We start from the raw sequence: 115,343 nt of genomic DNA on the forward strand, positions 1-115,343 counted from the left end.
GTGGACCACGCTCGCGATGATGACCACCGCCTCCGTGGCGAACCTGCGACCTTCCCCCTCCATGGCCCTCTACGGGCTGGCCGCCGTCTTCCTCTACCTCCTGCCCGCCGTCGTCTTCCTGCTGCCGACCGCCCTCGTCTCCGCCGAGCTGGCCTCCGGCTGGCCCGGCGGCGTCTACCGGTGGGTCAGCGAGGGCCTGTCCAAGCCGCTGGGCTTCCTGGCCGTCTGGTGCCAGTTCGCGATGACCATCGCGTACTACCCGAGCCTGCTGGCCTATGTGGCCAGCACCTTCGCGTACGTCGTCGACCCCGCGCTCGCCGACAACGGCCTCTACATCGCCGTCGTCATCGTCGTCATCTACTGGGCGGGCGTCCTGGTCTCCTCGCGCGGCACCAAGGCCGTGGCGGGGCTCTCCAGCACGGGGCTCGTCGTGGGCACCCTGATACCGGGCGCCGTCCTCGTCGTCCTCGGCATGGTCTTCCTGGCCCAGGGCAACCCGTCCGCCGCGCCCATGGACGGCGGCCACGTCCTGCCGCCGTGGACCGGCCTGGCCAGCCTCGTGCTGATCGTCAACAACTTCCTGTCCTACGCGGGCATGGAGATGAACGGCGTGCACGTCTCGTCCCTGCGCGACCCCGGCCGGCAGTACCCGCGCTCGGTCTTCATGGCCACGGGCCTCGTCCTGCTGATTTTCATCCTCCCCGCGCTGGCCATCAGCTGGGTGATGCCGGGCGAGGACCTGAGCCTGACCGCCGGCGTGATGCAGGCCTTCCAGGGCTTCTTCGACCACTTCCACGTGGGCTGGCTGACGAAGGTCGTCGGCATCCTGCTCGTCGCGGCCGCCCTCGGCGGCATGCTGACCTGGATGGCCGGGCCGTCCCAGGGGCTGCTGATGGTCTCCCGGCAGGAGGGCTACCTGCCGCCCGTCCTGCAGAAGCTCAACAAGCGCGGCGTCCCCCGCAACATCATGGTCGCCCAGGGCGCGCTGACCACCGTCATCGCCGGCCTCTACGCCTTCCTCCCCGACGTCTCCAGCGCCTACTGGATCTTCTCGGTCGTCGCCACGCAGATCTACCTCGTTGTCTACCTGCTGATGTTCGCCGCCGTCATCCGGCTGCGCACCACCCGCCCCGAGCAGCCCCGCGGCTTCCGCGTGCCGGCCGTGCGCCTGGTCGCGGGCACGGGATTCGCCGCCTCGGCCGCGGCCATGTGCATCGGCTTCATCCCGCCCGAGCAGTTCGGCGGCCAGCCGCTGTGGCGCTATCTGCTGATCGTCGGCGGCGGCCTGCTGACGCTCGGCCTGATCGCGCCGCTCGCCTTCCTCAAGCTCCGCAAGCCGGACTGGGTGACAGCCGGGGACCGGGAGCCGTCCGCGGTCGAGTAGCTTGTCCGCGGACGGACGGACCCACGGGCGGGCCTACGGACGGACCTACGGGCCGGCTGACCCACGGGCGGGGACGGACCGGATGAGGGGGACTGGATGAGCGGTACGGAGCGGCAGCGGCCACCCGGGCGGATGCTGCGTGTCGGCGGAGTGCCGCTGCACGTGCTGTGCGAGGGCTCGGGGCCCGTGTGCGTGCTGAGCGCCGGGCTCGGCATGGGCTGGTTCGACTGGGAACCGGTCGTACCGCTGCTCACCCCCCACCGCACGGTCGTCCGCTTCGACCGCCCGGGGCTCGGCTTCAGCGCCCCGCCGCTGGGGCCGCCCACGGCCGCCGCGGAGGGCGCCCGCATAGCGGGCGTCCTCGACGCGCTGGGGCTGACCGGCCCGGCCACGGTCGTCGGGCACTCCCTCGCCGCCTTCCACGCCGAGGCGTTCGCCCGGCTGCACCCCGAGCGCACGGCCGGGCTCGTCCTGGCCGACCCCAGCGTGGAGGAGAACGCCCGCCCCGTGCCGGGCATCGAACTGCGCACCGCCGCCGCCCACGTGCGCGGCCGGGCCTTCGCCGCCGCCGGCCTGCCCCGCGTACTGGGCCCCGCCCTGCGCCGCTACGGCGTCCGCGCCGCCTCCCTCACCCGCGCCGACGCCGCCCCCGACGACCTGGTGCGCCGCACCTACGGCACCGGGCGCGTGGTGCGCGCCCTGCTGATGGAGAACGCCCGCTACTACGACGTCGCCGCCGAGCTGGAGGACCTGCGCGCCCACCACGCGCTGCCGCCCGCCCCCGTCACCGTCCTCGCCGCCTCCACCGGCACCGGCTCGGCGCGCGAACGCCGCCGGCTCGAGCGCTGCCGCGCCCTCGCCGAACGCCTCGACGGCCGCTTCGAGGCCGTCGCCCCCGCCGGCCATCTGCTGATGTACGACCGGCCGCAGGCCATCGCGGCAGCGGTCCTGGCGACCCCGTTCATACGGGCCTGACCGGTTCATAGGGGCCTGACGGGTTCATACGAGGCCTCACCTGGTCGGCGCCGTCCGGCGGGTGCCGCGCGCGGACGGGTGGGAGCCTGGGCAGCGGCGGCTTCACAAGGCGAGGAGCACCCGGGTGAGTCCACAGCAGCCCCGCGCCCCGTTCGGCGGCGAACTCGAGCGCGGCACCCCGTACGTCATCCAGTGGCGGACCGACCCCCGGTACGTGCTGTGCGGGCACGCCACCGAGGGCTTCGTCGACGTCCGCGACCACAGCACCGTCGCCGAGCACCAGAGCGCCTGGCACATCGACACCGACTCCGGCGTCGTCACCCTCGCCGTCGACGCCGACGAGCCCGTGCCCCGCGTCCTGACCCTCCTGCTGGGCCCGGCCGGCCACCGGCCGGTCCTGCGCAGACTGGGCACCCCCACCGAGGCCGCCCAGCGCTGGAACTGGACCGGCCGCGCCCTGCTCAGCCACAAGCACTCCACGGCCGACAAACTCGCCGTCCACGTGGCCCGCGCGGCGGGCGCGAGCGCCTACGGGTTGCGGATGGTGCTCCCCAAGGGCGGCGTGCCCGACCACGAGTGGCAGCTCATCGAGGGCAGGAGTCCAGCATCTTCGTGAGCGTGTTCCGCTCGGCGGCGGTGACGGTCAGCGCGTACGTGGACTTCACCGACACCCACGCCCGGCCGTAGACGCACCACGAGGCACGGTCCGGCGGCTGCCACTGATCGGGGGACTGGTCGCCCTTCGAGCGGTTGGACGCCGCGGAGACGGTGAGCAGCTGCGGATGCGTCAGGTCGTTGGCGAACGCCTTGCGGCGCTCGTTGTCCCACTTGTCCGCGCCGGACCGCCACGCGTTGGCCAGCGGCACGATGTGGTCGATGTCCACCTGGCCGGCCTTGGTGAAGCTCTTGCCGTCGTACAGGCTGTGCCAGTTCCCCGACACCGCCCGGCACTCCGCGTCCCGCTGGACCTTCTGCCCGTCGCGCTCCAGGACGGTCTCCCGGGTGTCGCACCGGCTGCCCTGCTGGGCCCAGTGCGGAAAGGCCGCCCGGCTGTAGCCGGACATCGAGTGCGGCGCCTCCTCCTTCAGCCCGGCCAGCTGCGTACGGGCCTGCCCGACGGGCGGCAGACCGGGCAGCACGAAGGCGCCCGGACTACCCTTCGCCTCCGGCGCCCCAGCCCCCACCTCCCGCCGGTCCTTCTGCTCCCCGCAGCCGGCCGACGCGATCCCTGCCGCACAGACGACGGCGACCAGCGCCGCGACCCTGCCATGACGGTGCGTCCACATCCTGGCGATCCCCCCTCCGCCCCCGCGCGAAGAGCCTTCCCGCCCGGTACGTGCCGAAATCCAGCGGGATGGGGGCGAGGGCATCCGACACGTCCTCGCCCCCGGCTTGGCGGATCGACTCACTGGCGTGAGCCCGTTGGCTCAGGCGATGGCCCTGATGCCCTTCCAGCCGCCGGTGCCCACGAGAACGGGGTCGGAGTGGGCACCGTTCTTGGTGGGATAGCGGAGCAGGGTGCCGGTGCCCTCCGTCGTGGTTGCCCACAGGTCGGTGGTGCCGTCGCCGTCGGCGTCACCCGGCATCGAGAGCAAGGGGCGGTTGGTGCTGTGCCAGGAACGCGCACCGTAGACGGACGTCGTTCCGCTCACGTAGCGGGCGGGCTCGAGGCCACCGGTGTCGGGGTTGGCCTGGCCGTGGTGGACGAGGAGCTGGCCGGTGGCATTGTCACGGACGAGGAGGTCGGCGAGGTTGTCACCGGTCAGATCGCCGGGCGCGACGACATCGCGGCCTGCCCATCCCGTATCGGCGATGGGATACGCCTCGTCAATGAAGCCCGCCGGGTGACCGGCGAGGAACCACAGGCCGTCATCCACTCGCGCGACCAGGTCGGGCGCACCGTCACCCGTCACATCGCCGAGCGAGGTGATCTGCTTGATCTTCGCCGTATCGAGCTGGGGAACGAACTGGAGTACTTCCCGGCGGTTTTCGGTGTCGACGACGCCGAAGCCTGTGTTCGGGTAGACCCAGAGCTTGCCGTCGGGGTGGCGGGCGACGAGGTCGTCGTAGCCGTCGTTCGTGAAGTCGCCACGGCGGGTGATGAGCGTGTCCTGGAACCCGTTCTCGGCCGCGACCATCATGAGGCCGAACGATCCGTCGCCCGTGCCGGAGTACATGCGGAGCTTGTTGTCGCTGTCGACGGCCCAGAGGTCGGGATTGCCGTCGCCGTTGAGGTCTCCGGGCTTGTCCTTGACTCCGGTGCTGGAGGCGTAGAAGAGGTAGGTTCCCGTGTCGGAGCGGTTGCCGGCGGCGTCCTCACTGTAGGAGTAGAGAACGTGAGGGCCCGCGTTGGGCGGGGTGAAGGTGATGGTGACGCTGCCGCCCGCGGACGAGGGCTTGGCGACGGTCGTCGGGTTCTTGCGGTCGAAGTCGTAGACGTACTTCACGACGTCCTTCGTACCGCCGTTGGCAAGGGTGAAGGTGCCCTTGGTGCGGGCAGGTGCGCCCTTGGTGCCGTCGTCACCGTTGGGGTATTCACCGGAGGTGACGGAGGGCGGGGTGCTGGGGCGGGACTTGTCGACGGTGAAGCGGCAAGGGGTGCTCGGCACCCAGGAGGACGTGGCCCTGCCGTCGTCCGCCCGTACCTGCCATTGGTAGGTGACGCCGTCCTTGAGGGTGTCCTTGGGCAAGGTCACCTTGGCGACGCTGCCGCTGGTGACGGCGATGGTCTGGTTGTAAACGGCGGGGTCGCCGTCCTTGATCCACATGTTGAAGCGGGCTTTGAGCGTGCCGCCGTCAGGGTCGGAGATCTTGGCGTAGAGCTGGAGGTCGGTGTTACCGATCTTCTGGACGGGGTTGGCGTCGCAGGTCACGGAGGGGTTGCTGCCGTAACCGGTGGGGTTGTCGGGGCGGCGGTTGTACTCGACTATCAGCTTGGGGTCGCTGCTGAACTTCTTCCAGTCGTAGACGCTCGACTCATTGGTGGCCTTCAAGCCGATGGTCATGTTCGCCCACTTCTGTTCGGCGGCCTCTTTCGCCATGGAGGTGACGTCGAAGTCCACCCCCTTGTCCGAACAGCCGAAGAGGTCGTTGCCGTGGGCGAAGTTCAGGCTTTGCAGCTGCCTCATCCACCGAGGCTGGTTGTTCCACGTGGTGGAGGAGGAGATGGACCCGGTGTCCCAGAGCTCGACGGGCTTGGCGGTGCAGGACCAGGAGTGGGTGTTGATGATGTTGAACTGGGCGTCGATGACCTCTACCCCGGCGAGACCCCTGGCGTCCATCTGGAAGAACGAACGGGCTGTTCCGCCCGTCTCGCCTTCGTGACCGATACGGGCTTCGGATGTGCTCTTGCCATTGCCGCCCCAGCCGGTGCCGTTCCAGAAGGAAGAGTTGGGAGTGGGCTTGTAGGCAATGGCCCAGGCCTGGCGCTTACCGCCGAACTTGGGGTCGATGTAGACGGGGTAGGTCGTGTCCTTGCCGTTCAGAACCGACTGATCGGGCGTCAGGGTCAGCTTGCCACTGTCGTAGGACAGCCCAACGTTCGCGTGCTTGACTCCTGGTTCGAGGTCCGCTGCGGCCTTGGCCGTCGACGCCGTGGCGGAGGAAGCCCGGGTGGACGGCAGCGAAGAGCGCGAGGCGACACTTGCCGCGGCCCGTTGACCGTCCGGCTTCGCGGACGAGTCCCACATCCGGGGCGTGGAAGAGGTGAACAGTTCCTGTCCGGCCGGGTTGAGAGCGCGTACGGTACCTGACACCTTGTCGACGTCGACTCGCAGGCCCTTGGCGTCGAGGCCGAGCTGGAGCTGCCGGAGCCTTGGGTTCCTGGCGGCTTCGGCGTTCTTGACGACCAGAACCTGCGCGATGGTCTCGGTCGTCGCGCGCACCTTCAGATCCACCCCCGGGAAGACCTCGGGGTAGGTGGCCTCGTTGGCGTCGAGGCTGGGAGCGGGAAGCCGTTCCGGCCACTGGATGGAGAGCCGACGGCCCTGCTCGGTGAGTGAGGCGAGAGTGGTGTCCCCGCCCGCCGAGAAGCTGGCGTCGAGGGTGGTGGCCCGCGGGGCGATGCGATTGCCGACGCGCTCCAGCGTGGCGTCCACGGGGACGAGTTTGCCGCTCTTGCGGGCTCGTACGGGCTGGGCGTGCTGGGTGAGGGTGAAGGTGCCGGACGGGTTGGCCACCACCTCCTGAGTCTCCGTCCGTAGACCGGTGACCTCGACCGGCTTGCCCGAGCGCCGGGCTTCGGCCGAAGCCGCGGCCTCCGGACGGGCGTCGGACGTACCTGCTTCCGGCTGGGTGGCCCGGCCGGCAGCCGAGGAGACCGGCGTGATGCCGAGCCCTGCGGTGCCCGCAACGAGCGTGACGATGACTGCATTGCGGACGTATCTGGATCTATTGGATCTCGACGGTCGAGGACGACCGCTCTCGCGTATCACGAGCTTTCCCTCCATGGCGGAAACCGGCCTGACGTGAAACTTTGGGCAGATCTTGGGGGGATCTTGGCATATGACGGATGGAAAGATTTACTAAAGCGGCACATCGGGGGTTTTGGTGAGGGGGCGCCTCCGTTGGTGATGGACACGTCGGCCCCCTCGGAGGAGCGCAGACGGTGATCGCGCCAGGCGACTGGTGGACGCTACGGAGACGATGGAGATCCATCGTCTCCGTGGTCTTCCTGTCCCTTATGGGGTCGCTGCTGGGAACGACAGTCCCGGCAGAGGCCAAACAGTCCAATCCGAACCTGCTCAAGCTTCAGCAGGAACGACCCGTTGAAGGAAAGGAGTTCTCACGCAAGGCCGCGCCCGGGAAGAACGGTGCGGCCAAGGCGTGGAAGGCGCCGAGGAGCGCGGCGTTGCCCAGCGGCCGCGCCAAGGTGGAACTTGCCCCCTCGCCGAAGGGCAAAGCGGCGTCCCTGGCCGCGCGTGGGAGCGATGCGAAGCCCGAGAGGGCAGGCGAGCTGCCGGTGTATCTCAAGCCCGTGGCTCCGCTGCTGCGTAGTGCGGACGTCCCGGCACAGTCCCCTCAGCCGAGCGTGGACGTGGAGATGCTGGACCAGAAGGCCCTGGCCGGGCTGGGCGCCCAGGGGCCCGTGGTGAAGCTCAACGCAGACGGTGCTGTGCCTGCTGCACAGACATCGCCGAAGGCGAGCCGGAGCATGGCCGCGCAGGGGAAGCGGGCGCCACCCCAGTCGGTCGACGTCGAACTCGACTACTCCTCCTACGCGCAGCGCTTCGGCGGCGACTGGGGCTCGCGGCTGCGGCTGGTACAGCTTCCCGCCTGCGCCGCCACCACCCCGAACCGCGCGGACTGCGCCGCCGGTACCCCGCTGACGAGCCAGAACAACCCGGTCAAGCAGCGCCTGAGCGCCCGGGTCGCGCTGTCGGCCGGCGCGCCGATGATGCTGGCCGCGACGGCCGACGGTGCCGGCTCCACCGGCGATTACGGTGCGACTTCCCTGTCGCCCTCCGGCTCCTGGGCGGCGGGCGGCCACGCCGGCGGATTCTCCTGGACCCACCCTGTGGAGAGCCCGGATGTGCCGGGCGGGCCGGAGCCCGAGGTCAAGCTCGGCTACTCCTCCCAGGCCATTGACGGCCGTACCGCCTCGACGAACAACCAGGCCTCCTGGATCGGTGAGGGCTGGGACTACCACCCCGGCTTCGTCGAGCGCCGCTACAAGTCCTGCACCAAGGACATGGGCAACGGTGCCAACAACAAGACCAAGACTGGCGACCTGTGCTGGTTCGCCGACAGCCTCACCCTTTCCCTCGACGGCTCGAGCAATGAGCTGGTACGCGACGACAAGAGCGGTGAGTGGAAGCTCGCCGACGACGACGGCGCCCGCATCGAGCTGAAGAAGGGCGCCGACAATGGCGACAACGACGGTGAGCACTGGGTGCTCACGACGAAGGACGGCACGCAGTACTGGTTCGGCCTGAACCGTCTGCCCGGCTGGGGTGCCGGAAAGCCCGAGACCAACTCCGCCTTCACAGTCCCCGTCTTCGGAAACCACTCCGGCGAGCCCTGCCACGCCGACGCCTTCGACAAGTCGGGCTGCGCTCAGGCCTGGCGCTGGAACCTGGACTACGTCGTCGACCCCCACGGCAACGCGATGAGCCTGTGGTGGGAGAAGGAGACCAACCACTACGGCCAGCTCGGCAAGGGCGACAAGCCCGCCGCCTACGACCGTGGCGGTTACCTGACGCGTATCGACTACGGACAGCGCGCCGACTCCCTCTTCTCGGCGAAGGCGGCCGCGCGCGTCAACTTCACCACTGCTGAGCGCTGCTTGCCGTCGAAGGACTTCGACTGCTCCCTGGGGAAGCTGAACAAGGAGAACGCCAAGCACTGGCCCGACGTCCCCTTCGACCTCAAGTGCGACATCACCGCCAAGCAGAAGTGTGCCAACCAGCTCTCCCCGAGCTTCTGGACCACCAAGCGGCTGACGCAGATCACCACTGAGGCGCTGGTCGGCGACTCCTATGCCAAGGCCGACACGTTCGAGCTCACACAGCAGTTCCCGAACACCGATGCCACGAGCCCGGCCCTGTGGCTCGCCTCCATCACCCGCACCGGCCACACCGGAGGTACGGACACCAAGCTGCCGCCGGTGACGTTCCGTGGCGAGATGATGGACAACCGCGTGGACGGCTACGAGGGCATCCCGCCCTTCGCGCGCTACCGCATCCACGCGGTCGACACCGAGCACGGTTCGACCGTCGGCGTCACCTACTCGGCGCGCGAGTGCTCGGCGATGCCGGGCAAGGTGAAGCTGCCCACGCCGCACGACAACGGCATGCGCTGCTACCCGCTCTTCTGGACGCCGCCGGGGGCCGACAAGCCGATCCAGGACTGGTTCCACAAGTACGTCGTCACCGAGGTCCGTGAAGAGGACAACGTCACCGACGCCCAGCCGAAGGTGACCTCGTACCAGTACCTGGGCACGCCCGCCTGGGCCTGGGACGACAACGAACTCGCGGACGCCAAGGAACGCACCTGGAGCCAGTACCGCGGCTATGCCAAGGTCCGTACTCTGACCGGGCGTGGCGATGACGGCAAGCGCGCGATGACCGAGTCCCTGTACTTCCAGGGCATGGACGGCGACCCGCTGCCCGACGGCAAGAAGCGCAGTGCCGAGGTCGTTGACTCCGAAAGCGGCAAGGTCGCCGACCTGCCGCAGTTCGCGGGTCAGCTCCGTGAGGAGGTCAAGTACCTGGACGAGGACGGCCAGGTGGAATCCTCCACCAGGCTGACCGGCGTCTCGAACGTCACCGCCACACGCGACCGCAAGGGCACCACGCCCCTCCACGCACGGATGGGCCACCCGGAGACCACCGAGGAACGCACGCGCAAGGCCGACGGCGGGTGGTCGAGGAACAAGGAGACCATCGCCTACGACGAGTACGGGCTCCCCGTCCGTACTCACGACTTCGGCAATGTCGACGACCCGGACGACGACGCGTGCTCGACAGTGACGTACGCCCGGAACCCCGGCAAGTGGATCCTGGACCTGGAGTCTCAGGAGAAGACCGTCACCGGCAACTGTGACGGCTCCGGCGGAACGGTCGTCTCCGACACCCGCACCTTCTATGACGGCAAGGGCTTCGGAGAAACACCCTCCAGGGGCGATGTCACCTCCGTCGAGGAGATGACCGGCGACGGCAAGGGCTATCAGGTCGTCGAGCGCTCCGAGCACGACGCGTACGGCCGGCCCACGACCCACTGGGATGTGAACGGCAACAAGACCACGACCGCCTATACCCCCGCCGCGGGGGCCAGCCCGGTCAAGACCGTGGTCACCAATCCGCTCGGCCACACCCAGACCATCCATGCCGATCCGGTGCGCGGCAGCACCACAGCTGTGGTCGACACCAACGGCCGGCGCAAGGACATGGCCCACGACGGGCTCGGTCGGCTGACCAAGTTGTGGGACATCAACCGCGACAAGGCGGCGGGGAAGTCCCCGAGCGCCGAGTACGCCTACAACATCAGCAAGACGGGGCCGTCCGCGACCCTCACGCGCTCGCTGAAGGAGAACGGCTCCTACTCCACGGCAGTGGAGATCTTCGACGGCATGCTGCGCAAGCGGCAGACCCAGGACCCGGGTGTCGGTGGCGGCCGTCTCATCAGTGACACCGTTCACGACACGCAGGGCCGGGTCGTCAAGACCAACGACTCCTACTTCGCCGAAGGCGATGTCAGCGAGACGCTTCTGGTCGTCGCGGACACCAAGGTCCCGCATCAAAGCGTCACGACGTACGACGGCCACGGTCGCCCGGTGAAGCAGGTCGTCCGGCGTTACGGCGAAGACCAGCACGCCACCCGGGCCGAGTACAAGGGCAATGAGTCCACCGTCTTTCCGGCCAAGGGCGACACGGCGAAGACGACCTTCATGGATGACGAGGGCCGGACGACGAAGCTGCGCGAGTACCTCGACGACGACCGCAGCAAATACAACGACACCTCCTACAGCTACAACCGCAAGGGCCAGCTGACGAAGGTCACCGACCCGGACGGCAACGCCTGGACCTTCGAGTACGACGCCCGAGGCCGCCAGATCAAGGCCACGGACCCGGACAAGGGCACGACGACCACGACGTATGACAAGGACGACCGTCCTGTCACCGTCACCGACGCCCGTGGCACGAAGGTTTCCACCACCTACGACGCGCTCGACCGCCCGACCTCGCTGCGTCACGGTGGCCCCGACGGGCCGAAGCTCACGGAGTGGACGTACGACAGCCTGCTCAAGGGCCTGCCGACGGCGTCCATCCGGCACATCGGCGGCAAGGAGTACCGCAACGAGGTCACCGGCTACAACCAGGCCTATCAGCCCACCGGCTCGCAGCTCGTCATTCCCGACTCGGAGGGCAAACTCGCGGGCACATACGCCTACGAGCACGGTTACACGGCAGGCGTCGGCCTTCCGTCCTGGACCCAGATACCGAGCACGGGCCCGTTGAACAAGGAGCGCCTGGCGACTCGCTACAACAGCGATGACCTGCCCGACATGCTCGCCGGCATGTCGGTGTACGCCTCCGGAATGCAGTACTCGGCTTCCAGCGAGCTGATGCGCAGTGAGGCGGGTGTGCAGGGGAGGAAGGTCTACTCGACGTCGTTCTATGACGAGCACACGCGACGTCTCTCCCGCGTGGTCCACGATCGCGACAGCAAGGATGCGAACGGCAGCCGGATCGACGACATCGGCTACGACTACGACCCGGCCGGAAACGTCACCAGGATCGCCCGTACCCCTGGTGCGGCGATGCCGGACGGGGGCCGCCCCGACACGCAGTGCTTCGCCTACGACGCCCTGCGCCGGATGACCGGTGCCTGGACGGCGACGGATGAGTGCAAGGCCGCACCGTCGAAGGAGACGGTCGGTGGGCCGCAGGCGTACTGGCAGTCCTACACCTACGACGCGGTGGGCAACCGCACCAAGCTCGTCGAGCACGACACCAGCGGCGACAGTGCCAAGGACGTTACGCGGACGTACGCCTACCCCGGTGCCGGCAAGGACCAGCCCCGGGCACTGACCAAGGTCGAGTCCAAGGGCCCCGACGGCACGTCGGTGAACACCTACGCCTACGACTCCGCAGGCAATATGACCATCCGCCAGGTCGGCGGGAACATCCAGAAACTCTCCTACGACATCGAGGGCAACCTCGCCAAGATCACTGAGGGCGACAAGAGCACCGAGAACCTCTACGACGCGGACGGCAACCGCCTCATCCACCGCGCCGCCAACGGCGAGACGACGCTCTACCTCGGTGAGTCCGAACTCACCGTCGACGCCAAGGGCAAGCTCTCCGCCACCCGCTACTACGAGCACCCCAGCGGCACCACCGTGCGTGTCGCGGAGGAGGGCGACGGCACCGGCGGCAAGGGCAAGCAACATCTTCTGCTGACCGATCACCACGGCAGCGCCGAGACCTCCGTCGGCCTCGACCAGGACGACCTGCCCGTCCAGCGACGCCTGCTGGCTCCGTTCGGCGCCGAGCGCGGCACCAAGCCCAGCTCCTGGCCGGGCAAGCGGGGCTTCGTCGGCGGCCGCAAGGACGAGAGCACCGGGCTCACCCAGCTCGGCGCGCGCGAGTACGACCCGACCACCGGGCGCTTCATCTCCGTGGACCCGATCATCGACTTCGGGATTCCGCAGCAGATGAACCCGTACGCCTACGCCAACAATGCGCCGGCCACGGAGTCGGACCCCGACGGGGAATTCTTCCCGGCAGTGGTGGTCGGAGCAGTCTGGGCGGCTCGTGCCGCCCAGGCATACAGGGCGTGGCAGGCCGCCCAGCGACTCAAGAGGCTGCAGGAGGCCGCCGAAAGGCTGCGTAAGGCCAAGGAGGCAGCCGACAGGGCCAAGAAGGCGAAGCAGCTCAAGGATGCCGCCGAGAAGGCCAAGAAGGCGAAGGCGGAGCGCGACAGGAAGGAGGCTCTGGCGAAGGCCAGGGCCGAAAAGGCTCGCAAGGCCAAGGCAGAGGAGGCGAAGAAGGCCAGGGAGAAGGCTGCGGCCAAGCAGCGCCCGAAGCCGACGGCGAAGCCCCAGCAGCGCCCGAAGCCGGCCCCGAAGCCGCAGGCTCGTCCGAAACCGGCCCCGAAGCCGAAGGAGGTCAAGCCGCAGGGCTCTCGTCAGTTCAAGCAGCAGGTCAAGAGCCAGGCGAAGGAGCAGGTCAAGGACTACGTGCGATCGCAGGCCGAGGGTGTAAGTTGCCCGACGCCCAACAGTTTCGTGCCCGGAACGCCTGTGCACATGGCCGATGGGACGTACAAGCCGATCGAGGAGGTGAAGACAGGGGACCTGGTCCTGGCGACCAACCCGGAAACGGGTGAGACAAAGGCTGAGCCCGTGGTCGCCACGATCATCGGTGAGGGTAACAAGAGTCTCGTAAGAATCAGTGTCCGGGCCGATGACGGGAAAATCCGCAGCGACGAGGTCAGCGATGGCGCCCTGATCTCTACTGAGGGTCACCCCTTCTGGGTTCCCGAGCTGGAGAAGTGGGTCGACGCCGGCGAACTCCAGCCGGGTCAGTGGCTGCAGACCAGCGCCGGTACCTGGGTTCAGATTACGGCCGTCCAGGCGTGGACTCAGAAAGCTGCGGTCCGCAACCTCACGGTTGAAAGCACCCATACGTACTATGTGGGGGCAGGGGCCGTGTCGGTCCTTGCCCACAATGCGAACTGCTCCAGCAACGCCAAGATTCTTGGCGATAATATGGAGGCGGCCGGAACTGTCAGGCCTCCGGAGACTGCGGCGCACCACATGGTAGCGAGCACCTCTCCGAAAGCTGCCGCTGGGCGACAGCAGCTTGCGAAGTTTGGTATTGACATCAACGATGCCGTGAATGGCGTATTCTTGCCGCGCGGCTCGAAATCTGTGAACCCGACGGGCGCATCCGTGCATTCACGGATCCATACGAACGACTACTACGCCACCGTCAACAAGTTGATCGGCGGGGCGCGGAACCGTAGTGAAGCGACGGATGTGCTAAACCATATGCGAAGGCAGCTCCTGGGGGGTTACTGGCCGTAGCTGAGTAGAACATTCCCTCCCAAGCGCGGCGCTGCCACACGTCCCTTGTGTGGCAGCGCCGTAAGGAATGCAGACACCCGAAAGCGAGGCGGTGGGCAACTGTGGGGCTATCAGTCGATACTGCGGTCGATATCGTACGAGGTCTGATCAACCAATCGGTGTCGGATCACGAGTTTCCGGCGATTGAACAGGTGCTGGCGGCTGTCCGAAGCTTCGAGCGGATCGAGTTCGATGTCCCCGATGGGATGGAATCCGACGGATTCCTCTTTCAGTACGGCGAAGTGAACTGGTTTCCTGACCCAACATTTACTGTAGGGTTTGTTCGTCAATTGGAGCTGGTCGATGCCGACGGAGATCATGAAGGATACTCGCAGGTTCAAATCGAGTACGCGTATGAACTCGACGCCGAACTTGTGTCGATGGGCGGTGGTGACTCCTGGTGTTTCCGCGGCGACGAGACTCCGTTCGATGAATGGTTCGAAGCGGTAACGCGAGACCCTGTTTGGGGTGCGGTACGGGGGAAGGTTCCCAAGGGATTCCATGTCTCGCAGGAAGTCGCTTGAAGGCTCCGGCTGGGCGTCGTTGAGATTTCGCGAAAAGAGGAGCGTGTGCGCAGAGTACTCCTTGGGTTCATTGGATCCGTGGTCGGGGCCGGCTTGGCTGCCGTTGTTCTCTTTAACTTCTTCTCTGGTGAAGAGATCGCCAAGGACGAGTTCGAAAAGCTCGACAACAAGGAGTTCGAGGTCGTCTACGAGGTGATCGGGACCAACGTCAAGGACCTCGACTACGGAATAGGTGACAACAAGCGGGAATCCTCGGAAACGGTCGAGAACCCCAAGCTGCCGTGGAAGAAGAAGGTCACGATGAAGGGCATCGCCACCGCGCCCAGCCTCAGCCTGATCCTGGGTGAGGGGGACGGTCGGGCGGACTGCGTGATCACGATCAACGGCAAGGAGGTGAAGCGCGCCACCGCCAAGGGTGAGTTCGGCACCGCGACGTGCGTGGCCGCTTCCCCGGCGGGTCATGCCTCGTAGCGCAGAGTAACCGAAGCCGCCGTGCCGCAGCCCATCCGGCTGCGGCACGGCGGCACTCTGCGTACGGGCATAAGTACGATGCACCCATAAGGCGGAACGGTGCGGCTGCCGCCCGGAAACTCCCCGGTAACCCCGGGACGTGATACTCAAGGTCCAGCCTGTGCCCGCACCCGGTGAAACGAGCCGTCTGACCTGCAAGGATAGGTAGCTATGGATAAGCAGCAGGAGTTCGTGCTCCGCACGCTCGAAGAGCGCGACATCCGGTTCGTGCGTCTGTGGTTCACGGATGTGCTCGGCTATCTGAAGTCCGTGGCCGTCGCCCCCGCCGAGCTGGAGCAGGCCTTCGACGAGGGCATCGGCTTCGACGGGTCCGCGATCGAGGGCTTCGCCCGGGTCTATGAGTCCGACATGATCGCCAAGCCGGACCCGGGGACGTTCCAGATCCTGCCGTGGCGCGCCGAGGCCCCGGGCACCGCCCGGATGTTCTGCGACATCCTGATGCCGGACGGCTCGCCCTCGTACGCCGACCCGCGCTACGTCCTCAAGCGCATCCTGGCCAAGACCTCCGACCTCGGGTTCACCTTCTACACCCACCCCGAGATCGAGTTCTTCCTGCTCAAGGACAAGCCCGTCGACGGCACCCGCCCGGTGCCCGCCGACTCCTCCGGCTACTTCGACCACACCCCGCAGAACGTCGGTATGGACTTCCGCCGCCAGGCGATCACCATGCTGGAGTCCATGGGCATCTCGGTGGAGTTCAGCCACCACGAGGGCGCCCCCGGACAGCAGGAGATCGACCTGCGCTACGCGGACGCGCTGTCGACCGCCGACAACATCATGACGTTCCGCCTGGTGATGAAGCAGGTGGCGCTGGAGCAGGGCGTGCAGGCCACGTTCATGCCCAAGCCGTTCTCCGAGTACCCCGGCTCCGGCATGCACACCCACCTCTCCCTCTTCGAGGGCGACCGCAACGCCTTTTACGAGTCCGGCGCCGAGTACCAGCTCTCCAAGGTCGGCAAGTCCTTCATCGCCGGCCTGCTGAAGCACGCGGGCGAGATCTCCGCCGTCACCAACCAGTGGGTGAACTCCTACAAGCGCATCTGGGGCGGCTCCAAGCGCACCGCGGGCGCCGGCGGCGAGGCCCCCTCGTACATCTGCTGGGGACACAACAACCGCTCGGCGCTGATCCGGGTGCCCATGTACAAGCCCGGCAAGACCGGCTCCACCCGGGTCGAGGTCCGCTCCATCGACTCCGGCGCCAACCCCTACCTGACGTACGCGGTCCTGCTGGCCGCGGGCCTGAAGGGCATCGAGGAGGGGTACGAACTCCCCGCCGGCGCCGACGACGACGTCTGGGCGCTGTCCGACGCCGAGCGCCGAGCCATGGGCATCGAGCCGCTGCCGCAGAACCTGGGCGAGGCCATCGAGCTGATGGAGCGCAGCGAACTGGTCGCCGAGACCCTGGGCGAGCACGTCTTCGACTTCTTCCTGCGCAACAAGAAGCAGGAGTGGGAGGAGTACCGCTCGGAGGTCACGGCCTTCGAGCTGCGCAAGATGCTGCCGGTGCTCTGACCGGTGGCCTCCGGGGACACATCCTGGGCCCCCCACCGCGGACGGACGAAAGGCTGCCGATGACAGTGCCGGACGGTCGGCGCAGCAGTGCCTACACCAGGCTGCTCAGGTACGGCTTCACCGACCCGCCGGCCGCCGACCGGCTGCTGGACGCCCCCGCGCTGGCGGCTGTTCGCGCCGACCCCGTGCTGCTCGACGCGCTCGGCGGCACCGCCGATCCCGACCTGGCGCTGCGCGGGCTCGTCCGGCTGGTCGAGGCGCTGGACTCCCGGGGGGACGGGGAGCGGCGGGCGCTGCTGGACACCCTGGTCACCGCCAAGCCGCTGCGCGACCGGCTGCTGGGTGTGCTGGGGGTCTCCGAGTCCCTCGGCGACCACCTCGCCCGGCATCCCGGGCACTGGCGCGCGCTCGCCGCCTTCGAGTCGGCCGATCTGCACCCCGCCGTGCCCGAGTTCGAGCGGGCCCTGACCGAGGGGGTGCGGGCGGGGCACGAGGCCGGGCTCACTCCCCCCGACGCGCTGCGCGCCGCCTACCGCGGCTGCCTGCTGACCATCGCCGCCCGGGACGTCAGCGGCACCACCGACGTCTCCGAGACCGCCGCCGAACTCGCCGACCTGGCCACCGCCACCCTGCGCGCCGCCCTGCGGATCGCGTCCGAGGAGCAGCCGCAGGACGCCGCCGTCTGCCGGCTCGCCGTCATCGGCATGGGCAAGTGCGGCGGCCACGAGCTCAATTACGTCTCCGACGTCGATGTGATCTTCGTGGCGGAGGCCGTGGAGGGCACGGCCGAGGGCCCCGCCCTGCAGGCCGCCACCCGGCTGGCCGCCCGGATGATGCGGGTCTGCTCCGACGTCACGCCCGAGGGCACCATCTGGCCCGTCGACGCCAACCTCCGCCCCGAGGGCCGCAACGGCCCCCTCGTGCGCACCCTCACCAGCCACCTCGCCTATTACCAGCGCTGGGCCAAGACCTGGGAGTTCCAGGCCCTGCTCAAGGTCCGGCCCGTCGCCGGGGACGCCGCCCTCGGGCAGGCCTACGCGGACGCCGTCTCACCGCTGGTCTGGCAGGCCGCCGAGCGCGAGAACTTCGTCGCGGACGTGCAGCAGATGCGCCGCCGCGTCATCGAGTCCATCCCCGCCACCCAGGTCGAGCGCGAGCTCAAGCTCGGCCCCGGCGGCCTGCGGGACGTCGAATTCGCCGTCCAGCTCCTGCAGTTGGTGCACGGCCGCAGCGACGCCACCCTGCGCAGCGGCAGCACCCTCGAGGCGCTGGCCGCCCTCGCCGCGGGCGGCTACGTCGGCCGGGCGGACGCCAAGGCGCTCGACGCCGCCTACCGCTTCCTGCGCGCCCTGGAACACCGCATCCAGCTCTACCGGCTGCGCCGCACCCACCTCGTCCCCGAGGGCGAGGACGACCTGCGCCGGCTGGGCCGCTCGCTGGCCCGCACCTGCGACTGGCCCGCCGGCAAGGAACCCGTCGACGAACTCGGCAGGCAGTGGCGGCTGCACGCCCGCGAGGTGCGCAGGCTGCACGAGAAGCTGTTCTACCGGCCCCTGCTGGACGCCGTCGCCCAGCTCGAGCCCGGCGAGATCCGGCTCAGCCCCAAGGCCGCCGGCCAGCGCCTGGAGGCCCTCGGCTACGCCGACCCGGCCGGCGCCCTGCGCCACCTGGAGGCCCTGGCCTCCGGCGTCACCCGCAAGGCCGCCATCCAGCGCACCCTGCTGCCCGTCCTGCTCGGCTGGTTCGCCGACTCCGCCGACCCCGACGCGGGCCTGCTCAACTTCCACAAGGTCTCCGACGCGCTGGGCCGCACCCCCTGGTACCTGCGGCTGCTGCGCGACGAGGGCGTGGCCGCCGAGAACCTGGCCCGGGTGCTGTCCGCCGGGCGCCTGGCCCCCGACCTGCTGCTGCGCGCCCCCGAGGCCGTCGCGCTCCTCGGCGACCCCGGCGGCCTGCGCCCCCGGGGCCGCGAGGCGCTCGAGCAGGAGGTGATGGCCGCGGTCGGCCGCGCCGAGGACGCCGAGGCCGGGATCGTCGCGGTGCGCGGGGTGCGCCGCCGCGAGCTGTTCCGCACCGCCGCCGCCGACATCATCGGCGCCTACGGGCACCCCGGCAACGGCGCCCACGCCACCGGCGAGCACGGCACCGGCTCCCGCGGCCACGCCGAGACCGCGGGCAGCGACCCGGGCGCCCGTGTCCGGACGGTCGGCGACGCCGTCTCCGACCTCAACGCCGCCACCATCGCCGGCGCCCTGCGCGCGGCCGTGCGGGCCGAGTGGGGCGACACCCTGCCCACGCGCTTCGCCGTCATCGCCATGGGCCGCTTCGGCGGCCACGAACAGGGCTACGGCTCCGACGCGGACGTGCTGTTCGTCCACGAACCACGCGAGGGCGTCGGCGACGAGGAGGCCGGCAAGGCCGCCTTCGCCGTGGCCGGTGAGATGCGCCGCCTGCTGCAACTGCCCACCACCGACCCGCCGCTGCTCGTCGACGCCGACCTGCGCCCCGAGGGCAAGTCCGGGCCGATGGTGCGCAGCCTCGCCTCGTACGCGGCCTACTACCGGCGCTGGTCGCTGGTGTGGGAGAGCCAGGCCCTGCTGCGGGCCGAGCCGGTCGCGGGCGACGAGGGGCTGGGCCGGCGCTTCGTCGAGCTCGTCGACCCGCTGCGCTACCCGGTCGAGGGCCTGGGCGAGGACGCGGTGCGCGAGATCCGGCGCCTGAAGGCCCGGATGGAGACCGAACGGCTGCCGCGCGGCGCCGACCCGACCACCCACACCAAGCTGGGTCGCGGCGGCCTGTCCGACGTCGAGTGGACCGTCCAGCTGCTGCAGATGCGGCACGGCTGGGCCGAGCCGGGCCTGCGCACCACCCGCACCCGTGAGGCGCTGGCCGCGGCCCACGCCGCGGAGCTCATCTCCACCGAGGACGCCCGCATCCTGGACGAGGCGTGGGTGCTGGCCACCAGCGTGCGCAACGCCGTGATGCTGGTGCGCGGCCGCGCCGGGGACACCTTCCCCACCGACCCCCGGGAGCTGGCCGCCGTCGGCCGCTACCTCGGCTACGAGCCGGGCCACGTCGGGGAGATGCTCGACGACTACCGGCGCACGACGCGGCGGGCGCGGGCCGTGGTGGAGGAGCTGTTCTACGGGGCCTGACCGGCCGCCGCCCGCGCCCGCCGGAGACGATGCATCCTGAGGCGATGCCCCCTGAGGCGATGTCCCCTCAGGATGCGCCTAGGCGCTCTCGACCGCCACCCGGCGGGCCAGCCGGAAGGGCAGTGCCCGGTACCAGGCGCAGGACAGGGCGAACCCGAAGGCCAGGCACAGCAGGCCGCCCACCGCGTCCAGCCAGAAGTGGTTCGCGGTCGAGACGATCACCACCAGCGTCGTCACCGGGTAGAGCACCCCCAGCAGCCGCACCCACGCCGCCCGCGTCAGCATCGCGATGGTGATGCCGCACCACGTCGACCAGCCGATGTGCATCGACGGCATCGCCGCGTACTGGTTGGAGACGTCCGCGAGATTCCCCGACGCCATCGAGCCCCAGGTGTGGTGCACCACGACGGTGTCGACGAACCCGAGGCCCTCCATCAGCCGGGGCGGCGCCAGCGGATACAGGTAGTAACCGAGCAGGGCCACACCGGTGGTGGCGAACAGCGCCAGCCGGGCGGCCGCGTACCGCCCCGGATGCCAGCGGTAGAGCCAGACCAGCACCCCGATGGTGAGCACGAAATGCAGCGTGGCGTAGTAGTAGTTCATGCCCACGATCAGCCACGTCACCGAATTCACGGCCTGGTTGACGGTCCGCTCCACGGCGATGTGCAGGGACTGCTCGGCCTGCCAGATCCAGTCGGCGTTGCGCAGGGCCGCCGCCCGCTGTTCGGGCACGGCGTTGCGGACGAGCGAATACGTCCAGTAACTCAACACGATCAGCAGCACCTCGAACCACAGGCGTGGATGCCGTGGGGAGCGCAGCCTGTGCAGCAGGCCGCGATCCGCCGACGGCCGTTCCGCGCGCTCCCGGGTGGGTGGCGGGGCGGCCGTCCGGCCTTCCAGGGTCCTTGCTGTCGCTTCACCCATAGGGAAAGAGTCTGCCAGAAAGCTCACATCGGCAGATCGTCCCCAAGTCGGGTGCGCACCCCCGTCAGTCCCCCCGCGCGACCGTCCCCCGCGCGTTCGCACGAGCATCCGTACGCACGCCCGGAGCCGACGCCGTCGACCCCCGCACCACGAGTTCGGGCAGGAAGACGAACTCGCTGTGCGGGGCCGGGGTGCCGCCGATCTCCTCCAGCAGCGCCCGCACCGCGGCCTGCCCCATCGACTGCACGGGCTGCCGGATCGTGGTCAGCGGCGGGTCGGTGAACGCGATCAGCGGCGAGTCGTCGAACCCCACCACCGAGACGTCGCGCGGCACTTCGAGACCGTGCTGCCGCGCCGCCCGGATCACCCCCAGCGCCATCATGTCGCTGGCGCACACCACCGCCGTGCACCCCCGGTCGATGAGCGCGGCGGCCGCCGCCTGACCACCCTCAAGGGTGAACAGCGAATGCTGGATCAGCTGCTCCGCCTCCGCCTCGGCCACCCCCAGCTCGTCCCGCATGCTCCGCAGGAAGCCCTCGATCTTCCGCTGCACCGGGACGTACCGCCGGGGCCCCAGGGCCAGCCCGATGCGCCGGTGGCCCAGTGCGGCCAAATGGGTGACGGCCAGGCGCACCGCCGCCCGGTCGTCGGGCGAGACGAAGGGCGCCCGCACCTTCGACGAGAAGCCGTTGATCAGCACGAACGGCACGCCCTGGGCCCGCAGCCGCTCGTAGCGCTGCATGTCGGCGGAGGTGTCCGCGTGCAGCCCCGAGACGAAGAGGATGCCGGCCACTCCCCGGTCGACGAGCATCTCCGTCAGCTCGTCCTCGGTGGAGCCGCCCGGCGTCTGGGTGGCCAGGATCGGGGTGTAGCCCTGGCGCGTCAGGGCCTGGCCTATCACCTGGGCGAAGGCCGGGAATATCGGGTTCTCCAGCTCGGGCGTGATCAGCCCGACCAGTCCCTCGCTGCGCTGCCGCAGCCGGACCGGCCGTTCGTAGCCCAGCACGTCGAGCGCGGCCAGCACCAACTGGCGGGTGGAGGCGGCGACCCCCGGCTTTCCGTTGAGGACGCGGCTGACGGTTGCTTCGCTGACACCCGCCTGGGCTGCGATATCGGCCAGCCGTGCGGTCACAGGAGGTGACTGTACCGGTCGCATCTCAGACTGCCCACCACACACATGAATTCGAAGGGATACGTACCGTACCGCCAGAGAATTCCAGGGCTTCGGTCGCCAGCAGCGGACGGCCCGGCACCGGCAGCGCCACCTCGTCACCCAGCGTGTTGAGGGTGCACACAAAGCCCGGCCGGGAGAACGCCAGCACTCCCTCGGGAGCCTCCAGCCACGTCATCTCCCCGTCGCCCAGCCCCGGCAGCTCGCGGCGCAGCGTCAGCGCCGAGCGGTAGAGCTCCAGCGTCGAGCGCGGGTCGCCCGACTGCGCCTCCACCGACAGGCCCGCCCACGCCCCGGGCTGCGGCAGCCAGCTGCCGCCCGGCCCGAAGCCGAACGGGGCCGCCTCGCCCGACCACGGCAGCGGCACCCGGCAGCCGTCCCGGGTGCCGTCCTGACCGTCGCCCCGGAAGAACGCCGGGTCCTGGCGCACCTCGTCCGGCAGGTCCACAACCTCCGGCAGCCCCAGCTCCTCGCCCTGGTAGACATAGGCCGAGCCCGGCAGCGCCAGCATCAGCAGCGCCGCCGCGCGTGCCCGGCGCAGCCCCAGCTCGTCGTCGCCGGCCCCGTAGCGGGTGGCGTGCCGCACCACGTCGTGGTTGGACAGCACCCACGTCGTGGGCGCCCCCACCGACAGCGTGGCCGCCAGCGAATCGTCGATGACCTCCCGCATCGGCTCCGCGCCCCAGTCGCAGGTCAGGAACTGGAAGTTGAACGCCTGGTGCAGCTCGTCGGGACGCACGTACAGCGCCAGCCGCTCCGCCGTGGGTGCCCATGCCTCGGCCACCCCGATCCGCTCGCCCGGGTAGGACTCCAGCAGCCGCCGCCAGGCGCGGTGGATCTCGTGCACCCCGTCCTGGTCGAAGAACGGCAGCACCTGCGCGCCGATCAGCTTCGCCTGCTCGGTGTGCCCGATGTCCGGCAGCCCCGCCGCCTTGACCATGCCGTGCGCCACGTCGATACGGAACCCGTCCACGCCCAGGTCCAGCCAGAACCGCAGCACGGAGTCGAACTCCGCACGCACCTCGGCGCTGTCCCAGTTGAGGTCCGGCTGCTCGGGCGCGAACAGGTGCAGGTACCACTCGCCCGGGGTGCCGTCGGCGTCCGTGGTGCGCGTCCAGGCCGGGCCGCCGAAGACCGACTCCCAGTCGTTGGGGGGCAGTTCGCCGGACGCGCCCCGGCCCGGACGGAAGTGGTAGCGCTCGCGGGCCGTCCCCTCCGGCCGGTCCGCGAGCGCGGCCTTGAACCAGGCGTGCTGGTCGGAGGTGTGGTTGGGCACGATGTCCACGATGACCCGCAGCCCCAGCCGGTGCGCCTCGCGCACCAGGTCGTCCGCGTCCGACAGCTGCCCGAACAGCGGGTCGACGGCCCGGTAGTCCGCCACGTCGTAGCCGCCGTCCGCCTGCGGCGAGGCGTAGAACGGCGTCAGCCACAGCGCGTCCACGCCCAGCCCTGCCAGGTACGGCAGCCGCTCCCGGATGCCCCGCAGATCACCGATACCGTCGCCGTCGCTGTCGGCGAACGAGCGCACGTACACCTGGTAGATGACAGCGCTGCGCCACCAGCCGTCGGCCCGCGCGGGGTCGCCGGCGGCCGGACGGAGGGAGGGCGCGAGATGCTGGGTCATGTACTTCCTATCGGCTCGTAGTCTCGTAGGTTCGTCTCGTGTGCAGGGCTCAACGACGGTGCGGGCACAAGGTCAGCCCTTGGTGCCGCCGGCGGTCAGTCCGGCCACCAGGTGCCGCTGGGCGAGGAAGAAGACCAGCCCGGCCGGGACGGTGATCAGCACGGCCGCCGCCGTCATCAGCCCCCACTCGGCCTTCTGCTGCCCGACGAACGTCTGCAGCCCGACGGCCAGCGTGTAGTGCTCCTCGCTGCTCATGAACTGGGTGGCGAAGGCCACCTCGCCCCAGGCGGTGATGAAGGAGTAGAAGCCGGTGACGGCCAGGCCCGGCCGGGCCAGCGGCAGGATCAGCCGCCAGAACGTGCCGAAGGGGGTCAGCCCGTCCACCCGGCCCGCCTCGTCGATCTCGGCCGGGATGGAGTCGAAGTACCCCTTGAGCATCCAGGCGCAGAACGGCACGGAGACCGAGCAGTAGGTGAGGATCAGGCCGGCGTGCGAGTCCAGCAGCTCCAGCTGCCCGAGGATGTTGTAGAGCGGCACGATCAGCACCGCCATCGGGAACATCTGCACGACGAGGAAGGTCCACATCAGCGGCCGGTGCCCGGGGAAGCGCATCCGGGAGACCGCGTAGCCCGCGGTCGCCGAGAGGAACACGCCCACGACGGTGGCGCCCAGCGCGATGATCACGGAGTTGCCGAACCAGGTCAGGAACTTCGTCTCGCCCAGGATGTGGGTGTAGTTGGAGAGGTCGAAGCCGGTGGCCCTGGTCGGCTCCTGCCAGCCGTCCCGTCCGCGCAGCGAGACGAAGACGATGAACAGGACGGGGAAGAGGGAGATCGCCGAGGCGCAGACCAGCGCCGTGTGCAGGGCGATCGAGGCCCCGCGCGAGCGCTGCCCGCGCCCGCGCGGCGTGGGGGTGGTGGTGCTCATCGGGTCGTCTCCTCCTGTCGGGTGAGCATCCGGCGGTAGAAGACGGCGAAGACCAGCAGCAGCGAGAGGATGAGGATGCCGTACGTGGCCGAGCCCGCGTAGTCGCGGATGCCCTGGAAGGCGAGCCGGTAGGAGTACGTCACCAGGATCTCGCTCTCCGAGCTGGCGCCCTGCCCGATCAGCAGGTAGATCACCTGGAACATGTTGAACGTCCAGATGACGCCCAGCAGGATCACCGTGCCGCTCACCGCGCGCAGCCCCGGCAGGGTCACATGGCGGAAGCGCTGCCACGGCGAGGCCCCGTCCATCTCGGCCGCCTCGTGCAGCTCGCCCGGGATGGACTGCAGGCCGCCGAGGATGGCGACCATCATGAACGGCACGCCCAGCCAGACGTTGACCGCGACGGCCGACAGCTTCTGCAGCGTGCTGTCGCCGAGCCAGTCCACCGGGTCCAGGCCCAGTCCGGTCAGGAAGGCGTTGAGCACGCCGTACTTCTCGTTGAACATCAGCCGCCAGGAGAAGGTGGCGACGAACGCCGGCACCGCCCAGGGCAGGATCAGCAGCACCCGGTACAGCGCCCGGAACCGGACCTGCCGGTTGAGCAGCAGGGCCAGCCCCAGGCCGATCGTGTAGTGCAGGAAGACGCAGGCCGAGGTCCAGACGACGGTCCAGGTCAGGCGCGAGTAGAAGTGGCCCTCCTGGCCGGAGAGCACCTTCCAGTAGTTGTCGAGTCCGACGAACTCGTACGTCGGGGCGATGTGGTTGACGCCGATGGTGCGGCCGATGTTGGCCTCATTGGCGTCCGTGAAGGACAGGTAGATTCCCCGCCCCAGCGGATAGCCGACGAGGACCGCCAGCACGAGAACGACCGGCAGCACCATCGCCCAGGCGTACCAGTGGGTGCCGAAGGAGCGCCTGACCTTGGTGACGACTGTGGACATCGGGTCCTACTCCTCGATGCCGTAGTCCTTGAGGAGCGCGGACTGCCAGGCCTTGGCCGTGGCGTCCAGGCCCGCCTTGGGCTCTTCCTTGAGGGTGAGGATCTTGGTGTAGTGCTGGAGGTACTCGGTGAAGAGGTCGCCGCCCTGGGGGATCGGCGGCCGCGGGTGGGCCTTGTCCAGCGCCCGGAAGTAGGAGTCGCGCACCGGGTCGGCGAGGACGGCCTTGGTGTAGGCCGACTTGCGGGTGGGCAGTACGCCGATGGCGGTGGAGACGGTCTCCTGCTGGGTGGCCTCGGTCATGAACTTCGTGAACAGGTAGCTGGCGTCGAAGTTCTTGGAGCCGGCGTAGACGACGAGGTTGTGGCCGCCGACCGGGGCGCCCGCGGTGCCGGTGGAGCCGGCCGGGACGGGGACGATGCCCAGGTTGTCGCGGGACTTGTAGGCGTCGCCGCCGAAGATCTCCTTGGTCGCCCAGGGACCGTCGATCAGCATGGCCAGCTTGCCGTTCTTGAAGTCCGTCTTGAGGGCGTTGTAGCCGTCGGTGCCCGCGGGCTTGGGCGCGGCGCCGGACTTCACCAGGTCGACGGCGGTCTCGATGCCCTTGAGGGAGGCCGCGCTGGAGATCGTGATCTTCTTCTTGCCGGCGTCCACCATGTCGCTCTTCTCGCCGTAGAGGAAGGGCAGCGAGTAGTAGCTGTCGGGGCTGAGGCCGATGCCCGCGGCGCCCGTCCTGTCCTTGATCTTCTCGGCCGCCTCCTTGACCTCCTTCCAGTTGGCCGGAGGGTTGCCGACGCCGGCCTTCTTCAGCAGCTCCTTGTTGTAGAGCAGGCCGAGGGTGTCGGTGACCTGCGGGACGCCGTAGGTCTTGCCCTGGTAGGCGGCGTTCTTCAGCGGCCCCTCGAGGAAGTCCTCGCTCTTGTCGAGGGCGGGGGTACCGGTGAGGTCCTTGAGGTAGCCGAGCTGGGCGAAGCCGGGGGTCCAGCCCACGTCGGAGCGCAGCACGTCGGGGGCGCCCTTGCCGGTGGCGGCGGCGGTCTTGAACTTCTGCTGGGCCTGGTCGAACGGGACGTTGACGTACTCGACCTTGATCTTCGGGTACTTGGCCTCGAAGGCGGCCACCAGCTTCTTGAAGGCGGGCGCCTCGTTGGTGGCGTCCGAGGTGTCCCACCAGGTGATGGTGCCGCTCACGCCGCCCGGGTCGTTCGCCGCTTTGGAGCCGTCGCTCTTGTCGCTGCCGCCACCGCCGCACGCGGTCATGGTCAGGGCCAGCGCACCGGCAACGGCGGCGACCGATATGCCTCTTCGCATATGGATGCTCCTCGTTCGGGAGGCCGCTGGAGGGGAGGGCGGCCCGAGCTGAGGAGGAAGCTAACAGGCTGCAATCTCTTGCGAAAGACCTTGCAAGAAGGGAATCGCAAGATTTCGGGGTTGTAACCGGACCGTGTCCGAAGGGTTGACCGGTGCGGGAGAGGCGCTTACGGTCTCGAGCGGCAAGCGGTTGCACTCGTGCGGGCAACCTTGCTGAAAGAACCTTCATGGGCCTTGAGGGCAAGGCGTATTGCCGTGTACGGGGTCGCGTCCGCACCCCCCATCCCAGGAGGCACCATGCCCCCCACCGGCATGTCCCGAATCGCCCGAAGAGTCCTGGCCGGCGCGGTCGCGCTCATGGCGGCCACGACCGTCTGCGCACCCCAGGCACAGGCGGGCCCACCCGGCGAAAAGGACGTCACGGCCGTCCTCTTCGAATGGAACTACCCCTCCGTCGGGAGGGAGTGCAAGGACACCCTCGGCCCGGCCGACTACGGCTACGTCCAGGTCTCCCCGCCCCAGGAGCACATCCAGGGCCCGCAGTGGTGGACCTCGTACCAGCCCGTCGGCTACCGGATCGCCGGACGGCTCGGCGACCGGGCGGCCTTCTCCGGCATGGTCGCGGCCTGCCACGCGGCGGGCGTCAAGGTCGTCGTCGACGCCGTCATCAACCACATGGCGGCCGGCGCCGGCACCGGAACGGGCGGTTCCGTGTATACGAAATACGACTACCCCGGCACCTACCAGCGCCAGGACATGGACGACTGCACGGACGTCGTCAGCGACTACCGCGACCGCCGCAACGTCCAGAACTGCGAACTCGTCGGCCTCGCCGACCTCGACACCGGCGAGGAGCCCGTCCGGGCGCGCATCGCCGCCTACCTGAACGACCTGCTGGCGCTCGGCGCCGACGGCTTCCGCATCGACGCCGCCAAGCACATACCGGCCGAGGACCTGGCCGCGATCAAGTCCCGGCTGACCCGGCCCGACGCGTACTGGAAGCAGGAGACGATCTTCGGCGCCGGGGAGGCCGTCCAGCCCGGCGAATACACCGGCACCGGCGACGTCCAGGAATTCCGCTACGCCCGCGACCTCAAGCGGGTCCTCACCAGCGAACGGCTCGCCTACCTGAGGAACTTCGGCGAGGGCTGGGGCCACCTGCCCAGCGGCACGGCGTCCGTCTTCGTCGACAACCACGACACCGAGCGCGGCGGCGACACCCTCAGCTACAAGGACGGCGCCGCCTACACCCTGGCGAACGTCTTCATGCTGGCCTGGCCCTACGGGGCACCGGACGTGCACTCGGGCTACGAGTTCACCGACCGCGACGCCGGCCCGCCTGGCGGCGGGGCGGTGGCTGCCTGCTGGCAGGACGGCTGGAAGTGCCAGCACAAGTGGCCGGAGATCCGCAGCATGGTCGCCTTCCGCCAGGCCGTGCGGGGCACGGCGGTGACCGACTGGTGGGACAACGGCTACCAGGCCATCGCCTTCGGGCGGGGCGACAAGGGCTACGTCGTCCTCAACCACGAGGCGTTCGCCGTGAGCCGGACGTTCCAGACGTCGCTGCCGGGCGGTGACTACTGCGACGTGCAGAGCGGGCGGAGGGTGACGGTGGGGGCGGACGGCCGGTTCACCGCGTCGCTTGCCGCGAATACGGCGTTGGCGCTGCATGTGGGGGCGCGAGCGTGCGGCTAGCGGTTTGATCTCCCCCACCCCGCCCCTTCCCGCAGTAACGATGTGCGGCTCCGCCGCGTGGCGGGGCTCCGCCCCGGACCCCGGTCCTCAAACGCCGGACGGGCTGATTTCAGCCCGTCCGGCGTTTGAGGACACCGCGCGCAGCGCGGTTGGGGGGTCTGGGGGCTTGCCCCCAGTTACGGGAAGGGGCGGGGTGGGGGACAAAACCACCCCCACCCACCGACAGCCAAAGGAGAACCGTCCATGAAACGCTTAGCCACCCTGGCGGCAGCCATAGCCATGGCCCTGCCCACAGCCGGCACCGGCATGGCCCACGCCGCACCCCCGAATCCACCCCACGCCAAAGTCCAGTGGCTCGACAGAACCACCGTCGCCTGGCCCAAAAACCTCGGCAACCCCACCCGCCCCCACCGCCTCGTCCACGACACCGGCACCTTCCACCTCACCCCCCTCCCCGGCGGCCTCACGAGGTACCCGCGCCTCGCCGCCACCCACGACGCCTTCCGCCTCGACGCCCACGGCAAGGAACGCACCGCCCTCCGAGGCCCCCTCGTCGCCGAGACGGACGACGGAGTCGTCACCGGCGTCCAGATACCCGGCGTCCTCGACGACCTCTACGCGTCCGCCGCCGGCAAGGCCCGCCTGGGGCCTGTCTTCCAGCGGGGCCGGCCCACCCTCTCCGTCTGGGCGCCCACCGCCCGTCGCGTCGCGCTCGAGCTCGACGGCCGCACGCTGCCCATGCGGCGCGACGACGCCAGTGGCGTCTGGAGCGCCACCGGATCCCGCGACTGGGCCGGCAAGCCGTACCGGTACGCGGTCACCGTCTGGGCCCCGTCCGCCGGCAAGGTGGTCACCAACCACGTCACCGACCCCTACTCCACCGCCCTGACCGCCGACTCCGCCCGCAGCCTGGTCACCGACCTCGCCGACCCCGCCCTCGCGCCCGCCGGCTGGCAGCGGCTGCGCAAGCCCCGGGCCGTGCCGCTGCGCGACGCGCAGATCCAGGAGCTGCACGTCCGCGACTTCGCCGCCTCCGGCGGCTACCGCGCCTTCACCGACCACGCCTCACCCGGCATGCGACACCTCAAGAGCCTCGCCGACGCCGGCACGTCCTACGTCCACCTGCTGCCCGTCTTCGACTTCGCCACCGCCCCCGAACGCCGCGCCGACCAGGCCACCCCGCCCTGCGACCTGGCCTTGCTCCCGGCCGACTCCGACGAGCAGCAGAAATGCGTCGCCCGCACCGCCGCCCGTGACGCCTACAACTGGGGCTACGATCCGCTGCACTACACCGTCCCCGAGGGCTCCTACGCCTCCGAACCCGACGGCCCCCGCCGGACCCTCGAATTCCGGCGGATGGTGCGGGGGCTGGCCGACGCCGGGCTGCGGACCGTCATGGACGTCGTCTACAACCACACCGCCGCCTCCGGCCAGGACGACAAGTCCGTCCTGGACCGCATCGTGCCCGGCTACTACCACCGTCTCCTCGACGACGGCACCGTCGCCACCTCCACCTGCTGCGCCAACACCGCGCCCGAGCACGCCATGATGGGCAAGCTCGTCGTCGACTCCGTCGTCACCTGGGCCAGGGAGTACAAGGTCGACGGATTCCGCTTCGACCTGATGGGCCATCACCCCAAGGCCAATGTCCTCGCCGTGCGCAAGGCCCTCGACGCCCTGACCCCCGCGCGGGACGGCGTCGACGGCAAGGCCGTCGTCCTCTACGGCGAGGGCTGGAACTTCGGCGAGGTCGCGAACGACGCCCGCTTCGTCCAGGCCACGCAGAAGAACATGGCCGGCACCGGCATCGCCACCTTCTCCGACCGCTCCCGCGACGCGATCCGCGGCGGCGGCCCCTTCGACGCCGACCCCCGCGTCCAGGGCTTCGCCTCGGGCCTGTTCACCGCCCCCAACGGCTCTCCCGCCAACGGTTCGCACGCCGAACAGCGCACCCGGCTCCTGCACGCCCAGGACCTGATCAAGGTCGGTCTGACCGGCAACCTCGCCGACTACCGCTTCACCGACTCCACCGGCCGCCAGGTGCGCGGCGCCGACGTCGACTACAACGGCTCGCCCGCCGGCTACGCCGCCGCCCCCGGCGACGCCCTCTCCTACGCCGACGCCCACGACAACGAAACCCTCTACGACGCCCTCGCCTACAAACTCCCGCCCGGCACACCCGCCGCCGAGCGCGCCCGCGCGCAGGTCCTCGCGATGGCCGCGGCCGCCCTCTCCCAGGGCCCGGCCCTCTCCCAGGCCGGCACCGACCTGCTGCGCTCGAAGTCGCTGGACCGCAACTCCTACGACAGCGGCGACTGGTTCAACGCCATCCACTGGAACTGCGCCGACGGCAACGGCTTCGGCCGCGGCCTGCCCCCGGCCCGCGACAACGCCGACAAGTGGCCCTACGCCCGACCTCTCCTCGCCGACCCGGCACTGCGCCCCGGCTGCGGCCCGATCACGGCCGCCTCGGCCGCCTACCGGGACCTGCTGCGCATCCGCACGACCGAGAAGGCCTTCGGCAAGCCCACCACCGAGGCCGTCCAGCGGGCCCTGTCCTTCCCGCTCTCCGGCGCCGACGAGACCCCGGGAGTGATCACCATGCGCCTCGACGACCTCGTCGTCGTCCTCAACGCCGCCCCGGACACCCGCACCCAGCGCGTCGGCGCCCTCGCCGGCACCGGCTACGCCCTGCACCCCGTGCAGGCACGCGGCTCGGACCCCGTCGTCACCTCGGCCTCCTACGACGCCGGGACCGGCACCTTCACCGTGCCGGGCAGGACGGCGGCGGTCTTCCGGCGCGGCTGAGCCGCCCCGCGAGCGCGGTCACCGGACCGGTGGCCGGCTCGTCGGCGAGGACCCGCGCCAGGACGGCCGCGGTGTCCTCGTCGTAGGCGGCGCTCACCGCGAGGAGCGCCGTGAACGCCAGCACCAGCTGGGTCTCCAGCTCCACGCGCGGGATGCGGCGGCCGTCCAGCCACAGCAGCGCCGTGGTCTCCACCAGGGAGATCCACGAGCGCAGCGTCAACTCCAGGCGGGGCGTCGGCTCGCCCACGCCCAGGTGCTCCACCAGGCGGCCGTACGCGGCCCGGCGCACCTCGTCGATCAGCGCGACGGCCGCGCCCGCGCCGCCCATCGCAGGGCCGCCCCGCAGCAGGGCCGCGTACCCGGTGCCATGGGCCTCCACGAAGTCGAAGAACCGCCGCAGCACCCGGGACAGCCGGGCGGCCGGCGGGCCCTCGGGGGGCTCGGCGAGCAGCGTGACCAGCTCGTCGGCGGCGCGCCGCAACGCGGCCTCGTACAGGCTCTTCTTGCAGGTGAAGTAGTGATAGACGAGCGGCCGGGAGATCCCGGCCGCCACAGCGATGTCGTCGATGGAGACGGTGTCGGGCGGACGATGGCTGAAGAGGTCGAGGGCGACCGCGATGAGTTGCTCGCGTCGCTCCTCGACGCTCATCCTGCGGCGGACCCCGGTCGTCATGGCGGTCATCCTAGACGGCCGAACCACCGCGTACCCTGGGCCGTTCGGGCCCCCTCCGGGGCCGGGACGGACGGGGTCAGCGCAGTGCCGTGATCCGGCGGCCGTCCTTCAGACGGGCCGTCAGTTTCGTCTGAGCGCCCTGCCGCGCGGGCACGGCCAGCAGCGGGCCCAGGGCGCTGCCGCGCACCCCGCCGGTCGCGGCGACGGACGAGACGTTGCCGCCGCCGGCCGCGAGCGCGTACCAGGTGCCGGCCCGGGACTTCCACAGCACGCCCGCCAGGACGTTCGGCTCGCGTTCACCGCAGGCGGGGGAGTCCTCGGCGCGGGCGACGACCGCGCCCGGGGCGCCCGGCCGGGTGCCGGGCACCTGGAACTGGGCCAGCACCCGGCTGCCCGTGCCCCGCCAGGTCTCCGCCCGGGTGCAGAACCACCCGGCGTTCCCGCCGGCGCCGGGCAGCGCCTGTGTCGCGAACTGCCAGGAGTTGACCGACCGCACGCCCTGGCCGCGCACGGTCGGCAGGTGGCAGGCGGTGTGGGCCCAGCCGGCCCGCTCGGCCGCGGTGTTCACATCGTGCGGGGCGGCGGGGGCGCCCGCGGTGAGCCGGGCCGGGACCAGCTCGCCGAGATCGGTGACCAGGTGGCCGCCGAGCTCCAGGGCCGTCCAGCCGCGGCAGTCGCCCGCGGCGGCGGGGCTGGGCAGCGTGTCGGTCACTCCCGTGGCGTCCCGGTGCAGGGGGCGGGCGGGGGCGGTGGGGTCGAGGAGGTCGCGCACGGCGGAGGTGGTCACCCAGGGGGCGGTCAGATAGCGGACGTTGCCGTCGGTGCGGCCGAGGACGAGCGCGGTGGCCGTCCCGGCGTCGGCGGCGTCCGTCCGCGCGAAGTCCAGCGCGGCGGAACGGGTGTCGCCGCTCCGGGACTCGGCGTAGCGCACGGCCCGCAGGCCGTCGTACAGCAGCACGACGACCGCGGAGTCGACCTCCCCCGCGAACAGCAGCTGCGGCGGCCCGGCCGCCGGGCCGGAAGCCGTCCCCGGGGTGGCCGTGACCTGCACCGTCCGCCCGGGGCGGGCCCAGACGGCGAGCGCCCGGCGCAGCAGGTCCTGGTCGTCGGTGCGGTCCCCGCGGGCCGGCCAGGAGGCGAAGCCGGGGCGGTCGGCGCGCTTCCAGGCGTCGGGGGCGGCCCGCGTCAGCCGGGCGGGGTCGAGGGCCTGCTCGGCGGCGGCGTTCTGCGCGTACGGGGGCGCGGCCGCGCCGCTCGAGCCCCAGCCGTCGCCCGGCAGGCCCAGCAGTGTGCTGCAGACGACGGCGGCGGCCAGCGCGGCCAGTGCCGCGCGGGTGTGCTGGCGGCGGCGCATCAGGTCGGTGGGCCGGGCCTGGAGCGAGCAGGGGTCGAATTCCACCGACTCCAGCAGTGAGGCGTCCCGGCTGCCGGCCGGGACGCGCACCCGGACCGCCTCGGCGAGCGCCGCGTCCGGGTCGGCGACCCCGGCGGCGGCCAGCAGCCGGCGTACGTCGCGGTCGCCCGGCAGCTCCAGCTCGCGCAGCACGTACGCGGCCCGGCCGGGCCCGGACAGCGCGGCGAGTGCCTGGTCCAGGGCCAGTTCGTCGGCGCCGCCGGAGCGGGGGAACAGCCGCAGCCCCCACACCTGGGGCAGCAGCGGCGGCAGCTGGCCGGGCCGGGGCAGCTGCCACCGGCCGCGCGGCCGGCCCGCGTCCAGCGCGGCCCGCAGCACGCGCTGGCGCACATAGGAGTAGCCCGGGTCGGCGGGCGAGCCCTCGGCGTCGCGGGGGGCCGGGACGATCGTCTCGGAGGCGGCGGCGGAGCGGTTGCGGGGCAGCGACCGCTGGACGAGGGCGTGCGCGGTGAGCACGCGGCGGTTGCGGCCCAGCGCCGGCGGCAGCACGAGGTAGGCGAGCCGCACCAGGCGCGGGTAGTGCTCGATGAGCGCGGCCTCCGCCTGCTCGACGTCGACGGGGGCCGGGGCGAAGGGCCGGGGGGCCGTAGCTTGCTGCTCCACGTCCGTAGAACGAGTGAATCGTGCGATGGTCACTTCACCCGTGTGGGGGCGGGCCCCGGCGGGCGTGGCCGTCAGGCGATGCAGCGGGCCCTGATGCGGTCGACGGCCGCGTCGGGGATGCCGAGGCCGTCGCGGACGTAGCCGGTCACGCCGTCGTACGTCCGGTGCATCTCCTCCAGTGCCGCCGCCAGGTAGGCCGGTCGCACGCCCAGGATCGCGTCGGCGATCATCGGGTCGCCGCCGACCGCGGCGAAGCGGTCTATGACGGGCCCGTACACGGCCCGCACGGCCGGGGCGACCTCGAGGTACTCGCGCTCGGCGGCCGCCTCGTCCGCGCCGAGCAGCAGCAGGATCACGGTGGTGGCCCAGCCGGTGCGGTCCTTGCCGGCGGTGCAGTGGAACAGCAGCGGGCCGCAGTCCGGCTCGGCGAGCGTGGTGAGCAGCAGCCGGTAGGCCTGGCAGGCCGACTCGGAGGCGACGAACGCCCGGTAGGTGTCGCACATCAGCTTCTCCGCCTTGCCGCCGCCCAGGTACTTCTCGACGGCCGCCGGGTTGCCCAGGACGTCCTCCAGCCGCGCGGGCACCTCCCGGCCGGGGACGGCGGGGGAGCGGTGGGAGCCGCCGGCGGGGGAGACCCGGCCGGCCATGACGTCGGCGACGATCAGGCGGGCGCCGTCGGGCAGCCGGTCGGGGCGCTCGCGCCGCTCGTTGTCGGTGCGCAGGTCGACGACCGTGTGGATGCCCAGGGCGGCCACGGTGGGGTCGGCCGCCGGGTCCAGCCCGTCGAGCTGGCCGGAGCGCAGCAGGAGCCCGGGGCGGACGGCGGAATTGCCCACGAGCGCGATGCCCCCCAGGTCGCGGAGGTTGCTGATCGTCGAGGCATCGAGCTGCTGCGGCATGGGCGGGCTCCCTGATGTGCTCATTTATGCGGCTATTGCACCGCTTTGCCCTTTTATTGTGAGGAACGGAGGCCGAGTCCGCGACGGCGCCCGGCGGCGAGGGCCGGGCCCAGGCCGATGCCGAGCACGAGCGCCAGCAGATGACCGGCGTCCGTGAAGTCCGCCCGCCCCGGTCCGCGCAGGTAGGGGCGCGCCCCCAGGGCGAGCAGCGCGGCGCAGGCACCCGTACGGACGTATCCGCGCGGCAGCGTGGTGGCGAGCGCGCCGACCATGGCGTTGAAGCCGTAGCTGGCGCCCACGTCGATCGCGGACCGGGTGCGCGGCCCGGGACGCAGGGCGCGCAGCCCCGCGTACACCACCAGGGACGCGCCGACGTGCCCGTACACAAAGGCGCCCGCCGCCCACCACGCGCCGTACGCGTACTCGGTGTAGCCGAGCACGGCCAGGAGCAGCAGCGCGTACGGCAGCTCCATCGGCGCCTCCACCACCAGCGCGCTGCTGGCGAGGGTGTCCCAGCGGCCCCGGCGCAGGTTGTCGACGTTGGTGGAGCAGTGACGCAAAAAGCGCTCGCGCACCGCCGGCGTGAGCAGGCGATGCACGGCGTACGCGCCCAGCTGCACGCCCCCCACATAGGCGGGGGCGAGGCGGGGCAGCCGGGAGAACGCGAGGGGGACGGCTATGGGCATGTGCGGTGTCAGTCCCTGTCCAGGTGGGCGAGCGTGAAGTCCTCGTAGTGGAAACCGGGGGCGACCACGCACGTCACCAGCACCGGCTCGTCGCCCGCCGGCTCGGCGCACTGCCACACGCCGCCGGGCACCAGCAGCTGGGGCCGCTCCCCGTGCTCGACGCCGGGGCCCAGGACGGCACCGGCGGCACCCTCCTCGTCGGGGGCCTCGCCGCTGCCGCCCAGCCGCATCCGCAGGGGGCCGCCGCGGTGCCACAGCCACAGCTCGTCGGAGCGGACCCTGTGCCAGCGGGACCGCTCGCCGGGGTGGAGCAGGTAGTAGATCCCGGTCGCGTACGCGCGCGGGCCGCTGTACCCGTCGGGGACGGCGGTGACGGATGTCTGCCATGTCTCGCGGAACCAGCCGCCCTCGACATGGCGTTCGAGGCCGAGGAGCCGGACGAGCTCGCTGGTGTCGGTCATGGCCCCACCCTCTCACCCGCCGCGCCGCCGCCCCGTCGGGGGTGAGGTGTCAGTGGCCCGCGGGCGGCGCGTACTTGTAGCCGACCCGGCGGACGGTCACGATCGACGAGCGGTGCTCGGCGCCCATCTTGCGGCGCAGCCGGGCCACGTGGACGTCGACGGTCCGGCCGTCGCCCACGTGCCCGTAGCCCCACACCGTGGTCACCAGCTGGTCGCGGGTGTGCACCCGGTGCGGATGGGCGACGAGGTGGGCCAGCAGCTCGAACTCGAGGTAGGTCAGGTCCAGCACCCGCCCCGCGATGCTCGCGGTGCGCTGCTCGGGATCGATGCTCACCAGCGCATCGCCCGCGGTGAGGGCCGGGGCGGCCGGTGAGGCCGGTGCGGCAGGTCCGGTCGTCCCGGGGGCCTGCTGCTCGGCCGGTACCAGCACCAGGTAGCCGATCATCGGCGGCTGGCCCGGCAGGGTGGGCAGCGTGTGCTGCGGAGCGGGCATCCAGGTCGCCTGGGGGTGCAGCAGCTCGGCGACCGGCGGGACCTCGTCCGGGGCCACGGCCCGCAGCCGGTGGCGGTGGGCGGCATGGGCGGGGAGGGCCTGCGCGGGGGCGGGCAGGGTGCGGAGGTTCGTCATGGACTGAAGCTCTTTCGCGCGAGAACGTCGAGAGGACGTGCTGGGCGCGCGGGCCGCTTTGGCCGGCCGGTGCCGGCGGGGCTGACGTCGACGTAGGGGTCAGCGAGAGGAGAGGGCCTGCGCGAAGGACGCGCGACAACACACTCGGTCGAAGTCGTGGTGCTGGCGAGAGGGCCAGAAGGGCTCGAGGTCGCTGCGACCCGTCGCGGTGTTCTGGTAGCTGGCCATGCCCCCTATTGAAACACGGCCCGCGACGGGGCAGCAGACCCGATCGGTGGTCGATACGAAACTTTGGCGAAAGATCGACTCGAGGCGTCAGCTCGCCCCGGCGACCACGGGGTAGTGATCGCTGAGGTTGGTGTACGTGTACGTCCTGCCCCAGCTCGAGACGGTCCACGGCGCGGACTGTTCCTTGATCACCGTGTTCCGCCAGCCCGCCGGGCGCGCGTGGCCCTTGCGGTGGAGGACGTAGTCCAGGTCCTCGCGGGGATCGGTCGGGTAGCGGTAGGCCGCGATCGAGTTCTCCTTGGTGTCGAAGGAGTAGGGGTGGCCGTCGCGGGCGTCGGCCGGGGCGAGATCGCCGTCGGCCAGCATCGAGGCGTACTCCGCGCTGTGCGAGTCCACGTTCAGATCACCGGCGATCATCACCTGCTCGTCCGCCGGGATGTTCTTGGCGTCCAGGAACGCGTCGATCTGCCGGAACTGCTGGGAGCGGTCCGCGGCCGCCTCGCCCGCCGCGCAGCCGCTGTCGGTCGACTGGGCGTGCGTGCCCACCACGTGCACCTTGCTGCCGCCCACGTTCAGCACGACGTAGGCGAAGCCCTTGTTGGACCACCAGTCCGCGCCGCAGGCGTCGTTGAAGATCACCTGCTCCTTGCGGAGGATCGGCCACTTGCTGAGCACCGTCACCCCGCCGTCCTCCGGGGTGGTGGCCGAGTACTTGCCGCCGGTGGCGTCCCAGCCGTCCTTGCTCCGCCCCACGACCGGCGTCTGGTACGGATAACGGTCGGCGGCGCGGGACTTGAGCGCGTCGGAGGTCGCGTTGTCGAAGGCTTCCTGCAGCACGACGACGTCCTGGCCCTGGAAGAAGCCGGCGTCGGCTATCTCCTTCGCCCGGTGCTCCTGGCCCCAGTTGGGGTACAGGTTCGTGCTCATGAGGAAGGCGTTGTAGGTCAGCACCTTCAACCGCGGGGTGGCGGCCGCCTGATCGGCGGCGGCCGACTGCGGGAGCGCCACGGCGAGCGCGGCGGCGGTGGCGGTGATCAGGGTGGCGGTTCTGACGGTCTTCGTGAACGGCACTACGTCTCCCTGGGTGGGGGTAACGGCCCCGCCGGGGCCGGAGCTGAACTGGCCTCGCACATCTCATCAGTTGGCGTTACTCCCGGATGACGATCAGCTGTCGCGCGGGGATCCGCAGCCGTAACCCTGATCGTCTTCTCCCGCCGCGCCAGAACGACCAGCACCCCGCCACCCAGGAACGCCCCCGCCGCCAGCACCGCCGACACCCGCACCCCACCGGCCACATCGCCCGCTGCCAGCGTCCCGAACAGCCCCACCCCGACGGCGCTCCCCACCTGCCGGGCCACGTTGAAGACGCCCGCCGCGACCCCCACGCCCTCCGCCGGCACCGCCTGGACGACCGCCGCGGTCGCCGCCAGCGCCGCCGTCGTCTGGCCCAGCCCCGTCGCCACCAGCGCGAACAGCAGCGCCGCGTACGGCGTGCCCGGCCCCGCCACCAGCCACCCCAGGAACCCGGCCCCGCCCAGGAACAGGCCCGCGCCCAGGGGAACGTACGGTCCGGTGCGGGCCGCCACCCGGCCGAACAGCGGCGCCGCCACCAGCCCCGTCACCACGGACGGCAGCAGCGCCAGCCCCGTCCGCAAGGCGTCGTACCCCAGCTCCTGCCGGAAGTAGAGCGTGGCCAGGAACAGCATCCCGTAGTAGCCGAAGCTGATCAGCAGGCCCACCGCGGCCGTCACCGAGAACGCCCGCCGCCCGAACAGCGAGGGCGGCAACAGCGGCCGCCGCCCGCCCGGCCGCAGCACCACCGCCCGCTCCAGACGCCGTTCCACCGCGACGAAGACCACGAGCGCCACCGCGCCCAGCACGGCCGAGGCCAGTACGGGCGGGGACGTCCAGCCCCGCGCCCCCGCCTCGTTGAGGGCGCCCGCCACGGCCACCAGCCCCACCACGCACAGCACCTGCCCGGCCGGATCCGTGCGCCCACCTGACCTGGCCCGCCCCGCCGGGGCCGGGACGTGGCGCACGGTGAGCAGCACCGCGAGCGCGCCCACCGGCACGTTCAGCCAGAACGCCGTCCGCCAGCCCGGCCCCGCCACCAGCAGGCCGCCCACCACGGGCCCGGCACCGAAGGCCGTCGAGGCCACCGCTCCCCACACGGCCACCGCCCGCGCGCGGACGGCCGGATCCGGGTAGGTGACCCGCAGCAGCGCCAGGGACGCCGGCACGAGCAGCGCCGCACCCGCGCCCTGCGCCAGCCGGCCGGCGACCAGCACGGCGGCCGATCCGGCCAGCCCGCAGCCGGCCGAGGCGAGCGTGAAGACGGCCAGGCCCCACAGGAACGTCCTGCGGTGCCCCAGCCGGTCGCCCAGCCCTCCGCCGAGCAGCAGCAGCCCGGCGAAGACGGTGCTGTAGCCGTCGACGATCCACTGCAGGGCGGCCGGCCCGGCCCCCAGCGCGTCGCCGATGTCCGGCACGGCCACGGTCACGACCGTGACGTCCAGCATCACCAGGAAGTAGCCCAGACTCAGGGCGATCAGAGGGCGCGCGGCGAGGGGCGGGCCCGCGGCGGGCCCCGTCGTGGTGGTGGTCATGGCCCGAGTCTCGGCGCCGGACACTTCGCCGGCCGGCGAAGTGTCACCGGGATACGTTTCCGCCATGCGCACCGCCACCGCTGCCGACACCGCCCCCGCCGCCCGCCAGACCGACGTCGCCCGCGCCGCCGCCCTCATCGCCGACCCCTCCCGCGCCCGCGTCCTCAAGGCGCTGTGCGACGGCCGCGCGCTTCCCGCCGGCGCGCTGGCCGCCGAGGCGGGGGTGGGCGCGCCGACGGTCAGCGCCCACCTGAGCAAGCTCGTGGCCGGCGGACTCGTCACCGCCGAACGCCACGGCCGCCAGCGCCGCTACCGCCTCACCGGCCCCGAGGTCACCGCCGCGCTCGAGGCGCTGGCCCTCATCGCCCCTCCGCTGCCGGTGACCTCCCTGCGCGAGAGCGGCGTCGCCAACGCCCTGCACCGCGCCCGCACCTGCTACGACCACCTCGCCGGGCAGCTGGGCGTCGCCCTGATGGCGGCCCTGCTGGAGCGGGGGCTGCTCGCCGGGCACGACGGCGGCCACGACCCGGCGACCGCGGTACGGGACCGGCCGGCCGCCTACGGGCACGACGCCGAGTACCGGATGACGGACGCCGGGCGCGATGGGCTGCGGGCGTTCGGCGTCGACCCGGACGGCCTGCCCCGGCGCCGCCCCGCCGTCCGGTACTGCGTCGACTGGAGCGAGCACCGCCACCACCTCGCGGGCGGCCTCGGCGCGGCCCTCACCGCCCGGCTGTTCGCCCTCGGCTGGCTGCGCCACGGGGTGAGCCCGCGCGTCGTCCATCCGACGGACGCCGGAGCGCGGGGGCTGGAGCGGACGTTCGGGGTGCGGGTGGGCTTCTGAGGGCGGCGGTTCCGGGACGACGAAGGCCGGGGCCCCTGGTGGGGGCCCCGGCCTCAGGTCACCGGCCCTGTCGGACGGACCCGGCTCACCGGTCGGTTCAGGCGAGGGTGGCGATCGCCTGGTTGAAGGTGGCCGACGGGCGCATGACCGCCGACGCCTTGGTGACGTCCGGCTGGTAGTAGCCGCCGATGTCGGCCGGCGAGCCCTGGACGGCGTTCAGCTCGTCGACGATCTTCTGCTCGTCGGCGATGAGCGTCTCGGCGAGCGGGCCGAAGGCCTTGGCCAGGTCCGCGTCGTCCGTCTGCTTCGCCAGCTCCTGGGCCCAGTACAGGGACAGGTAGAAGTGGCTGCCGCGGTTGTCGATGCCGCCGACGCGACGGGTCGGGGACTTGTCCTCGTTGAGGAAGGTCGCCGTGGCGCGGTCGAGGGCGTCGGCGAGGACCTGGGCGCGCTGGTTGCCCGTGACCTTCGCGTACTGCTCGAGCGACGGCACCAGCGCGAAGAACTCGCCCAGGCTGTCCCAGCGCAGGTAGTTCTCCTTCACCAGCTGCTGGACGTGCTTCGGGGCGGAGCCGCCCGCGCCCGTCTCGAAGAGACCGCCGCCGTTCATCAGCGGGACGACCGAGAGCATCTTGGCGCTCGTGCCCAGCTCGAGGATCGGGAAGAGGTCCGTCAGGTAGTCGCGCAGCACGTTGCCGGTGACGGAGATCGTGTTCTCGCCGCGGCGGATGCGCTCGACCGAGAGCTTGGTCGCCTCGACCGGGGCCAGGATGCGGATGTCCAGGCCCTCGGTGTCGTGCTCCGGCAGGTACTCCCGGACCTTGGCGATCAGGTTGGCGTCGTGGGCGCGGGTCTCGTCCAGCCAGAAGACGGCCGGGTCGCCGGTGGCGCGGGCGCGGGTGACGGCGAGCTTCACCCAGTCCTTGATCGGCGCGTCCTTGGTCTGGCAGGCGCGGAAGATGTCGCCGGCCGAGACGGTCTGCTCGAGGACGACGTTGCCGCCCTGGTCGACCAGGCGGACGGTGCCGGTGGCCGCGATCTCGAAGGTCTTGTCGTGGCTGCCGTACTCCTCGGCCTTCTGCGCCATCAGACCGACGTTCGGGACCGAGCCCATGGAGGCCGGGTCGTAGGCGCCGTTGGCGCGGCAGTCGTCGAGGACGGCCTGGTAGACGCCGGAGTAGCTGGAGTCCGGGAGGACCGCGAGGGTGTCGGCCTCCTGGCCGTCCGGGCCCCACATGTGACCGGAGGTGCGGATCATGGCGGGCATGGAGGCGTCGACGATGACGTCCGAGGGGACGTGCAGGTTGGTGATGCCCTTGTCGGAGTCGACCATGGCCAGCTCCGGGCCCTCGGCCAGCTCGGCGTCGAAGGACGCCTTGATCTCGGCGCCCTCGGGCAGGGCCTCCAGGCCCTTGAAGATGCCGCCGAGGCCGTCGTTCGGGGTCAGGCCGGCCGCGGCCAGCGCCTCGCCGTACTTGGCGAACGTCTTCGGGAAGAAGGCGCGCACGACGTGACCGAAGACGATCGGGTCGGAGACCTTCATCATCGTGGCCTTGAGGTGCACGGAGAACAGCACGCCGTCGGCCTTGGCGCGGGCGACCTGCGCGGTCAGGAACTCGCGCAGCGCGGCGACGCGCATGACGGAGGCGTCGACGACCTCGCCGGCCAGGACGGGGACGGACTCGCGCAGGACGGTGGTGGAGCCGTCGTCGCCCACCAGCTCGATGCGCAGCGCGCCGTCCTCGGCGATGACCGCGGACTTCTCGGTGGAACGGAAGTCGTTCTCACCCATGGTCGCCACGTTCGTCTTCGAGTCGGCCGACCAGGCGCCCATGCGGTGCGGGTGCGTCTTGGCGTAGTTCTTGACCGACGCGGGGGCGCGGCGGTCGGAGTTGCCCTCGCGCAGGACCGGGTTGACGGCGCTGCCCTTGACCTTGTCGTAACGGGCGCGGACGTCGCGCTCCTCGTCGGTCTTCGGGTCGTCCGGGTAGTCCGGCAGCGCGTAGCCCTGCTGCTGCAGCTCGGCGACGGCCGCCTTCAGCTGGGGGATGGAGGCCGAGATGTTCGGCAGCTTGATGATGTTGGCCCCGGGGGTCTTGGCCAGCTCACCGAGCTCGGCGAGCGCGTCGTCGATGCGCTGCCCCTCCTCGAGGTACTCCGGGAAGCTTGCGATGATCCGCCCCGCCAGCGAGATGTCACGCGTCTCCACGGTGACCCCGGCCGTCGAGGCGTACGCCTGGACCACAGGCAGGAACGAGTGCGTGGCCAGGGCCGGGGCCTCGTCAGTGTGCGTATAGATGATGGTCGAGTCAGTCACCGGGTGCTCCGCTCCACGTCTGCAACATTGCTCGACATCAAGATATCTCGTGGGTGGTCTCCCATCGACAGAGACCGGACGTGAGATACGACCGAGGGCGTGAGACACGACCGAGCCCCGTCGCCGCCCGGTGGGGCGGCGGCGGGGCTCGGTGCGGGCTGCCTACCAGCCGCCCTGCGCCGGGTCCGGAGCCGAGGGGCGGGCGAGCGCCGCGACGGGGCGGCACGTGAACCCCAGGCGCGTCAGTGCCTTGACCACTTCACCGGCAGTGAAGTCGCGCCGGTCCTGGCCGGTAATGATCTCCCCCACCTGCTTGACGGGGTAGGTGCGGCCACCGATGGTCACGGACGCGTGCGCGGCGGGCTCGGGGGTGATGCCCTCCATCGAGTCCTCGACCTCGCTCTTGGTCAGGTCGAAGGGGAAACGGGCGATGACACAGCGCATGGTGCCTCCACAGGTCGAGGGACGAGCCGGGAAAAGCAGCGGGGCCCGCACCCTGGGTGCGGGCCCCGGTCATCAGCCGTGCGCCTGGTGTCAGGCGGGGAGGATGTTGGCCGCCTGCGGGCCCTTCTGGCCCTGGGTGACCTCGAAGGTCACCTTCTGGCCTTCCTGGAGCTCGCGGAAGCCCTGGGTGGCGATGTTCGAGTAGTGGGCGAAGACGTCGGGGCCGCCGCCCTCCTGCTCGATGAAGCCGAAGCCCTTCTCCGCGTTGAACCACTTCACGGTGCCAGTAGCCATGTCATATCTCCTTCGGGGCAATGCCGGAGGGCCGCACTGTGCGGACCCTCGCGTCGCGGTGATGATTGCCCCGGCCGAAATATGCCGGGAATGAATAAAGCGCGTCACCGGTATGAAAATCCGGAGAAGCGCTTGGATTCCCCTGGGAAACCACAACTGCAACCGGAACGACAGTAGCACGGGGAATGCGGCCGGATGTGGTGAGTTCATATTGTTCGGCTCGCCGTCCCATAAATTCTCGAGGCCGGGCGGGCCGGTTTCTTTATGCGCCGCGACAGAATTTCGACAGCAGGCGGGTGGTGCTCCGGTGGCAGGTGTCAGCCATCGTCGCCGCCGTCGGTCCCCGTCCCCGCAGCACGCCGGCGCAACTCCTCGTTGACCCGCAGAGCCTCTTCGAGTCGGTCCTCCAGGGTCACGATCCGGCAGGCGGCGTCGATCGGCGTCCCGCCGTCGACCAGTTCGCGAGCGCGGGCGGCGAGTCGCAGCTGATGACGGGAGTAGCGCCGGTGGCCGCCTTCGGAACGCAAGGGGGTGATCAGCCGGGCCTCGCCGAGGGCCCGGAGGAAGGCGGGGGTGGCGCCGATCAGCTCCGCGGCCCGGCCCATGGTGTAGGCGGGGTAGCCGTCGTCGTCGAGGCGCTCGACGGCGGGTCGGGGTTCTGCGGGCATTTGCACCTCATAGGGACGCGTCGATCGCATCCCATTGGTTACGAGCGGTCAGGAAAACTCTAGCCGGACCGGCAAATTCATGTCTGCCACGCGCACAGCAGATTTTCTCGCCTCGCGGGAGCGGGCAGGACGGAAAAAGAGCCCCGTCGCCACCCGGAGGGCGGCGACGGGGCTCTGGGGATACCGCGAGCGATTTAGATGTCGAAGTACATCTCGAACTCGTGCGGGTGCGGGCGCAGCTGGATCGGGGCGATCTCGTTGGTGCGCTTGTAGTCGATCCAGGTCTCGATCAGGTCGGAGGTGAAGACACCGCCGGCCTGGAGGTACTCGTTGTCCTGCTCCAGGGCGTCGAGGACGGCCGGGAGGGAGGTGGGGACCTGGGGGACGCTCGCGTGCTCGTCGGGGGCGAGCTCGTAGAGGTCCTTGTCGATCGGCTCGGCGGGCTCGATCTTGTTCTTGACGCCGTCGAGGCCGGCCAGGAGGAGGGCCGAGAAGGCGAGGTAGGGGTTCGAGGACGGGTCCGGGGCGCGGAACTCGACGCGCTTGGCCTTGGGGTTGGCACCCGTGATCGGGATGCGCATGGCGGCCGAGCGGTTGCGCTGGGAGTAGACCAGGTTGACCGGGGCCTCGAAGCCGGGGACCAGGCGGTGGTAGGAGTTCACCGTCGGGTTGGTGAAGGCCAGCAGCGACGGGGCGTGCTTGAGGATGCCGCCGATGTAGTAGCGGGCGGTGTCCGACAGGCCGGCGTAGCCCTGCTCGTCGTAGAAGAGGGGCTCGCCGTTGCTCCACAGCGACTGGTGGACGTGCATGCCCGAGCCGTTGTCACCGAAGATCGGCTTCGGCATGAAGGTGGCGGTCTTGCCGTTGCGCCAGGCGACGTTCTTCACGATGTACTTGAAGAGCATCAGGTCGTCGGCCGCGGCGAGCAGCGTGTTGAACTTGTAGTTGATCTCCGCCTGGCCGGCCGTGCCGACCTCGTGGTGCTGGCGCTCGACCTGCAGGCCGGCCTTGTCCAGCTCCAGGGAGATCTCGGCGCGCAGGTCGGCGAAGTGGTCGACCGGCGGGGCCGGGAAGTAGCCGCCCTTGTAGCGGACCTTGTAGCCGCGGTTGTCCTCCAGCGCACCGGTGTTCCAGGCGCCCGCCTCGGAGTCGATGTGGTAGAAGGACTGGTTCGCGCTGGTCTCGAAGCGGACGCTGTCGAAGACGTAGAACTCGGCCTCGGGGCCGAAGAACGCGGTGTCCGCGATGCCGGTGGAGGCGAGGTAGGCCTCGGCCTTCTTGGCGATGTTGCGCGGGTCGCGGCTGTACTGCTCACCCGTGATCGGGTCGTGGATGAAGAAGTTGATGTTCAGCGTCTTGTCGCGCCGGAACGGGTCCAGGCGAGCCGTGGAGAGGTCGGCACGCAGCGCCATGTCGGACTCGTGGATGGCCTGGAAGCCGCGGATCGACGAACCGTCGAAGGCCAGCTCCTCATTCGGGTCGAACGCCGCGGCCGGGATCGTGAAGTGCTGCATCACGCCAGGCAGGTCGCAGAATCGGACATCGACGAACTTGATGTCCTCGTCCTTGATGTACTTCTTGGCCTCGTCGGCGTTCTGGAACATCCAACTCCTCCTAGCCCGAGCCGCGCGCGGTCGGGGATTGCTTCGGTGGCGCGGTCCGGTATCGCAATGGCGCGCTGGGGCCGACCCTAGAGAGACGGGATTTCTCAAGCATGACCCATTTGTTTCGCCGACGTTAACCGCCGCGCGGTCGGGACGGACCCGGTCGCCGGGGAACGTATGGGGTCGCAGTACCTTTGATGGGTGGACAACAGGCAAGCAATCGGCTCATGGCTCTCCGGCCCCCGCGCGGCCGCCGAGGACATGGGCGTCGAATTCGGCCACCGGGGCGAGCGCCTGGGGCTGCCGGAGGACGGGCCGGGCTCGGTGGCACGGGCGGGGCGCCGCTTCGCGGCCATCGCCGTCGACTGGGCGCTGTGCATGCTCATTGCATACGGCTTTCTCGGTGGCGCGAACCTGCAGCGCGTCGGGAACTGGGCCGTACTGATCTTCTTCGTACTCAGCCTGCTCACCGTCGGTACGGTCGGCTGCACCCCCGGCAAGCGTCTCCTGGGCCTGCGCGTCATCTCGGAGGACGGTTCGCGCCTCACCCTGCCGAGGGTACTGCTGCGCAGCGCGCTGCTGGTTCTCGTGATTCCCGCCGTGGTCTGGGACCGCGACACCCGCGGACTTCATGATCGTTTCTCGCGCGCCGTCCAGGTGCGGATCTGATTCCGGCCGACAACGAAACGGCGCGGGGCGGAAACCTTCTCGGTTTCCGCCCCGCGCCGTTTCTTTCGCGTTCGGTGCCGGCCGCGTCAGCGGCCCTTCGGCATCCGCGTGCCCTTGGGCATCGGCCCCTTGGGGATCGGCATGTTGCTCATCAGGTCGCCCAGCGCGCGCAGCCGGTCGTTGACGGCCGTCACCTGCGCGCCCGGCAGCACCCGGGGCAGCTTCAGCAGCGTGGTGTGCAGCTTCTTCAGCGACACCTGGCCCTCGCCGTCGCCCACGACGATGTCGTGCACCGGCACGTCCGCGACGATGCGGGCCATGCGCTTCTTCTCGGCGGCCAGCAGGGCCTTCACCCGGTTGGGGTTGCCCTCGCCGACGAGCACGATGCCCGCCTTGCCGACGGCCCGGTGGACGACGTCCTGGTTGCGGTTCATCGCGACCGCGGGCGTCGTCGTCCAGCCACCGCGCCGGATGTTCTCCAGCACCGCGGCGGCGGCTCCCGGCTGGCCCTCCATCTGCCCGAAGGCGGCGCGCTCGGCGCGTCGTCCGAAGACGATCGCCATCGCGAGGAAGGCCAGCAGGAAGCCCAGGATGCCCAGGTAGATCGGGTGATCGATCCAGAAGCCGATGGCAAGGAGTACACCGAAGGTGACAATGCCCACAGCCGCGACGACAAGACCGACCTTCGAGTCGACCTTCTTGGTCATCTTGTAGGTCAGGGCGATCTGCTTCAGTCGCCCGGGGTTCTCGGATGTTTCCTTCCTCGCCATACGGCGAAGTTTACGTGGCCTGCGGGCCGGGGGTCGCCACGGCCTCCAGCAGGTGCCGCGTCTCCCGCCGGTCCTTGGCCCGTCGGCGGTCCTCCAGCACGGCCGTCCAGGCGTTCCGGCGGGCCGTGCGCTGACCCGGTCGCATCAGCAGACCCTCCAGTGCGCGCAGGGCCCCGGTGACGGACGGGGGCCGGACGGAGAGTGTGGACGGCAGAGCGGAAGAGGCGCGGTTGGCGGTCGACAGGACTGCGTTACCGGGCGCGGCCTGCATGTCGGTGTCCCCTCGGAAGCGGAAATGGTCAGGCGTGGAGGGTGGGTCGTGCGGTGGGCCATTCGGTGGGGTCGCACAGCAGTGCGTACACCCATCGTCACTGAACGGTGTTACCAATGGATGACCTGTTGGTCAAACACCTATGAAACGTTGACGCGGCCCGTACCTCGCCCGGCTTGTCGCCGGGGGTACGGACCGCGTCGGAATCGTTGTGCGAATGTGGCTCAGAACGCTCTGGCTCAGACCGCCTGGGCCGAGGCCGCCGCCGCGCGCCGCTCGATCGCCTGCTGGTGCAGGCGGCCGGCGCGGTAGGAGGAACGGACCAGCGGGCCGGACATGACGCCGGCGTAGCCGATCTCCTCCGCCTCCTCCTTCAGCTCCACGAACTCCTGCGGCTTGACCCAGCGCTCCACCGGGTGGTGGCGCACCGACGGGCGCAGGTACTGGGTGATGGTGATCAGGTCGCAACCGGCGTTGTGCAGGTCCTGCAGCGCCTCGCTGATCTCCTCGCGGGTCTCGCCCATGCCGAGGATCAGGTTGGACTTCGTCACCAGGCCGGCCTCGCGGGCGCGGGTGATGACCTCGAGGGAGCGCTCGTAGCGGAAACCGGGGCGGATCCGCTTGAAGATGCGCGGGACCGTCTCGACGTTGTGCGCGAAGACCTCGGGGCGGGAGGCGAAGACCTCCTCCAGCAGCTCCGGGACCGCGTTGAAGTCCGGGGCGAGCAGCTCGACCTTGGTGTGACCGCCCTCGCGGCCCGCGGTCTGCTGGTGGATCTGGCGCACGGTCTCGGCGTACAGCCAGGCGCCGCCGTCCGGCAGGTCGTCACGGGCGACACCGGTGATCGTGGCGTAGTTCAGGTCCATCGCCACGACGGACTCGCCCACGCGGCGCGGCTCGTCGCGGTCCAGCGCCTGCGGCTTGCCGGTGTCGATCTGGCAGAAGTCGCAGCGCCGGGTGCACTGGTCGCCGCCGATGAGGAACGTGGCCTCGCGGTCCTCCCAGCACTCGTAGATGTTGGGACAGCCCGCCTCCTGGCACACCGTGTGCAGGCCCTCGCGCTTCACCAAACCCTGGAGCTCGGTGTACTCGGGGCCCATCTTCGCCCGGGTCTTGATCCACTCGGGCTTGCGCTCGATGGGGGTCTGGGCGTTCCGGACCTCCAAGCGCAGCATCTTGCGTCCGTCGGGTGCGACAGCGGACACGTCCGGCTCCCTATGACTTCGATTCCTCGGCGAACACCAGGGTACGCCCGTTATTTCCTACGCTCCTACTCGTACGCCCAGGGCAACCGATGGAGGCCAGGGCGCATTCCCCGTCAGCTGGGCTGCGGTTCCGCCGCCCGCTCCACGGCGCGGGGGAGGGGTTCCTCCGCCGCCAGGACCTCCCGCAGGTGCTTCTCCACCAGCGGGACCATCTCGGCCACCGGTACCCGGCGGCCCAGCTCGTTGGAGAGCGACGTCACTCCCGCGTCGCGGATGCCGCACGGCACGATCCGGTCGAACCAGGTGTTGTCCGGATCACAGTTGATGGCGAAGCCGTGCATCGTCACGCCCTTGGCGATCCGGATGCCGATCGCCGCCAGCTTGCGGTCCTCGCGGCGCTGGCCCGCGTTCGAGGGGGCGTACTCCGGGCCGTTGAGCCGCGGGTCGAACTCCTCGTCCGTCAGGCGCGGGTCGAAGTCCAGGCTGAGGCCGCCCACCGACGGGCGCTGCTCGACCGGGTCGCCCAGGACCCACACGCCGCTGCGGCCCTCCACCCGGGTGGTCTCCAGCCCCAGCTCGGCGCAGGCGCGGATCAGGGCCTCCTCCAGGCGGCGCACGTGCGCGATCACGTCCACCGGGCGGGGGAGCTTGAGGATCGGGTAGCCGACGAGCTGGCCGGGGCCATGCCAGGTGATCTTGCCGCCGCGGTCCACGTCGACGACCGGCGTGCCGTCCAGGGGGCGCTCGCTCGCCTCCGTGCGCCGTCCCGCGGTGTAGACCGCCGGGTGCTCCAGCAGGAGGCAGGTGTCCGGGATCTCGTCCGCGAACCGCGCCGCGTGGACGCTGCGCTGCTCCTGCCACGCCTGCTGGTACTCGACGGCGTCCGCTCCGAAGCCCAGGTGGACAAAGCGCAGCTCAGTCACGGCAGCTTCCCTTTTCCTTCGCGTCTCTTCCGCACCGCATGGTGTCGCGTTCCTGCCACTGTACGGCGGAGCGCGCGGAACCCCGCAGGCGGCCGCCGGGGAGACCGGGGCCGAATGATCTTCCCGGGGTCATGGGAGCTGTCCTCACACGATCGGATGAATGCGGGGCGAAGGTGGCGATCGGGGCGTTGGGGGCCGCTAAGTTCACGCCGTTCCAGGAACAAAGATCAGGGAGACCGGCAGGCTGATGACGGAACGACCCCCACAGCGCATCCCCAACCGTCAGCTAGCGGCGCTCATCGCGGAGGCCGGCTTTTCCAATGCGGGCCTGGCCCGCCGCGTCGATCAATTGGGGCTCGAACACGGCCTCGACCTGCGCTACGACAAGACGTCCGTCACGCGGTGGCTACGCGGCCAGCAACCACGCGGCACCACGCCCGCGCTGATCGCCGAGGTGTTCACCCGGCGGCTCGGGCGGCGGCTGTCCGCCCAGGACCTCGGGCTGGACGCGTGCGCCCCCGTGTACGCCGGGCTCGAATTCGCCGCCTCCCCGGAGGAGGCCATTGACATCGTCAGCGGGCTGTGGCGCAAGGACTCCGGCAGCCACACCGAGCTGCGCAAGATCGCGTTCACGCCGGCCGGGCTGGTGGTGCCGAGCCGCGACTGGCTGATCGGGCGCGCGGACGAACGGGTGGCGCGCGGAGCGAGCCCCGCGCCCTCCGGCGAGGGCGCGCGCCTGCCGCAGCAGGCGCGCGGCGGGCAGGTGCCGCCACTGCCCGCCCTGCCGGCGCTGCCCCGGCAGCGGCTCGCCGAGCGGGCGCCCGGCGCCCGGGTCTCCATGGGCGACATCGCGGCGCTGCGCTCGGTCGGCGAGCTCTTCCGCACCATCGACAACGCCTACGGCGGCGGGCACGCGCGGCAGGCGCTGGTGCGCTACCTCGAGCACGAGACCGAGCCCATGCTGCGGGGCGTCTACGGGGAGACGACGGGGCGGCGGCTGTTCGCCGCCGCCGCCGATCTGACCAGGCTCGCCGGGTGGACGTCCTACGACATCGCGGCGCACGGGCTCGCCCAGCGCTACTACGTCCAGGCGTTGCGTCTGGCCCAGGCCGCCGGGGACCGGGCCTACGGCAGCTATGTGCTCGTGACGATGAGCCGGCAGGCCGTCTACCTCGGGCACGGCCGCGAGGCCGTGCAACTGGCGCGCGTCGCCCAGCAGGGCGTCGGGTCCGGGGCGCCGCCGGTGGTGCAGTCGCTGCTGCACGCGGTGGAGGCCCGGGGGCACGGGGTGCTGGGCGAGGTACGGGCCTGCTCGGCGTCGCTGGCGCGCGCCGAGCGGGCGCTGGAGACCTCGCGGGCGGGGGACGACGTGCCGTACTGGGCACGGTTCTTCGACGAGGCGCAGCTCGCCGACGAGTTCGGGCACTGCCACCGGGACCTGCAGCAGTACCGGGCTGCTGCGCAGCATGCGGAGCGGTCGTTGCAGTTGCGGTCGCCCGCGTATGCGCGGTCGCGGCTGTTCTGCCGGGTGGTGCTGGCGTCGGCGCGGCTGGGGCTGGGGGAGCTGGAGCAGGCGTGCGCGCTGGGGGTGGAGGCGGCGCAGCAGGCGGCGGAGATGCGGTCGGTTCGGGCGCTGGAGTATGTACGGGACTTCGAGCGGCGGCTGGAGCCGTATCGGGATGCGGCGGCTGTTCGGGCCTATCGGGAGAAGGTTGCCGTGCTCTGAGGGTTGCCGGGTGCGGGCTTGTGCGGTGCGGGTGCGGGTTCGTTGTGGGGCGGGGCCGGGGCGGTCTGGGCCGGGCCCTTCTGGGGCTGGATTATTTACGGCTCCCCTCCTGCGTAACGGTTGCCCGGACCGTCGCCGCAAATAACCCTTACGCCCCTGCCAGGGCCCGTCCCAGCCCGCCCCGGCCCCTCCCGCCGGTTCGCCGGCTGCGGGCCGGTGCCCCGCCGGGGTGGGTGGGGGAGGCGGGGTGCGCCTGCCCTCCCGCCGGTTTGTGGGCAATCGTTCCGCTGGGCTGGGGGCACCTCCCAGCGGTAGCTGGGGGAGGGTGGGCACAAACCGACCACCGGGCCGCACCCGCCCCTGATCGGTCAGGCCGCCCGCAAGGCCTGCGTGCCCTGACCCGGGCGCACCCCAAGGTCCCGCAGCAGCGCCTGCGCTGCACGGCGGCCTGAGAAGAGGGCGCCCTGGACCGTGCTGGTGTCGCGGTGGTCGCCGCAGACGTAGAGGCCCGACAGCAGGCGGACCGGGCGGCGGACGTCGTGGGGGGCCGGCATGGCCGGGACCGCGTCCGGGTCGTGGTGGGCCGCCAGCAGGCGCCAGTGCGTCGTGGAGGTGTTGTAGACGCGCGCCAGCTGCGCGCGGGCGGCCCGGTCCAGTTCCGCCGTGGGCAGGCCCGCCGCCGTGCCCAGGACCGTCGAGGTGATCAGGGCCCGGCCGGCCGGGGCGCGGTCCGGGTCCACCTTGCTGGCCACCGTGGTGTGGGCGACCGGGCCCCGGCGGGCCCCCGTCAGGATCAGCGAGGCGTCGCGCAGCGGCGGCTCCTCCGCGGTGTGGTGCAGGACCGTCACCGGGTGGAATCCGGGCAGGCGCAGGCCCGGGATCAGCTGGGCGGCCGAGCGGGCGCCCGTCGCCACGATGACCGAGCGGCAGGTGAATTCGCCGTGCTCCGCGGTGTCCACCGAGGTGGTGCCCACCGTCTTGGCCTGGACGCCCGTGCGGACCGTGTCCGGTGGCAGCCGGTCCGTCAGGAGGCCGGGGAGCACGCCCGCGCCCCCCGCCGGGAGGCACAGGCGGCCGCGCGCGTAGCCGCGCAGGACCAGGTCGGCGCAGCGGCTGGATGTGGTGAGGTCCGGGTCCGAGAGCAGGGACGCCAGGAGCGGGCGGAGGAAGCCCTCCACCGTGCGGGCCGGCAGGCCGCGGCTCGTCAGCGTCGTCGACGTGGGGCGGTCGGGGCGGGCCAGCATGCGGTCGATGGGCAGCGCCGCCAGGCGGGCCAGGGCCGCGCCGAGCCGGGCCTGGTCGAGGCCGGCGCTGCGCGAGGCGCGGGCCGCGGCGAAGGCACGGGCGGTGGTGAAGGCGCGCTTGGCGCCCCGCAGTTCGCCGGTGCGGTGGTTGCGGCCGTCGGTGTGGACCAGCACGCCGGGGGTGAAGGGCCGCAGCTTGAGCGCCTCCAGGCCCGGGGTGCGGATCAGCTCCGGGAACGAGGTGTTGAGCAACTGGCCCGTGCGGTCCAGGAGGAAGCCGTCCACGGTGTCGGTCACCATGCGGCCGCCGGGCTGCTCGCCGCATTCCAGGACCGTGACGGTCACGCCGGAGCTGATGAGGTGTTGGGCCGCCGAGAGGCCGGCCAGGCTTGCTCCCACGACGACGACGTCGGCGTGGTGTGCGGTGCGTGCGCTGCTGAGCACGTGCCCTCCCGGGGTCGGTCCGCTCGCTCGGGGGCCTGATGCCCTCAACGGGCGGCAGCGATGCGCGAGTTCGCCTCGACCGTAGAGAGAAATCCGGTCAATAACAGTCGCGCACGGGGCGAGCACGGTCGCACGGCGGTCGCACAAACCCTCGTTCCGGGGTGCGGGGCGAGGGCGTCAGCTGTCCGCCAGCGCCGCTCGTACGGCGCTTTCGATGTCCGGGTGGGCGAAGACGAAGCCGGACTCCAGCAGGCGTGCGGGGACGACGCGCTGACTGGCCAGGACTTCCGTGGCCATGTCGCCCAGCACCAGCCTGAGCGCCGGAGCGGGCGCGGGCAGGAGCGTCGGACGCTTCAGCACGCGCCCCGTCGCCTCGGTGGCCTCCCGGTTGGTGACCGGGTGCGGGGCGGTGAGGTTGAACGGGCCGGCCAGATCCGGCGAGTCGATCAGATGGCGCAGGGCCGCGATGTGGTCGTGCAGGGAGATGAAGCTCCAGTACTGCCGTCCGCTCCCCAGCCGCCCCCCGAGACCGAGTTTCACGAGCGGGATCAGGCGGGACCAGGCGCCGCCCCGGGCGGACACCACCACGCCGGTGCGCAGCAGCACGGTGCGGATGCCCGCCTCCGCCGCGGCTCCCGTGGCCTCCTCCCAGTCCTGGCAGACCTCGGCGAGGAAGCCCCGGCCGGGCGGGGTGCTCTCGTCCGCGGTCGCCTCGCCGGTGTCGCCGTAGATGCCGGTCGCGGAGGCGGAGAGCAGGACCCGGGGCGGGGTGTCGAGGGACGCGACGGCCTCCGCGATCGCGCCCGTGCCGTGCACGCGGCTGTCGCGGATCACCTTCTTGTACTCCGCCGTCCAGCGGTGGTCGCCGATGCCCGCGCCGGCCAGGTGGACGACGGCCTCGCACCCGGCCAGTCCCGGTGCGTCCACCCACTGGCGGGCGGGATCCCAGGCCACCTCGTCCGGGCGGCGGGGCGGGCGGCGCACCAGGCGCACGACCCGGTGGCCGTCCCGTTCGAGCGAGTGCGTCAGTGCCGTGCCGATCAGGCCCGTGGAGCCCGTGATTGCTACGCGCATCATCCATCCGCCGGAAATCGTGTGGCCGTCAGGAATCGTGTGGTCGTCAGGAGCGGAATCTGTCCCACAGGGCGGGGAAGCGCTCGGCCAGCATGTCGTCGTTGTCCAGGTCGACGGCCGTGCCCAGGGGTTCGGACGGCTGGGGCGGCAGGCCCAGGTCGGGGGTCTCGGCGCCCGTCAGCTGCTCATAGGCCTCGTCCGCCGCGTAGCCCAGGTCCTCCCCGTCCCCGTCCACCTCCTCGTCGAAGTCGTCGAGGAGGTCGGCGAGCGCGTCCGGGTCGTGCACCGCGCCCTCGAAGACCTCCCGGCCCTGGCCGATCAGCCAGCAGCGGAAGTAGTCGAAGACGTCATCGGACGCGCCGTTGAGCAGCACCGCCGCCGCGCCCCACAGGTCCCAGAGGTAGGCGCGGTTGTAGCGCGCCTCGAAGTGCCGGGCGAAGTCCAGCACGGCGTCCGGGTCGAGCTGCGTCAGCTTCTCGACCAGCAGGTCCGCCTGCTCCTCGGTGTCTCCTCCGGCCGCCTCACGTGCGCTGTCGATCAGCTCCCAGAACTCCGTCTCGTCCATCATCACGGGACCAGCATCGGGCCTGCCCCAGGGCCACGCACCCGGAGGGAGCCGGATGCAGCCGTGTTGTTATCGGGAGGCCTGATGCCAGGTGGCCGGTAAATCACGACAGAAGGTGTCCGGATTCGGTGACAAGGTCGCCGTGTCGTCGAGGCCGGGAGACGGCACCGAGAGAGAGGACGCATCGTGGTGGACGCAAGGGGAGTGCTCAGCGGGAGGATCGCGCTGGTCGCCGGGGCCACGCGGGGGGCCGGACGGGCCATGGCCGTGCAACTGGGCGCCGCCGGCGCCGTCGTGTACGTGACCGGGCGCACCACCCGTGAGCGGCGCAGCGAGGTCGGCCGGTCCGAGACCATCGAGGAGACGGCCGAACTGGTGACGGCCGCCGGGGGCACCGGCATCGCGGTGCCCACCGACCACCTGGAGCCGGAGCAGGTGAAGGCGCTGGCCGGGCGCATCGACCGGGAGCAGGGCCGGCTGGACGTGCTCGTCAACGACGTGTGGGGCGGCGAGGCACTGATCGAGTTCGAGAAGAAGGTGTGGGAGGTGGACCTGGAGAAGGGGCTGCGGATGCTGCGGCTGTCCATCGAGACGCACGCCATCACCAGTCACTTCCTGGTCCCGCTGGTCGTTCGCCGGCCCGGCGGGCTCGTTGTCGAGATCACCGACGGGACCGAGGAGTTCAACCGGACCTACCGGGAGAACCTCTTCTACGACCTGGCCAAGTACGGCCCCATCCGGATGGCCTTCGGGCTCTCGGAGGAGCTGAAGGAGTACGGGGGCACCGCGCTGTCGCTGTCGCCCGGCTTCCTGCGGTCGGAGCAGATGCTCGACCACTTCGGGGTGACCGAGGCGAACTGGCGGGACGCGATCGAGCAGATGCCCGACTTCGCCATTGCCGAATCGCCCGCGTTCGTCGGGCGGGCCCTCGTCGCGCTCGCCGCCGACCCCGACCGGGCGCGCTGGAACGGCAGGTCCGTCTCCAGCGGCGAGCTCGCCAAGGTCTACGGGTTCACCGACACCGACGGGTCGCGGCCGGACGCCTTCGGGTACTTCCAGGACGTGGTGATCGGGGGGAAGGACGGCAGCGTCGAGGACTACCGGTAGGCCGCGCAGTCACCGGTAGAGGTCCGCGCTGCGGGCCGCCGCCTCCGCGAAGCGCCGGCGCAGGGCGGGCGGCCCCAGCACCTCGGCCTCCGGTCCCAGGGCCTGGAGCTGGGCGTAGGCCACCTCCAGGTTCTCCACGGGGAGCGTGACGGTCACCAGGTCCGCGGCGTCCGGAGGCCCCGCCTCCGCCAGGGCCTCCCGGGCGGCCGTGCGGTCCGTGACGTACGGCAGCCGCCGGGCGCCGTCCGGGGTGAGGCGCAGCTCCACCCGGTCGCGCAGGATCGAGCGGGCGAACGCGGCGGAGTGCTCCTCCCAGAAGGCCGGCAGGTCGAAGGTCTCCGAGCGGTGGAAGCGGGACTCGCCCACCGTGACCGCCGTGAAACGGTCCACCCGGTAGACCCGGAAGTCCTCGCCGGCGCGGGCCGCCAGGTACCAGACGCCCGCCTTGAGGATCAGGCCGTACGGCTCCAGGTCGCGCTCCACCTCGCCCTCGCGCCGGGCGTAGCGGGCCGTCATCCGGCGGTCGTCCCAGACGGCGTCCGCCACGGCGGGCAGCAGCTCGGGCGGGTCGTGGGGCTGCCACCAGCCGGGGGCGTCCAGATGGAAGCGCTGGGAGGCGTTCGCGGAGGCGTCGCCCAGTTCGGGCAGGAGGGCGGCGGAGACCTTCAGACGGGCGGCGGAGGCGGCGTCCGCCAGGCCCATGTCACGCAGGGCCGTCGGCACGCCGGAGAGGAAGAGGACCTCCGCCTCGGTGCGGCCCAGGCCCGTCAGGCGCGTGCGGTAGCCACCGACCAGGCGGTAGCCGCCGGTGCGGCCGCGGTCGGCGTAGACGGGCACGCCCGCCTCGGACAGCGCGAGGACGTCCCGGGCGACCGTGCGCTCCGAGACCTCGAGACGGCGCGCCAGCTCCGTCCCGGTCATCGACGAACGGGACTGCAGGAGAAGCACCAGTTTGATCAGACGGGCCGCGCGCATGACCTCCATCATGCCGGGGCCCGCCGGTGGTGGGGCGTGACGACAGGAGCCCGCGTGCCGAGCCAGGGCATGGACGAGCGCGCGGGGTCCTGTCGTCACCCCTGAGCCGTACCGCGACACAGGACAGGGCGGCGCGGCGCGGCTCCGCGGGAGACCATACGCCTTTGATCGATGATCGATCAATGCCTGGCGGGTGTCAGATTCGTGGTGCGCAGCTCAGGACGTGCCGCTTGAGGACCTCGCCGATGGCCGGGTCGCGGCGCCGGAAGGCCCGGACGATCTCCGCGTGGTCCTCGGCGTGGGCCCGTGGCTCCGGGCTCAGCCAGCGGATCGACAGCGTCGTCCACACCTCGATGCCCAGCGACTCCCAGGTGTGCAGCAGCACCGAGTTGCCGGCGGCCCGCACGATCTCGCGGTGGAAGGCCACCGTGTGGCGCGCCTGCGCCTCGCTGTCGCCCGCGCGGTCCGCCACCTCCAGGGCGGCCACCTCCCGCTCCAGCGCCGAGACGTCCCCGGCCAGGGCGTCCGCGGCCAGCTCGGCGGCCACCTGCTCCAGGCCCGCCCGGACGGGGTAGCTCTCCTTGAGGTCGGCGGCGCTCAGGTCGCGGACCCGCACGCCCTTGTTGGGCACGGACTCGATCAGCCGCAGCGATTCCAGCTCGCGCAGCGCCTCGCGCACCGGGGTCTGGCTCACCAGCAGTTCGGCGGCGATGCGCCGCTCCACGATCCGCTCGCCCGGCTGCCAGCGCCCGCTGACGATCCCCTCGAGGATGTGCTCGCGGATCTGCTCGCGCAGCGAATGGACGACGGGCGGGGTCATTTCTCTCCTTCGTCGGATCTGCCGGGTACGTCATTATCGACGTCCGGCCCGGCAAGCCGAAGGGCGCGGCCCCGGCCCGTACGAGTACGGGACCGGGGCCGCGCCCTTCAGCGCGTTACCTCAGGGGTGCTCGGGTCAGAGACCGATCTCGGTCTCGAACTCGGCGGCCTCGAGGATCTGCTTGACCGTGGTCAGGTAGCGGGCCGCGTCGGCACCGTCCACCAGGCGGTGGTCGTAGGACAGCGCCAGGTACGTCATGTCGCGGATCGCGATGGTCTCGCCCAGCTCCGGGTGGTTGATGACCACCGGGCGCTTGACGGTCGCACCGATACCCAGGATGCCGACCTGGTTCGGGGGCACGATGACCGTGTCGAACAGCGCACCGCGCGAGCCGGTGTTGCTGATCGTGAAGGTCGCGCCGGCCAGGTCGTCCGGGCTGATCTTGCTGGAACGGACCTTGCCGGCCAGCTCCGCCGTCTTCCGGGCGATGCCCGCGATGTTGAGGTCACCGGCACCCTTGATGACCGGGGTCATCAGGCCCTTCTCCGAGTCGACGGCGATGCCGACGTTCTCGGAGTCGAAGTAGGTGATGGTGTTCTCGTCCTCGTTGATCCGGGCGTTGATGACCGGGTGGGCCTTCAGCGCCTGGACGGCGGCCTTGACGAAGAACGGCATCGGGGAGAGCTTGACGCCCTCACGGGCCGCGAACGCGTCCTTGGCCTTGTTGCGCATCCGCATGATCTTGGTGATGTCCACCTCGACCACGGAGGTCAGCTGCGCCTGGCCGTGCAGCGCCTTCATCATGTTGTCGGCGATGACCTTGCGCATGCGCGGCATCTTGACGGTCTGACCGCGCAGCGGGGAGACCTCGAGCGCCGGGGCCTTCGGCGCGGCGGCGGCCGGGGCGGCCGCGGCCGGAGCCGGGGCGGCCTTGGCGGCCTCGGCGGCGGCGATGACGTCCTGCTTGCGGATGCGACCGCCGACGCCGGTGCCCGCGACGGTGGTCAGGTCGACGCCGGACTCGGCGGCGAGCTTGCGCACCAGCGGGGTGACGTAGGCGCCGTCCGTCGCGGGAGCGGCGGCCGGGGCCTTCGGCGCGGCCGGGGCGACCGGCGCGGGGGCCGGAGCCGGGGCGGCGGGCGCGGCCGGAGCGGCGGCGGCCGGAGCCGGGGCCGGGGCGGCGGGGGCAGCCGGAGCCGGGGCCGGGGCCGCGGGGGCGGCCGGAGCCGGAGCCGGAGCGGCGGCCGGGGCGGCCGGGGCGGCGGGCGCGGCGGCGGCCGGAGCGGCACCGGCGGCACCGATCACGGCGAGCTTGGCGCCGACCTCGGCGACCTCGTCCTCACCGACGACGATCTCGAGCAGCACGCCGGAGGCGGGCGCCGGGATCTCGGTGTCGACCTTGTCGGTGGAGACCTCGAGCAGCGGCTCGTCCTCCGAGACCTCCTCGCCGACCTCCTTCAGCCAGCGGGTGACGGTGCCCTCGGTGACCGACTCGCCCAGCGCGGGCAGGACGACGTCGGTGCCGGTGGCGCCACCGGCCGCGGGAGCGGCCGGAGCCTCGGCGGCGGGCGCCGGGGCGGCGGGGGCCTCGGCGGCCGGAGCGGCGGGGGCCTCGGCGGCCGGAGCGGCGGGGGCCTCTGCCGCGGGGGCGGCGGGGGCCTCGGCCTCGGCGGCGGCCGGAGCCGGGGCAGCGGCGGGGGCGCCGGTGCCGTCGTCGATGATCGCGAGCTCGGCGCCGACCTCGACCGTCTCGTCCTCGGCCACCTTGATGGAGGCGAGGATGCCGGACGCGGGGGCCGGGATCTCGGTGTCGACCTTGTCGGTGGAGACCTCGAGCAGCGGCTCGTCGGCCTCCACGCGCTCACCCTCGGCCTTGAGCCAACGGGTGACGGTGCCCTCGGACACGCTCTCGCCGAGCGCCGGCAGGGTTACGGAAACCGCCATGGTGCGGTTGCTCCTAACGATTGGTACGGATGGTGGTGCGCTCGGGACTTAGTCGTGCGAGTGCAGCGGCTTGCCGGCCAGAGCCAGGTGGGCCTCGCCCAGAGCCTCGTTCTGCGTCGGGTGCGCGTGGATGAGCTGCGCGACCTCGGCGGGCAGCGCCTCCCAGTTGTAGATCAGCTGGGCTTCGCCGACCTGCTCACCCATGCGGTCGCCGACCATGTGTACGCCGACCACGGCACCGTCCCGCACCTGGACGAGCTTGATCTCGCCCGCGGTCTTCAGGATCTTGCTCTTGCCGTTGCCCGCGAGGTTGTACTTCAGAGCGACGACCTTGTCGGCGCCGTACAGCTCCTTGGCCTTCGCCTCGGTGATGCCGACCGAGGCGACCTCCGGGTGGCAGTACGTGACGCGCGGCACGCCGTCGTAGTCGACCGGCACGGGCTTGAGCCCGGCCAGGCGCTCCGCAACCAGGATGCCCTCGGCGAAGCCGACGTGCGCGAGCTGGAGGGTCGGGACGAGGTCACCGACGGCCGAGACGGTCGGCACGTTGGTCTGCATGTACTCGTCGACCAGGACGTAGCCGCGGTCCATGGCGACCCCGGCCTCCTCGTAGCCCAGGCCCTGGGAGACCGGGCCGCGGCCGACGGCGACGAGCAGCAGCTCGGCCTCGAAGGTCTTGCCGTTCTCCAGCGAGACCTTCACGCCGTCCTCGGTGTACTCCACGCCCGAGAAGCGGGAACCGAGGGAGAAGTTGATGCCGCGCTTGCGGAAGGCGCGCTCCAGCAGCTTGGAGCTGTTCTCGTCCTCGACCGGGACGAGGTGGGGCAGCGCCTCGACGATGGTGACGTCGGCGCCGAAGGACTTCCACGCGGAGGCGAACTCGACGCCGATGACGCCGCCGCCCAGCACGATCGCGGACTTCGGCACGCGGTCCAGGACCAGCGCGTGGTCCGAGGAGATGACGCGGTTGCCGTCGATGGTCAGGCCCGGCAGCGACTTCGGCGCGGAGCCGGTGGCCAGCAGGACGTGGCGGCCGGTGTAGCGCTGGCCGTTGACGTCGACGGAGGTCGGGGAGGACAGGCGGCCCTCGCCGGTCACGTAGGTGACCTTGCGGGAGGCGACCAGGCCCTGCAGGCCCTTGTACAGGCCCGAGATCACGTCGTCCTTGTACTTGTGGACGCCCGCGATGTCGATGCCCTCGAGGGAGGCCTTGACACCGAACTGCTCGGCCTCGCGGGCCTGGTCGGCGATCTCGCCGGCGTGCAGCAGAGCCTTGGTGGGGATGCAGCCGCGGTGCAGGCAGGTGCCGCCCAGCTTGTCCTTCTCGATCAGGGCGACGTCGAGACCCAGCTGCGCTCCACGCAGGGCAGCGGCGTAACCACCACTACCGCCTCCGAGGATCACTAGGTCGAAAACGGTGCTGGCGTCGTTCGCCACGTCACGTCCTCCATGCATGGGTACGCCGTTGCCGGTCGTCGGTGACCGGGCGGCGGCTGTTGTTCGGCCGCTTTTCTTCGGCCCTGTGATTACGGGGGCCCTGTCCTGCCGAGACAACATCTTCGCACTTGTTGACGGACGGCGGGACGCCGGGCCGGGCTCAGGGACGACTGATGCGTCACCTTCAGGGGGTTACTCGTGCGTACGAACGTGCCGGTTCATGCGGGTTTCGTCCGTAGCGAACACGACGCGGCGGGCACGATGCGGCCGGAACGGCGTGGCGTCACGGCGCGGCGGGCACGACGTGGCGAACATGCCGCCGCGGACGCGCGGCCCCGGGTGCCGGACCCGGGGCCGCGCGGCGGCGGCTTCGCCGGGCTCAGCCCAGGTCGCCCGCGGCGGTGCGCTCCGCCAGCCGCACCAGGGTGCGCACCGAGGAGCCGGTGCCGCCCTTGGGGGTGTAGCCGTACGGGGCGCTCTCGTGGAAGGCCGGGCCCGCGATGTCCAGGTGGGCCCAGGTGATGCCGTCGCCGACGAACTCCTGCAGGAACAGGCCGGCGATCAGGCCGCCGCCGTTGCGCACGCCCATGTTGGCCATGTCGGCGACCGGCGAGTCCATGGTCTTGCGCAGCTCGGCGGGGAGCGGCATCGGCCACGCCTGCTCGCCGACCTCCTCGGCGATCTCGTACAGCGCGGTGCGGAACGCGTCGTCGTTCGCCATCACGCCGAAGGTGCGGTCGCCCAGCGCGAGGACCATGGCACCCGTGAGGGTGGCGACGTCCACGATCGCGTCCGGGTTCTCCTCCGAGGCGCGGGTCAGGGCGTCGGCCAGCACCAGGCGGCCCTCGGCGTCGGTGTTGAGCACCTCGACCGTCCGGCCGCTGTACATCTTCAGCACGTCGCCCGGACGGGTGGCGTTGCCGGAGGGCATGTTCTCCGCGAGGGCCAGCCAGCCGGTGACGTTGACCTCGAGGCCCAGCTTGGCGACGGCCACGACCGCGCCGAAGACGGCGGCGGCACCGGCCATGTCGCACTTCATGGTCTCGTTGTGGCCGGCCGGCTTCAGGGAGATGCCGCCCGAGTCGTAGGTGATGCCCTTGCCGACCAGCGCCAGGGTCTTGGCCGCCTTGGGGTGGGTGTAGGCGATGCGCACCAGGCGCGGCGGGTTGGCCGAGCCCTGGCCGACGCCCAGCAGACCGCCGAAGGCGCCCTTGGCCAGTGCCTTCTCGTCCAGCACCTCGACCTTGAGGCCGAACTCCTTGCCCGCGGCCTGGGCCTGAGCGGCGAAGGTCTTGGGGTTGAGGTCGTTGGAGGGGATGTTGACCAGGTCGCGGGCCCGGTTGACCTCGCCGGCCACGGCGGCGGCGCGCTCGACGGCGGCCTTGAAGGCCTTGTCGCGCGGCTTGCCGCCCAGGATCGCGGCCTCGGCCAGCGGCGCGCTCTTGGCGGCCTTGTCGTCCTTGGCGCCCCGGTAGGTGGTGAAGGCGTACGCGCCCAGCACGGCGCCCTCACCGATGGCGGCGGCGGACTCGGCGTCCTCGACGGGCAGGGCGAACGCGGCCTTCTTGCTGCCGGCCAGCGCGCGGGCGGCGACACCGGCGGCGCGGCGCAGCGCCTCCTCCTCGAAGCCGTCGCCCTCGGCGGGCAGGTCACCGAGGCCGACGGCCAGCACGACCGGGGCCTTCAGACCGGCAGGGGCGGGCAGCTTGGTGACCTCGCCCTCGCCGCCGGAGGCGCCGAGGGTCTCCACGACGGCGGCCAGCTTTCCGTCGAACGCCTGGTCCACGGCGTCGGCGCCGGGCGCGACGACGAGGCCCTTGGGGCCCTTCGCCACACCGATGACGACGGCGTCCGCGCGCAGCGTCGCCGCACTGGAAGTGCTGAGAGTCAGAGCAGTCACGGTGGTGGGTGTCCCTACTTCCGTTGAGTTCTCGGCCGATGGATGGTGGTCCGGCCGCACCCTGCGCATCGTATGCGCCGCGTCACAGCCGCCTGGGGTCGGGCCATCCGGCACGCGAGAGCGTATCCGGGCCCGGGGCGATCAGCCCAGTGCCAGGACGAGCAGCGCCGCCGTCGCCGCGGTCTCCGCCAGCGCGCCGAACACATCGCCCGTGACCCCGCCCAGCCGCCGCCGGCAGCGGCGCAGCAGCAGCTCCGCGCAGACCAGGGCCACCAGGACGGCGGCGGCCGTGTGCGCCGCCCGGTACGGGCCGCCGGGCGCGCCCGCACCGGCGGCCGCGGCGGCGGTGAGCGCGGTGACGGCGAGCGCGGCGGGCACGGGCACCGCGCCGGCGACCGCCGCGCCCAGCCCGTCGGGCCGGGCCGCGGGGACGCCCGCGCGGGCGGCGAGCGTCAGGGCGCAGCGCGCGGCGAGGGCGGCGGCGACGGCCGCGACGGCGCCGTGCGACCGTCCGGCCGCGTACAACTGCGCGAGGGCGGCGACCTGGCCGAGGAGGGTGAGCAGGAGGGTGATGACGCCGAAGGGGCCGATGTCGGACTGCTTCATGATGCGCAGCGCGTCCTCGGCGGGCTTGCCGCTGCCCAGGCCGTCGGCCACGTCCGCCAGCCCGTCCAGGTGCAGTCCGCGGGTGAGCACCGCGCTCGTCGCGACGGTGGCGACGGCGGCGAGCGGGGGGCCTGCGCCCAGCAGCAGGAGCAGCAGTCCGGCGGTGGCCGCGCAGCCGCCCACGACGAGCCCGGCCAGCGGTGCCGCGAGCATGCCGCCGCGCGCGGCCGGGCGGTCCCAGCGCGTGAGCGGCACGGGCAGGACGGTCAGGGTGCCGAAGGCGAAGCGCAGGGCGTCGCCGGGGGTGGCGCGGGCGGGGGTCGTGTCGGTCATCGCGGGCAGGGTATCCCGGCCTCGCCGGCAGTACTTTGAGCCGGAAAGGCGCGGCACGGGAGCGGGAGTCCGATGGGTCACTGGCTGGCACGCAACATCGTCGAGCCGGGCAAGCTGCCGCTGTTGCTCGCGCTGGCCGCGTTCGTCCTGACGTTCCTGGTGACCCGGGTCATCACCCGGCTGATCCGGGCGGGGAAGGGGCCGTTCGGCAATATCCGGCCGGGCGGGCTGCACGTCCACCACGTGGTGCCGGGCGTGGTGCTGATGGTGGTCGGGGGCTTCGGGGCGGTGGCCGAGGGGCGGCACGGCTTCGGGGCGGCGGTCGCGGCGGTGCTGTTCGGCGCGGGCGCGGGGCTGGTGCTGGACGAGTTCGCGCTGGTCCTGCACCTGGACGACGTGTACTGGACGGAACAGGGGCGCAAGAGCGTCGAGATCGTGGTGCTGACGGCGGCCCTGGTGTGCCTGGTGCTGCTCGGCTTCTCGCCGTTCGGGGTGAACGAGCTGACGCCGGACGAGCTGCAGAACCGCACCATCGTGGTGACCAACACCCTGGCCAACTTCCTGCTGGCGCTGGTCGCCCTGGCCAAGGGCAAGCCGCGGCTGGCCCTCATCGGTGCCGTGGTGCCGCTGGTGGCCGTCGTGGGCGCGGTGCGGCTGGCCCGGCCGGGCTCGCCGTGGGCGCGGCGCTTCTACCGGCACCGGCCGCGGGCCCGGCGCCGGGCCCGGGTGCGCGCGTACCGGCACGACGCGCGCTGGTCGGCGGTGCGGCACCGCGTTCACGATCTGCTGGCGGGCGCCCCGGACCGCTGATCGCGCTCGCGGTGGGCGTCGCGCCGCGGCTTGCGGCGCCGGCTCAGCTCGTCCGCGCCGCACAGCAGCAGCGTCGCGGCCACGGCGGCGATGTGCTCCTTGCCGGCCAGGTTGGGCTTGAGGACGACCTCGACGACCATGGCGAGGACCACCACGGAGAAGGTGAACCAGGCCCGGTAGCGCCAGGAGACGTACATCGCCAGCCCCACGACGGCCGCCGACGGGCCGGTGTCGATGACCTTGGCGGCCTCGGGCGGCAGCCCCAGCGGGGAGCCGGGGCCGAGGGCGATGGCCAGCCGGGCGTACATCGTCCCCGCGAGGGTGGCGAGATAGGCGACGGCCAGGGTGCGCCACCGGCCCACCGCGCACTCGGCGATGCCGAAGACGAGCAGGACCTGGGCCAGCGCCCCCCAGACCGGCAGGTCCAGCGCGGGGACGAACAGCGACAGCGGGGTGCGCAGCAGCGCCAGCCACCAGGGCAGCGAGGCCTGCACGGAGCCCAGCTTCTGGACAGGTTCGAAGCCCCAGGGCTGGTTCTGGACGATCTGGCAGGCGGCGGTGAGGGCGACGGCCGTCAGCGTCATCGCGACGGCCGCGAGGCGCTTGCGGACCAGCGTCCCCCACACGGCCGTACACAGCGGACCCCATTCGGTGCGCGCGGCGCGAAGGAGCGCCGCGCGGTTCATCGCCGGCTCTCCAGGTGCTTGCGGTTGAGCCACTTGGGCAGGCCGGGGGCCTCCAGGAAGCCCTCGGCGCGGGCGCTGGCGATGCCGATGCGCAGCAGGTCACTGCTCTTCTCGAACAGCATGAAACGAGGCTCCCAGATGGGGCGATATTTCGCATTTGCCCGGTAGAGCGATTCGATCTGCCACCAGCGGGAGAAGAAGCTCAGCAGCGAGCGCCACATCCGCAGCACCGGGCCCGCGCCCAGGCGCGAGCCGCGCTCGAAGACGGACCTGAACATCGCGAAATTCAGCGACACCTGGGTGATGCCCAGCGCCGTCGCCCGCTGCAGCAGCTCGATGACCATGAACTCCATCAGGCCGTTCTCGGAGTCCCGGTCACGGCGCATCAGGTCCAGCGACAGGCCCTTGGGGCCCCAGGGGACGAAGCTCAGCACGGCCCGCAGCTCGCCCTTGCCGTCGTGGCACTCGAGCATCACACAGCGGCCGTCGTCCGGATCGCCCAGGCGGCCCAACGCCATGGAGAAGCCGCGCTCGGTCGCCCCGTCGCGCCAGTCGTCGGCGCGGCGCAGCAGCTCGGCCATCTCCTCCTCGGGGATGTCCTCGTGGCGCCGGATGGTGACGGTGTATCCGGCGCGCTTGACCCGGTTGTAGGCCTGGCGCACGGTCCGCATCGCCCGGCCCTCGAGGGTGAACTCGGCGGTGTCCACGATCGCCTCGTCGCCCAGCTCCAGGGCGTCCAGGCCGTGCCGGGCGTAGATGGTGCCGGCCTCCTCGCCCGCGCCCATCACGGCCGGGATCCAGCCGTGCTCGCGGGCCTCGGTCAGCCACGGCTCGATGGCGCCGGGCCAGGCCTCGGGGTCGCCGATGGGGTCGCCGGAGGCCAGCGAGACGCCGCCGACGACGCGGTAGGTGACGGCCGCCTTGCCGGAGGGGGACCAGATGACGCTCTTCTCGCGGCGCAGCGCGAAGTAGCCCAGCGAGTCGCGGTCGCCCCAGCGCCCCAGCAGTTCGCGCAGCCGCGACTCGTCCTCGGCGGTGAGCGGGTCGGTGGCGCGGCGCGAGCGGAAGGCCGCGAACAGCACCAGGATCAGCAGGGCCGTGCTCATCACGTTGATGACGACGTTGACCCAGCCGGGGGGAGCGATGCCCGCGTAGCGCTGGTCGTCGGCGGCGATCGAGATCAGCCGCATCACGCCGTAGTGCCAGCGGTCCAGGAAGGTCGAGCGCTGCTCGTCGGTGGACTCGTTGGTGACGGTCACCAGGCCGGCCGCCAGCAGCGAGGTGACCAGCAGGCCGACCGCGGCGACGGCCGTGGCGAGCTTGGGGTTGGAGCGGTCGCCCTTGGCGTAGAACTCGCGCCGCCCCACCAGCAGCGCGAGCACGAACAGGGCCGTGACCACCAGGGAGAACCAGTTCAGGGGGTGCCTGCGGAACTCCGGGAAGAACATCACGAACGCGAGCAGCAGCAGGAGCAGCCCGGCCAGGACCAGGTTGAGGATCCAGGCCGCCCGCTTGCGCCGGCGCATGGTGATCGCCAGGAGCAGCGAGACCACCGCCGGGGCGAAGCCGGCCGACAGCAGGTAGGGCGTGAAGAACTCGTCGACGTTGTGCCGCCGGACGTCCGCGCCGAAGGACACCCAGACCGCGCCGAGCAGATTGACGAACGTAACGGCACGCAGGTACCACACGGCGAACGACGCGCCGCGCCGCTGCCACGGGCCGCCGCGGGCGCCCTCATCCGGAGTCAAGCGGACATCTCCCATGAAAATTGATCATATGGGGCCCTATTCGCGGCGGTCCGGGCGCTCGCGACCTGCGCCGGCCGGTGGCCGTCGACGTCAGGAGCGTTCGGGGAGCTCCGCCGCCAGGGCCGCGGCCGCCTGCACCAACGGCAGAGCCAGCAGCGCCCCTGTCCCCTCGCCCACAGTGACGCCGTGGTCGAGCAGAGGGTTGAGCGCCATCCGGTCCAGTGCCTTGGCCTGCGCCGGGTCACCGCTCGCCTGCCCGGCCAGCCACCAGTCGGGGGAGCGGAACGCCACCCGCTGGGCCACCAGCGCACAGGCTGAGGTGACCACGCCGTCGAGGATCACCGGGGTGCGGCGCACCGCGCTCTGCAGCAGGAAGCCCGTCATCGCGGTGAGGTCCGCGCCGCCCACCGCCGCCAGCAGCTCCAGCTGGTCGCCCAGCACCGGGCGGGCCCGGCGCAGCGCGTCCCGGATCGCGGCGCACTTGCGCATCCAGGCCAGGTCGTCGATGCCGAAGCCGCCCCGGCCGGTGACCACCGAGGCGTCGGTGCCGCACAGCGCGCCGACCAGGACGCCGGCCGCCGTGGTGCCGCCCACGCTCAGGTCGCCCAGGACGACGAGGTCGGTGCCGGAGTCGGCCTCCTCGTCGGCGATCGCCATGCCCGCGCGGAACGCCGCCTCCGCCTCCTCGGCGCTCAGCGCGTCCTCGATGTCGATACGGCCCGAGCCACGGCGCACCCGGTGCCCGGTGACGTCGCCCGGCAGCTCCTCCGGGTCACAGTCCACCGCCATGTCCACCACGCGCAGCCCGGCGCCGAAGCGCCGGGCCAGGATCGCCGCGGGGCTGCCGCCGTCGAGCGCCGCCCGCACCAGCTCGCGCGCCCCGCCCTCCGGACCGCCGGACACCCCCAGCTTCGCGATCCCGTGGTCGCCCGCGAAGAGCAGCACCCTGGGCCGCTCGACCGGCTTCACGGGCAGCGCGCCCTGGGCGGCGGCGAGCCACTCGCCGAGCTCGTCCAGCCGCCCCAGCGCCCCGGCGGACGGGGTGAGCCGCTCGCGCCGTTCCTCGGCATCCCGCCGGACGGCGGCGTCGGGGCGCTCGATCAGCGTGGCGAAGTCATCAAGATTCAGACTGCTCATCCGCGACACACTACCCCTGGCAGACCTGGCCAACCGGGTTCCGGCGCCACCCGGCCGCGCCACCGCCGCGGGGTGCGCCCCGGCGCCCGTCGCCTCAGTCCCGCAGCGCCAGCGCCTGGCCCGCCACCACCAGCACCACGTGCTCGCACTCGTCGCCCACCGCCGCGTTCAGCCGGCCCAGTTCGTCACGGAAACGGCGCCCCGAGGCGGTGGCCGGGACGACGCCCGAGCCGACCTCGTTGCTCACCACGACCACCGTGCGGCTGGTGGCGCGTATCGCCGCCACCAGCTCCGCCGTCCGCTCGCCCACCGCCGCGGCGCCGCCCGCCGCCCACGTGGCGTCGTCCCACGCCCCTGCCGAGTCCATCGCGTCGGTCAGCCACAGCGCCAGGCAGTCGATCAGCAGCGGCGGACCCTGAGCCGCCAGCAGCGGCACCAGGTCGCACGTCTCGGCGGTGCGCCAGGAACCCGGCCGCCGGTCGCGGTGACGCGCGACCCGCGCCGCCCAGTCGGCGTCGTCCTCGCGCGTACCGCCCGTGGCGACGTACAGCACCTCGGGGAACGCCTCCAGGCGCCGCTCCGCCTCCACCGACTTGCCCGAGCGCGCCCCGCCCACCACCAGCGTCCGCCGGGGCACGTCCGGCACCGCGTGGTAGTCGCCGACCTCCAGCGTCGTGCCGTCCGGCACCGTCCGGGCCCCGGCCGCCGCCAGCCTGCGGTGCAGCTCCCGCCCCGGCGGGACGTCGTGGTCCAGGTGCACCGCGATCACGTCCGTCGTCGGGCCGACCGCGCCCGCCTCCCGCAGCCGGGCCAGCGCGTCCGGCCGCCCCACGACGTCCAGCAGCACCATGTCGTACGGGCCGGGCAGGCCGCCCGCCACCGACAGCCCGGCCGGTCCCGCGCCCGGCGCCAGGTACAGCAGCCGCTGCCCGTCCGGCGACGTCACCTCGTACCCGGTGCCCGGCGCGTCCAGCGCCAGCGCCCGCACCTTGTGGCCGCTGATCACCGACAGCTCGCGCCCGTCCGGCACCCGGCCCGGCGCGGGCAGCCCGGCCGGGAACTCCAGGGCCGGGCCCTCGTTCGGATGCGAGAGCAGCACCTGCCGCACGCCCGCGATGGAGTGCCCCGCGCGGGCCGCCGCGAAGGCCGGGCCCGGCGTGAGGTCCAGCAGCAGCGCGTCGTCGACGAGCACGGACGTCGCAGCCCGCGCCTCGTCGCCGACGGCGGTGGCGCAGGCGGCGCAGGGGCAGCCGGGGCGCGGCAGCCCCTCGGGGGCTCCGGTGCCGAGGAGAGTCAGTTCCACCCCCTGATCGTCTCGCGTCCGCACCCGGCGGGCGCGCGGGGCTCACCCTTTCTCGTCCCAGGGCGTGTCCGACGGGTCGCACGGGCCCATCGGAGACGCCCTAACGGGCCGTTAGGCTGCGCACGGACACTCACTGCAGGCCACCAGGAGGCGGACATGGTGTGGACGTGGCGGTTCGAGAAGGCCGACGGGACGGAGACGGCTCCGGCGGTGGAGCCGGAGGAGTTCACCACGCAGGGGGACGCGGAGTCCTGGCTCGGCGAGAACTGGAAGGACCTGCTGGAGGGCGGCGCGGAGCAGGTGACGCTCTTCGAGGACGGCGCGGAGATCTACGTGATGAGCCTGCGCGCGGCCGCCGAGAGCTGAGCGGACGCGCACAGCGAACGCGAAAGCCGCCTGCCGGGCCCGAAGGGGGCCGGCAGGCGGCTTTCGCGTTCGCGCGTCCGTCGTCGGCTATCCGCCGCGCACACCGCACAGGTGCAGCAGCGCCGCCACCGCGCGGTACGGGTCGGTGCGCCCGGCCCGGTCCTCGGCGGCCAGCAGGCGCTCCAGCCCCTGCCCGTCGGGCGGGCTCTGCCCGTCGGCCGCCAGGTCGCTGAAGACCCGGACGCCGTACCAGGCGGACAGGGGCGCCCCGATCCCGGCCAGGGTCGCCGTCAGCGCCTCCAGCCGGTCCGCGCGCGCCTCGACGCCGATGCGGTTGGTGTAGGAGGGGGAGTCGAAGGCCGCCAGCGCGGTGTCCCAGTCGCCGGACAGGCCCGGCCGCATCGCCAGCGCGTCCGCGTTCCGCACGAGCAGCGACAGCAGCCCGCCGGGCGCCAGCACCCGGGCCAGGCCCGCCAGCATGGGGTCGGGCTCCGGCACGTACATCAGCACGCCGTGGCACAGCACGATGTCGAAGGTGCCCGGCAGGAAGTGGGCGCCGGTGTCGCGGCCGTCGCCCTCGACTATCCGCATGCGCTCGCGGATGCCGGCCGGCTCGGCGGCCAGCGCCGTGCGCACCGCCGCCACCATCGAGGGGTCGGACTCCAGGCCCGTCACCTCGTGCCCGGCACGGGCCAGGCGCAGCGCCTGGGTGCCCTGGCCGAGACCGACGTCGAGGACGCGCAGCCGCCTGCCGACCGGGAACCGGGCGGCTATCTGCTCGTCCGTCTGGCGGGCGACCAGCTCCTGGCGAACGGTGTTCCGCAGCCCCCCGAGACCGTTCAGCCACTCCCGCGCGCCGGAGCCGAAGCCCGGCGCGAAGGCGCTCAGGGCTTCGCCCCGCGCTTGACCTTGGGCTTGGGCAGGCGCAGCCGGCGCATCTGCAGGGTGCGCATCAGGGCGTACGGGACGGCGCCGCGCGTGTTCTCGTCCGGGAAACGCTGCTTGAGGGCACGCTTGAGGGTGATGGCGGTGATCACGGAGTTGATCGCGATCATGAGGATCACGACCAGCCACGCCAGCAGCACATAGCTCTGGAACGCGCCCTTGTTGACCATGCTCAGGATGAGGATCAGCACGGCCAGCGGCAGGAAGAACTCCGCCACCGAGTACCGCGCGTCCACGAAGTCACGGGCGAAGGACCGCACCGGGCCCTTGTCCCGGGCGGGCAGGTAACGCTCGTCACCGCTGGCCAGGGCCTCGCGCTGGCGGGCCAGGTCGGCGCGGCGCGCCTCGCGCTGCCGCTTGGCGGCCTCCTTGCGTGTGGTCGGCGTGCTCGCCAGGGAGCGGCGCGTGGCGTTGGACTCGCTCCGCTTGGGGGTGGGGCGGCCCTTGGGGGCCTGCGGATCACGGGGCTGCTTGGGCTGGTCCGCGGTCACCTCGGGGGTCGCGGCCTGCGCTTTCGAACGGCTTCGGAACACAGAAACCAAGGGTACGGGGTCCGGGCGCCCCCTTCGGGCACGATCCGGCAACGACGGCGGGCGACCCGTCCCCGCCCCGCCCGTCGCCCCGCCGGCCCCTACTCCTTGCGCCGGAGGACGGCCGCCTCCTGATCGTCCTGCAGGAGGAGCGCATCCGCGGCCGAACAGTGCGGTAATGGAAGCGGGGCCCGTACTGTGGGTTCTGGAAGATGTGCTGGAACCTAAGCCCGATTCAGTTCGGTCAGAAGGGGGCGCGCGAGGCCCATGAGCGGTGTCATGAAGCGGATGGGGATGATCTTCCGCGCGAAGGCCAACAAGGCCCTGGACCGGGCCGAGGATCCGCGCGAGACCCTCGACTACTCGTACCAGAAGCAGCTGGAGCTGCTGCAGAAGGTGCGCCGCGGCGTCGCGGACGTGGCGACGTCCCGCAAGCGCCTGGAGCTCCAGCTCAACCAGCTGCAGAGCCAGTCCGCCAAGCTGGAGGACCAGGGCCGCAAGGCGCTCGCGCTCGGCCGCGAGGACCTGGCGCGCGAGGCGCTGACCCGCCGCGCCGCCCTCCAGCAGCAGGTCAGCGATCTGGAGACGCAGCACCAGACCCTCCAGGGCGAGGAGGAGAAGCTCACCCTCGCCTCCCAGCGGCTGCAGGCCAAGGTGGACGCCTTCCGCACGAAGAAGGAGACCATCAAGGCGACCTACACCGCCGCCCAGGCCCAGACCCGCATCGGCGAGGCCTTCTCCGGCATCTCCGAGGAGATGGGCGACGTCGGCATGGCCATCCAGCGCGCCGAGGACAAGACGGCCCAGCTGCAGGCCCGCGCCGGCGCCATCGACGAGCTGCTCGCCTCGGGCGCGCTCGACGACCCGACCGGCATGGCCAAGGACGACCTCACCGCCGAGCTGGACCGGCTCTCCGGCGGCAACGACGTCGAGCTGGAGCTGCAGCGCATGAAGGCCGAGCTGGCCGGCGGCGGTGAGCGGAAGCAGGCGATCGAGGGCGGCACCGGGGGCCAGGCCGAGGCCACCCGTCCGCAGGACCAGCCGCGCTTCGACAAGAGCTGAGGGCGCCGGAGCTGCCAGACTGTTGCCCGCGGGCACCGGACTCGCCCTGACACAAGGGAGACCGTCATGATCGTTCGGATCATGGGGGAGGGCCAGGTGAAGCTGGCCGACAGTCACTTCGCCGAGCTCAACAGCCTGGACGACGAACTGCTCCAGGAGATGGAGAGCGGCGACGAGGAAGGCTTCCGACGCACCCTCGGCGCCCTGCTCGACGCCGTGCGCCGCCTGGGCACCCCGCTGCCCGACGACGCGCTGGAACCCTCCGAGCTGATCCTGCCCGCGCCCGAATCCTCGCTCGACGAGGTCCGCCAGATGTTGAGCGACGACGGCCTCATCCCCGGCTGAACCCCTCCCGCACACTCCGCTCCGGCACGCGCCGCGCCCCCGCCCCCTCATCCGGGCCGGGGGCGCCGCCGGTGACGTCCCTTCCCGGCCCTCCCGGCGCCGGCCCGCCCACGATGGGGACCGCGATGACCTCCCTCGCCGCCACGGGCCTCGCCCGCCCGCACCGCTGGCTGCGCGCCCACCCCCTGGCCGCCGACACCCTGCTGGCCGTCCTCGTCCTCGCGCTCGTCCTCATCGGCGCGTACCTGGGGCCGCGCTCTGCCCAGTACCCGCCCGGACCGGTCTTCCTGCTGCTCGCGGCCCTCGCCTGCGCGTCGCTGGTGGCCCGGCGCCGGGCGCCGCGCGCCGTCCTGGGCCTGACCGCCGTGCTGACGGTCGCCGGCACCGTCCTCACCCACGACGGCGGCCCCCCGCGCACCCAGATCACCACCGCCACCGCGGTCGCCCTCTACACCGTGGCCGCCCGCACCGAGCGGCCCACCGCCTGGCGCATCGTCGCCGTGACCGTCGCCGTCCTCACCGCCTCCGTGATGCTCTTCGGCCCGCCGCCCTGGTACGCGCAGGAGAACGTGGGCCTCTTCGCGTGGACCGGCATGGCCGGCGCCGCCGGGGACGCCGTGCGCAGCCGGCGCGCCTTCGTCGCCGCGATCGAGGAACGGGCGGTACGGGCCGAACGCACCCGCGAGGAGGAGGCCCGCCGCCGCGTCGCCGAGGAGCGGCTGCGCATCGCCCGCGAGCTGCACGACGTCGTCGCCCACCACATCGCCCTGGTCAACGTCCAGGCCGGGGTCGCCTCGCACATCATGGACAGCCGTCCCGAGCAGGCCAAACAGGCCCTCGCCCACGTCCGCGAGGCCGGCCGCTCGGCGCTGGAGGAGCTCCGGGCGACGGTGGGCCTGCTGCGCCAGTACGGCGACCCCGAGGCACCCACCGAGCCCGCCCCGGGCCTCGGCGTCCTCGACCAGCTCGTCGACGGCTTCGCCCGGGTCGGGCTGCGCGTGGACGTCGCCGCCGCCTCCACCCTGCCCGGCGGGCCGGGCGCGGGCACCGGCGCCGCCGGCGCCGCGGCCGTCCTCGGCCCGCTGCCCGGCGCCGTGGACCTGACCGCCTACCGCGTGCTGCAGGAGGCGCTGACGAACGTGCACAAGCACGCGGGCAGCGGGGCCCGCGCCGAGGTCGCCCTGCTGCGCAGCGCGGACAGCCTGGACCTGACCGTCCTCGACGACGGCGGCGACCGCCCGGAGAACGACCGCCCGGACCGCGACCGGCCGGCGGACGATGCGGCCGGCGGCGGGCACGGCCTGATCGGCATGCGCGAGCGCGCCTCCGCGCTCGGCGGAACCTGCGAGGCGGGCCCGCGCGGCGAGGGCACCCCCGGCTTCCGGGTCCGGGCCATCCTGCCGCTGCAGGCCCGTACGGGTGACGGCGCCGGCTCGTAGGCTGTGCCGCATGAGCGATCCGATCACCGTCGTGCTGGCCGACGACCAGGCGTTGCTGCGCAGCGCGTTCAAGGTGCTGGTGGACTCGGAACCCGGCATGCGGGTGGTGGGCGAGGCCTCGGACGGCGATCGGGCGATCGAGCTGGCCCGCCTCCACACCCCCGACGTGGTCCTGATGGACATCCGGATGCCGGGGACGGATGGCCTGGCCGCGACTCGCGCCATCTGCTCGGACCCGGCGCTGGCGGCGGTGCGGGTGGTGATGCTGACGACGTTCGAGGTCGACGAGTACGTGGTGCAGTCGCTGCGCGCGGGCGCCTCGGGCTTCCTGGGCAAGGGCGCGGAACCGGACGAGCTGCTGGCGGCGATCCGGATCGCGGCGGCGGGCGAGGCCCTGCTGTCACCGGCGGCGACGAAGGGGCTGATCGCGAAGTTCCTGGCCCAGGGCGACTCCGCGGACCGCCCGGCGCGTCCCGGGGCGCGGCTGGAGGCGTTGACGGGCCGGGAGCGCGAGGTGCTGGTGCAGGTCGCGGGCGGGCTGTCCAACGACGAGATCGGCGAGCGGCTGGCGGTCAGCCCGCTGACGGTCAAGACGCACGTCAACCGGGCGATGGCCAAGCTGGGCGCCCGGGACCGGGCGCAGCTGGTGGTGATCGCCTACGAGTCGGGGCTGGTGCGGCCGCGGACGGAGTGACTTTCCCCCACCCCGCCCTTTCACCGTTTCGTCCTCAAGCGCCGGACGGGCTGTCAGCCCGTCCGGCGCTTGAGGACGCCGCGCGCAGCGCGGTCCGGGGCCCGGGGCGGAGCCCCACCTCGCTACTGCGGGAAGGGGGACGGAACTGCTACGGCAGGGCGAGCATCCGCTCCAGCGCCAGCTTCGAGAAGCTGGCGACCTCGGGGTCGACCTCGATGCGGTTGACGACCTTGCCGTCCGCCAGCGACTCCAGCGCCCACACCAGGTGCGGCAGGTCGATCCGGTTCATCGTCGAGCAGAAGCAGACGGTCTTGTCGAGGAAGACGATCTCCTTGCCCTGGTCGGCGAACCGGTTCGCCAGACGGCGGACCAGGTTGAGCTCGGTGCCGATGGCCCACTTGGAGCCGGCCGGGGCGGCCTCGAGGGTCTTGATGATGTACTCCGTCGAACCGACGTAGTCGGCCGCGGCCACGACCTCGTGCCGGCACTCGGGGTGCACCAGGACGTTGACGCCCGGGATGCGCTCGCGCACGTCGTTGACGGAGTCGAGCGAGAAGCGGCCGTGCACCGAGCAGTGCCCGCGCCAAAGGATCATCTTCGCGCCGCGCAGCTCCTCGGCGGTCAGGCCGCCGCCCGGCTTGTGCGGGTTGTAGACGACGCAGTCCTCCAGCGACATGCCCATGTCGCGGACGGCGGTGTTGCGGCCCAGGTGCTGGTCGGGCAGGAAGAGCACCTTCTCGCCCTGCTCGAAGGCCCAGTTCAGGGCCCGCTCGGCGTTGGAGGAGGTGCAGATGGTGCCGCCGTGCTTGCCGGTGAAGGCCTTGATGTCGGCGGAGGAGTTCATGTAGGAGACCGGGACGGTCACCTCGGCTATGCCGGCCTCGGTCAGCACGTCCCAGCACTCGGCGACCTGCTCGGCGGTGGCCATGTCGGCCATCGAGCAGCCCGCGGCCAGGTCCGGCAGGACGACCTGCTGGTCGCCGGAGGTCAGGATGTCCGCCGACTCGGCCATGAAGTGCACACCGCAGAAGACGATGTACTCGGCGTCCGGCCGGGCGGCCGCGTCGCGCGCGAGCTTGAACGAGTCGCCGGTGACGTCCGCGAACTCGATGACCTCGTCGCGCTGGTAGTGGTGGCCGAGGACGAAGACCTTGTCCCCGAGCTTCGCCTTGGCCGCGCGGGCACGCTCCACCAGGTCCGGGTCGGACGGCGCCGGCAGGTCGCCGGGGCACTCCACGCCGCGCTCGCTCCGGGGGTCGGACTCGCGTCCGAGCAGCAGGAGGGCGAGGGGGGTGGGCTGGACATCCAAGGGCTGGGCGGTGGTCACGACACGCACCCTTTCTGTTCTGCGGACGGCCGGTCGGGCCTTGTCGTCAATTTGACGCTATCTATCATAACCCCTTCACGTCAGTTTGACGATGATGATCGCGTCGATGTGACACATTCCCGATCCGTCGCGCCATGTGCGAGCATGAAAAGCGGAAGTCACAGTCCAGGCCCGGAATGAATCCGGGATACCGGCGGTTTCTGCTCAGGCAAGCAGTCCGCACCAAGACCCGGGAGTGAAGCAGATGTCCGTTCAGGACGAGAAGACCACTGTGAGCGACGGCATCCTCCTGTCCGACGCCGCGGCCGCCAAGGTCAAGAGCCTGCTGGAGCAGGAGGGCCGTGACGACCTCGCCCTGCGCGTCGCCGTCCAGCCCGGTGGCTGCTCCGGCCTGCGCTACCAGCTCTTCTTCGACGAGCGCTCGCTCGACGGTGACGTCGTCAAGGACTTCGACGGCGTCAAGGTCGTCACCGACCGCATGAGCGCCCCGTACCTGGGCGGCGCCTCGATCGACTTCGTCGACACCATCGAGAAGCAGGGCTTCACCATCGACAACCCCAACGCCACCGGCTCCTGCGCCTGCGGCGACTCCTTCAGCTAATCGCCGGACTGTCTGGCTGTGCCGGAAGGGCGGCACCCCCTCGGGGGTGCCGCCCTTCCGGCGTCCTACGGGCAACCGGGCCAGGGCTACTTCGCCTGCCGCTCCCGCACCGTGGCGCCGTTGCTCAGGTCCACGACCTTCCGCTCGCCCAGCGGCTCGTCCAGCGTCACCGTCGTCTCCAGGCGCTTGGCGATCGCCACGCAGGCCTGGCCCGGCTTCTGCTCCCTGCCGGTGACCTTGACCGTCACCGCCGACCCCGACTGCTCGGCCGACGCCGAGTAGTCGTGGCACACACCGCCCCAGAAGGTCAGGACCAGCTTCTTCCCGCCGTCCTCGACGACGTAGGAGTCCACCCGCGCCGGCGTCGAGGCCCCCGGCGAGCCCGACGGCTTTCCGCCGCGCTCGCCCGACGGGGGCGCGGGGCGCTTGGCGATGAACTTCGGGTCGATCGCCGGCTGGGCGATCGTGACCGGCTCGCCCTTGGCGCCGGAGCCCGGCATCCGCACCGTGAACAGCCACGACGGCACCAGCGACTGCATCCCGGACACCGACTGCGCCGACAGCCCGAACACCGCGCCCGTCACGGTGACCGGCTCCCGCCCGTCCGTCTTGCCCTCGCAGGGCGGCCCGTCGCCACCGTCCCGGAACGGGACCGCCGTCGCGCAGCCGCCGATGCTCGCATGGCCCGTTCCGGCCCCCCGGTTCAGCTCGTCCAGCGCCTGCCGCGCCGTGAGCAGCGGGTAGGACGTCCCCTTCTTCGGCATCTTCAGCTGCCCGCTGCCGCCCACCAGCTGCCCGTCCGCGCCGACCCGCACGCTGGTCTGCCAGCCGTAGGTGGGCACGGAGTTGACGACGGGGTCGGCGGTCACGGTGCGCACGGCGCCGTACAGCTTGCGCGCGTCGGTCTTCGCGCCGTCCTGGCCCAGCGCCTTGAACACCGGGGCGGCCACGCTCCTCGCCTTCTCCTCCGACACCGGGTCCGCCGCGGCGGGGTCGGGGGCGGCGTCACGGAAGGACGGGCACGTCGGCGCGGGGGAGTCCAGCGGGCCGCTCGCGCCCTGCTCCTTCTCCTTCGCGCCGCCCGGCGGGTGCACGCAGTCCGTACCGCCCGGCACCCCGTACTTGGAGTACGCCCAGTTGCCCGGCCCCTGCCGGCTCACCTGCAGCGTGGGCCCGGCCGCGTCGGGCCCGCCGCCGACCGTCCAGGTGTCCCGGACGAGCCGGGGCGTCCCCCGCACGTCCAGCGCCTTGGCCAGGGCCGCCACGTCACCGCTGGACACCTCGCGCTCCGGCAGGTGGACGGGCGCCGTGCGCGGTCCGTCCGGCAAGGTGCCCGCGGCGCGATAGCGCACCCCGTGCGGGTCGGGCTCGCCCACCGCTATGCCCCGCGAGGTGTCGCCACGGGCCGCCGTCCCGCTCGTCCAGCCGTCCAGGGCGAGCGGCGGCGGGGAGGCGCCGTCCCCGGCCGCGCCCCCGCCGTCGCCGTCCGACGCGGTGGACGCCCAGTACGCGCCGCCGCCCCCGGCCAGCAGCACCGCGGCCGCCACCGAGGCCACCGCCAGCGTCGAGTGCTTCCGCTGCCGTTTGTCGGGGCCGCCGCCCGGAGTGCTTCCCCCAGCTACCGCTGGGCGGTGCCCCCACTCGGTGCTCACCGCATCGCTCCTTCGCTCCGCTCAGAACTGAGTACTGCCACATCCCCCGAGAGGGGGACGGCGCTTGGACGGAGCGCAGGAGCGAGCGGTTCCAGTGTGTCCTCAGGTGCGGTGCGCGGGCGCCCCCGAGGGGTGGTCGTCAGTCGCCGTACTCCGACATTCCGTCCAGCAGCCGGGCCGACCGGGCGGGCACCGAGACCCCGTGGATCAGCGACAGCGGGGTCGGTACGGCGGGGACGTGCGCGGCGGCCCCCGACGGGCGGGGCCAGTGCGGTGCCATCCGGGCGCAGTCCCTGCGCAGCTCGGCCAGCGATTCCGGATCTGTGGCGGGAGTGACGTCCTTCACAGTCTTCGGCATACCCGCACCGTACGCACCGGTGACCACGCGGGGAAAGACCTACCATTAGGTAGATTCGCCGCTCACCGGCGAGAACCGGACCTGGCGCACGACGCGGAACCCGGTAGCGTGGTGTGGCTCTTCTTGTTGTTTCTCGTCACCGTCTCGCCACCAGGAGCAGACCCGTCGTGCGTATCGCTGTCACCGGCTCCATCGCCACCGACCACCTGATGACCTTCCCCGGCCGCTTCGCCGATCAGCTCGTGGCCGACCAGCTGCACACGGTCTCCCTCTCCTTCCTTGTCGACGAGCTCGACGTGCGACGCGGCGGCGTGGCCCCCAACATCTGCTTCGGCATGGGCGTGCTCGGCCTGCGGCCGATCCTGGTCGGCGCCGCGGGTGCCGACTTCGCCGACTACCGCGCCTGGCTGGACCGGCACGGCGTCGACACCGCCTCCGTGCACATCTCCGAGGTCCTGCACACCGCGCGCTTCGTGTGCACCACCGACACCGACCACAACCAGATCGCGTCGTTCTACACCGGCGCGATGAGCGAGGCCCGCCAGATCGAGCTGCAGCCGGTCGCCGACCGGGTCGGCGGCCTGGACCTGGTGCTGATCGGCGCGGACGACCCCGAGGCGATGATCCGCCACACCGAGGAGTGCCGCACCCGTGGCATCGCCTTCGCCGCCGACCCCTCCCAGCAGCTCGCCCGCATGGACGGCGACGACATCCGGGTGCTGATCGAGGGCGCCACGTACCTGTTCACCAACGAGTACGAGAAGGCGCTCATCGAGTCCAAGACGGGCTGGACGGGCGAGGAGATCCTCGCCAAGGTCGGCACCCGCATCACCACGCTGGGCTCGCGAGGCGTGCGCATCGAGCGCGTGGGCGAGCCGGTGATCGAGGTCGGCTGCGCGCAGGAGGAGGCCAAGGTCGACCCGACCGGCGTCGGCGACGCGTTCCGCGCGGGCTTCCTGGCCGGCCTGACGTGGCAGCTGCCGCTGGAGCGGGCCGCCCAGCTGGGCTGCATGCTGGCCACGCTCGTCATCGAGACGCTGGGCACGCAGGAGTACGAGCTGCGGCGCGGGCACTTCATGGAGCGCTTCACCAAGGCCTACGGCCACGAGGCGGCGGCCGAGGTCCAGGCCCACCTGGGCTGACCCTCTGTGGGGGCTCCGCCCTCACCCACCCGCCCGCCCGATCACCCGGAACGTCATGACGCTTCCGGGTGCCGGGCGGGTGGGTGGGGAGAACCGCCGCGGTAGCGGCGGCACGTCAGGCGCGGCGCCGCACCGTATAGGCGACCCCACGCTCCGCCGGGCGTTCGCCCACGTACTCCTGGCCCGTCATACCGCACCAGGCGGGAACGTCCAGGCGCGCCGCCTCGTCATCGGACAGCACGGTCACCAGGCCGCCCACCGGCACGTTCCCGATGACCTTCGCCAGTTCGATCACAGGGATCGGGCACCGCTTGCCGAGCGAGTCGACGACCAGCTCGTCCGTCGTGGCGGACGGGACCGACGTCCCTGTCGGCGAGGCGCCCAGCTGCTCGCGTACGGCCCGCACGGTGCGGGGCAGTACCTCCAGGAACCCCTCCACGTCCTGCGCGGAGGTGCCCCGCGGCAGCGACACCCGCACGTTGCCCTCCGAGAGCACCCCCATCGCCTGCAGCACATGGCTGGGCCGCAGCGTGCTCGACGTGCACGACGAGCCCGAGGAGACGGAGAAGCCCTCGCGGTCCAGCGCGTGCAGCAGCGTCTCGCCGTCCACGTACAGGCAGGAGAAGGTCACCAGGTGCGGCAGCCGCCGCTCGGGGTCGCCGACCACCTCCACGTCGGGGACGAGCTCGGGCACCCGGGACCGTACGCGCTCCACCAGCCGGCGCAGCCGTGCGTCCTCCTCCGCCGCCTCCGCCCGCACCGCCCGCAGGGACGCCGCGGCCGCCACGATCGCGGGCAGGTCGGGGAAGCCGGGCGCCCGGCCCCACTCCCGCTCGTCCGCCGGGCCCCGGGCGGCGAACCGCACGCCCTTGCGCACGGCCAGCAGCCCCACCCCCGACGGCCCGCCCCACTTGTGGGCGCTGGCCGTCAGCAGCGACCAGCCCGGCGCCACCGGGCCCCAGCCCAGCGACTGGGCCGCGTCCACCAGCAGCGGCACCCCGGCCGCCCGGCAGGCCTCGGCCACCTCCACCACCGGCTGCTCGGTGCCCACCTCGTGGTTGGCGGACTGCAGGGCCGCCAGCGCGGTGTCCGGGCGCAGCGCCGCCGCGTACGCGTCCGCCGCCACCCGCCCGGTGCGGTCGACCGCGACCTCGGTGACGGTGCCGCCCGCCGCGCTCAGCGCCTCGGCGGAGTGCAGGACGGCGGAGTGCTCGACGGCGGAGACGACCAGGTGCCGGCCCACGCGGCGCCGTCCGGCCAGCGCACCGGCAATACCGTCGTGCAGCGCGCGTGTCCCCGAAGGAGTGAACACGAGCTCGTCCGGGCGGCAGCCGACCGCCTCGGCGGCCGCCTCGCGGGCGGCGTCCAGCAGCAGCCGGGCCCGGCGGCCCTCCCGGTAGAGCCGGGCGGGGTCGGCCCAGCCCTCGTCGAGGGCGGCCAGCAGCGCCTGGCGGGCGACGGGGTGCAGAGGGGCGGCGGAGGCCGCGTCGAAGTAGGGCACACCTGAACGCTAACTCCCCTTGCGGGCCCGCTGCCGGACGGCCCGACTCCGCTGTCGTCCCGCTCCTGGGCCACCCGCCGCGACCAGGCACGGCGCGGCTCTGACGGTCATCCAGATGGCCGCCGGACCCCCGGATTCCACCGGTTCGGGGAGTGGTCCGGCGCGTTGGGCACCCTCCCCGCGCGGCCCCAAATAGCGTCCAGTAGGGTTTGGTCCGCATAAACATCCAAACCCCTGCCCGCAGCGGGCCGGCGACCGACCAGCGAGACGGCCGCAGCCGGCCGCACGGGCGAGACTCTCGGGAAGGCGCTACGTGAGTCCCAACGGCTCCGACCGCTCGTCGCGGCGCCCGGTGCGGCGGAAGCTGCTGCAGGCGCTGGCCGCGGGCGCTGTCCTGGCGACCGCCACCGGTTGCACATCGAAGGACTTCCCCCGCCTCGGCATGCCAACGCCCGTCACGGAAGAGGCGCCGCGGATCCTCTCCCTCTGGCAGGGCTCCTGGGCCGCCGCTCTCGCGGTCGGTGTCCTGGTGTGGGGCCTGATCATCTGGAGCGTCATCTTCCACCGGCGCAGCAGGTCGAAGGTGGAGATTCCCACGCAGACCCGGTACAACATGCCCATCGAGGCGCTGTACACCGTGGTCCCCATCATCATCGTTTCGGTGCTCTTCTATTTCACCGCGCGTGATGAGAACAAGCTTCTCGCCAACCCGGAGAAGCCGCAGCACGTCATCAACGTGGTGGGCTTCCAGTGGAGCTGGGCGTTCAACTACATGGAGAACGTCGACGGCAACGCCGCCACCCCGGCGAAGCCGCTCCGCGAGAACAAGGAGCTCGACGCGATCCCGGACCGGTTCCTGAAGAAGGCCCCGCAGGGCGCCGAGGGCGTCTACGAGGTCGGCATCCCCGGTGACCGGAACCCGCAGACCAACAACCCGGGCCCGACGCTGTGGCTGCCCAAGGGCGAGACGGTCCAGTTCGTGCTCACCTCCCGGGACGTCATCCACTCCTTCTGGGTGGTTCCGTTCCTGATGAAGCAGGACGTCATCCCGGGGCACACCAACAGCTTCACGGTGACTCCGAACAAGGAGGGCACCTTCCTGGGCAAGTGCGCCGAGCTCTGCGGCCAGGACCACTCCCGGATGCTCTTCAACGTCAAGGTCGTCTCTCCTGAGCGGTACCGGGCGCACCTGAAGGAGCTGGCGGACAAGGGCCAGACCGGTTACCAGCCGGCGGGCATCGCGCAGACGGATCACGCGAAGAACGCGGAGACCAAGAACAAGTGAGCATCCTCAACGAACCCCAGGGTGCCGCCGCCGCAACAGCCACGGCAGCACCACCCGTACGCCAGAAGCAGCCCGGCAGTCAGGTGATCAAGTGGCTCACCACCACTGACCACAAGACGATCGGCACGCTGTACCTGGTCACGTCGTTCGCGTTCTTCTGTATCGGCGGACTCATGGCGCTCGTCATGCGCGCCGAGCTGGCCCGTCCGGGCACGCAGATCATGTCGAACGAGCAGTTCAACCAGGCGTTCACGATGCACGGCACGATCATGCTGCTGATGTTCGCGACGCCGCTGTTCGCCGGATTCGCGAACTGGATCATGCCGCTGCAGATCGGCGCGCCCGACGTGGCGTTCCCGCGGCTGAACATGTTCGCCTACTGGCTCTACCTGTTCGGCTCGCTGATCGCGGTGGCCGGCTTCCTCACCCCGCAGGGTGCGGCCGACTTCGGCTGGTTCGCCTACTCCCCGCTGTCGGACGCGGTCCGCTCGCCGGGCGTCGGCGCCGACATGTGGATCATGGGTCTGGCCTTCTCCGGCTTCGGCACGATCCTCGGTTCGGTCAACTTCATCACCACGATCATCTGCATGCGCGCGCCCGGCATGACGATGTTCCGCATGCCGATCTTCACCTGGAACGTCCTGCTGACCGGTGTCCTGGTCCTGCTGGCCTTCCCGGTGCTGGCGGCCGCGCTGTTCGCGCTGGAGGCGGACCGTAAATTCGGTTCGCACATCTTCGACGCGGCCAATGGCGGCGCACTGCTGTGGCAGCACCTCTTCTGGTTCTTCGGCCACCCCGAGGTGTACATCATCGCCCTGCCGTTCTTCGGCATCATTTCCGAGGTCATTCCGGTGTTCTCCCGGAAGCCGATGTTCGGTTACTGGGGCCTGATCGCCGCGACGATTTCGATCGCCGGTCTCTCGGTGACGGTGTGGGCGCACCACATGTACGTCACCGGTGGTGTACTGCTGCCGTTCTTCTCCTTCATGACCTTCCTGATCGCGGTCCCGACCGGTGTGAAGTTCTTCAACTGGATCGGCACCATGTGGAAGGGCTCGCTGTCCTTCGAGACCCCGATGCTGTGGGCCGTCGGCTTCCTGATCACCTTCACCTTCGGTGGTCTGACCGGCGTCATCCTGGCCTCGCCCCCGATGGACTTCCACGTCTCCGACTCGTACTTCGTGGTCGCGCACTTCCACTACGTCATCTTCGGCACCGTGGTGTTCGCGATGTTCTCCGGCTTCCACTTCTGGTGGCCGAAGTTCACGGGCAAGATGCTGGACGAGCGCCTGGGCAAGATCACCTTCTGGACGCTGTTCGTTGGCTTCCACGGCACGTTCCTGGTGCAGCACTGGCTGGGTGCCGAGGGCATGCCGCGTCGTTACGCGGACTACCTCGCCGCCGACGGCTTCACCACGCTGAACACCATCTCGACCATCAGCTCGTTCCTGCTGGGCCTGTCGATCCTGCCGTTCTTCTACAACGTCTGGAAGACCGCCAAGTACGGCAAGAAGGTCGAGGTCGACGACCCGTGGGGCTACGGCCGCTCGCTGGAGTGGGCGACCTCCTGCCCGCCGCCGCGGCACAACTTCCTCACGCTGCCGCGCATCCGTTCCGAATCCCCGGCGTTCGACCTCCACCACCCGGAGATCACGGCTCTCGAGCTCGAGGAGAGCCTCATCGCCGACAAGGCCCTCGCGGGTGGCAAGGAGGCCGGCAAGTGAAGATCCAAGGCCGGATGTTCATCTGGCTCGCCGTCTTCATCCTCGCCATGGCGATCGTCTATGGCGTGTGGTCGAAGGAGGTCGTCGGCACGACGGCCCTCTTCATGGCCTTCGGCCTGTGCATCATGGTCGGCTACTACCTGGCGTTCACCGCGCGCCGGGTGGACGCCGGCGCCCAGGACGACAAGAACGCGGACGTCGCGGACGACGCCGGTGAGCTGGGCTTCTTCGCCCCGCACAGCTGGCAGCCGCTGTCCCTGGCCGTCGGTGGCGCGCTCGCCTTCATGAGCATCTGCTTCGGCTGGTGGCTGATGTACTTCTCCGCCCCGGTCATCCTGGTCGGCCTCTTCGGCTGGGTGTTCGAGTTCTACCGCGGCGAGAACCAGAACCAGTAGGTCTCGCCGGCCGAACGCTCCGGGCCCCGCACACCTCACGGTGTGCGGGGCCCGTCGCATTTCCGGTGCCCGCCGCCCGCCCGGCGTCACCCGTCCGCCGGGCCCACCACCCGTTTGCGGGCCCACCGGGAGCCATATGCCCGGATTATTCCTATTGTGTGACCATGGGTCACACACCGCGAAGCCGCACGGCGCCCCGCTGCGCCCTGCTGCTGGTCTCCCTGGCGCTGGGGGCGTCCGCCTGCGGCGGCTCGTCCGATCCGCTGGCCGACCCGCCCTACGACGCCACCGGACAGGTCAGGCTCGCGGGCGCCCACGAGGGCCGCAAGGCCGACCCGGGCAAGCCGCTGGAGGTCGAGGCCTCCGGCGGCGACCGGATCACCGACGTCACCGCCACCGACGCCGCCGGACGGTACGTCAAGGGTGAGCTGGCCCCCGACGGATCGCGCTGGCGCAGCACCGGCGCGCTCGCCGCCGGCGCCCACTACACCGTGCGCGTCAGCACCGAGGACGAGGACGGGGCCCAGGGGCGCCGTACGATCGGCTTCGACACCAGCCCGGCGGACCGGCTGCTCAGGGTCGCCTTCGGCCCGCAGAACGGCACCTACGGCGTCGGACAGCCCGTCACCGCCGAACTGAGCGAACCCGTCCAGGACCCCGCCGCGCGCGCCGTCGTCGAACGCACCCTGCGCGTCGAGTCCGTCCCCGCCGTCCAGGGCTCCTGGCACTGGGTCGACAACCGCACCCTGCACTACCGCCCGCAGGACTACTGGCCCGCCCACACCACGATCGACGTGCGCGCCAACCTGGACGGCATCAAGGTCGGCGGCGCGCTCTACGGGGGCCCCTCCAAGCCCGTACGGCTGACCATCGGCGACCGCGTGGAGGCCGTCACCGACGCCGCCGGCCACTACATGACCGTCACGAAGAACGGCCAGACCCTGCGCACCATCCCCGTGACCACCGGCAAGCCCGGCTACGCCACCCGCAACGGGGTCAAGGTGATCCTCGGACGGGAATCCTTCGTACGCATGCGCGGCACCAGCATCGGCATCGCGGAAGGCAGCGAGGACTCCTACGACCTGCCCGTCTACTGGGCCACCCGGGTCACGTGGAGCGGCGAATACGTGCACGCCGCCCCCTGGTCCGAGGGCTCCCAGGGGGCCGACAACGTCAGCCACGGCTGCACGGGCATGAGCACCGCCAACGCCAAGTGGTTCTACGACAACGTCCGCGTCGGCGACGTCGTCAAGGTCGTCGGCAGCGCCGGCGCCACCATGACGCCCTTCGACAACGGCTTCGGCGACTGGAACATGCCGTGGAAGCAGTGGCGCGAGGGCAGCGCCCTGACGGCCGGCAAGCGCGAGGGGACGAGCCCCGCCGACGTGGCCCGGCTGCGGCCCCGTCTCTAGGCGCGCCCCCGGAACCGGGCCTCAGGCGTCCACGCCCAGGCGTTCGCGCAGCAGCCCGGCCAGCGCCTCGGCGAACGCCACCGGGTCCAGCGGATGGGTGACGGCCGCGTCCGCCCGGCTCCAGGTGGCCAGCCAGGCGTCCTGCGGACGGCCCATGAGCAGCAGCACGGGCGGGCAGCGGAACACCTCGTCCTTCAGCTGCCGGCACACCCCCATGCCGCCCGCGGGCGCCGTCTCGCCGTCCAGGACGCACACGTCCACCCGGTGCTCCTCGAGGGTCCTCAGCACGGCGGGCAGGGTCGCGCACTCCAGGTACTCCACCGGTGGGACGTCGGATGCGGGGCGCCGTCCGGCGGCCAGCCGCACCTGCTCGCGCGTGCTCGCGTCGTCGCTGTAGACCAGCACCGTGGCGGTCGGCTGCATCGTTCCTCCATGCTCGTGGGCAGGTGGCGTCGTTGCGGCGGATGCTACTCCGCGAGCATGGTCCACGAGGAGGGTTCGGCAGGGCCCGGACGGCCCCGGAAGCGGCCCTTCCTTCCTTTGGGGGACGCTCCCAATGGGCCGTACGAGCAGGGCATACCGTCTTGACACACCGAACGGCACCCCCCGGAGTGAGCGCGAGATAAGCGACCGACATAATGTCGGTCGTGGCGACTGCAACAGCAACAGATACCGGGCACGCACACCCGTCGGTCAATCGACCGAACCTCACCAGCGTCGGAACCATCATCTGGCTGAGTTCCGAGCTGATGTTCTTCGCGGCCCTCTTCGCGATGTACTTCACCCTGCGATCGGTGACCGGTGCCGAGCACTGGAAGGAAATGGCGTCCGCGCTGAACCTTCCCTTCTCGGCCGCCAACACCACGATCCTGGTGCTCTCCTCCCTCACCTGCCAGCTCGGCGTCTTCGCCGCCGAGCGCGGCGACGTGAAGAAGCTGCGCATGTGGTTCGTGGTCACGTTCGTGATGGGTGCCATCTTCATCGGCGGCCAGGTCTTCGAATACACCGATCTGGTCAAGCACGAGGGCCTCTCGCTCTCCTCCGACCCGTACGGCTCGGTGTTCTACCTGACGACCGGCTTCCACGGCCTGCACGTGACGGGCGGTCTCATCGCCTTCCTGCTGGTCCTGGGCAGGACGTACGCGGCCAAGAGGTTCACCCACCACCAGGCCACAGCGGCCATCGTCGTGTCCTACTACTGGCACTTCGTCGACGTGGTGTGGATCGGCCTCTTCGCCACGATCTACTTGATCAAGTAATCGGTCCTGTCCGCACCGGACCAATCAGTCCAGATCGACGCAGAAGATCCTGACACCGGGGTAATCCGTGAAAAAGCTCTCCGCACGACGACGCCATCCGCTGGCGGCGGTCGTCGTCCTACTCTTCGCGCTGGCGGTAACTGGGGGGCTGTACGCCGCGTTCGCGCCGGCGGACACGGCCAAGGCCGATGACACCGCCCAGTCCCTCGCCATCGAGGAGGGCAAGAAGCTCTACTCCGTGGGTTGCGCAAGCTGCCACGGCACCGGCGGTCAGGGCACCACCGACGGGCCGAGCCTGGTCGGCGTGGGTTCCGCCGCCGTCGACTTCCAGGTCGCCACCGGCCGCATGCCGCTGCAGCAGCAGGGCGCCCAGGCGCCCCGCAAGAAGGCCATCTACACGCAGGCCGAGATCGACCAGCTCGCCGCGTACATCGCCTCCCTGGGCGCGGGCCCCTCGGTCCCGACCAAGAGCCAGTACAGCCCCGAGGGCGCCGACATCGCCAAGGGCGGGGAGCTCTTCCGTACGAACTGCGCCCAGTGCCACAACTTCACCGGCAAGGGCGGCGCGCTCTCGAACGGCAAGTACGCCCCTGACCTCGAGGACGTCAACCCCAAGCACATCTACGAGGCCATGCAGACCGGCCCGCAGAACATGCCCTCGTTCCCCGACACCACCATGTCGGAGCAGAACAAGAAGGACGTCATCGCGTACCTCGACACGGTCAACAGCAGCAAGGCGGAGAGCCCGGGTGGCCTCGAACTGGGCGGGCTCGGCCCGGTCAGTGAGGGTCTGTTCGCGTGGATCTTCGGCCTGGGCGCGCTGATCGCCGTCGCCATCTGGGTCGCCGCCCACACCGCCAAGGCCAAGAAGTCATGAGTAGCCAAGACATTCCAGAAGAGACCCTGCCGAGCAAGCAGGGCGACGCGCACGAGGGTGTCGTAGCAGCGACCGCCGGCGACCCGTTCGCCGACCCGGGCCTCCCGCCGCACGAGCCCCGCATCCAGGACATCGACGAGCGGGCCGCCAAGCGCTCCGAGCGCGTGGTCGCGTTCCTGTTCACGCTGTCCATGCTGGCCACGGTCGGCTTCATCGCCGCCTATGTGACGCTGCCGGTCGACAAGATCGTCTACGTCTTCCCGATCGGTCACATCAGCGCGCTGAACTTCGCGCTGGGCCTGACCCTCGGCGTGGCGCTGTTCTGCATCGGCGCGGGCGCGGTCCACTGGGCCCGCACCCTGATGTCCGACGTCGAGCACGCGGACGACCGCCACCCGATCGAGGCCGAGCCCGAGGTCAAGGCCAAGGTCATGGCCGACTTCAAGCAGGGCGCGGAGGAGTCGACCTTCGGCCGCCGCAAGCTGCTGCGCAACACCATGTTCGGCGCGCTGGCCCTGGTGCCGCTCTCCGGTGTGGTCCTGCTCCGCGACCTCGGTCCGCTGCCGGGCATCAAGCTCCGCAAGACCGCCTGGTCCGAGGGCAAGATGCTCATCAACCAGAACACGCTGCAGCCGCTGCGTCCCGAGGACATCGCGGTCGGCTCCCTCACCTTCGCCATGCCCGAGGGCATGAAGGAGGAGGACCACGACTTCCAGAAGGAGATCGCCAAGGCGGCCCTGATGATCGTCCGGCTCCAGCCGGAGAACATCAAGGACAAGCGCGAGCTCGACTGGTCGGCGGACGGCATCGTCGCGTTCTCCAAGATCTGCACGCACGTCGGCTGCCCGATCAGCCTCTACGAGCAGCAGACGCACCACGTGCTGTGCCCGTGCCACCAGTCCACCTTCGACCTCGCCGACGGCGGCCGGGTGGTCTTCGGCCCGGCCGGTCACGCCCTGCCGCAGCTGCGGATCAAGGTCAACGACAAGGGCTACCTTGAGGCCATGGGCGACTTCGCTGAGCCCGTCGGTCCTGCCTTCTGGGAGCGCGGATGAGCAACAACACGCAATCGACCGGCGCCACCGCGCCGGGCCGCCGCAAGGCGCCCGCCGGCGAGCGGGTCGCCGACTGGGCCGACGGCCGGCTGGGCATCTACAGCCTGGCCAAGGCCAACATGCGGAAGATCTTCCCGGACCACTGGTCCTTCATGCTGGGCGAGGTCTGCCTCTACAGCTTCGTGATCATCATCCTCACGGGTGTGTATCTGACGCTGTTCTTCCACCCGAGCATGAACGAGGTCGTCTACCACGGCTCGTACGTCCCCATGCAGGGCATGCGGATGTCCGAGGCGTTCAAGTCGACCCTCGACATCAGCTTCGACGTCCGTGGCGGTCTGCTCATCCGGCAGATCCACCACTGGGCCGCGCTGATCTTCCTCGCGGGCATGTTCGTGCACATGATGCGCGTCTTCTTCACCGGTGCGTTCCGCAAGCCGCGTGAGGTCAACTGGCTGTTCGGCTTCCTGCTGTTCGTCCTGGGCATGTTCACCGGCTTCACCGGTTACTCGCTCCCGGACGACCTGCTCTCCGGCACCGGTGTCCGCTTCATGGAGGGCGCGATCCTGTCCGTGCCGATCATCGGCACGTACATCTCGATGTTCCTCTTCGGCGGCGAGTTCCCCGGCTCGGACTTCGTGCCGCGGTTCTTCTCCATCCACGTCCTGCTGCTGCCGGGCATCATGCTCGGCCTGCTGGTGGCGCACCTGATCCTGGTCTTCTACCACAAGCACACGCAGTTCCCCGGCCCCGGCCGGACGAACAAGAACGTGGTCGGCATGCCGCTGCTGCCGGTCTACATGGCCAAGGCCGGAGGCTTCTTCTTCCTGGTCTTCGGTGTCATCGCGGCCATCGCGGCCATCGCCACGATCAACCCGATCTGGTCCATCGGCCCCTACCGGCCGGACCAGGTCTCCACCGGCGCCCAGCCCGACTGGTACATGGGCTTCGCCGAGGGCCTCATCCGTGTGATGCCGGGCTGGGAGATCAACGTCTGGGGTCACACGTTCGTCCTGGGCGTGTTCATCCCGCTGATCATCTTCCCGCTGGTCCTGGGCGCGATCGCGGTCTACCCGTTCATCGAGTCCTGGGTCACCGGCGACAAGCGGGAGCACCACCTGCTGGACCGCCCGCGCAACGCCCCGACGCGCACCGCGTTCGGCGCCGCGTGGATCGCCGCGTACTTCGTGATGCTCGTCGGTGGTGGAAACGACCTGTGGGCCACCCACTTCCACCTGTCGATCAACGCCATCACCTGGTTCGTCCGCATCGGCTTCTTCGTGATCCCGGTCCTGACCTTCATCGCCACGCGCCGGATCTGCATGGGTCTCCAGCGCCGCGACAAGGACAAGGTGCTGCACGGACGCGAGTCCGGCATCATCAAGCGCCTGCCGCACGGTGAGTTCGTCGAGGTCCACGAGCCGCTCTCGCAGGAGCAGCTGCACACCCTCACCGCGCACGAGCAGCCCCGGCCGCTCGAGCTCGAGCCCGAGGTCGACGAGAACGGTGTCGCCCGCAAGGCGGGCGCCGGCCAGAAGCTCCGCGTGAAGCTCTCCAAGGGCTTCTACGGCGAGGGGACGCACATCCCCAAGGCCACCGCGGAGGAGTACCAGGAGATCACCAGCGGCCACGGCCACCACTGATCCCCTACCGCTGATCACTGATCGCCACGGCGAGAGCCCCGTCCAGGCCCTGGACGGGGCTCTTCGCTGTCCCCGGAGCTGGATAGGCTTGAGCGGGAATCAGCGGACCCGTACGCGGTCCCGCCACGGACCGACCACCAGGAGTGTGGACCATGAACGTTGCGACCCCGGCAGGCGGCGAGCGCTCGGTGGCCCACACCTGGCCGGGCGTACTGGAGGCACTGCTCAACCGGGTCGACCTCGGCGCCGACGAGACCGCCTGGGCCATGGACCGCATCATGCGGGGCGAGGCCACCGACGCGCAGATCGCCGGGTTCGCGGTGGCGCTGCGCGCCAAGGGCGAGACGGTCGCCGAGATCTCCGGCCTGGTACGGACGATGTACGCGCACGCCAACCTCATCGAGGTGCCCGGCCCCAGCGTGGACATCGTGGGCACCGGCGGCGACAACGCCAGGACCGTCAACATCTCCACCATGTCCTCGATCGTGGTCGCCGGCACCGGCGCCAAGGTCGTCAAGCACGGCAACCGCGCCGCCTCCTCCGCCAGCGGCGCCTCGGACGTCCTGGAGAAGCTGGGCGTCAACCTCGACCTCAGCCCGCGGCGGGTGGTGGAGGTGGCCGAGGAGGCGGGCATCACCTTCTGCTTCGCGGTCAAGTTCCACCCGGCGCTGCGTCATGTGGCGCCCGCCCGGCGCGAGCTGGGCATCCGCACGACGTTCAACGTGCTCGGCCCGCTGACCAACCCCGCCCGGGTGCGGGCCCAGGCCACCGGTGTGGCCGACGCCCGGATGGCGCCGATCCTGGCCGGGGTGCTCGCCGAGCGCGGCTCCTCGGCCCTGGTCTTCCGCGGCGACGACGGGCTGGACGAGCTGACCACCACGGCCACCTCGAGGGTGTGGGTGGTCCGGGACGGCGCGGTGCGCGAGGAGGCCTTCGACCCCCGGGACGTGGGCATCGACCTGGTGCCGGTGGAGGCCCTCAGGGGCGCCGACGCCTCGTACAACGCGGACGTGGCCCGACGGGTGCTGGCCGGCGAGACCGGGCCGGTGCGGGACGCGGTGCTGCTCAACTCGGCGGCGGCGCTGGTCGCGCTGTCACCGACGGACGCGCCGCTGGTGGACCAGATCCGGGCGCAGATGGCGCGCGCGGCGGAGTCCATCGACTCCGGTGCGGCGCGCGGGGCGCTCGAGCGGTGGGTTTCGGCCAGCAACGCCTGAGCACCGACGGCGGTGCGGCGAGGGCGCGGTCCGCGATGCGGACCGCGCCCTTGTGCATTCAAGATCGTGTGGCATGATGCTGGCCAGGTCACGAGTGACAGCGATACGGCCCCGGCCTGCTGTCCGGCAACCCTCCTTCCGTGGCGGGGTGCCCCGGGTGATGACCGGGCCGCAGGCAGTCAGGCCTGCGGCAAGCGCGGATCCCTCGCCAGGGATCCTGGTTGCCGAGGGAGCTCCTTCCGTGATGCAGCGAATGCGATAGGGCCGACGGCCCCTTTTCCGGTTTTCCGGTATTCCCCAACCCTTTTCGCTTCCCGCCGGGAGAATTCGCCATGTCCGCATGCCCTGCCACCGACGTCACCGACATCTCCACCGCCGCGCCGCTGCCCGTTCTGGGCAGGGACGTTCTCGTCCCCCTGGTCACCGGCGGGGAGGTGACCTATGCCGCGCTCGACTACGCCGCCAGCGCCCCGGCCCTGCAGCGCGTCTGGGACGACGTCGCCGCGTACGCGCCGTACTACGGCAGCGTGCACCGCGGCGCCGGGTACCTCTCGCAGCTGTCCACGGACCTGTTCGAGAAGAGCCGCGCGGACGTCGCCCGGTTCCTCGGCTGCCGGGCGGGCGACCAGGTGCTCTTCACCCGCTCCACCACCGACTCGCTCAACCTCCTCGCGGCCGCACTGCCCGCCGGCTGCCGGGTGTTCGTCTTCGAGACCGAGCACCACGCGGCGCTGCTGCCGTGGGAGCGCCGCGCGGACGTCGAGGTGACCTGCCTGGACGCCCCGCGCTCCCCCCGCGAGGCCGTCGAGGCGCTGGAGCGGGCGCTGGCCGACCGGGAGCCCTACGGCCCGGCCCTGGTCTGTGTGACCGGTGCCTCCAATGTGACCGGCGAGCTGTGGCCCGTCAGGGAGCTGGCGGCGGCCGCGCACGCGCACGGCGCGCGCATCGTGCTGGACGCCGCGCAGCTGGCGCCGCATCACCCGGTGGACATCGACCGGCTGGACGTCGACTGGGTCGCGTTCTCCGGGCACAAGCTGTATGCCCCGTTCGGCGCCGGGGTGCTGGCCGGGCGGGCCGACTGGCTGCGGGAGGCCGAGCCGTACCTGGCGGGCGGCGGCGCGAGCCGCGCGGTGACGCGGGGCGCGGACGGCACGGTCGGCGTCGACTGGCACGCCGGCGAGGCCCGTCACGAGGCCGGTTCGCCCAATGTCATCGGCGCCTACGCCATCGCCGCGGCCTGCAGGGCGCTGGAGGAGGCGGGGTTCGAGCGGCTGGTGGAGCGCGAGCGGCGGCTCGTCGAGCGGGTGCGCGCGGGGCTGGCGGCGGTGCCGGGGGTGCGGGTGCTCTCGCTGTTCGGCGACGACGCCCCGCGGGTGGGCGTCATCTCGTTCGTCGTGGAGGGCTGGAACACCTCGCACTTCGCGGCGGCGCTGTCCGCCGAGTACGGCATCGGGGTGCGCGACGGCCTGTTCTGCGCCCATCCGCTGGTGCGGACCCTGCTCGGCGGTGAGCGGGACGCCCCAGGCGAGTGCGGGGCGCCCGGCGAGGGGCCCTCGCTCGGCGCGATCCGGGTCAGCTTCGGGGCGGGCACCCCCGACGAGCACGTCGAGCGTTTCACCGGGGCCGTGCGCGAGCTGGTCGAGAACGGCGCGCGGTGGCGCTACCGCACCGAGAACGGCCGGTGCGTGCCGGACACCTCGGCCTGAGCCGGCGGCCGGGTCAGCTGTCGAGGCCGATGGCGAACGCGGCCTCGAGGTCGTGCTGGGAGTAGGTGCGGAAGGCGATGTGCGTCTCGGTCGAGGCGACGCCCGGCACCTTGCTGATCCGGCCCGGGATGACGTCCGCGAGGTCGTCGTGCCGGGCCACCCGCACCATCGCGATCAGGTCGTGCGCCCCGGTGACGGAGTAGACCTCGCTGACGCCCTCCAGCGCGGCGATCTTCTCGGCGATCTCGGGGATCCGGTCCACGTCGGTCTTGATGAGCACGATCGAAGTGATCACGTCGGTCTGTCTCCTTCTGCGGACCTGGCTGAGCGTTTGACTCTACCGAGGCCCCGGCGACGTCGGTCCGGGAGGCCCCGTCGGCCCGCCGTTCCGGCCGGGGGTCCGGGGGTTGTCCCCCGGGAAGACACAGTAGTCGCATGCGCACGGCTGACCCAGGCGTAGCCGAAGCCGAGGCAGAAGCCCAGGACGTGGGCCAGATAGGCGACCCCCGGGCGCCCGGCGTCGGTGCCCGTCGCCAGCCACTGCAGCACGAACCAGAACAACAGTACGGCCCAGGCGGGGAAGCGCAGCGGCAGGAAGAAGAGGAACGGGAAGAGGCTGGTGACCCGGGCTCTGGGGAAGAGATAGAGGAACGCGCCGAGCACCCCGGAGATGGCTCCGGACGCACCCACGAGCGTGCGGCCGGAGTGGGCGTGCACGGCCGCGTAGCCGAGCAGGGCCAGATATCCGGTCACGACGTAGCACAGCGCGAAGTCGGTGCGGCCCATGCGTGCCTCGGTCATGGCGCCGAAGACGTAGAGGAAGAGCATGTTGCCGAGCAGATGCAGCCAGTTGCCGTGCACGAACAGGGCCGTCAGCGGAGTGAACAGAGCCGGCAGGGAGCCGTGCCACAGCTCCCTGGGCACCACCCCCCACCGCTCGAAGTGGGCGGTCTGGGCCGACAGCAGTTCCGGCCCGGTGCCGTAGACGGGAACGAGGCCGGACGCCGGGCCGGCGAGGAAGACCACGCCGCAGACGGCCAGGACGGTCCAGGTCACCCAGGGACCGTTCCGGCGGGGGCGCCCTGCCGTTCTGATCATGGCCAGATCATGGCGTACCGGGCGCAACCGGCACAGAGTGCCTCGCCGGTCCGTCCCCCGGACCCCGGGGCACCGCGCCCGGCGACCGGCAGGCCGTAGGGTTACCAGGAGCACTCCCGGTCAGACGTTGTCAGACGAGTGAGGACGGACGAGACGATGGGCGTTCCCCAGCCGGCATCCGGCACCCGGTGGCGCTGCACGCTGTGCGGCAACCTGACCCGCTTCGACGTGACGCGTTCGACCAGGGCCGTCGAATTCGTCCACCTCGATCTGGCCGGGGAGCCCAGGGTGGAGGAGCGCGAGATCGTCAGTGAGACGATCGAGTCCGTGCGGTGCCGCTGGTGCAACGCGGTCGACCAGATCGAGCTGGTGGACCGGCCGGGCGCGAGTACGACGAGTACTACCTGAAGAACGGGAGCGATGAAGCGGTGGCGGAGCACACGGACGACGTGGAGGCGGCCGGTGACGCCGGCGGGGCCGACGACGGCGTCAGCGAGGTGCTCGACCGGCCACTGCCCGAGGGGATCAGACGGCGGGTCATCGGCCTGGTCGCCGAGGCGTTCGGCGGCCTGACCGTCGCCGAGCTCCCCGCCCAGCTGAGGCAGTACGCCCGGTTCACCCCGAGCCGCCGGGCCAAGTTCGCCGGCAACGCCATGGCGGCCGCCGTGGAGAGCGACACCGTCTTCCGGCAGCGCATCTCCGCGCGGCTGCGCGAGGCGGGCTCGGAGCTGGCCCAGGCGCTGGACGCCGGTTCGCCGCCCGCGGCCGCGGACCCGGAGGACGTGGCGGCCATGGCCTTCGTGCTGCGCCCCACCGGCTGGGTCAAGCTGGTCACGGCCGCCGGCGAGGAGGCCCAGCGGGCGAGCGCCGAGCGGGCGGGCGAGGAGGCCCAGCGCGAACTGCGGCGCCTGCGCGCCCGGCTGGCGGCGGCTCAGGACGAGACCCGGGCCGAGGCCGAGCGCCTGCGGGCGGAGCTGGAGACGGCACGCAAGGAGGCCGAGTCGCTGCAGCGCAAGCTGCGCAGCGCGGTCAGCGACGTGCGGCGCGGCGAGGCGGCCCTGCGCAGGACGCAGGCCGAGCTGGAGTCCGTCCGCGCGGACGCCGCGGCCGAGAAGGCGGCCGCCTCCGGCGAGGTGCGGCGCGTCAAGGCGCGGCTGGCGGAGGCCGAGGGCGCGCTGGAGGCGGGCCGCCGGGCGGTGCGCGAGGGACGCAGCGTGGAGGACATGCGGCTGCGACTGCTGCTGGACACGGTGCTGGACGCCGCCCAGGGGCTGCGCCGCGAGCTGGCGCTGCCGCCCGCCTCGATGCACCCGGCGGACACCGTGGACGCGGTGCAGCCGGGCACGATGACCCCCAAGGACATCGCCACGCGCGCCCTGTCGGAGACCGACCCGGCCCTGCTGGACCAGCTGCTGGCGCTCCCTCAGGCGCACCTGGTGGTCGACGGCTACAACGTCACCAAGACCGGCTACCCGACGATGCCGCTGGACAAGCAGCGGCTGCGGCTGCTGGGCGGGCTGGCGATGCTGGCCGCGCAGACCGGCGCCGAGGTCACCTGCGTCTTCGACGGCGCCGAGCTCGCCGCGCCGGTGCTGCTGGCCCCGCCGCGCGGGGTGCGGGTGCTGTTCAGCAAGCCCGGGGTGACGGCGGACGAGCTGATCCGCCAGCTGGTGCGGGCCGAGCCGCCGGGCCGCCCGGTCGTGGTGGTCTCCACCGACCGCGAGGTGGCGGACGGCGTCGCCAAGGTGGGGGCGCGGCCCGTCGCCTCCGCCCTGCTGCTCAAGCGGCTCGCCCGGACCTGAGGCCCGTCAGGCGGGCGCGCGCGGGTCACCGCCTGCGCGGCGCGCCACACCCCCCGTTCGGGCGAACCGCCACCGCGCCGCCTTGATGCCCCGCCCCGCCCGTGACCTGCGTCTTGGGCGGGGCGTCGGTTTTCCCGCCGCGCGCGGTCTTTGAACCGGCGGTGAGCGCGCCGCTACTGTCTGGCGCGCGGTGCCCGCCTGTCGTCCGCCCGCACCCGAAGGCGGCAGGGTCCGCGCACAGTGGAAGGGAGTGCGGCACGCAGTGGCGTTCCATCGCCGTCCTTCGCAGTCCGGCCCCAAGCAGCCCGGCACCGGCCGGGGCGTCCGGGTCACCGTCCTGTCGGCCGCCGTGGCCACCGCGGCGGCAGCCCTGACGAGCGCCCCGGCGACCGCCAGGCCGGGGGGCCCCGCCGACGGGAGCGAGGCGTCCGGGACGGTGAAGTCCCGGCTCGACCGGCTCTACGAACAGGCCGAGCGGGCCACCGAGAAGTACAACGCCGCCGGGGAGCGCACCCGAGCGCTGCGCGAGCGGGTGGAACGGGCCACCGACCGGGTCGCGCGCGGCCAGGAGAAGCTCAACCGGATGCGCTCCGACCTCGGCATGATCGCCACCGCCCAGTACCGCAACGGCGCCGTGGACCCCGCCCTGGAGCTGCTGCTGTCCTCCGACCCCGACGGCTACCTCGACAAGGCCTCCACCCTCGACCGCATCACCGGCCGCCAGGCCGAACAGCTGCGGGCCGTGCTGGCGGCGCAGCGCGGACTGCGCCAGGAGCGGCAGGAGGCCACCCGCACGCTGGCCGAGCTGGAGCGCAGCCGGCGGGCCGTCGAGGCGCACAAGCGGGAGGTCGAGGGCCGCCTCGCCGCCGCGCGCAGGCTGCTGAACTCGCTGCCCGAGGCCGACCGCGAGGAGTACGCGCGCTCCTCCCGCTCCGGAGAGCGCTCCGGCGGCCCGTACCGGGCACCCGCCCTGCCGCGCCTGTCCGAGGTCTCCGGCCGGGGCTACGCCGCCGCCATGGCGGTGCGCCAGGCGATCGGTTCGCCCTATGCCTGGGGGGCCACCGGGCCGGGTGCCTTCGACTGCTCGGGGCTGATGCAGTGGGCGTACGGGCGGGCCGGGGTGGGCCTGCCGCGCACCTCGCAGGCCCAGCGCAACGCCGGGCGCCGCGTCTCGCTGGCCGAGGCCCGCCCCGGCGACCTGGTGATCTACCGGGACGACGCCAGCCACGTGGGCATGTACGTGGGCAACGGGCAGGTCGTGCACGCCCCCTACCCCGGCGCGCGGGTGCGCTACGACCCGGCCGACATGATGCCGATCTCCTCCGTCACCCGCCCCTGAGCGTGCCCTGACCCCGGCCGGCGGCCACCGGGCTCGTACGATGCGGGCGTGACGGGCAGGCAGCGGAGTGGACGGCGCACGGTGTGCGGCCTGGCGGCACTGCTGCTCGCCCTGCAGGCCCTCACCGGCTGCGGCTCCGGCGCCCCGCCCGGCCCCGAGGGCCGCACGGAGAACGCCGACCGGGGCGTGCAGCGCCTGCTGGACCGCTGGGGCACGGCCGTCCGGAACCGCGACGAGAGCGCGTACCTGGCGGCCGTCGACCCGGCCGCCGGCGGCTACCGCGACGAGCGACGGCAGGTGTTCGCCAACCTCGCCGCCGTGCCGCTGGCCTCCTGGGAGTACCGGCTGGTGCGCACCGGGCCGGCCGCGGGCGGCCGCACCGCGGCCGAGGCGGAACTGCGGTACCGGCTGGCCGGATACGACACGGCACCGGTCACCACCCCGGTGCGGCTGACGCTGGCGCGGCGCGCGGGGCGCTGGTACGTGGCGGGCCAGGACACCCGCGAGGGCGGCGGGCAGCTGTGGGAGCAGGGCGCGGTCACGGCCGTGCGGGGCAAGCGCAGCCTCGTCCTCGCGGTGGGCCAGGACCAGGAGCGGCTGCGGGCGCTGGCGGACCTCGCCGACCGGGCGGTGCCCGCGGTCGAGTCGGCCTGGCGCGGCCCCTGGGCCCGGCGCGTCGTCGTCGAGATGCCGGCCTCGCTGAGCCGGATGGCGGCGCTGCTGGGGGCGCCCGCCTCCCACTACCGGGGCATCGCGGCGGTGACCACGGGCGAGGTGGGCGGCGCGGGCGCGGCCCCCGCCGACCGCATCATCGTCAACCCCGAGGCGTACGGGGTGCTCGGCGGCTTCGGCCGCCGGATCGTGCTGACGCACGAGACCGCCCACGTCGCCACCCGCGCCGCGACCTCCGCGGCCACCCCGCTGTGGCTCTCCGAGGGCTTCGCCGACTGGGCCGCCTACCGCGGCACCGGGCGCACCGCCCGGCAGGCCGCGCCGGAACTGGCGGCCGCCGTCGCGGCGGGGCGCGCGCCGCAGAAGCTGCCGGAGGACGCGGAGTTCGGCTTCGCGGGGGAGGCGGGGCGGCTGGCGCGGGCGTACGAGGAGGGGTGGCTGGCCTGTCGGATGATCGCGGAGGAGTGGGGGGAGGAGAGGCTGGCCGCGTTCTACCGGGCCGTGGGCTCGCGGAAGCGGCGGGGTGGGGCGGTGGAGGGGGCGGTGCGGGATGTTCTGGGGGTGGACATGGGAGGTTTCACGGTGCGGTGGCGGGAGTACGTGGCGAGGGCCTTTTGATTCCCCCACCCCGCCCCTTCCCGTAAGGCCTCAAACGCCGGCCGGGCTACTGTGCTCTGGCCTCAAACGCCGGCCGGGCTACTGTGCTCTGGCCTCAAACGCCGGCCGGGCTACTGTGCTCTGGCCTCAAACGCCGGCCGGGCTGAAGAGCCCGGTCGGCGTTTGAGGCCAGTGGTCACCCCGGCACCAGCGCCGACTCCCGTTCCGCCGGTGGTTCCGGTTCTTCCTCCTCCGTCGCCGGGCGGTCGGTGACCGTCTCGCGCCACAGGCGCGTGCAGGCGATCAGTGTGGCGGCGACGAGCAGGCCGTTGCGCAGGGTCAGCGTCGCCACGCCCAGCTTGTCGCTGGCGACGACGTGCGAGAACCAGATGGGGAACTCCAGCTGGGTCAGCGGCGCGGCCAGGAGGACGAGCAGCACCGGGAGTTGCCGGCGGGGCGTGCGCATCGTGACGCAGACGGCGGCCAGGCCGATCAGCCACACCATGTACTGCGGGCTGATGACCCGGCTCGTCGTGGTGAACAGCAGCACGGCCGCGAACGCGGCGTCGTAGGGCGTCGTCGCGCTGAAGCGGCGGGCCCGCATCCGCCACAGCACCAGCCAGGCGAAGGCCAGCAGGCTCAGGCCCAGCGCGAGGGCGCTCACCGCGTGGACGTGCCGGCCCAGGAACTCCACCGAGCCGTAGTTCAGCCGCGCCTTGCCGTGCCAGCCGAAGTGCCGGGCCAGGTGGAAGACCAGCGCGCCCAGCGACTCGACCTCGGTGCCCCGGTCGCGCTGGAAGGTCAGGAAGGCCAGCGCGCCCGGCATCGCCGCCGCGAAGAACATCGTCAGGCCCGCCGCCGTGACCAGCGCCGCGCTCCACGTCGAGCGGGTGCGCGGGCCGCGCGGCGTGCCGATGAGCAGCAGCACCGGCCAGACCTTCAGCAGCGCCCCGAAGCCGACCAGGGCCCCCGACAGCCGGGTCCGCCGGGCGGCGGCCAGCAGCGCGGCCACCGCGACGGCCGTGACCATCACGTCGTAGCGGGCGTAGACGATCGGCCCCAGAAGCGGCACCCCGATCACCCAGACCCATACGCCCGCCCGGCCGCGCCCGCCGCCCCGGACCGCGTACAGCAGCATCCCCATGACAGCCGCGTCGGCCAGCAGGCACAGCACGAAGAACGCCGGGGCGTAGCCGAGGAACGGCAGCAGTCCGGGGGCGAGCACCGCCAGCGCGGCCGCCGGCGGGTACTGCCAGGTGACGTCGTCGTACGGGAAGATGCCGGTGCGCAGGACGCCGTACCAGCCCTGGTAGATCACCTCGATGTCGACGGAGACGTCCGAGCCGGGCATCTCCCACACCCGGAACACGCACATCATCAGAACGGCCCGGGTGACGGCCCACACCACGATCGAGAGCCGCAGACCAGTGCCCGCCACCATCGTTCACCTCGTCCCTTCGGGTCGGCACGACGCCGCTACGTGTCGTACGCGTTCCGTCACTGCAAGGAATGATGCCGCCCCGGGCCCGCGCACGCGACGACATGGCGGGGGCGCGTCCCCCGGATCCGCCGCCCCGGGGGCACCCCCGGCGGCGGGCCGCGGCGCACCCGGTACTGTCGGCGGCGATGCACAAGACCCTCATCGTCACCAATGACTTTCCGCCGCGCCCCGGCGGCATCCAGGCCTTCCTGCACAACATGGCGCTGCGCCTGGACCCGGCGAGCATCGTCGTCTACGCCTCCACCTGGAAGCACGGCCGCGAGGGCGCGGAGGCCACGGCACGGTTCGACGCCGAGCAGCCGTTCCCGGTGGTCCGTGACCGTACGACGATGCTGCTGCCCACCCCCCGGGTGACCCGGCGGGCGGCCACGCTGCTGCGGGAGCACGGCTGCTCGTCGGTGTGGTTCGGGGCCGCCGCGCCGCTGGGGCTGATGGCCCCCGCGCTGCGCCGTGCGGGCGCGCGCAGGCTGGTCGCGACCACGCACGGGCACGAGGCGGGCTGGGCCCAGCTGCCGGCGTCCCGGCAGTTGCTGCGGCGGATCGGCGAGGGCACCGACACAATCACCTATCTGGGCGAGTACACGCGCTCGCGGATCGCCTCCGCGTTGACGAACGAGGCGGCCGCGCGGATGGTGCAACTGCCGCCCGGCGTGAACGAGAAGACCTTCCACCCCGGTTCCGGCGGCGACGAGGTCCGCGCCCGGCTCGGCCTGAGGGACCGCCCGGTCGTCGTCTGCGTCTCCCGGCTCGTGCCCCGCAAGGGCCAGGACACCCTCATCCGCGCCCTGCCGGCCATCCTGGCGGCCGAGCCGGACACCGTGCTGCTCATCGTCGGCGGCGGCCCCTACGAGCGGGACCTGCGCCGGCTGGCGGCCGACACCGACGTGGCCCACGCGGTCCGCTTCACGGGCGCTGTGCCCTGGGAGGAGCTGCCCGCGCACTTCGGTGCCGGTGACGTCTTCGCCATGCCCTGCCGCACGCGCCGGGGCGGGCTGGACGTCGAGGGGCTCGGCATCGTCTACCTCGAGGCCTCGGCGACCGGGCTGCCCGTGGTGGCCGGCGACTCAGGCGGCGCGCCGGACGCCGTCCTCGACGGCGAGACCGGCTATGTGGTCAGGGGCGGCTCCCCCGAGGAGACCGCCGACCGGATCGTCACCCTGCTCCAGGACCCGGAGCTGCGCCGCCGGATGGGCGAGCGCGGCCGGGAGTGGGTCGAGGAGCGCTGGAGATGGGACCTGCTGGCGGAACGGCTCAAGGAACTGCTGTGACAAGGAGCTGCTCGACACCCGCACGGTGAACAACGGGTAAGGGGCTAGCGCCATGGCGCGAGCCCCTTACTTGTTGCGGCTGTTGACGCGGCCTCAGCCGTGGTAGATCGCCTCGATCTCGTCCGCGAAGTCCTTCGCCACCACATTGCGCTTGAGCTTCAGGGACGGCGTCACATGGCCGGAGGCCTCGGTGAACTGCGCGGGCAGGATGCGGAACTTGCGGACCGACTCGGCCTTGGAGACCGCCGAGTTGCCGTCGTCCACGGCCTTCTGCACGGCCGCCAGCAGGTCCGGGTCGTCGGTCAGCTCGGCCGCGCTGAGCCCGGCCGGCTTGCCCTGCTGCTCGAGCCAGCGCGGCAGGAAGTCCTCGTCCAGGGTGACCAGCGCGCCCACGAACGGGCGTCCGTCGCCGACGACCATGCACTCGGCGACCAGCGCGTGGGCCCGGATGCGGTCCTCGATCACGGCCGGGGCGACGTTCTTGCCGCCCGCCGTGACGATGATCTCCTTCTTGCGGCCGGTGATGCTCAGGTAGCCGTCCTCGTCCAGCGTGCCCAGGTCGCCGGTGTGGAACCAGCCGTCCGACAGCGCCTCGGCCGTCGCCGCCTCGTTGTTCCAGTAGCCGGAGAACAGGTGCTCGCCGTGCAGCAGCACCTCGCCGTCGTCGGCGATGCGCACCACCGAGCCCGGCAGCGGCTGGCCCACCGTGCCGATCTTCTGCTTGTCCCAGGGGTTGAAGGCCGTCGCCGCGCAGGACTCGGTCAGCCCGTAGCCCTCCAGGACCGTGAAGCCGATGCCCCGGTAGAAGTGGCCGAGCCGCTCGCCCAGCGGCGCCCCGCCGGAGATCGCGTGGGTGGCCTTGCCGCCCAGCACCGCGCGCAGCTTGCTGTAGACCAGCTTGTCGAAGATCTTGTGCTTGACCTTCAGCCCGAACGACGGGCCCGCCGGGGCGTCCAGCGCGCGGCTGTAGGCGATGGCGGTGTCCGCCGCCCGGTCGAAGATCTTGCCCTTGCCGTCGGCCTGCGCCTTGGCGCGGGCGCCGTTGTAGACCTTCTCGAAGACGCGCGGGACGCCCAGCACCAGCGAGGGGCGGAAGCTCTGCAGGTCGTCGGTCAGGTTGCGGATGTCGCTGACCATGCCGAGCCGGATCGGGGCCAGCATCGCCGCGACCTCGACCAGCCGGCCGAAGACGTGGGCGGCGGGCAGGAAGAGCAGGACCGAGTGCTCGCCGGTGTTGAACAGCGGCTTGAGCCGCTCGACGGCGTTGCCGCACTCGGCGAAGAAGTTGCGGTGGGTCAGCACACAGCCCTTGGGGCGGCCGGTGGTGCCCGAGGTGTAGACGATGGTGGCGGGGGAGTCCGCGGTGGCCAGCGCGCTGCGCTCGTCCACCGACTCGTCGCTCAGCGACTCGCCCGCGGCCCGCAGCCGCTCGACCGCGCCGCGCTCGATCTGCCAGACGTGGGCCAGCTCCGGCAGCCGGTCGCGCACCGACTCCACCGCCGCCTCGTGCGCCGGGGTCTCGGCCAGGCAGGCGACCGCGCCGGAGTCGCCGAGGATCCACTGGATCTGCTCGGGCGAGCTCGTCTCGTAGATCGGCACGGTGACGCCGCCCGCGCTCCAGATGGCGAAGTCCAGCAGCGCCCACTCGTAGCGGGTGCGCGACAGCAGGCCGACCCGGTCGCCCGGCTTGATCCCGGAGGCCATCAGGCCCTTGGCGGCGGCCCGCACCTCCGCGAGGAAGCCGGTCGCGGTGACGTCCTGCCACTGGCCGTCGACCTTGCGCCCTATGACGACGACGTCGGGGTGGAGCGCGGCGTTCCGGCGGATGAGATCCGTCAGGTTTCCGTCCGCGGGGACCTCGTAGAGGGCCGGAAGGCTGAACTCGCGCAAGACTGCTGCTCCTCGTCGGGCGCCGGCGCCGCCGCGTCGTCGAGGGGCGCTGCGTCGGCTGCGGTCCATGATCAGGCAGGGGTGTTGGACTGCCCGGACGTTACCCATCAGTACGGAATTCGAATAGAGGGGCGCGCCCAGATGTTCCATGCGTCACATGCCACGGGGCCGCTCCCCGCACCCTAGCTGCTCGGCCAGGTGACCCGGAAGTAACCGCAGGTCGGGGCCCTTCCTCCGGCGCGGGCGCAGCGCCTAGGGTGATCGGTATGCGAGTCCACGTGGTCAGCGACGTACACGGCAACGCCGAGGGCCTGGCGCGGGCCGGGGACGGCGCCGACGCCCTGATCTGCCTCGGGGACCTCGTCCTCTTCCTCGACTACGCCGACCACTCGCGCGGCATCTTCCCCGAGCTGTTCGGCGTCGAGGCCGCCGACCGCATCGTCGAGCTGCGCACCGCCCGCCGCTTCGAGGAGGCCCGCGAGCTCTCCCGCGCGCTGTGGGACGGCGTCGACCGGGCCGCCGTCGTCGAGGCCGCCGTCCGCAAGCAGTACGCGGAGCTCTTCGCCGCCTTCCCCACGCCCACCTACGCCACCTACGGCAACGTCGACATCCCGCCGCTGTGGCCCGAGTACGCCCGGCCCGGCACCACCGTCCTCGACGGCGAGCGGGTCGAGATCGGCGGCCTGGTCTTCGGCTTCGTCGGCGGCGGCCTGCGCTCGCCCATGCGCACCCCCTACGAGGTCGACGACGAGACCTACGCCGCCAAGCTCGCCGCCCTCGGCGAGGTCGACGTGCTGTGCTCGCACATCCCGCCCGACGTGCCCGAGCTCTGCTACGACACCGTCGCCCGCCGCTTCGAGCGCGGCAGCTCCGCCCTGCTGGAGACCATCCGCGCCACCCGCCCCAAGTACGCCCTCTTCGGCCACGTCCACCAGCCGCTCGCCCGCCGGATGCGCATCGGCGCCACCGAGTGCGTCAACGTCGGCCACTTCGCGGCGGGCGGGACACCCTGGGTGCTGGAGTGGTGACGCGCAGCGCGAGGTAGCCTTCACCGGCAGCACACAAAGTCGAGGTCGCGCACCGGTACGGAGGAGCCCGCAGATGGCGGAACACACCAGCTCGAGCATCACGATCGAGGCGACGCCGGCCGAGGTCATGTCGGTGATCGCCGACTTCGGCCGCTATCCGGAGTGGACGGGCGAGGTCAAGCAGGCCGAGGTGCTGGAGCAGGACGAGCAGGGCCGCGCCCGCAAGGTGCGACTGGTCCTGGACGCCGGCGCCATCAAGGACGACCACACCCTCAACTACAGCTGGCCCGCCGAGAACGTCGTCGAGTGGTCGCTGGACAGGTCCCAGATGCTGCGCCAGCTCGACGGCTCCTACAGCCTGGAGCCCGAGGCGGGCGGCAAGCACACCAAGGTGACCTACCAGCTCACCGTGGACGTGAAGATCCCCATGCTCGGCATGATCAAGCGCAAGGCGGAGAAGGTCATCATCGACCGCGCCCTCGAGGGCCTCAAGCAGCGCGTCGAGAGCGGGCCGGCTGCCTGACGGCCTGACCCACCGGACACGCACCGACCCGCTGGAGGCTCCACCTTGCGTACGGTCCTCGTCACCGGTCCCGGCGGCGCGGGCCGCACCACCGTCGCGGCGGCCACGGCGCTGGCCGCCGCCCGCGCCGGGCGCCGCGTGCTGCTGCTCACCTGCGACCGCGGCCCCGCCCCCGACGCGGTGCTCGGCACCGCGCTGCCCGCCGAGGGCGGCGACGCCCGGACGCCCTGGGCGCCGCCCGTCGAGGCCGCCCCGGGGCTGTGGGCCGCCCGCGTGGGCACCGGCGAGCACTTCCGCGCCCTGGCCGGCGACCTGCAGGACCGCGGCACCTCCCTCTTCGACCTCCTCGGTGCCGCCCCCCTCGACCCCGAGGAACTCACCGAACTCCCCGGCGCCGAGCCGCTGGCCGTCCTCGCCGCCCTGCGCGCCGCCCACGCCGACGCCGAGCGGTGGGACCTCCTCGTCGTCGACATGCCGCCCGCGCACGAGACCGTGCGCCTGCTCGCCCTGCCCGAACAACTCGGCCGCTACCTGCGCCGCCTGCTGCCCCCCGAGCGCCAGGCGGCCCGCGCCCTGCGGCCCATGCTCGCCCAGCTGGCCGGCGTGCCGATGCCCGCCCAGCGGCTCTACGACACCGCCGAGCACTGGCAGCGCGAGCTGACCGCCGTGCAGCAGGTCATCGAGGCCGACGGCACCACCGTCCGCCTGGTCGCCGAGCCGGGCCCGCTCACCAACGAGGCCCTGCGCACCGCCCGCGCCGGCCTCGCCCTGCAGGGCTGCCGTATCGATTCGCTCGTGGCGAACCGGCTGCTGCCCGCCGACAGCGACGACCCCTGGCTCGCCGCCCTCGCCGACGAACAGCGCACCGCCCACCGCGCCCTGTGCGAGGAGTTCCTCGCCGACGGCGTCACCGTGCGCGACCTGCCGCACCTGGGCCGCGCCCCGCGCGGCGCCGGGGACCTGGCCGCCCTGGCCGCGGGCGCCGCCCCCACCGGCGCGAGCGCCCGGGACGGCGACCCCTGGACCGTCGAGGACCGCCTGGCCACGGACGGCATGCTCGTCTGGCGGCTCCCGCTGCCCGGCGCCGAACGCGACGGCCTCGGCCTGGTGCGCCGCGGCGACGAACTGGTCGTCGGCGTCGGGCCGTTCCGCCGCGTCCTGCCCCTGCCCTCCGCCCTGCGCCGCTGCACCGTCGCCGGGGCCGGGCTGCGCGACGGGGCGCTGTGCGTGCGCTTCATACCCGATCCCGGCCTGTGGCCGGGCACCCGCTGAACGGCGCCGCGTCGTTCGGGTAACGTCGAAGGAAAATCCAGCCCGCAGGAGTCCGTCATGAGCGATCCCACCGAGCGCCCCGGCACCGGCCCGGCGCCCGACCACGACGCGTGGGAGCGGGCCTGCGCCGAGGACCTCGCCGCCGAGAACGCCCGCCGCCGCGAGGAGTCCGGCGCCGGGTACGAACCGGGCAGCGCCGCCGAGGAACTGCGCAAGCTCGTCGACGCCGTCGCCGACAAGGTCTCCGCCTTCCAGCTGCCCGCCGCCGCCGGCGCCGCCCAGGGCGCGGTGCAGCAGCTCGTCGCGCAGGCCAAGGCCGCCGTCGAGCCCGTCATCGAGCGCAACCCCGAGGTCTTCGACCACCTCGCCGCGGCCGGCTCCGAACTGCTGGCCGCCTACCGCGCCGCCGTCCAGGGCCAGGAGGCGCGCTGGACCCGCGACGAGCCCGCGCGCGAGCCGCGCGAGCCGGGCAACGGCGAGGGTACGGGCGGCGGAAGCGAACGCATCGACCTCGACTGATCTCCCCCTCGGGTACGGTGGGTCGCGGCGGGGTTCGAGCGAAAAACTGAGGGATACATGGGACTCACCATCGGCGTCGACATCGGCGGCACGAAGATCGCGGCCGGCGTGGTCGACGAAGAGGGCTCGATCCTCGCGACGTGCAAGGTGCCGACCCCGGACACCCCCGAGGGCGTCATCGACGCCATCGCGGACGCGGTGCGCACGGTCAGCGAGGGCCACGCGATCGAGGCCGTCGGCATCGGCGCCGCCGGCTACGTGGACGACAAGCGGGCCACGGTCCTGTTCGCCCCGAACATCAACTGGCGGCACGAGGCGCTCAAGGACAAGGTCGAGCAGCGCGTCGGCCTCCCCGTCGTCGTCGAGAACGACGCCAACGCCGCCGCCTGGGGCGAGTACCGCTTCGGCGCCGGCAAGGGCCACGACGACGTCATCTGCATCACCCTGGGCACCGGCCTGGGCGGCGGCATCATCATCGGCAACAAGCTGCGCCGCGGCCGCTTCGGCGTGGCCGCCGAGTTCGGCCACATCCGCGTCGTCCCCGACGGCCTGCTGTGCGGCTGCGGCAGCCAGGGCTGCTGGGAGCAGTACGCCTCCGGCCGCGCCCTGGTCCGCTACGCCAGGCAGCGTGCCCAGGCCACCCCGGAGAACGCCGAGATCCTCCTCGGCCTGGGCGACGGCACCCCCGAGGGCATCGAGGGCAAGCACATCAGCGACGCCGCCCGCCAGGGCGACCCGGTCGCCATCGACTCCTTCCGCGAGCTCGCCCGCTGGGCCGGCGCGGGCCTGGCCGACCTGGCCTCGCTCTTCGACCCCTCGGCGTTCATCGTCGGCGGCGGCGTCTCGGACGAGGGCGACCTCGTCCTGGACCCCATCCGCAAGTCCTTCCGCCGCTGGCTGGTCGGCGGCCAGTGGCGCCCCCACGCGCAGGTTCTGGCCGCGCAGCTGGGCGGCAAGGCGGGCCTGGTGGGCGCCGCCGACCTCGCACGTCAGGGCTGACGCACTCGCCACAGCGGCGGAAAGGGGTAGCGGTGCTGAAGGACCTCCCGGCGTCCCGTACGGAGTCCGACGGCACCGCCGTCGTGCGGGTGCTCTCCTACAACATCCGCTCGATGCGCGACGACGTGGCGGCACTGGCCCGGGTCATCCGGGCCTGTGCCCCCGACGTCGTCTGCGTCCAGGAGGCACCGCGCTTCTTCCGCTGGCGCAAGGCCGCCGCCCGCCTCGCCCGCGAGGCCGAGCTGGTGTACACCACGGGCGGCGGCACGGCCTCCGGCCCGATGATCCTCACCTCGCTGCGCGCCCACGTCGAGCGCGCGGGGGACGTCCTGCTGCCCCGGACGCCCGCCCTGCACCAGCGCGGACTGGCGACGGCCGTCCTGCGCTTCGGGCGGGCCCGGCTCGGGGTGATCAGCTGCCACCTGAGCATCAATGCCGACGAGCGGTACGGGCAGGGGCGGCTGCTGCTGGACCACCTGGGCGCGCTGGACGTGCCGCACGCCGTCGTCGCCGGCGACCTCAACGACCGCCCCGACGGGCGCACCTTCGGGCTGCTGGCCGGCACCCTGCAGGACGGCTGGGCCGTCGAGCCGTGGGGGCGCGAGCACACCACGCGGCTGGACGACCCGCTCCAGCGCATCGACGCGGTCTTCGCCACGCACGACGTCCGGGTGCTGGGCTGCGGGGTGCCGATGGGCCTGCCGGGCGTGCGGGAGGCGGACCTGCGGGCGGCCACGGACCACCTGCCGGTGCTGGCCGCGCTGCGGGTGCCGGCGACGGCCTGAGGCCGGACGACCGGGCGGGACGACCGTCTCAGACGACCGCGCCGCGCCCCGGATCGTCGTCGTCCTCGTCGTCGTTGTCCTTCATCCGCAGGACGAGCGTGGCGAAGCCCCCCAGGAAACCGCCCACCCCCAGCGTGGTGAGCCACCACGTCAGCTCCTGCCGCAGCAGCACCATGACGAGCAGCAGCAGCGGACCGCCCAGCACCGCGATCCACGCGAAGCGGGACGTCACATCGCCCGTCGGCAGCGGCGGCGGCTCAGGGGGCACGAAATGGCCCTCGTCGGGCTCCTCCGCATCGTCGTCGCCGTCGGACGCGGTGGCGGACTCGGGCGCGCTCCAGTCGCGGGGGCCCACCCCGGGGGCGTAGACGATGAACCCGCCGGGACGTTCCGGCGCGGGCCTGCCCGCCGCCGGGGGCGTGGCGCCACCGTCGCCGGCTGCCGGGGCGTCCGGCGCCTCCGGGGCCTCGGGGGTGTCCTTGACGTCGCCGGAGGCGGGCCAGCGGCCCTTCTCCGGGTCCGGCTGCTCGCCGTACGCCGCCACGAGCTCCGCCCAGGCCCGGTCCTCGTCCAGCGGGTCGCGGCTGTCGTCGCGGTCGCGGCCCGCGTCGTGCTCAGCCACGGGAGGCCGCCTCCCGACTGCCGACGGACAGCCGCTCGATGAAGGCATACGTGTGCTCGAAGATCGAGGGGGCGTCGTGGTCCAGCGTCGCCACGTGGTAGCTGTTCTCCAGCAGCCGCTCGGTGACGTCGCGCGAGGAGACCCGCGCCAGGATGCGGGCCGAGTCGGCCGGCGGCACCACATGGTCCTCGGGGCTGTGCATCAGCAGCAGCGGCTGGGTGACCTGCGGCAGCTCGGAGTCCAGCCGCTGCAGCCCGCGCCGGAAGGAGTACGCGGCGTGCAGCGGCACCCGGTCGTAGCCGATCTCCCGGCCGCCCGGCTTGGCGATGTCGTCGGCGATGCCCGCGGTGGTGGGGATCAGGTGGCGCACCACCGGCAGGGCCTTCGCGGCCAGGCCGTGCACCTTGTTGGCGGGGTTGACCAGCACGATGCCGGAGACGGCGTCGCCGTGCTTGGCGGCCAGCCGCAGCGTCAGCGCCCCGCCCATCGACAGCCCGCACACGAAGACGCTCGAGCACTTCTCCCGGAGCCGGTGCAGCTCGCGGTCGACCTCCGCGTACCAGTCCTCCCAGCCCGTGACCGCCATGTCCTGCCAGCGGGTGCCGTGCCCGGGAAGCAGGGGCAGCGAGACCGTCAGACCCCGCTCCGCGAGATAATCGGCCCAGGGCCTTACGGACTGCGGGGAGCCGGTGAAGCCGTGACACACAAGGACGCCGACCTCTCCGCCCTCATGGCGGAACGGCTCGGCACCGGGCAGGAACGGCACCGGGATCTCCGATCGATGGAACGGGACAACGGGACAAGGAAGGCTCTGGCCCTCAGCCTACGCGGAGCGCCGCACGGCGGGTAGGCAGGTTAAGGTCTCCTCGTCACACACAGGAGGTTCTCGGTTGTTCTACGGCGCAATGAAGCTGTCCATCGGCGGGTCGCTGAAGCTTGCCTTCAGGCCGTGGGTGGAGGGCTTGGAGAACGTACCGGCCGAGGGGCCCGCCATCCTGGCGAGCAACCACCTGTCCTTCTCGGACTCCTTCTTCCTGCCCGCGGTGCTCGATCGCAAGATCACCTTCATCGCCAAGCAGGAGTACTTCACCTCTCCCGGGGTCAAGGGGAAGCTGACGGCGGCCTTCTTCAAGGGCGTGGGCCAGCTCCCCGTCGACCGCTCGGGCGCCCGGGGCGCCGGCGAGGCCGCGATCAAGAGCGGCATCGAGGTGCTGGAGCGCGGTGAGCTCTTCGGCATCTACCCCGAGGGCACCCGGTCCCCGGACGGCCGCCTCTACCGCGGCAAGCCCGGCGGGCTGGCCCGGGTGGCGCTGGCCACCGGCGCCCCCGTGATCCCGGTGGCGATGATCGACACCGAGAAGGTGCAGCCGCCGGGCAAGGTCCTGCCGAAGATGATCCGGCCGGGCATCCGGATCGGCAAGCCGCTGGACTTCAGCCGCTACCACGGCATGGACGGCGACCGCTTCATCCTCCGCTCGGTGACCGACGAGGTCATGTACGAGATCATGAAGCTCTCCGGCCAGGAGTACGTCGACATCTACGCGACCGCCGCCAAGCGGCAGATCGCGGAGGAGGCGAAGCGGCAGGCCGAGGAGGAGAAGGCGGCGAAGGCCGCCGGGCTCGACAAGGCGGGAAAGAAGGCGGAGCACAAGTCCGAGGCGTAAGGTCGCCCGGGGTGGGGGGCGGTTCATGGCACAGCGCACCGGGCGACGCCGCCCGCGTTCCGTACGGATGTCGGTGGAGCTGCCGCTGTGGCGGGCCCTGACCGGCTACCGGATCCTCACCCTCGGCTACGCGCTCGCGCTCTTCCTCCTCAACCACCGCGAGTACGCCCATCCGCTCGGCGCCGCGCTCTACATGGGCGTACTGACCCTGTGGACGCTGCTGACCTGGAACCGGGTCACCTCGGCCGAGCGCTGCACGAAGTCGTTCCTGATCGCCGACCTGACGATCGCGATCGCCGGAATCCTGCTCACCGCGGTGCTCGACACCGCCGAGCGGATCGACGGAGGCGCGGCCACCCTCCCGTCCATCTGGGCCGGCGGCGCCGTCCTGGGCATGGCCATCAAGGGCGGCTGGCGCTGGGCGGCGGTCGGCTCCACGCTCGTCGCGGTCGCCAACCTCGTCGAGCGCGGCGGTCCGGCCCGCGACACCGTCCACAACGTGGTCCTGGTGTGGGTCTCCAGCATCGCCGTCGGCTACATCGTCGAGGTCGCCCGCGCCAGTGAGCGCACCCTCGCCCGCGCCCTGCAGATCGAGGCCGCCACCCGCGAACGCGAGCGGCTGGCCCGCGACATCCACGACAGCGTCCTGCAGGTCCTGGCCATGGTGCAGCGGCGCGGCGCCGCGCTCGGCGGCGAGGCCGCCGAGCTGGGCAGGATGGCCGGCGAACAGGAGATCGCGCTGCGCACCCTGGTGGCCGGCGGCCTGGTGCCCCCGCAGCCCTCCGCCGACCGGCTCGCCGAGGACGCCGAGCTCGTGCGCACCGTGCGCCCCGCCCCCGCCCCGCCGGTCGGCCCCTGCGACCTGCGCGCCCTGCTCGCGCCGCACGCCGGCGCCACCGTCACCTTCTCCGCCCCCGGCACCGCCGTCCTGCTGGAGGCGGCCGCGGCCGCGGAACTGGCGGCCGCCGTCAGCGCCGCGCTGGACAATGTCGCCAAGCACGCCGGCCAGGACGCCCAGGCCTGGATCCTGCTCGAGGACGAACCCGGCGAGGTGATCGTCACCGTCCGGGACGACGGACCGGGCATCCCCGAGGGACGGCTCGCGGACGCGGAGCGGGAGGGGCGCATGGGCGTCGCCCTGTCCATCCGCGGCCGCCTGCGGGACCTGGGCGGCACGGCCGATCTGGTGTCCGTGCCGGGACAGGGCACCGAGGTCGAACTGAGAGTTCCGAAGGTTCCACGGGGGAGCGAGGGCACACGATGAGCACAGAGACAGAGCAGGTCAGGGTGATGGTCGTCGACGACCACCCGATGTGGCGCGACGCGGTCGCCCGCGACCTGGCCGCCGCCGGCTACGACGTGGTCGCCACCGCCGGCGACGGCCCGCAGGCCGTGCGCCGCGCCAAGGCCGCCGTCCCCGACGTGCTGGTGCTCGACCTCAACCTGCCCGGCCTGCCGGGCGCCGCCGTCTGCAAGGAACTGGTCGCCGAACAGCCCGGCCTGCGCGTCCTGGTGCTCTCCGCCAGCGGCGAGCACGCGGACGTCCTCGAGGCCGTCAAGTCCGGCGCCACCGGCTACCTGCTCAAGTCGGCCAGCACGGAGGAGCTGCTGGACGCGGTGCGCCGCACCGCCGCCGGAGACCCCGTCTTCACCCCGGGGCTGGCCGGGCTCGTCCTCGGCGAGTACCGCAGGCTGGCCGCCGACCCCGCCCCGGCCGCCCCCGACGAGCCCAAGGCGCCGCGGCTGACCGACCGCGAGACCGAGGTCCTCCGGCTCGTGGCCAAGGGTCTGTCGTACAAGCAGATCGCCGAACGCCTGGTTATTTCCCACCGCACGGTGCAGAACCATGTTCAGAACACCTTGGGCAAGCTCCAGTTGCACAACCGCGTGGAGCTCGTCCGCTACGCGATAGAGCGAGGCCTCGACGACGCCTGACCGCCCTTCCGCGGCCGGGGTCGTCCTTCGGCGGAAGGAAGGTGTCCGGCATGCGGATCGGAGTACTGACCGGCGGCGGCGACTGCCCCGGGCTGAACGCGGTCATCCGCGCCGTCGTCCGCAAGGGCGTCCAGGACCACGACCACGACTTCATCGGCTTCAAGGACGGCTGGCGCGGCCCGCTGCACGGCGCCGTCACGCCCCTCGGCATCCCGGCCGTACGCGGCATCCTCCCGCGCGGCGGGACGATCCTCGGCTCGTCACGGACCAACCCCTTCAAGGAGACGGACGGCGTCCGCCGCATCAAGGAGTCCCTCGAGCAGTACGCGGTGGACGCCCTCGTCGTCATCGGCGGCGAGGACACCCTGGGCGTGGCCGCCCGGCTGTACGAGGAGTACGGCATCCGCTGCGTCGGCGTGCCCAAGACCATCGACAACGACCTCTCCGCCACGGACTACACCTTCGGCTTCGACACCGCCGTCAACATCGCCACCGAGGCCATCGACCGCCTGCACACCACGGCCGAATCCCATATGCGCGTACTGGTGGTGGAGGTCATGGGCCGGCACGCGGGCTGGATCGCCCTGCACTCCGGCCTCGCCGGGGGCGCCAACGTCATCCTCGTCCCCGAGCAGCGCTTCGACGTCGACGAGGTCTGCGGCTGGGTCACCTCCCGCTTCCGCGCCAGCTACGCCCCGATCGTGGTCGTGGCGGAGGGCGCGATGCCGCTGGACGGCGACCTGATCCTCAAGAACGCCTCCGCGCAGGACTCCTTCGGCCACGTCCGCCTGTCGGGGGTGGGGGAGTGGCTGGCGGAGGAGATCGAACGCCGGACGGGCAAGGAGGCCCGCACCACGGTCCTCGGGCACGTGCAGCGCGGCGGCACGCCGAGCGCGTTCGACCGCTGGCTCGCGACCCGGTTCGGGCTGCACGCCCTGGCCGCCGTGGACGGCGGCGACTTCGGGACGATGGTGGCGCTGCGGGGCGCGGACATCGTCCGCGTTCCCCTGGCCGAGGCCACGGCCCGTCTGAAGACGGTGCCGGCGGAGATGTACGAGGAAGTGAAGGTGTTCTTCGGCTGACCGTGCCCACCGGCCCGTCGCCCGGAAGCGTCATGCTTCCGAGCGACGGGCCGGCCGTTCACACGAGGACGGCGCTCAGCAGCTCGGCGACGATCGCCACACCGTTCAGCGTCAGCACCGACTCGGGGTGGAACTGCACCCCGGCGAAGCCGGGCCCCCGCAGGCAGTGCACATCACCGCTCCCCGCGTCGCGGCTGACCGTCACCCCGTGCATGCCCAGCTCGCCGGCCACGGCGTCGTCGCACCGCGCCGTGAAGGTGTTGTAGAACCCGACCGTCTCCTGGCGCCCGAAGAAGTCGATCCGCTCCTGCGCCCCCTGGAAGGGCACCCGCTTGCGGACGATCTCCACCCCCAGCTCCGCCGCGATCAGTTCGTGCCCCAGGCACACCCCCAGCAGGCCGTGGCGGTGCCCGCGCAGAAGGTCCGCCGCCAGCTCGCGCAGCATCCGCATCTTGGGGTCGGCCGTGTCCGACGGGTCGCCGGGGCCGGGGCCCAGCACCACAGGGCCCTCGTGGCCCAGCGCGGCGTCCCGCAGGCCCGGCTCGTCGTAGCGGCGCACGGTCACCGTCAGGCCCGAGGTGCGCAGCAGATGGGCGAGCATCGCCGTGAAGGTGTCCTCGCCGTCGACGACCAGCGCGTGCCCCCTCAGCGCGGGAGTGGTCGCGGCGGTCTGCATCCGGAGCCAGAACGGGGCCAGATCCGCGCGGCGGGCGTCGAGGGCGGCCCGTACCCGGACGTCGTCCGCGAGCCGTACGGCCGGGGTGGCCGCCGTGCGTACGGGGGCCGGCCGCACCCCGAGGGCGGCCAGGACCCCGGCCGCCTTGGCGTGGGTCTCGGCGACCTCGCCGTGCGGATCGGAGTGGCGCACCAGCGTGGCGCCGACGGCCACGCGCAGCCGGCCGCGGCGGTCGATGTCGGCGGTGCGGATGAGGATGGGGGAGTCCAGGGTCTGCGCGCCGCCGGCGTCGCGGCCGATGAGGGCGAGGGCGCCCGCGTAGTAGCGGCGGCCCTGCGGTTCGTAGCGCTCGATGACGCGGCAGGCGTTCTGGACGGGCGAGCCGGTGACGGTGGCGGCGAACATCGTCTCGCGCAGCACCT

At 71.9% G+C, this 115,343-nt stretch carries 99 protein-coding genes and 1 riboswitch (2 of these 100 running past the window's edge); of the genes, 47 read left to right on the top strand and 52 right to left on the bottom strand.

All coding sequences use genetic code 11. From position 1 onward, the window contains the following. The 3 genes from ACIG36_RS03360 to ACIG36_RS03370 all read left to right on the top strand — a co-directional run. Positions 1–1,384, top strand: partial view of an APC family permease gene (locus ACIG36_RS03360; RefSeq protein WP_399921076.1) — the 3' portion only. 83 nt of this gene lie to the left of the window's left edge; 1,384 of the gene's 1,467 nt are visible here — the last part of the coding sequence; its start codon lies beyond the left edge, outside the window; its stop codon occupies positions 1,382–1,384. Between the two features lie 96 nt (positions 1,385–1,480). Continuing rightward, positions 1,481–2,359, top strand: a complete 879-nt coding sequence (locus ACIG36_RS03365; protein WP_399921079.1) for an alpha/beta fold hydrolase — start codon at positions 1,481–1,483, stop codon at positions 2,357–2,359. A 124-nt stretch (positions 2,360–2,483) separates the two neighbouring features. After that, positions 2,484–2,975, top strand: a complete 492-nt coding sequence (locus ACIG36_RS03370; RefSeq protein WP_399921082.1) for a hypothetical protein — start codon at positions 2,484–2,486, stop codon at positions 2,973–2,975. On the opposite strand, the gene ACIG36_RS03375 is transcribed toward ACIG36_RS03370, so the two are convergent. Both ACIG36_RS03375 and ACIG36_RS03380 read right to left on the bottom strand, forming a co-directional pair. Beyond that, complete coding sequence (locus ACIG36_RS03375; RefSeq protein WP_399921085.1) at positions 2,944–3,645, bottom strand: DUF1524 domain-containing protein; 702 nt, start codon at positions 3,643–3,645, stop codon at positions 2,944–2,946. The two genes, ACIG36_RS03370 and ACIG36_RS03375, sit on opposite strands and share 32 nt — an antisense overlap. Before the next feature lie 141 nt (positions 3,646–3,786). After that, positions 3,787–6,540, bottom strand: coding sequence for a DNRLRE domain-containing protein (locus tag ACIG36_RS03380; RefSeq protein WP_399921088.1), 2,754 nt, complete (start codon positions 6,538–6,540; stop codon positions 3,787–3,789). Between the two features lie 668 nt (positions 6,541–7,208). Here ACIG36_RS03380 and ACIG36_RS03385 point away from each other — a divergent pair. The 5 genes from ACIG36_RS03385 to ACIG36_RS03405 all read left to right on the top strand — a co-directional run bounded on the left by ACIG36_RS03385 (position 7,209) and on the right by ACIG36_RS03405 (position 19,650). Continuing rightward, positions 7,209–13,889, top strand: a complete 6,681-nt coding sequence (locus ACIG36_RS03385; RefSeq protein WP_399921091.1) for a polymorphic toxin-type HINT domain-containing protein — start codon at positions 7,209–7,211, stop codon at positions 13,887–13,889. A gap of 158 nt (positions 13,890–14,047) precedes the next feature. After that, a complete protein-coding gene (locus tag ACIG36_RS03390) occupies positions 14,048–14,452 on the top strand; it encodes a hypothetical protein (protein ID WP_399921094.1) in 405 nt (134 codons plus the stop codon). A gap of 78 nt (positions 14,453–14,530) precedes the next feature. Then, positions 14,531–14,923, top strand: coding sequence for a hypothetical protein (locus tag ACIG36_RS03395; protein ID WP_399921097.1), 393 nt, complete (start codon positions 14,531–14,533; stop codon positions 14,921–14,923). 210 nt (positions 14,924–15,133) lie between these two features. Continuing rightward, complete coding sequence (gene glnA / locus ACIG36_RS03400; protein ID WP_399921099.1) at positions 15,134–16,495, top strand: type I glutamate--ammonia ligase; 1,362 nt, start codon at positions 15,134–15,136, stop codon at positions 16,493–16,495. A gap of 59 nt (positions 16,496–16,554) precedes the next feature. Continuing rightward, positions 16,555–19,650 (top strand): bifunctional [glutamine synthetase] adenylyltransferase/[glutamine synthetase]-adenylyl-L-tyrosine phosphorylase, encoded by a 3,096-nt coding sequence (locus ACIG36_RS03405; RefSeq protein WP_399921102.1) that lies wholly within the window; start codon positions 16,555–16,557, stop codon positions 19,648–19,650. A gap of 78 nt (positions 19,651–19,728) precedes the next feature. Here the strand turns inward: ACIG36_RS03405 and ACIG36_RS03410 are convergent, their stop codons facing one another. The 6 genes from ACIG36_RS03410 to ACIG36_RS03435 all read right to left on the bottom strand — a co-directional run bounded on the left by ACIG36_RS03410 (position 19,729) and on the right by ACIG36_RS03435 (position 26,545). Then, the gene (locus ACIG36_RS03410) at positions 19,729–20,574 is read right to left on the bottom strand and encodes a phosphatase PAP2 family protein (RefSeq protein WP_399921105.1); all 846 of its coding nucleotides are present in this window, start codon (positions 20,572–20,574) and stop codon (positions 19,729–19,731) included. Positions 20,575–20,638: 64 nt separating this feature from the next. Further along, positions 20,639–21,706: a LacI family DNA-binding transcriptional regulator gene (locus ACIG36_RS03415; protein WP_399921108.1), complete on the bottom strand. Its 1,068-nt coding sequence runs from the start codon at positions 21,704–21,706 to the stop codon at positions 20,639–20,641. Between the two features lie 25 nt (positions 21,707–21,731). After that, positions 21,732–23,369, bottom strand: coding sequence for a glycoside hydrolase family 13 protein (locus tag ACIG36_RS03420; RefSeq protein ID WP_399921111.1), 1,638 nt, complete (start codon positions 23,367–23,369; stop codon positions 21,732–21,734). A gap of 72 nt (positions 23,370–23,441) precedes the next feature. Beyond that, positions 23,442–24,296, bottom strand: coding sequence for a sugar ABC transporter permease (locus ACIG36_RS03425; protein ID WP_399921114.1), 855 nt, complete (start codon positions 24,294–24,296; stop codon positions 23,442–23,444). Beyond that, the gene (locus ACIG36_RS03430) at positions 24,293–25,237 is read right to left on the bottom strand and encodes a carbohydrate ABC transporter permease (RefSeq protein WP_399921117.1); all 945 of its coding nucleotides are present in this window, start codon (positions 25,235–25,237) and stop codon (positions 24,293–24,295) included. Before ACIG36_RS03430 ends, ACIG36_RS03425 begins: the two co-directional genes overlap by 4 nt. Before the next feature lie 6 nt (positions 25,238–25,243). Next, on the bottom strand, positions 25,244–26,545 hold the full coding sequence (locus tag ACIG36_RS03435) for an extracellular solute-binding protein (protein ID WP_399921120.1): 1,302 nt from the start codon (positions 26,543–26,545) through the stop codon (positions 25,244–25,246). 321 nt (positions 26,546–26,866) lie between these two features. On the opposite strand from ACIG36_RS03435, the gene ACIG36_RS03440 reads away from it, so the two are divergent. Together ACIG36_RS03440 and pulA are read left to right on the top strand one after the other, a co-directional pair. After that, positions 26,867–28,240 carry an alpha-amylase family protein gene (locus tag ACIG36_RS03440; protein ID WP_399922172.1) on the top strand — a complete coding sequence of 458 codons (1,374 nt, stop codon included), beginning with the start codon at positions 26,867–26,869 and terminating at the stop codon, positions 28,238–28,240. A gap of 273 nt (positions 28,241–28,513) precedes the next feature. Next, positions 28,514–31,048 (top strand): pullulanase-type alpha-1,6-glucosidase, encoded by a 2,535-nt coding sequence (gene pulA, locus ACIG36_RS03445; protein ID WP_399922174.1) that lies wholly within the window; start codon positions 28,514–28,516, stop codon positions 31,046–31,048. On the opposite strand, the gene ACIG36_RS03450 is transcribed toward pulA, so the two are convergent. From ACIG36_RS03450 to ACIG36_RS03485, 8 genes are all read right to left on the bottom strand, one after another. Next, positions 31,005–31,721 (bottom strand): TetR/AcrR family transcriptional regulator, encoded by a 717-nt coding sequence (locus ACIG36_RS03450; protein ID WP_399921123.1) that lies wholly within the window; start codon positions 31,719–31,721, stop codon positions 31,005–31,007. The two genes, pulA and ACIG36_RS03450, sit on opposite strands and share 44 nt — an antisense overlap. 76 nt (positions 31,722–31,797) lie before the next feature. Next, positions 31,798–33,738: a hypothetical protein gene (locus tag ACIG36_RS03455; protein ID WP_399922177.1), complete on the bottom strand. Its 1,941-nt coding sequence runs from the start codon at positions 33,736–33,738 to the stop codon at positions 31,798–31,800. A gap of 71 nt (positions 33,739–33,809) precedes the next feature. Next, positions 33,810–34,637 carry a tyrosine-protein phosphatase gene (locus ACIG36_RS03460; RefSeq protein WP_399921126.1) on the bottom strand — a complete coding sequence of 276 codons (828 nt, stop codon included), beginning with the start codon at positions 34,635–34,637 and terminating at the stop codon, positions 33,810–33,812. 53 nt (positions 34,638–34,690) lie between these two features. Beyond that, complete coding sequence (locus tag ACIG36_RS03465; RefSeq protein ID WP_399921129.1) at positions 34,691–35,323, bottom strand: rhomboid-like protein; 633 nt, start codon at positions 35,321–35,323, stop codon at positions 34,691–34,693. Between the two features lie 8 nt (positions 35,324–35,331). Next, the gene (locus tag ACIG36_RS03470) at positions 35,332–35,784 is read right to left on the bottom strand and encodes a cupin domain-containing protein (protein WP_399921132.1); all 453 of its coding nucleotides are present in this window, start codon (positions 35,782–35,784) and stop codon (positions 35,332–35,334) included. Between the two features lie 49 nt (positions 35,785–35,833). Beyond that, entirely contained in the window at positions 35,834–36,412 is a 579-nt protein-coding gene (locus tag ACIG36_RS03475; protein ID WP_399921135.1) for a winged helix-turn-helix domain-containing protein, read from the bottom strand. Positions 36,413–36,727: 315 nt separating this feature from the next. Further along, entirely contained in the window at positions 36,728–37,711 is a 984-nt protein-coding gene (gene sph, locus ACIG36_RS03480) for a sphingomyelin phosphodiesterase (RefSeq protein ID WP_399921138.1), read from the bottom strand. Further along, positions 37,711–39,246, bottom strand: coding sequence for a DHA2 family efflux MFS transporter permease subunit (locus ACIG36_RS03485; RefSeq protein WP_399921141.1), 1,536 nt, complete (start codon positions 39,244–39,246; stop codon positions 37,711–37,713). Before ACIG36_RS03485 ends, sph begins: the two co-directional genes overlap by 1 nt. 64 nt (positions 39,247–39,310) lie before the next feature. Between ACIG36_RS03485 and ACIG36_RS03490 the strand changes: the two genes are divergently transcribed. Next, on the top strand, positions 39,311–40,090 hold the full coding sequence (locus tag ACIG36_RS03490; protein ID WP_399921144.1) for an ArsR/SmtB family transcription factor: 780 nt from the start codon (positions 39,311–39,313) through the stop codon (positions 40,088–40,090). 97 nt (positions 40,091–40,187) lie between these two features. Here ACIG36_RS03490 and ACIG36_RS03495 read toward each other — a convergent pair whose 3' ends face one another. The 5 genes from ACIG36_RS03495 to glnA (ACIG36_RS03515) form a co-directional block, all read right to left on the bottom strand. After that, the gene (locus ACIG36_RS03495) at positions 40,188–42,407 is read right to left on the bottom strand and encodes an NADP-dependent isocitrate dehydrogenase (RefSeq protein ID WP_399921147.1); all 2,220 of its coding nucleotides are present in this window, start codon (positions 42,405–42,407) and stop codon (positions 40,188–40,190) included. A gap of 162 nt (positions 42,408–42,569) precedes the next feature. Continuing rightward, positions 42,570–42,851 carry an SCO5918 family protein gene (locus tag ACIG36_RS03500; RefSeq protein WP_399921150.1) on the bottom strand — a complete coding sequence of 94 codons (282 nt, stop codon included), beginning with the start codon at positions 42,849–42,851 and terminating at the stop codon, positions 42,570–42,572. Positions 42,852–42,941: 90 nt separating this feature from the next. Continuing rightward, entirely contained in the window at positions 42,942–43,145 is a 204-nt protein-coding gene (locus tag ACIG36_RS03505; RefSeq protein ID WP_399921153.1) for a cold-shock protein, read from the bottom strand. Positions 43,146–43,462: 317 nt separating this feature from the next. Then, on the bottom strand, positions 43,463–43,813 hold the full coding sequence (locus tag ACIG36_RS03510; protein WP_399921156.1) for a MerR family transcriptional regulator: 351 nt from the start codon (positions 43,811–43,813) through the stop codon (positions 43,463–43,465). A gap of 194 nt (positions 43,814–44,007) precedes the next feature. Beyond that, entirely contained in the window at positions 44,008–45,417 is a 1,410-nt protein-coding gene (gene glnA, locus ACIG36_RS03515; RefSeq protein WP_399921159.1) for a type I glutamate--ammonia ligase, read from the bottom strand. 201 nt (positions 45,418–45,618) lie between these two features. Between glnA (ACIG36_RS03515) and ACIG36_RS03520 the strand changes: the two genes are divergently transcribed. After that, positions 45,619–46,086, top strand: a complete 468-nt coding sequence (locus tag ACIG36_RS03520) for an RDD family protein (RefSeq protein WP_399921162.1) — start codon at positions 45,619–45,621, stop codon at positions 46,084–46,086. Between the two features lie 86 nt (positions 46,087–46,172). Here ACIG36_RS03520 and ACIG36_RS03525 read toward each other — a convergent pair whose 3' ends face one another. The 4 genes from ACIG36_RS03525 to lipB form a co-directional block, all read right to left on the bottom strand. Continuing rightward, a complete protein-coding gene (locus ACIG36_RS03525) occupies positions 46,173–46,856 on the bottom strand; it encodes a DUF4191 domain-containing protein (RefSeq protein ID WP_399921165.1) in 684 nt (227 codons plus the stop codon). A gap of 10 nt (positions 46,857–46,866) precedes the next feature. Continuing rightward, entirely contained in the window at positions 46,867–47,127 is a 261-nt protein-coding gene (locus ACIG36_RS03530; protein WP_399921168.1) for a hypothetical protein, read from the bottom strand. A 239-nt stretch (positions 47,128–47,366) separates the two neighbouring features. Next, positions 47,367–48,332, bottom strand: coding sequence for a lipoyl synthase (gene lipA, locus ACIG36_RS03535; protein ID WP_399921171.1), 966 nt, complete (start codon positions 48,330–48,332; stop codon positions 47,367–47,369). A 113-nt stretch (positions 48,333–48,445) separates the two neighbouring features. Continuing rightward, positions 48,446–49,255, bottom strand: a complete 810-nt coding sequence (lipB, locus tag ACIG36_RS03540) for a lipoyl(octanoyl) transferase LipB (protein WP_399921174.1) — start codon at positions 49,253–49,255, stop codon at positions 48,446–48,448. Positions 49,256–49,502: 247 nt separating this feature from the next. On the opposite strand from lipB, the gene ACIG36_RS03545 reads away from it, so the two are divergent. Beyond that, on the top strand, positions 49,503–50,981 hold the full coding sequence (locus tag ACIG36_RS03545) for a regulator (RefSeq protein WP_399921177.1): 1,479 nt from the start codon (positions 49,503–49,505) through the stop codon (positions 50,979–50,981). Positions 50,982–51,349: 368 nt separating this feature from the next. Here the strand turns inward: ACIG36_RS03545 and ACIG36_RS03550 are convergent, their stop codons facing one another. The 3 genes from ACIG36_RS03550 to ACIG36_RS03560 form a co-directional block, all read right to left on the bottom strand. Next, positions 51,350–52,669 (bottom strand): NAD(P)/FAD-dependent oxidoreductase, encoded by a 1,320-nt coding sequence (locus ACIG36_RS03550; RefSeq protein ID WP_399921180.1) that lies wholly within the window; start codon positions 52,667–52,669, stop codon positions 51,350–51,352. 177 nt (positions 52,670–52,846) lie between these two features. Continuing rightward, the gene (locus ACIG36_RS03555) at positions 52,847–53,743 is read right to left on the bottom strand and encodes a TIGR01777 family oxidoreductase (protein ID WP_399922180.1); all 897 of its coding nucleotides are present in this window, start codon (positions 53,741–53,743) and stop codon (positions 52,847–52,849) included. A gap of 46 nt (positions 53,744–53,789) precedes the next feature. After that, a complete protein-coding gene (locus tag ACIG36_RS03560; protein ID WP_399922183.1) occupies positions 53,790–54,308 on the bottom strand; it encodes a DUF4240 domain-containing protein in 519 nt (172 codons plus the stop codon). A 186-nt stretch (positions 54,309–54,494) separates the two neighbouring features. Here ACIG36_RS03560 and ACIG36_RS03565 point away from each other — a divergent pair, with 186 nt between their 5' ends. Beyond that, complete coding sequence (locus tag ACIG36_RS03565; protein ID WP_399921183.1) at positions 54,495–55,415, top strand: SDR family oxidoreductase; 921 nt, start codon at positions 54,495–54,497, stop codon at positions 55,413–55,415. A 9-nt stretch (positions 55,416–55,424) separates the two neighbouring features. Here the strand turns inward: ACIG36_RS03565 and ACIG36_RS03570 are convergent, their stop codons facing one another. The 6 genes from ACIG36_RS03570 to ACIG36_RS03595 all read right to left on the bottom strand — a co-directional run bounded on the left by ACIG36_RS03570 (position 55,425) and on the right by ACIG36_RS03595 (position 63,430). Continuing rightward, complete coding sequence (locus ACIG36_RS03570; RefSeq protein ID WP_399921186.1) at positions 55,425–56,390, bottom strand: helix-turn-helix transcriptional regulator; 966 nt, start codon at positions 56,388–56,390, stop codon at positions 55,425–55,427. A gap of 196 nt (positions 56,391–56,586) precedes the next feature. Continuing rightward, complete coding sequence (locus ACIG36_RS03575; protein WP_399921189.1) at positions 56,587–57,210, bottom strand: GntR family transcriptional regulator; 624 nt, start codon at positions 57,208–57,210, stop codon at positions 56,587–56,589. A 135-nt stretch (positions 57,211–57,345) separates the two neighbouring features. Further along, the gene (gene sucB, locus ACIG36_RS03580) at positions 57,346–59,154 is read right to left on the bottom strand and encodes a 2-oxoglutarate dehydrogenase, E2 component, dihydrolipoamide succinyltransferase (RefSeq protein WP_399921192.1); all 1,809 of its coding nucleotides are present in this window, start codon (positions 59,152–59,154) and stop codon (positions 57,346–57,348) included. A 48-nt stretch (positions 59,155–59,202) separates the two neighbouring features. After that, positions 59,203–60,591, bottom strand: coding sequence for a dihydrolipoyl dehydrogenase (lpdA, locus tag ACIG36_RS03585; protein WP_399921195.1), 1,389 nt, complete (start codon positions 60,589–60,591; stop codon positions 59,203–59,205). Positions 60,592–60,970: 379 nt separating this feature from the next. Continuing rightward, on the bottom strand, positions 60,971–62,491 hold the full coding sequence (locus ACIG36_RS03590) for a leucyl aminopeptidase (protein WP_399921198.1): 1,521 nt from the start codon (positions 62,489–62,491) through the stop codon (positions 60,971–60,973). A 141-nt stretch (positions 62,492–62,632) separates the two neighbouring features. After that, a complete protein-coding gene (locus ACIG36_RS03595; protein ID WP_399921201.1) occupies positions 62,633–63,430 on the bottom strand; it encodes an adenosylcobinamide-GDP ribazoletransferase in 798 nt (265 codons plus the stop codon). A gap of 72 nt (positions 63,431–63,502) precedes the next feature. On the opposite strand from ACIG36_RS03595, the gene ACIG36_RS03600 reads away from it, so the two are divergent. Beyond that, entirely contained in the window at positions 63,503–64,240 is a 738-nt protein-coding gene (locus ACIG36_RS03600; RefSeq protein WP_399921204.1) for a hypothetical protein, read from the top strand. Here the strand turns inward: ACIG36_RS03600 and ACIG36_RS03605 are convergent. The 4 genes from ACIG36_RS03605 to ACIG36_RS03620 form a co-directional block, all read right to left on the bottom strand. After that, entirely contained in the window at positions 64,207–64,926 is a 720-nt protein-coding gene (locus ACIG36_RS03605) for a hypothetical protein (RefSeq protein ID WP_399921207.1), read from the bottom strand. The two genes, ACIG36_RS03600 and ACIG36_RS03605, sit on opposite strands and share 34 nt — an antisense overlap. Further along, complete coding sequence (locus ACIG36_RS03610; protein WP_399921210.1) at positions 64,923–66,689, bottom strand: phosphatidylglycerol lysyltransferase domain-containing protein; 1,767 nt, start codon at positions 66,687–66,689, stop codon at positions 64,923–64,925. Before ACIG36_RS03610 ends, ACIG36_RS03605 begins: the two co-directional genes overlap by 4 nt. A 75-nt stretch (positions 66,690–66,764) precedes the next feature. Next, positions 66,765–67,811, bottom strand: a complete 1,047-nt coding sequence (cobT, locus tag ACIG36_RS03615) for a nicotinate-nucleotide--dimethylbenzimidazole phosphoribosyltransferase (protein WP_399921213.1) — start codon at positions 67,809–67,811, stop codon at positions 66,765–66,767. 94 nt (positions 67,812–67,905) lie between these two features. After that, on the bottom strand, positions 67,906–69,114 hold the full coding sequence (locus ACIG36_RS03620; protein ID WP_399921215.1) for a bifunctional adenosylcobinamide kinase/adenosylcobinamide-phosphate guanylyltransferase: 1,209 nt from the start codon (positions 69,112–69,114) through the stop codon (positions 67,906–67,908). 156 nt (positions 69,115–69,270) lie between these two features. On the opposite strand from ACIG36_RS03620, the gene ACIG36_RS03625 reads away from it, so the two are divergent. Then, positions 69,271–69,480 (top strand): hypothetical protein, encoded by a 210-nt coding sequence (locus ACIG36_RS03625; protein WP_399921218.1) that lies wholly within the window; start codon positions 69,271–69,273, stop codon positions 69,478–69,480. A gap of 87 nt (positions 69,481–69,567) precedes the next feature. On the opposite strand, the gene ACIG36_RS03630 is transcribed toward ACIG36_RS03625, so the two are convergent. Both ACIG36_RS03630 and ACIG36_RS03635 read right to left on the bottom strand, forming a co-directional pair. Beyond that, a complete protein-coding gene (locus tag ACIG36_RS03630) occupies positions 69,568–70,323 on the bottom strand; it encodes a methyltransferase domain-containing protein (RefSeq protein ID WP_399922186.1) in 756 nt (251 codons plus the stop codon). A gap of 41 nt (positions 70,324–70,364) precedes the next feature. Then, positions 70,365–70,958 (bottom strand): DUF3043 domain-containing protein, encoded by a 594-nt coding sequence (locus tag ACIG36_RS03635; RefSeq protein WP_399921220.1) that lies wholly within the window; start codon positions 70,956–70,958, stop codon positions 70,365–70,367. A 264-nt stretch (positions 70,959–71,222) separates the two neighbouring features. On the opposite strand from ACIG36_RS03635, the gene ACIG36_RS03640 reads away from it, so the two are divergent. The 4 genes from ACIG36_RS03640 (at position 71,223) to ACIG36_RS03655 (ending at position 74,495) form a co-directional block, all read left to right on the top strand. Further along, positions 71,223–72,017 carry a PspA/IM30 family protein gene (locus tag ACIG36_RS03640; RefSeq protein ID WP_399921222.1) on the top strand — a complete coding sequence of 265 codons (795 nt, stop codon included), beginning with the start codon at positions 71,223–71,225 and terminating at the stop codon, positions 72,015–72,017. 66 nt (positions 72,018–72,083) lie between these two features. Next, the gene (locus ACIG36_RS03645; RefSeq protein ID WP_399921225.1) at positions 72,084–72,362 is read left to right on the top strand and encodes a hypothetical protein; all 279 of its coding nucleotides are present in this window, start codon (positions 72,084–72,086) and stop codon (positions 72,360–72,362) included. A gap of 125 nt (positions 72,363–72,487) precedes the next feature. Then, the gene (locus tag ACIG36_RS03650) at positions 72,488–73,801 is read left to right on the top strand and encodes a sensor histidine kinase (RefSeq protein ID WP_399921228.1); all 1,314 of its coding nucleotides are present in this window, start codon (positions 72,488–72,490) and stop codon (positions 73,799–73,801) included. 10 nt (positions 73,802–73,811) lie between these two features. After that, positions 73,812–74,495, top strand: coding sequence for a response regulator (locus ACIG36_RS03655; protein WP_399921231.1), 684 nt, complete (start codon positions 73,812–73,814; stop codon positions 74,493–74,495). Positions 74,496–74,643: 148 nt separating this feature from the next. On the opposite strand, the gene nadA is transcribed toward ACIG36_RS03655, so the two are convergent. Then, positions 74,644–75,831, bottom strand: coding sequence for a quinolinate synthase NadA (gene nadA, locus ACIG36_RS03660; protein ID WP_399921234.1), 1,188 nt, complete (start codon positions 75,829–75,831; stop codon positions 74,644–74,646). Between the two features lie 235 nt (positions 75,832–76,066). Here nadA and erpA point away from each other — a divergent pair, with 235 nt between their 5' ends. Continuing rightward, positions 76,067–76,423 carry an iron-sulfur cluster insertion protein ErpA gene (gene erpA, locus ACIG36_RS03665; RefSeq protein ID WP_004946545.1) on the top strand — a complete coding sequence of 119 codons (357 nt, stop codon included), beginning with the start codon at positions 76,067–76,069 and terminating at the stop codon, positions 76,421–76,423. 86 nt (positions 76,424–76,509) lie between these two features. Here the strand turns inward: erpA and ACIG36_RS03670 are convergent, their stop codons facing one another. Beyond that, positions 76,510–78,075 (bottom strand): hypothetical protein, encoded by a 1,566-nt coding sequence (locus ACIG36_RS03670; RefSeq protein WP_399921238.1) that lies wholly within the window; start codon positions 78,073–78,075, stop codon positions 76,510–76,512. A gap of 139 nt (positions 78,076–78,214) precedes the next feature. Further along, a complete protein-coding gene (locus tag ACIG36_RS03675; protein ID WP_399921241.1) occupies positions 78,215–78,433 on the bottom strand; it encodes a hypothetical protein in 219 nt (72 codons plus the stop codon). A 167-nt stretch (positions 78,434–78,600) separates the two neighbouring features. Here ACIG36_RS03675 and ACIG36_RS03680 point away from each other — a divergent pair, with 167 nt between their 5' ends. Next, on the top strand, positions 78,601–79,575 hold the full coding sequence (locus ACIG36_RS03680) for a carbohydrate kinase family protein (RefSeq protein ID WP_399921244.1): 975 nt from the start codon (positions 78,601–78,603) through the stop codon (positions 79,573–79,575). Between the two features lie 115 nt (positions 79,576–79,690). Here the strand turns inward: ACIG36_RS03680 and ACIG36_RS03685 are convergent, their stop codons facing one another. Then, a complete protein-coding gene (locus ACIG36_RS03685) occupies positions 79,691–81,076 on the bottom strand; it encodes a cysteine desulfurase/sulfurtransferase TusA family protein (RefSeq protein WP_399921247.1) in 1,386 nt (461 codons plus the stop codon). A gap of 313 nt (positions 81,077–81,389) precedes the next feature. Between ACIG36_RS03685 and coxB the strand changes: the two genes are divergently transcribed. The 4 genes from coxB (at position 81,390) to ACIG36_RS03705 (ending at position 85,892) form a co-directional block, all read left to right on the top strand. Then, on the top strand, positions 81,390–82,361 hold the full coding sequence (gene coxB, locus ACIG36_RS03690) for a cytochrome c oxidase subunit II (protein ID WP_399921250.1): 972 nt from the start codon (positions 81,390–81,392) through the stop codon (positions 82,359–82,361). After that, positions 82,358–84,085, top strand: coding sequence for a cytochrome c oxidase subunit I (gene ctaD, locus ACIG36_RS03695; protein WP_399921253.1), 1,728 nt, complete (start codon positions 82,358–82,360; stop codon positions 84,083–84,085). The genes coxB and ctaD overlap by 4 nt, the downstream gene beginning before the upstream one ends. Further along, a complete protein-coding gene (locus ACIG36_RS03700) occupies positions 84,082–84,480 on the top strand; it encodes a cytochrome c oxidase subunit 4 (protein ID WP_399921257.1) in 399 nt (132 codons plus the stop codon). The genes ctaD and ACIG36_RS03700 overlap by 4 nt, the downstream gene beginning before the upstream one ends. Before the next feature lie 164 nt (positions 84,481–84,644). Further along, positions 84,645–85,892 (top strand): Ig-like domain-containing protein, encoded by a 1,248-nt coding sequence (locus ACIG36_RS03705; RefSeq protein WP_399921260.1) that lies wholly within the window; start codon positions 84,645–84,647, stop codon positions 85,890–85,892. Between the two features lie 21 nt (positions 85,893–85,913). Here ACIG36_RS03705 and ACIG36_RS03710 read toward each other — a convergent pair whose 3' ends face one another. Further along, on the bottom strand, positions 85,914–86,315 hold the full coding sequence (locus ACIG36_RS03710) for a hypothetical protein (protein WP_399921263.1): 402 nt from the start codon (positions 86,313–86,315) through the stop codon (positions 85,914–85,916). Positions 86,316–86,530: 215 nt separating this feature from the next. On the opposite strand from ACIG36_RS03710, the gene ACIG36_RS03715 reads away from it, so the two are divergent. From ACIG36_RS03715 to ACIG36_RS03740, 6 genes are all read left to right on the top strand, one after another. After that, positions 86,531–87,151 (top strand): heme-copper oxidase subunit III, encoded by a 621-nt coding sequence (locus tag ACIG36_RS03715; protein WP_399921266.1) that lies wholly within the window; start codon positions 86,531–86,533, stop codon positions 87,149–87,151. Positions 87,152–87,218: 67 nt separating this feature from the next. Beyond that, a complete protein-coding gene (locus tag ACIG36_RS03720; protein WP_399921269.1) occupies positions 87,219–88,028 on the top strand; it encodes a c-type cytochrome in 810 nt (269 codons plus the stop codon). Then, entirely contained in the window at positions 88,025–89,083 is a 1,059-nt protein-coding gene (locus ACIG36_RS03725; RefSeq protein ID WP_399921272.1) for a Rieske 2Fe-2S domain-containing protein, read from the top strand. Before ACIG36_RS03720 ends, ACIG36_RS03725 begins: the two co-directional genes overlap by 4 nt. Continuing rightward, a complete protein-coding gene (locus ACIG36_RS03730; RefSeq protein WP_399921275.1) occupies positions 89,080–90,726 on the top strand; it encodes a cytochrome bc complex cytochrome b subunit in 1,647 nt (548 codons plus the stop codon). Before ACIG36_RS03725 ends, ACIG36_RS03730 begins: the two co-directional genes overlap by 4 nt. A 152-nt stretch (positions 90,727–90,878) precedes the next feature. Beyond that, on the top strand, positions 90,879–91,943 hold the full coding sequence (gene trpD, locus ACIG36_RS03735) for an anthranilate phosphoribosyltransferase (RefSeq protein WP_399921278.1): 1,065 nt from the start codon (positions 90,879–90,881) through the stop codon (positions 91,941–91,943). Positions 91,944–92,029: 86 nt separating this feature from the next. Next, a riboswitch (SAM riboswitch) is annotated at positions 92,030–92,146 on the top strand. 129 nt (positions 92,147–92,275) lie between these two features. Then, a complete protein-coding gene (locus ACIG36_RS03740) occupies positions 92,276–93,649 on the top strand; it encodes an aminotransferase class V-fold PLP-dependent enzyme (protein WP_399921281.1) in 1,374 nt (457 codons plus the stop codon). A gap of 13 nt (positions 93,650–93,662) precedes the next feature. Here the strand turns inward: ACIG36_RS03740 and ACIG36_RS03745 are convergent, their stop codons facing one another. Next, the gene (locus ACIG36_RS03745) at positions 93,663–93,944 is read right to left on the bottom strand and encodes an Lrp/AsnC family transcriptional regulator (protein ID WP_086573996.1); all 282 of its coding nucleotides are present in this window, start codon (positions 93,942–93,944) and stop codon (positions 93,663–93,665) included. Beyond that, positions 93,941–94,747 (bottom strand): rhomboid family intramembrane serine protease, encoded by an 807-nt coding sequence (locus ACIG36_RS03750; protein WP_399921284.1) that lies wholly within the window; start codon positions 94,745–94,747, stop codon positions 93,941–93,943. The genes ACIG36_RS03745 and ACIG36_RS03750 overlap by 4 nt, the downstream gene beginning before the upstream one ends. Before the next feature lie 156 nt (positions 94,748–94,903). Between ACIG36_RS03750 and ACIG36_RS03755 the strand changes: the two genes are divergently transcribed. The 4 genes from ACIG36_RS03755 to ACIG36_RS03770 all read left to right on the top strand — a co-directional run bounded on the left by ACIG36_RS03755 (position 94,904) and on the right by ACIG36_RS03770 (position 99,178). Then, complete coding sequence (locus ACIG36_RS03755; RefSeq protein WP_399921287.1) at positions 94,904–95,155, top strand: hypothetical protein; 252 nt, start codon at positions 94,904–94,906, stop codon at positions 95,153–95,155. Between the two features lie 20 nt (positions 95,156–95,175). Next, positions 95,176–96,549: an NYN domain-containing protein gene (locus ACIG36_RS03760; protein ID WP_399921288.1), complete on the top strand. Its 1,374-nt coding sequence runs from the start codon at positions 95,176–95,178 to the stop codon at positions 96,547–96,549. A gap of 262 nt (positions 96,550–96,811) precedes the next feature. After that, positions 96,812–97,888, top strand: coding sequence for an NlpC/P60 family protein (locus ACIG36_RS03765; RefSeq protein WP_399921291.1), 1,077 nt, complete (start codon positions 96,812–96,814; stop codon positions 97,886–97,888). Between the two features lie 48 nt (positions 97,889–97,936). Continuing rightward, entirely contained in the window at positions 97,937–99,178 is a 1,242-nt protein-coding gene (locus ACIG36_RS03770; RefSeq protein WP_399921294.1) for a hypothetical protein, read from the top strand. Between the two features lie 175 nt (positions 99,179–99,353). Here the strand turns inward: ACIG36_RS03770 and ACIG36_RS03775 are convergent, their stop codons facing one another. Then, complete coding sequence (locus ACIG36_RS03775) at positions 99,354–100,598, bottom strand: glycosyltransferase 87 family protein (RefSeq protein ID WP_399921297.1); 1,245 nt, start codon at positions 100,596–100,598, stop codon at positions 99,354–99,356. Between the two features lie 185 nt (positions 100,599–100,783). Between ACIG36_RS03775 and ACIG36_RS03780 the strand changes: the two genes are divergently transcribed. Continuing rightward, positions 100,784–101,926, top strand: coding sequence for a glycosyltransferase family 4 protein (locus ACIG36_RS03780; RefSeq protein WP_399921300.1), 1,143 nt, complete (start codon positions 100,784–100,786; stop codon positions 101,924–101,926). A gap of 93 nt (positions 101,927–102,019) precedes the next feature. Here the strand turns inward: ACIG36_RS03780 and ACIG36_RS03785 are convergent, their stop codons facing one another. Further along, positions 102,020–103,816 carry an AMP-dependent synthetase/ligase gene (locus tag ACIG36_RS03785; RefSeq protein WP_399921303.1) on the bottom strand — a complete coding sequence of 599 codons (1,797 nt, stop codon included), beginning with the start codon at positions 103,814–103,816 and terminating at the stop codon, positions 102,020–102,022. 266 nt (positions 103,817–104,082) lie between these two features. Between ACIG36_RS03785 and ACIG36_RS03790 the strand changes: the two genes are divergently transcribed. From ACIG36_RS03790 to ACIG36_RS03815, 6 genes are all read left to right on the top strand, one after another. Beyond that, the gene (locus ACIG36_RS03790; RefSeq protein WP_399921306.1) at positions 104,083–104,844 is read left to right on the top strand and encodes a metallophosphoesterase; all 762 of its coding nucleotides are present in this window, start codon (positions 104,083–104,085) and stop codon (positions 104,842–104,844) included. 73 nt (positions 104,845–104,917) lie between these two features. Next, the gene (locus ACIG36_RS03795; RefSeq protein ID WP_399921309.1) at positions 104,918–105,367 is read left to right on the top strand and encodes an SRPBCC family protein; all 450 of its coding nucleotides are present in this window, start codon (positions 104,918–104,920) and stop codon (positions 105,365–105,367) included. 45 nt (positions 105,368–105,412) lie between these two features. Continuing rightward, positions 105,413–106,639: an ArsA-related P-loop ATPase gene (locus ACIG36_RS03800; RefSeq protein WP_399921312.1), complete on the top strand. Its 1,227-nt coding sequence runs from the start codon at positions 105,413–105,415 to the stop codon at positions 106,637–106,639. A 57-nt stretch (positions 106,640–106,696) separates the two neighbouring features. After that, positions 106,697–107,158, top strand: coding sequence for a DUF5304 domain-containing protein (locus ACIG36_RS03805; protein WP_399921314.1), 462 nt, complete (start codon positions 106,697–106,699; stop codon positions 107,156–107,158). A 57-nt stretch (positions 107,159–107,215) separates the two neighbouring features. Continuing rightward, positions 107,216–108,157, top strand: a complete 942-nt coding sequence (locus tag ACIG36_RS03810) for an ROK family glucokinase (RefSeq protein WP_399921317.1) — start codon at positions 107,216–107,218, stop codon at positions 108,155–108,157. A gap of 32 nt (positions 108,158–108,189) precedes the next feature. After that, on the top strand, positions 108,190–108,942 hold the full coding sequence (locus tag ACIG36_RS03815; protein ID WP_399921320.1) for an endonuclease/exonuclease/phosphatase family protein: 753 nt from the start codon (positions 108,190–108,192) through the stop codon (positions 108,940–108,942). A 28-nt stretch (positions 108,943–108,970) separates the two neighbouring features. On the opposite strand, the gene ACIG36_RS03820 is transcribed toward ACIG36_RS03815, so the two are convergent. Further along, on the bottom strand, positions 108,971–109,564 hold the full coding sequence (locus ACIG36_RS03820; RefSeq protein ID WP_399921323.1) for a hypothetical protein: 594 nt from the start codon (positions 109,562–109,564) through the stop codon (positions 108,971–108,973). Further along, positions 109,557–110,330 carry an alpha/beta hydrolase gene (locus ACIG36_RS03825; RefSeq protein ID WP_399921325.1) on the bottom strand — a complete coding sequence of 258 codons (774 nt, stop codon included), beginning with the start codon at positions 110,328–110,330 and terminating at the stop codon, positions 109,557–109,559. The genes ACIG36_RS03820 and ACIG36_RS03825 overlap by 8 nt, the downstream gene beginning before the upstream one ends. A 124-nt stretch (positions 110,331–110,454) precedes the next feature. On the opposite strand from ACIG36_RS03825, the gene ACIG36_RS03830 reads away from it, so the two are divergent. The 4 genes from ACIG36_RS03830 to ACIG36_RS03845 are packed head-to-tail and all read left to right on the top strand — an operon-like array spanning position 110,455 to position 114,245. Continuing rightward, positions 110,455–111,228 carry a lysophospholipid acyltransferase family protein gene (locus tag ACIG36_RS03830; RefSeq protein ID WP_399921328.1) on the top strand — a complete coding sequence of 258 codons (774 nt, stop codon included), beginning with the start codon at positions 110,455–110,457 and terminating at the stop codon, positions 111,226–111,228. Between the two features lie 25 nt (positions 111,229–111,253). Next, on the top strand, positions 111,254–112,492 hold the full coding sequence (macS, locus tag ACIG36_RS03835; protein WP_399921331.1) for a MacS family sensor histidine kinase: 1,239 nt from the start codon (positions 111,254–111,256) through the stop codon (positions 112,490–112,492). Continuing rightward, entirely contained in the window at positions 112,489–113,163 is a 675-nt protein-coding gene (locus ACIG36_RS03840) for a response regulator (protein WP_399921334.1), read from the top strand. The genes macS and ACIG36_RS03840 overlap by 4 nt, the downstream gene beginning before the upstream one ends. 50 nt (positions 113,164–113,213) lie before the next feature. Continuing rightward, complete coding sequence (locus ACIG36_RS03845; RefSeq protein WP_399921337.1) at positions 113,214–114,245, top strand: 6-phosphofructokinase; 1,032 nt, start codon at positions 113,214–113,216, stop codon at positions 114,243–114,245. Between the two features lie 58 nt (positions 114,246–114,303). Here ACIG36_RS03845 and ACIG36_RS03850 read toward each other — a convergent pair whose 3' ends face one another. Next, on the bottom strand, positions 114,304–115,343 hold the 3' portion of the coding sequence (locus tag ACIG36_RS03850; protein ID WP_399921340.1) for an anthranilate synthase family protein. 886 nt of this gene lie beyond the right edge of the window; the window shows 1,040 of its 1,926 coding nt (coding positions 887–1,926); its start codon lies off the right edge, out of view — the gene reads right to left on this strand; it ends in the stop codon at positions 114,304–114,306.

The organism is Streptomyces sp. NPDC053048 (assembly GCF_044547045.1).
Taxonomy (GTDB): domain Bacteria; phylum Actinomycetota; class Actinomycetes; order Streptomycetales; family Streptomycetaceae; genus Streptomyces.

What these genes read in the sequence shown, in the direction of transcription:
- ACIG36_RS03365 (WP_399921079.1), top strand. Translation starts at nt 1,481, where the DNA reads ATGAGCGGTACGGAGCGGCAGCGGCCACCCGGGCGGATGCTGCGTGTC.
- ACIG36_RS03625 (WP_399921218.1), top strand. Translation starts at nt 69,271, where the DNA reads ATGGTGTGGACGTGGCGGTTCGAGAAGGCCGACGGGACGGAGACGGCT.
- ACIG36_RS03420 (WP_399921111.1), bottom strand. Translation starts at nt 23,369, where the DNA reads ATGACCCAGCATCTCGCGCCCTCCCTCCGTCCGGCCGCCGGCGACCCC.
- ACIG36_RS03730 (WP_399921275.1), top strand. Translation starts at nt 89,080, where the DNA reads ATGAGCAACAACACGCAATCGACCGGCGCCACCGCGCCGGGCCGCCGC.
- ACIG36_RS03405 (WP_399921102.1), top strand. Translation starts at nt 16,555, where the DNA reads ATGACAGTGCCGGACGGTCGGCGCAGCAGTGCCTACACCAGGCTGCTC.
- ACIG36_RS03655 (WP_399921231.1), top strand. Translation starts at nt 73,812, where the DNA reads ATGAGCGATCCGATCACCGTCGTGCTGGCCGACGACCAGGCGTTGCTG.
- ACIG36_RS03525 (WP_399921165.1), bottom strand. Translation starts at nt 46,856, where the DNA reads ATGGCGAGGAAGGAAACATCCGAGAACCCCGGGCGACTGAAGCAGATC.
- ACIG36_RS03780 (WP_399921300.1), top strand. Translation starts at nt 100,784, where the DNA reads ATGCACAAGACCCTCATCGTCACCAATGACTTTCCGCCGCGCCCCGGC.
- ACIG36_RS03555 (WP_399922180.1), bottom strand. Translation starts at nt 53,743, where the DNA reads ATGCGCGTAGCAATCACGGGCTCCACGGGCCTGATCGGCACGGCACTG.
- ACIG36_RS03805 (WP_399921314.1), top strand. Translation starts at nt 106,697, where the DNA reads ATGAGCGATCCCACCGAGCGCCCCGGCACCGGCCCGGCGCCCGACCAC.
- ACIG36_RS03460 (WP_399921126.1), bottom strand. Translation starts at nt 34,637, where the DNA reads ATGCCGCAGCAGCTCGATGCCTCGACGATCAGCAACCTCCGCGACCTG.
- ACIG36_RS03675 (WP_399921241.1), bottom strand. Translation starts at nt 78,433, where the DNA reads ATGCCGAAGACTGTGAAGGACGTCACTCCCGCCACAGATCCGGAATCG.
- ACIG36_RS03645 (WP_399921225.1), top strand. Translation starts at nt 72,084, where the DNA reads ATGATCGTTCGGATCATGGGGGAGGGCCAGGTGAAGCTGGCCGACAGT.
- ACIG36_RS03475 (WP_399921135.1), bottom strand. Translation starts at nt 36,412, where the DNA reads ATGACGAACCTCCGCACCCTGCCCGCCCCCGCGCAGGCCCTCCCCGCC.
- ACIG36_RS03605 (WP_399921207.1), bottom strand. Translation starts at nt 64,926, where the DNA reads ATGAACCGCGCGGCGCTCCTTCGCGCCGCGCGCACCGAATGGGGTCCG.
- ACIG36_RS03610 (WP_399921210.1), bottom strand. Translation starts at nt 66,689, where the DNA reads ATGGGAGATGTCCGCTTGACTCCGGATGAGGGCGCCCGCGGCGGCCCG.
- ACIG36_RS03465 (WP_399921129.1), bottom strand. Translation starts at nt 35,323, where the DNA reads ATGCCCATAGCCGTCCCCCTCGCGTTCTCCCGGCTGCCCCGCCTCGCC.
- ACIG36_RS03470 (WP_399921132.1), bottom strand. Translation starts at nt 35,784, where the DNA reads ATGACCGACACCAGCGAGCTCGTCCGGCTCCTCGGCCTCGAACGCCAT.
- trpD (WP_399921278.1), top strand. Translation starts at nt 90,879, where the DNA reads ATGAACGTTGCGACCCCGGCAGGCGGCGAGCGCTCGGTGGCCCACACC.
- ACIG36_RS03710 (WP_399921263.1), bottom strand. Translation starts at nt 86,315, where the DNA reads ATGCAGCCGACCGCCACGGTGCTGGTCTACAGCGACGACGCGAGCACG.
- ACIG36_RS03490 (WP_399921144.1), top strand. Translation starts at nt 39,311, where the DNA reads ATGCGCACCGCCACCGCTGCCGACACCGCCCCCGCCGCCCGCCAGACC.
- ACIG36_RS03510 (WP_399921156.1), bottom strand. Translation starts at nt 43,813, where the DNA reads ATGCCCGCAGAACCCCGACCCGCCGTCGAGCGCCTCGACGACGACGGC.
- ACIG36_RS03840 (WP_399921334.1), top strand. Translation starts at nt 112,489, where the DNA reads ATGAGCACAGAGACAGAGCAGGTCAGGGTGATGGTCGTCGACGACCAC.
- ACIG36_RS03795 (WP_399921309.1), top strand. Translation starts at nt 104,918, where the DNA reads ATGGCGGAACACACCAGCTCGAGCATCACGATCGAGGCGACGCCGGCC.
- ACIG36_RS03725 (WP_399921272.1), top strand. Translation starts at nt 88,025, where the DNA reads ATGAGTAGCCAAGACATTCCAGAAGAGACCCTGCCGAGCAAGCAGGGC.
- erpA (WP_004946545.1), top strand. Translation starts at nt 76,067, where the DNA reads ATGTCCGTTCAGGACGAGAAGACCACTGTGAGCGACGGCATCCTCCTG.
- ACIG36_RS03640 (WP_399921222.1), top strand. Translation starts at nt 71,223, where the DNA reads ATGAGCGGTGTCATGAAGCGGATGGGGATGATCTTCCGCGCGAAGGCC.
- ACIG36_RS03375 (WP_399921085.1), bottom strand. Translation starts at nt 3,645, where the DNA reads ATGTGGACGCACCGTCATGGCAGGGTCGCGGCGCTGGTCGCCGTCGTC.
- ACIG36_RS03845 (WP_399921337.1), top strand. Translation starts at nt 113,214, where the DNA reads ATGCGGATCGGAGTACTGACCGGCGGCGGCGACTGCCCCGGGCTGAAC.
- ACIG36_RS03715 (WP_399921266.1), top strand. Translation starts at nt 86,531, where the DNA reads ATGTCGGTCGTGGCGACTGCAACAGCAACAGATACCGGGCACGCACAC.
- ACIG36_RS03560 (WP_399922183.1), bottom strand. Translation starts at nt 54,308, where the DNA reads ATGGACGAGACGGAGTTCTGGGAGCTGATCGACAGCGCACGTGAGGCG.
- ACIG36_RS03485 (WP_399921141.1), bottom strand. Translation starts at nt 39,246, where the DNA reads ATGACCACCACCACGACGGGGCCCGCCGCGGGCCCGCCCCTCGCCGCG.
- ACIG36_RS03530 (WP_399921168.1), bottom strand. Translation starts at nt 47,127, where the DNA reads ATGCAGGCCGCGCCCGGTAACGCAGTCCTGTCGACCGCCAACCGCGCC.
- ACIG36_RS03425 (WP_399921114.1), bottom strand. Translation starts at nt 24,296, where the DNA reads ATGAGCACCACCACCCCCACGCCGCGCGGGCGCGGGCAGCGCTCGCGC.
- ACIG36_RS03430 (WP_399921117.1), bottom strand. Translation starts at nt 25,237, where the DNA reads ATGTCCACAGTCGTCACCAAGGTCAGGCGCTCCTTCGGCACCCACTGG.
- ACIG36_RS03505 (WP_399921153.1), bottom strand. Translation starts at nt 43,145, where the DNA reads ATGGCTACTGGCACCGTGAAGTGGTTCAACGCGGAGAAGGGCTTCGGC.
- sucB (WP_399921192.1), bottom strand. Translation starts at nt 59,154, where the DNA reads ATGGCGGTTTCCGTAACCCTGCCGGCGCTCGGCGAGAGCGTGTCCGAG.
- ACIG36_RS03755 (WP_399921287.1), top strand. Translation starts at nt 94,904, where the DNA reads ATGGGCGTTCCCCAGCCGGCATCCGGCACCCGGTGGCGCTGCACGCTG.
- glnA (WP_399921099.1), top strand. Translation starts at nt 15,134, where the DNA reads ATGGATAAGCAGCAGGAGTTCGTGCTCCGCACGCTCGAAGAGCGCGAC.
- ACIG36_RS03750 (WP_399921284.1), bottom strand. Translation starts at nt 94,747, where the DNA reads ATGATCAGAACGGCAGGGCGCCCCCGCCGGAACGGTCCCTGGGTGACC.
- ACIG36_RS03705 (WP_399921260.1), top strand. Translation starts at nt 84,645, where the DNA reads ATGGGTCACACACCGCGAAGCCGCACGGCGCCCCGCTGCGCCCTGCTG.
- ACIG36_RS03500 (WP_399921150.1), bottom strand. Translation starts at nt 42,851, where the DNA reads ATGCGCTGTGTCATCGCCCGTTTCCCCTTCGACCTGACCAAGAGCGAG.
- ACIG36_RS03740 (WP_399921281.1), top strand. Translation starts at nt 92,276, where the DNA reads ATGTCCGCATGCCCTGCCACCGACGTCACCGACATCTCCACCGCCGCG.
- ACIG36_RS03600 (WP_399921204.1), top strand. Translation starts at nt 63,503, where the DNA reads ATGGGTCACTGGCTGGCACGCAACATCGTCGAGCCGGGCAAGCTGCCG.
- ACIG36_RS03790 (WP_399921306.1), top strand. Translation starts at nt 104,083, where the DNA reads ATGCGAGTCCACGTGGTCAGCGACGTACACGGCAACGCCGAGGGCCTG.
- ACIG36_RS03575 (WP_399921189.1), bottom strand. Translation starts at nt 57,210, where the DNA reads ATGACCCCGCCCGTCGTCCATTCGCTGCGCGAGCAGATCCGCGAGCAC.
- ACIG36_RS03810 (WP_399921317.1), top strand. Translation starts at nt 107,216, where the DNA reads ATGGGACTCACCATCGGCGTCGACATCGGCGGCACGAAGATCGCGGCC.
- glnA (WP_399921159.1), bottom strand. Translation starts at nt 45,417, where the DNA reads ATGTTCCAGAACGCCGACGAGGCCAAGAAGTACATCAAGGACGAGGAC.
- macS (WP_399921331.1), top strand. Translation starts at nt 111,254, where the DNA reads ATGGCACAGCGCACCGGGCGACGCCGCCCGCGTTCCGTACGGATGTCG.
- ACIG36_RS03570 (WP_399921186.1), bottom strand. Translation starts at nt 56,390, where the DNA reads ATGCGCGCGGCCCGTCTGATCAAACTGGTGCTTCTCCTGCAGTCCCGT.
- ACIG36_RS03650 (WP_399921228.1), top strand. Translation starts at nt 72,488, where the DNA reads ATGACCTCCCTCGCCGCCACGGGCCTCGCCCGCCCGCACCGCTGGCTG.
- ACIG36_RS03775 (WP_399921297.1), bottom strand. Translation starts at nt 100,598, where the DNA reads ATGGTGGCGGGCACTGGTCTGCGGCTCTCGATCGTGGTGTGGGCCGTC.
- ACIG36_RS03435 (WP_399921120.1), bottom strand. Translation starts at nt 26,545, where the DNA reads ATGCGAAGAGGCATATCGGTCGCCGCCGTTGCCGGTGCGCTGGCCCTG.
- cobT (WP_399921213.1), bottom strand. Translation starts at nt 67,811, where the DNA reads ATGAGCAGTCTGAATCTTGATGACTTCGCCACGCTGATCGAGCGCCCC.
- ACIG36_RS03545 (WP_399921177.1), top strand. Translation starts at nt 49,503, where the DNA reads ATGACGGAACGACCCCCACAGCGCATCCCCAACCGTCAGCTAGCGGCG.
- ACIG36_RS03595 (WP_399921201.1), bottom strand. Translation starts at nt 63,430, where the DNA reads ATGACCGACACGACCCCCGCCCGCGCCACCCCCGGCGACGCCCTGCGC.
- ACIG36_RS03450 (WP_399921123.1), bottom strand. Translation starts at nt 31,721, where the DNA reads ATGACGACCGGGGTCCGCCGCAGGATGAGCGTCGAGGAGCGACGCGAG.
- ACIG36_RS03410 (WP_399921105.1), bottom strand. Translation starts at nt 20,574, where the DNA reads ATGGGTGAAGCGACAGCAAGGACCCTGGAAGGCCGGACGGCCGCCCCG.